Raw genomic sequence first — 115,343 nt, forward strand, 5'->3', positions numbered from 1 at the left:
GAAGATCCGGCGCATCAAGCCGGGGGTCGTCTTCGTCAGCAATTTCTCTGCCCAGCAATTCAAGTCTCTTTTTGGCTCTGGTTTCCGGTTCCTGACGACAATCCCGCTGTATCTGCGCACCGAACTGTTTGACGGCCCGGCGGAAGCAATCTCCGGCTTGAGCGGTCGGTATTTTCTTACCGTGGGCGCGTTCGAAACCCGCAAGAACCAGATCGCCGCCCTGAAGGCGTATCGGGACGGTGGATTCCATCGCGAGGGAATAGAATACGTCTTGTGTGGGTCGCGTGGCGATGGTCATGCAGAGACCGCGGAACTGGCGGGATCCATCGCCGGAGTAAGGCTCATGGGCTACGTGCCCGATGCACAGCTGCGCTGGCTCTATGCGAACGCCGAGGCATTCGTGCTGCCGAGCCTTCTCGAGGGTTTCGGGATGCCTGCATTGGAGGCCGCTTACATGGGATTGCTGCCTATAGTGTCCGCGGACAGTGCGCTCGTGGAGGCGGTGGGAGGCCAATGCTTGCAGGTGCCGCCGAACGATCCCGCGGCGATCACAGACGCGATGCGAAAAGCACTTTCCCGAAGCCCTGCGGAGAAAGCGGAAACAAGCCGCTCGCTGCGCGACACGGCGTCAGCTGCAACCAAGGATCGGTTTCTCCAGCAATGGAGGGATTTGCTGACCGCAGACGCAGCCAGACGTGCAGGTTTGCGCAAACTGTAGGCAACAAAGCCCATTGGCTGAAATGCTCGGCTAGCCCGTCACCTTGCATGGCTCGCATAGCTGACGGATTTTTGCGGCGATGGTATCCCGCAGCGGGTCGGGTCAACCGGCTTTTCGGCGCAGATCAGCCTCATTAGGTGCGCCGCCGGACAAGGCTTCGATTGCCGAACGCCCGGCCACCCGCAGGCGCTGACACACCCAAAAAGAGGTGTTCTTCAGCCCATAGGTTGAGGCGAAGAAACGGACAGGTGGTTCTATAGTGCACTGCACTCACTCACTCACTTGAAAGCTACGGGTTCTTATGCAGTCCCAAAAAACGCAAACTGAAACCGTGCTTGAGCCTCAGCTCCGATCGCATCGATGGATCAATGGCTACGACCACGCGCATACTGTGCCAAGCACCAAGCGAATTCGGATTGGCCTGTTAGGGCAGTTTGGCGTCGGCAACTTCGGCAATGACGGCTCACTCGAGGCAATGATCGACACGCTCAGGCGGATTTGCCCCGAGGCCGAACTTTCCGTGATCTGCACATGGCCCGAATCCGTCGAGAAAGCCTTCGGCGTGGAGACCATCAGATTGACGCGGCCGGCCATCAAGTCGCGTTGGCTCGACTTGGCGAACCGCATGCTCGGTCGATTGCCCTACAAGATGTGGGGACCGATCCGCGCCTTCGTCAAACTTCGTGGCTTTGACGCTGTCATACTGCCTGGAACTGGTGCGTTCGATGATTTTGGCGACACTCCGTTTGGAATGCCCTACGTTTTCCTCAAGTGGTTTCTGATGGCGCGGCTAAGAGGCTGTGTCGTCGCATTTGCGAGCATCGGGGCCGGGCCTGCTTACCACCCCCTCAGTCGCGTGTTCTTCGCCTGGGCTGCCCGCTGCGCGTCATATCGTTCGTTTCGCGACAGGATTTCACGCGAATTCGTCAGGAGCCTCGGGGTTGATGTTGCGAACGACCGGGTTTTTCCCGATCTTGCTTTCGGACTACCAATCCTGAACGTCGAGCGTGAGGTCTCCGAGACCACTGTTGTTGGTGTGGGCGTGATGAACTACCGCGGTCGCACGGGTGGAGATGACTCGATCTATGAGACGTACATTGCCAAGCTCGCGGAGTTTGTCGCACGCACTGTGACGCGAGGCTTCGACATTCGACTTATCCTGGGTCAGGACAATGACGAGGTTGCGGTGGTCGATCTCATCGAGCGACTCCGCGGCCGGCTGTCCGAGGCTGATTTGGCCCGGGTCGTTTTCAATCGGTCTGCATCGCTGCACGACGTCATGGCGCAAATGCAGACGACTGACGTCGTGGTCGCCACACGATTTCACAATGTTGTTTGCGCCCTGCGGGTCGGGCTCCCTGTCATATCTCTCGGATACCTCGAAAAGCACGACGCACTTGCTGCCGACACCGGTCTATCGGCCTTTTGCACCAGCGTCGAAACCTTCAGCGTCGAATGGCTGGAGTCGCGGCTGGACGCACTCCTTGCCGAGCGGGAATTGCGAGCGCGGGAAGTTCGCGAAACGGTTTCGCGATACCGGCAACAACTTTTGGACCAGGAGGTTCTTCTTCGAACACAAGTTTTCGCCCATGCGGTGTCTCGTCCGATCTTGTCGTGAAGCTGAGAGCGGCGGGCATGGGCGACGCAAGATTCCATGAAAGCGACACGGAAGGTCGGATCGCCGTCTTGGTGAAACAGATGAGCAGATGCTCCCACGTTCAACAAATTCGTGAAGGTTGATCAATGCCACTAATCGACGTTGTGATTCCAAATTACTGCTACGGGCGCTACTTGCCTCAGTCCGTCGAGAGCATCGTGCGCCAGCAAGTAGAAGACATCAGGATTCTGATCGTTGACAATGCGTCAACCGACGACAGTGTCGATGTTGCAAATGAACTGGCAAGCCATGACAGGCGGATAACGGTTATCGCACGCGAAAAAAATCTCGGGTTGCACGCATCCTGCAATGAGGGAATCGATTGGGCCGTCTCGAAGTATTTTGTGATACTTTGTGCCGACGATCTGCTCGTCGAGGGTTGTTTTAAACGTGCCCTGTCGGTTCTAGAGCGGGAACCCGATGTTTCCTTTGCGTGTGGAGGCGAACTGGTTTGGCATGAGGACCGGCCCTTCCCGGCCGTGGAGAATTCAGACGCACATGACTGGCGATTTCTGTCCATGGAATCGTTCGCCCTGGAACGGTCGCTTCCCAGCAAAGTGTTGTTTGGAGGCGGCGCAGCGGTGATGAGAACCGCCGACCTCAAACGGGTTGGCCATTTCAGGCCGGAGATATCGTTCAGCGAGGACTTGGAAATGTTCCTGCGGCTGTCACTGGGCCGCAGAGCGGCGCTGACAAAGGCGATTCACGGAATACGGCGCGTGCACGGCGCGAATCTATCCGCCATATTCTGGCAGGACTTCAAGCGGGACATGATCGAGAAGAAACTCACCTTCGATAGTTTTTTCTCGCACGAGGCAGCGTCCGTGCCCGGGGTGGAACGGTTGCGCAGGGGCGTTTACCGAAACCTCGGAAAGCGTGCATACTGGTCCGGCCTTTCACACATCGCGCGCGGTGAGCGAGCAGCCGGTCTTGATCTGCTTAAATTTGCGGCTCAGCTCTCGCCAAGCCTGGCCTACATTCCGCCTGTAGACTACCTGGCCCATATGCCCAATCCGCTAGGCCACATCCGCACGCGCCTGGCGGAGGCCTGGAGCCGGCATTGAGAAACGATGTGACCGGCCATGTGGCTGCCATCACGCTGGTTCAGCCTCGGATCGGATGCAGTCCGTGTAGAGGATAACGCATGACCGAACAGCGCATCGGGGTCGTTTACCTGACCGACGGCAAGCGTGATGACCTGACTTATGCCAGCGCGGTGGCGTTGGGATTAAATCATGCACGGGGGATAGACATCCACATCGTCCAATCGGGGTTCAGCTCGGCCCCTCCGCCGACGGTGCTCAGGATCCTCCAGGCGAAGGGTCATCGGCTGGCGACCCACAGCCTTTCGAAGGTCGACCGGGGTTTACCCGGTCATGGCCACATAACATCGACTGCCTATGAAAAAACCGCAGCGATCGCCGCCGTCTCGGGCGATCACGATGTCGTCTGTTATCTCGACAATGATACGCTGGCCGTGCGACCTCTTGACCTGGCAGCGGCCGCCCCGACGACGCGACCTCTCGCCGCCGTGCCCGACCTTTCCATCTGCACAGGTCTCGACAACCGCGCATTCTTTGAGAATTGCGACAAGCATGGTCTCGAACGGCGTTACTTCAATTCCGGCTTTATGGCTATCGATGTGTCTCGATGGATTGGGTCGGGAATTCCCGAACGGTTCTCGTCCGCTCTAAAGTCGCACGCGTACTTCTGTCCCTATTGGGACGGCTCATGCACCCATATCGACCAATGCGCCTTCAACATCGCGGCCCAAGGTGCATGGGAGACGCTTCCCGTGGAGTTCAACGTGCAGAAGTCGGCATTCCAGACAAGCTATTGGGATCGGGCGTTGATCCGCCACTATACGGGGCCGGAGAAGTTCCTGCCGGCGGTGGCACATCGCATCGACAGCCGGGAACGGTCTGTACTCGGCCGCATATCTTGCAACTGCGGGGAACTCGGTCTGAATATTCCTCCTGCGTATCTGGGGTTAACCTACAAGGTCAACAGATTGCGCAGGAGAGCGTATCGGATCAGAATTTCGAGGCTCATTGGACAGCTTCCGGGCCCCTCCGTCTGAGCAGTCCTCCCGTCGACTTGCCGCGAGTTGGTGGCGCGGGATCTCGGATAAGTTTCGGTATCAACCTACCGAAACCCGTACCCGCCGGAGTCCCGGGAAAATCTTGATGATCTCATCGAGCAGGGGATGCCGGGTGATGATCAATCCAGCCGACCATCCTCCGAACGCCAACAGTCCCGCCGCAATGGCTTCCATATTGGAGAGGTCGAAACCGGAACCGGAAATCCCCACGGCTGCGAGGGGAGGGACAGCACTCGCGAAGGCAACGACAGCACTTTTGCCTAGCGCTGCGGCGATCTCCATGCGTCCAAGTCCCAGGCTGCGCCGGACGAAGCTCAGGGCAATATATGCCTGGAAGGGAACAGTCACTAGCATGCACCAGGCGGCTGCCTGCAATCCGCCGAAGACAATGGCTGCGGCGAGGAGAATGCCCGAAATTGGGAAGGCGATCAGCGCGCGGATGTACAAGTCGCGGATCGCCCCCATCGCAACCATTACGGGGTAATTGAGTTCGAAACTAAAAGAGAACAGCAACGCGATTGCGACGATTTGCACGAGTGGCGCGACCTCGGTCCACTGGTGACCAAGCGCGATGTTCACGGTCGGGTACGCCAAAACCGACAGCACGAGGAGCGCCGGCCAGTGGAGCGCGGTGATGAGGGAAAGGGCGGATAGATAGGGACGTTTCAAATCCCTGCCTTGCCTGACCTCGGCCGAGAAGGCGGGCAGCACGACCGCCATGGCGCCTCCGATAACCAACTTGTCGGGGATCTGGCCGATCCAGAGCGTCCTGCTGAACAAGGCTGCAGCATTCGGCGATATGAAGCGGCCGAGCAGGAGTAGGGGCAGCGCGTCAAAAATGCGGAAAAGAATGGCTATGGCGCCGTTGTATCCGCCGAACAAAACCATTCCTCGCCAGTTGGCGAGGGACGGCTTGAACATCCAGAAATGGGGCCATAGGGCGAAGGCGAGGCCTGCGGCAAGACCGCTGCCGATCAACCACGCCCAGACGAAACTCATGTAGCTGAAGCCCGCCAGTGCCAGAATGATCGTGGCTGCGGAATTCGTCACCGCTGCCACTATGTCGATGGCCGCAACCTTGCCGAAGGACATTTCCCTCCGCAGCAGAGCGGTTATCAGCGTTAGAGAGGTGTCGAGAAAGAGACAGGCCGCGACAACCCTGAAGTAGGGGATGAGGTTCGGCTCGCTGTAGAACGAGGCCAGAAGAGGGGAAACGACGACGAGCACGACGGCGATGACCCCGGTGAGGATGAACATCACCGTGGAGGCGCCGCGGATATCTTCACGGCTGAGATCCTCGCGCTGGATGAGGAAGCTCGCACTGGAGAACTCCCTTAGCGACAGGGCCATCGCCATGATGGCCATGGCGATCACCGACACCCCGATCTCCTTGGGCGTCAGTATCCGGGAAATCAAAGCTGCTGTGGCAAAATTCGTCACGAGCAGCACGTAGCGTTCGCCCACGCTCATCAGGAGTGCGCGTTTCACCGAAAGCATGCGTGTACCTTCCCGACCGAGGCGACCCGCCGCCTGCGTCCCGAGGGATAGTCGGACAAACCCAGTTGAAAGTCATGGCGTCCAATAGGCGAGGAATACAGCCGCCTAAAGCGGTAGCGCAAACCCAAGTGCTCCGTCCGCGCCTGAGCCGGCCCGCCGGCGGCTGAAGTCGTCGGGGCGGTCGGTTGGCGGAATATTTGCCCAACGAGCAAGCAGGGATCATTCGTCGGACGTAGGAGGGCCACGTCGGAGGGATGCCTTGTATTAAGGCCGGTTAGACGTAGGGTCAGTGACCCCTTTGCCCCTCTTTCTCACAGGACCGGATGGGATGGACCAGCAGGATCGCGAACTGTATGGACTGCAGATACTGCGTGCGATCGCAGCCTCGGGCGTCGTCATTCGCCACACCCTCGACATGTCCGATGGATCGGAAGCTGGGCGGTTCAGCCCGGTTTGGATGGCGACTTTCGGTGCGGCAGGCGTAGATCTTTTCTTCGTAATCAGCGGTTTCATCATGGTGTATGTGAGCTTTCCGCCTGGTCGAGCTGCGGATACACCTGGGCGTTTCATGATCAAACGGGCAAGAAGAATATTTCCGCTGTATTGGATCTGCAGCGCTGGGATACTGGCAATATCGCTGGTTGGGTTTTTGAAGCACAAAAACATAGGCGAGTTTTCAATTTTTAATTCTATATTTTTGCTTCCAGGGGACAAATTGATATTTGTCGCATGGACGCTTTCATATGAGATGTATTTTTATGTCGCCTTCGCGATATGTCTCATTTTCGGCAAGCTCGTTCAGACATCCATCTTGACAGTTTTGCTTATGATCTGCGGAATTGTGTTGGGGCGTTGGATTCAGGATTCAAGTTTTTCTGAATTTATCTCTAGCCCTATCGTGCTTGAGTTTTGCTTTGGTATTGCCATAGCGCTATTGTTTATCTCAAGAAGTAAATGGGAATATCCGCCGGCACTCGGCGCGCTCGGGTTTTTCTTGATAATTGTTTCTCCAGTCTTCGTTAGTCATCCCGGCGATACAGCCATATTGCGAGTCATCGCATGGGGCCTTCCAGCAACTTTGATAGTGGGGGCCTTCCTCAAGACCAAGCGACCGCGATCGAAGGCCGGCCGGGGAGTGATCCTGCTTGGGGATGCATCTTATGCCATCTACCTGACCCACATCTTTGTGATGCTGGGGTATGGTTGGCTAATCAAGGCGACATTCGTTGGGGGAGTATCACAGGTTTCCTTCGCTCCCATGATCATATGCTTGTGCCTTGTTGTCGGTGTTCTGACGCATCTCTTCGTGGAAAAGCCAATTCTGGAGCTGCTACGGAAGGTCACAATCCTTCAGCGGAGGCCGCCGCCGCTGGAGGCTGGCAGTCTGCCAAGGTAATCCAACCGGCGGCCGTCCATTGACGACGCGGGCCTAAGGAGCAGTCTCCGAAAGGGGTAGTGCAAGTACCCTGTTCACCCGTATGAGCAAATTGCTACCCCCGATCACATGCCCGACAATCCGGGCTGAATTTGAAATCGGGCAGCGGAGGCTGTTGCCATGTCCTTTCGTTTCGCAACCGCTGCGGCCTGCCTGCTGGTGACCGTTGCGCCTGCTTCCGCAGATGTCCTCTGGGGCGTCAACGGCCATCCGATAACCGCCTATCCGGGCATCCCGGTTGAGTTGCAGCTCGACTTCGTCAAGAATCTCGGCCTGAAATCATACAGGGTCAACATAACCAGCGAAGACAACGCTGATACGCTTGCCGCCCTTGTCGACGCCGGAAAGACCAGAGGGATCGAGATCCTGCCTTTGATCACCCCCGCGGGCATCGACCTGGACAAGGATAGCCCCGAAGAGCTCTACGGGAAGACCCGGAAACTGGCGATCGCCCTTGGCACCAGGTTCAAGAGCGATATCCGCGTTTGGGAACTTGGCAACGAGATGGAGAACTACGCCATCATCAAGCCCTGCGAGAAACGCGACGACGGCTCGCAATATCCATGTGAATGGGGACCTGCAGGAGGAACCGGAGCGCTCGATTACTACGGCCCGCGCTGGGTGAAGGTGAGCGCCGTCCTCAAAGGTCTGTCCGACGGCATGACAGAGGTCGATCCGGGCATCAGGAAGGCGATTGGCACCGCCGGATGGGGTCACACCGGCGCTTTCGCGCGGATGAAGCAGGACGGGATCGCCTGGGACATCTCGGTCTGGCACATGTATGGCGAGGACCCGGAATGGGCTTTCCGCGAAATCTCGGCATACGGCAAGCCGATCTGGGTCACCGAATTCAACAGTGCCAATGGAAGTCAGCGCGGCGAGCGGCAGCAGGCCGATGGTATCAAGCAGACAATGACGCGGCTTCGCGAGCTCAACGAGAAGTACAAGGTCGAGGCCGCGCAAATCTACGAACTGTTCGATGAGACCTACTGGGCCCCCGGCTTCGAAGCCAATATGGGGCTGGTGAGGCTCACCGCTGCATCCGAGGGCAAATGGAGGGTCGGCGAACCGAAGCCCGCCTACAAGACGGTGCGTGACTTCACCCGCGGCCCGCAGCCGCTGCCCAAGCCGCATCGGGAGTGCGACCCAGAGGCGACGGCCGCGAACAAGTCCGTATATGTGAGGCAGGCGAGCCTCGCCTACTGCCTCGTGCTGGGGCGTGAGGGCGACACCCAAAGCGTGGATCAGTGGTCGGCTGCTCTTGAAAGCGGGGACAGGACGATCGGTGGAATGGCCGTGGAACTCATGCGCTCGGACGAGTTCCAGACCAGCTATGCTACGATCGGCCTTACGGACCGCGCCTACATCGGTTTCCTTTACATGCTGTTTCTCAACCGTCCCGCTGACGATTACGGGATAGAAACCTATTCCCGGCAGCTGCGCGCGGGGACCATGACGCGAGAGGACCTGGCCTTCGGCATCATCGATTCATCGGAATTCAGATCCCAACACGCTGCCACCCGCGACGTGTCCGCAGCGCCGCCCCCCGGGTGAGCAAGAGGAGCGTCAAGGCAGTGCGCCTCGCATCTGTTCTGATGGCCAGCGCCCTTTTGGCGGCTATGGCGACCGGAAGCTTGGCCTGTGAGCGTTCTGGCGGGACAAAGTTCCCTCTGCGGATCGAATCCGGAAAAAACTACCCGGTCGACAGGGAAGGCCATCCGTTCTTCATGCACGGAGACTCGCCCTGGTCGCTGATCGGCGACCTGACGGACGAGGACGCTTACCTCTACCTTGAGGACCGCAGGGCTCGCGGGTTCAACACCGTTCTGGTCAACCTCATCGAGCACCGATTTTCCCGCAACGCGCCTGCAGACGCGTATGGCGACAGACCATTCGCCGACAACCAAGATTTCGTTGTTCCCAACGAGGCATATTTCGCCCATGCCGATCGCATCCTGCAGAGGGCTTGCGATCTTGGTTTCCTGGTGCTGCTCGCTCCGGCATATCTCGGATATGGCGGTGGCGGTGACGGTTGGTATCAGGAAATGGCGGCTGCAGGGGCAGGGGAGCTTGCGGCCTATGGCCATTTTGTTGGACGTCGCTACCGACGCTTCGACAACATCATGTGGGTCAACGGCGGCGACTACAATCCTGCGGACAAAGATCTGGTCAGGGCTCTCGCCAAAGGCATCATGGACGAGGACCCCGATGCTCTCAGCACTTTCCACGGCCATTCCGATACGGCGCCGCTAGATTTCTGGGGCCCGGAAACCTGGCTGAAGGTGAACAACGTCTTTACCTATGGCCCGGTCTATACGACAGCGATCAGGGAGTACGATCTCGCCAGGGGTATGCCTTTCTTCCTGATCGAGACTGCCTACGAATTCGAATACGATGCCGACGAGTACCGGATCCGCGTCCAGGCTTACCAGGCGATCCTCTCGGGCGCATTCGGGCATCTCTATGGCAACAACCCGATCTGGCATTTCGACGGGCCCGGCCTCCATCAGCAGACCATGGAGTGGAAGGAGGCCCTCGACAGTCCCGGCGCAAAGAGCATGGAGGTGCTTATAGCCTTCATCTCGTCGATAAAATGGTGGCTGCTGGAACCCGACAGCAAGAACAGATTTCTTGTCGATGGCATGGGCAAGGACATGGGGAGGGCGGTCGCTGCGATGGCCAAGGACGGCTCCTACGCCGTCGTCTACATGCCCAGCAACGAGGCCGTCACCGTCGACCTCGCGCAGCTTTCGGAGACTATCGTCCACGCCCGCTGGCGCGATCCCACCAGCGGGGAATTGACGGATGTCGAAGGTTCCCCTTTCAAGGCGGAGCGCACAACTTTCAAGCCGCCAGAGCTCAACAGCCGCGGCTACCCGGACTGGATTCTGGAACTCACGCCTTAGGTCCTATGGAGCAAGGCCAACGCCATGCACAAGCTGCGCGCAGTCAGCGAAGGCCAGGTGTGCGCCCAAGACAGCAAGGCGAGGCAGCGGCGTTCGCCAACTGGGGTGTGGATCCGGCTCACGCCGATCGCCGAAAGGATTAGCCGCGCACCACCCGAAAGAGGTAGCGGGCGGCGAGGCTTCGTCCAACGGGCCATCCTGATCGCCTATTGGCGTTCTCCCTCACTGTTTTCAGCCAAAGTAGCCTCTGCGCGATCATATCCGTTGGGGAAAGGTGTGCGATGAAAGTCATGGTAACGGGCCATCAAGGCTATATCGGCTCGGTGATGGTGCCTATGCTGCTCCGCGCGGGGCATTCGGTCACGGGCTACGACAGCGATCTCTACCGGCGCTGCACCTTTGCTTCGGGCGGAGAGCAGGCTTCCGTTCCGTCCATCCAAAAGGACGTCAGGGACGTGCAAGCGCGCGACCTCGAAGGGGTCGATGCCGTCATCCACCTGGCGGCTCTTTCCAACGACCCGCTGTCCGACCTCGATCCGGACATCACCTACGAGATCAACCACAAGGGCAGCGTTCGTTTCGCGAAGGCGGCCAAGGAGGCCGGCGTGTCGCGCTTCCTCTTCGCCTCCTCGTGCAGCAATTACGGCCAGGCGGGCGAGGGGATGGTCGATGAAACGGGCGAGTTGAACCCGGTCACGCCCTACGGCTGGTCCAAGGTGCTTTCGGAGCGGGATATCTCGGAATTGGCCGACAGCAGCTTCTCTCCGACCTATTTCCGGCCCGCCACCGCCTACGGCGTGTCACCCCGGCTCCGCTTCGACATCGTGCTGAACAATCTGGTCGCCTGGGCCGTCACCAAAGGCGTGATCCTCCTGAAGTCGGACGGGACACCGTGGCGGCCGATCGTCCACATCGAGGACATTTCCAGGGCGTTCATCGCCGGACTGGAAGCGCCGCGCGAGGTCGTCCATAACGAGGCCTTCAATGTGGGACAAACGGACCACAATTACAGGATCCGCGACATAGCCGAGATTGTAGCCAAAGTCGTGCCGGGCTGCCGGCTTGAATTCGCGTCGGATGCTGGACCCGATAAGCGGTCCTACCGCGTCGACTTCGGCAAGATCGCGCGCTCCCTTCCTGCCTTCAAGCCGCAGTGGGATGCGCGCAAGGGCGCCGAGCAACTTTACCAGGCCTACGGCAAGTCCAATGTCACTCTCGAGGAATTCGAAGGACCGCGCTTCCAGCGTATCGGCCACATCAGGTATCTTCTGGCCAACCGGCTTCTGGATGACCGGATGCGGGTCACTGAACCCTCGCGAAAGCTGGAGGCAGCGGCAAGCTAACCGGAATGGAACACATAACCCCCGAGGGACTCGGCGCGCCGCCGTCTCCCACCGACCTCGGCCAGGAAATCTATGCCTTGGCCGAACGTCTGTTTCCGATTTGCAGGAGCATCACCGGGGACGGTGTGCGGGAGACGCTGGATATCCTGTCGGGGCACGTCGACCTGGAACGGCATGAGGTGCCCACCGGCACGCAGGTGTTCGACTGGACTGTTCCAAAGGAATGGAACGTCCGCTCGGCCAGCATCATTGGCCCGGACGGGCAAACGGTCGTGGATTTTGCCGACTCCAACCTGCACGTCGTCAACTACAGCGTACCCTTCAAGGGGATCCTGCCGCTCAACGAGTTGATGTCGCATATTCACACGCTGCCCGACCAGCCGGGAGTGATCCCCTACCGCGCCTCCTACTACGCCCCGACATGGGGCTTCTGCGTCGCCTACGACCGTGTCGCCAAAATGCCCGACGGTCTCTACCGGGTGGAGATCGATGCCGAGCTTAAGGACGGCAGCCTCACTTACGGCGAATACCTGCACCGGGGGCAGACCGACCGGGAATTCCTTCTTTCGGCGCACATCTGCCATCCCTCATTGGCCAACGACAACTGTTCGGGCCTGGCCCTGCTGGCAACCCTTGCGAAAAGCATGAAGGCAAGAAAGACACGATACAGCTACCGCTTCCTGTTCGCTCCAGGCACGATCGGGTCGATCGCGTGGCTGTCTCGCAACGAGGGCCGGACACATCTCATCGACCACGGCCTGGTGCTGTCATGCGTGGGGGACGCGGGACGCCCTGCATACAAACGCAGCCGTCGTGTCGATGCCGTCATCGATCGTGCCATGGCTCACGTGCTGGGGCGTGAAGCCGGAGCAAAGTTGATGGATTTCTCACCCTACGGCTATGACGAGAGGCAATATTGTTCGCCGGGCTTCAATCTTCCGGTCGGCATGTTCCAGCGGAGCGTCCACGGCACCTTCCCCGAATACCACACCTCGGCTGACAATCTCGACTTCATCAAGCCGGAGTACCTGGAGGATTCCTTCCGTATCCTGACGGACGTGATCGACATCGTCGAAGGGGACTGGACGCCGTTGAACCTCTGTTCCAAGGGCGAACCACAACTCGGCAGGCGCGGCCTCTACGCCGCCCTGGGCGGGCAGGCGTCTTCGGGAGCAACCTCGATGTCTCTGCTTTGGGTGCTCAATCTCGCCGACGGCCAGCATTCGCTTCTCGCGATGGCGGAGCGCTCGGGTCTGCCGTTCAGGGAACTGGCCGCCGCCGCGAGATTGCTGTCGGATCACGGTCTGCTGGCCGCGGCTTCATAAGGCACCAGCGGCCGTTCTCTGCTTGAGCAACGGCCACGTCTTATCCCTTTCCGACATCGCCGTCGGCATCAAAGGCCAGGCTATCGAAAAGACAGGGTCGTTGTAGCGCACGCCCGTCGACGCATGGGGCGTATAGAATTGCGATATGAGATACGAGACCTCGGCATCGTCCGTAAGGGTCTGCAGCCCGTGAGCGAAGCCGGCAGGGATGTAGACCTGCCTCATGTTCTGGGGCGTCAGCTCGAAGCCCAGCCAATTGTACCGTGTCGGCGAGTTCGGGCGCAGATCCACCACGACATCGAAAATCGCGCCGCGGACACAGGAGACGAGCTTCACCTCGGCGTACGGGTCGTCCTGGAAATGCAGCCCCCGCAGTGTTCCTTTTTTGACCGAATGTGCGCGGCTGTGTTGGACAAAGCGCGTCGCCAGCCCGCAATCGGCCATCTCCTTTTCACAGAATGTGCGGGTGAAGGAACCGCGATCGTCAACCACCGGTGTCGGCTCGATCAGCCAGACACCCTTCAGCTCCGTTTCGGTAAACCGCATGTCTGCCCAAATCCCTAGTAGCCGGGCTCAGTTAGCCGGGCTAGCACCGCGGTCGGATTGTCGGCACCGCCTGCCTGGGCTGGAAGAGCTACCTAAGCCTTAGGTGGCTTCTCCGATCGCGGTATGCCGGGCCGACCGCATTACCCCGTTCGGAGGTCCTTGCGCCGTCATTGCCCCCGCCGTTTCCCTATAAGGATTAAGGCACCCAACGGATTGGCAAATCGAACTCGGGGGGCGCCCCGTCCTAACCTGCGTTGAAAAGATGCACTCCCTGCGGAGCGCGGCGGGCACAGGTTCATCGTCAGGCCACCGCGTCTCCGTTTTTTCAAACCAGGGCGACAGAGGGGTACGGAATGAATATTCAGGCTGTCGAAATTGCTCGCGACCAGAACACGGCACGCCGCAATGTCAGCTGCAGGCTGTGCGGATCGCGCCTGCGCCACAGTCTGGTCGACCTGGGCATGTCGCCACCTTGCGAGAGCTTCCTGCAGGCCGACCAGCTTGACCAGATGGAACTGTATTATCCACTCAATGTCCTGGTCTGTGAGCGCTGCTACCTGGTGCAGCTCAAGGAGTATGTGAGCCCCGAGACCATTTTCAACGAATATGCCTACTTCTCTTCCTTCTCGACAAGTTGGGTGGCCCACTCGAAAGCCTATTGCGAAGCGATCACGAAGCGACTTGGGCTTGGCGCCGACAGCTTCGCGGTAGAACTCGCAAGCAATGACGGCTACCTGCTGCAGCACTTCCTGCCGCTCGGCGTTCCCGTGCTTGGCATCGAGCCGGCGGCCAACGTTGCGCGCGCTGCGGTCGAGAAGGGCGTGCCCACCCGGGTCGACTTCTTCGGGGTGCGGCTGGCACTTCAGATGGTGGCCGAAGGACTCCGCGCCGATCTGATCATCGGCAACAACGTCCTGGCGCAGGTGCCCGACCTCAACGACTTCGTCGCGGGAATAAAGATCCTGCTCAAACCGGAGGGCGTGGTCACTCTCGAGTTCCCGCACATCGAGCGGCTGATGATGGAGAACCAGTTCGACACCATCTACCACGAGCATTTTTCATATTTCTCACTGCTGACGATCGACTTGATGGCGGCCCGCCACGGGCTGCGGTTGATCGACGTCGAGGAACTGCCCACCCATGGCGGATCGTTGCGTGTTTATCTCGCCAACGAGGGCAGCAGCCGGGCCACGGATGACAGTGTCGCCGAACTCCTCGAGCGCGAAAAAAGGCACGGGCTTACGGAAATGACGACCTACGCCTCTTTCGGCTACAAGGCGCAGCGCGCGAAGCGCGATCTCCTGGCGTTCCTGGTTTCGGTCAAAAACGAGGGCAAGACGATTTGCGGTTACGGCGCGCCTGGCAAGGGCAACACGCTGCTCAACTACTGCGCCATAGGCACCGACTTCCTCGACTTCACGGTGGACCGCAATCCTTACAAGCACGGCCGCTTCACGCCGGGTATGCACATCCCGATCAAGCCCATCGACGCGATCGACGAGGCCAAGCCAGACTACATCCTGATCCTTCCCTGGAACCTGAAGGACGAGATCATTCAGCAGATGCACCACGTCGCCGCCTGGGGCGCGAAATTCGTGGTGCCAATTCCTTTTGTGACAGTGATCGATCTATCGGAGTTACGGAGATGAAAGTCGTCCTTTTCTGCGGCGGCCGCGGGACCCGGATCCGCGACTATTCCGAAAGCATACCAAAGCCGATGATTCCGCTCGGCCACCAGCCGATCCTGCGCCACGTCATGCAGTGGTACAGCGATTACGGGCATGACGAATTCGTGCTGTGCCTGGGCTACAAGGCCAACGTCATCAAGGATTTTTTCCTTAACACCCGGCCACAGACCTTTTCCGATTGCGTGGTTACGCACGGAGGCCAGGACGTGAAGCTGCTGGGTGACACGGTCAAGGACTGGAGCATCACCCTGCTCGATACGGGCATCTGGCGCAACATCGGAGAACGCCTCTGGGCTGCGAAGGATCACGTCAAGAACGAGAAGATGTTTCTGGCCAACTACTCCGATGGCCTGACCAATGTAGACCTCGACGATGTGATCGCGAAGTTCGAGGCCAGCGGCAAGATCGCCTGCTTCCTCGCCGTGCGGGCGCCGCTGACATACCATTTGGCCGACATCGCTGAAGACGGTCGCGTGCGCGAGTTCCGCACGACGGAGACGTCCGAGATCTGGATCAATGGCGGCTACTTCGTATTCCGTCCCGAAATCTTCGACTACATGCGTGACGGCGAGGAACTCGTTATCGAACCTTTCAAGCGATTGATCGATGACAACATGCTGATGGCGTACAAGCACGACGGGTTCTGGCGTTCGATGGACACGCTGCGTGATTGGCAATCGCTCGAAGACATGGTCGAAAAGGGGGACATGCCCTGGAACAGGAGGGTCACCGCGGAGAAAATCAGGCGCAGCATGGTGATGGCCGCATCATGAGGGGACTTGGCCTCGCACGTCGCGGGGAGAAACTCTCGATCCTCTGCCTTGGTGCCCATTCTGACGACATAGAGATCGGTGCGGGAGGTACGATCCTCGGGCTGATCGCGTCGGGGGTCGAACTGGATGTCGATTGGTGCGTGCTGAGCGCCGGCGGCCAGCGGTCTGCCGAAGCCAGGGCTTCGGCCGAGGCCTTTCTCCAGGGATCGCACTCGTCCACGGTCCACGTCGCCGATTTCGAAGACAGCTACTTTCCGACCCATAGTCGATCCATCAAGCAGTGGCTGGTGGATCTAAGATCGCGGGTTCATCCCGACGTGGTGCTGACCCACGCCAGGTTCGACGCCCATCAGGACCACCGGGAGGTCAACCAACTTACCTGGAACGTCTTCCGCGACCACCTGGTGCTCGAATACGAGATTCCGAAATGGGACGGTGATCTTTGCCAACCCAATGCCTACGTGCCGCTTACGGCCGACGTGCTCGAACGCAAGATCGAACTCCTTTACGAGCACTTCGGGACGCAGCGCTCCAAGGACTGGTTCGACCGCGAAACATTCGCCGGCCTTGCCAGGTTGCGCGGGATGGAATGTCGGGCACCCGAGCATTTCGCCGAGGCGTTCACGCTTCGAAAGGTCAAGATTTTTTAGCGGCTTTTCACATATATTTTCGCCGAGAAGAGAATGGTGGATGACCGAATGAAACGGGTGAAAAGGGGGTTGAACTGACCGGACGATCTGTTACTTAAATCGCTACCACTGGGTTAAAAATACAACAGAAGCTGGCCATCGGTCCTATGGCTTACCTTCTGTCTTTTTCTGCCTTCCATTTTGAAATTGAAGGGATTTTTATCAAAATGGGCAATGCAATCATTGCGCCGGGATACTCTTTCAGCGAAGCTCGCATCGGAACGGTCGAGGGCGGAGAATCCGGGGTTCTGGTGTGGAAATCCGACCAACTGGTCGCCGTCCTTACCCAGATCGACGAGGAAGCCTACTGCACAAAAGGCAAGTGGTTCCTAGAGACAGGCTTCGGCCTGCTGAGCGGGCTGCACAAGAACTTCGATACGATCGAGGAAGCCGTTAAATGGGTAGGGATATACACCTTCCCCGAGCCAGTTCCTGCCGTAGATTGATCGGCGGATTCCGCGACAGCAAGGCGCCTATGCAAGCCAGCGATGGCTTCGGCCCGTGTCCTGTACCGACCTCGCCTGAAAGGCCTTGCAGCCCGCACCTTGCGGCTTCCCGAACGGAAATGAGATCCTTTCCCATCCTCTCATGCGGAAACAATGCGGGATTGCCGCATAAGGGTCCGTCCTTGCTCCAAGAGAACGAGAAAGCAACGCCTTCGTGGCGTCAGGATGTTACCGCGAGCCGGGCTTCAGATTGCCCCATGGTCGGATTGTTCGCGGCTGGAGGGCTCTCTGGAGCCGTCATTTCAGCTCGGCCGTCACCATTGTTAAAACGGCGGAAGACAACCTGCGTGGGTCGGCCTACCAAGAAACGGCTCGTTCCCGATTCCAGGGCCTGGGCATAGACCGCCAGGGCGCCGTCGACGGCCTCTATCGTCTTCATGACGGCCGCGTCGTCATGGGTGTAGCTGACGACGAGAGACGGCATGAGCACGCCACGCCTGATCGTCTCCTGCAGGAACAGCGAGCGGTATGCCTGTGACGGCTTGCCGTTAGGGTCGAGCGTGGCATAGGCCAGGCAGCAGGGACGGCCGACAACCTTGAAGTGGCCATCCACCCCATGCCGTCTGGCGGCCTCTGCGATCCCGGCCCTCAGTTTCGTCCCCTGACGGTGCAGGTGTTCAATCACGGACTCGTTCTGGTAAGTCCGCATGGTCGCGATCGCCGCCGCAAGCGCATGGGTCTCGGCGCCATGCGTGGTCGACAGCAGAAACACCCTTGGGCGGTCCGTATGCTCGAGGCCGCCGAGCCGCATGTATTCGCGTTTGCCGGCCAGGGCCGAGACCGAAAACCCATTGCCAAGCGCCTTGCCGAATGTCGACAAGTCCGGTTCTATGCCATAGAGCTTCTGTGCCCCGGACGCATGCCATCTGAACCCGGTGATCATCTCGTCGAGAATGAGCAGTGCGCCCTTTTCCCTGCAGAGACGCTGGACTTCATGCAGGAATCCGTCCACCGGATCGTCGCCGCGGGAAGGCTCGAGGATCAGGGCGGCCAGCTTGCCGGGGTGCCTGTCGAACAAATCCCTCACGCTGGCGATGTCGTTGTACCGGAAAGTGACGGTGAGCTTTCGGACCGCCTCCGGAATTCCAGCGTTCATCGGTGTGGTCCCGATGAACCAATCGTCTGTCGAAAAGAAGGGATGGTCGGCGCAGCAGGCAACGAGATCGCGACCCGTGTAGGCGCGGGCAAGGCGAACGGCTCCCGAAGTCGCATCCGATCCGTCCTTGCAGAACTTCACCATCTGCGCGCCGATGAGCTCCAGGAACGTCTCGGCGCAGTCGACCTCGATCCTGGCCGGCCGCGTGAAATTGGATCCACCTTGGAGGGCTGCCTCCACGGCTCTGACCACGGTCGGGTAGGCGTGTCCCAGCCCGACGGAACGGTTGCCCATGCCGTATTCGATGTACTCGTTCCCGTCGACGTCCCAGACATGGCATCCCAAACCGCGCTCGATGAAGCCCGGCGCGAGGACGGGATACTGGTCTTCGCCTTTTGCGTAGGTGTGGCTACCGCCCGGGATCAGTTCACGACCGCGTTCCTGCAGGCGGACGGATTTGCGAAAACGAAGGCTTTGCTCAGACATGCCGACCACTCCATTCCGGCAGCAAGTCTACATGCTGGGCTCAGGATTTCGCGTTCTCCATAAGGTCAGCGGTTAGCACTTATGGTGGATACACAGGCGGGCACCGACTGATACCGAGCAAATGGAACAGCTTTTCAGGGTGCTACGGAACCAGATCATCGCTAGGGATGCAGGCGTTTCGGAGCACTCCGCAAATGTCCACCTCCGGCACACTGCCGGGAGTTAGGGGCATCCGCGTCGGAGCGCGACCGTATATCTCGGACGGCTCCCGACGCCATTCAAGGCAACGGAAATCCATCGGCCGTCATTGAATGAATCTGTAGTGCGGTACAAATACGACCCGCCAGGGTTCACCCAAGGCGGGTCGTCTTGTTGTTTGCAATCACTCTTCGGCCAGAGCTCCCTCTGCGAAGAGATCATTGACCTTGTAGGCCACTTCCGTGCGGTTGCTGGCCTTCAATTTCTTCATGATGTTTCGGATGTGGACCTTCACGGTGCTTTCGCGCAGGTTCAGCTCGTAGGCGATGATCTTGTTCGCCTTGCCGCGCCGAAGCGCCTGGGCAACCTCTGCCTGCCTGAGCGTGAACATGCCCGTCAAAGGCTGCGTGTCGCGGCTACCTGTACCTATAAGGTGCCGCATGGAAAGGACACTGCTCGCCGGGACGAAGATGCCTCCCGCTGCCGCAAGGTTGATCGCCTCGACACAGACGTCGATCCCGACCGAGGTCGGAATGTAGCCGCGTGCGCCGCATTCGAGAGCCGTCAGTATCTGTCCAAGGTCTTCGGTGTCAGCCAGGATGACCACGGGGACCGACTTGAACTCGGACGAAATATGCCTGATCTCGTCGGCGATGCCATGATCGGTGACCTTCCGGCCGCCAAGGTTGAAGAGTATAGCTGCAAGTGGAGGGGCTGCCCCCTTCTTCATGCGCCATTCTTCGATCGAACCCATGGCGACGACCGCCATGCCGAGTTCGTGATCCTCAAGGGCCGATGCAAGACACTCGCGGTCTAGTGCCCTTCCGTCCAGCATGAGAAGGTATTGCTTGCCTGCCTGCTCGTGGACATTTTCTATTCCGCTAGACGGAACTCCCGATTGATTTGTCGAAGTGTAGTTGTGCAGTCCTACTGTTGAACCCATACTTATACCCACCCTTTCCCCAACGAAAGCCGCTTAGCGGCGCCCAACAAAGCCCCTCATCTCTTGAATTGAAAGTTTGATACCCAACCCATTTTAAAGCTTCAGGCCGTTACCCCAACCTGGAGCCTTGAGCAGTTCTTGGCTGCCGACATGTACAGCAGCTTGGGCAGTCTATGGGCTATCCATAAGCAGTCTCTAACTTAGGTTAATTTTCGGTAAAATTTTTAAGTCTGTGTATGAAACGTACACAGTGGGTCCCGAGCGCTGCGAGACCTTGGATGGGACGGCCCGGCCATTCCCATGGCGCAGCTCCACGCGGCGAACCCGCCGTCGAGCCAGGTCCCAAGAGGTTGATTTGGAACGGCAAGCAGGATCCGCCTGCGGGCAGGCTGACGTGGGAGAAATGAAGTCCTTCACTATATAGCTTTACAGACCCCAAGACGGGGCCTGGTCTCAGGCGTTTCCCTGGGGATTGGCCTCGCTGAGCCACTTCACATCCAGAACCGTCCCGTCAACGTGGATCACGGTTTCGAAGGCCTCTATAAGCCTTTTGGCGGCTTTGCTGGCAATGTGGGACTCGGGATAATTTGCCTCCACTACCCGCGCCCGCTCGTAAACTTCCTTGAGTTTCGTGACCTGCTTGGGACCGAATACGCTCTGTACAACCTGAGTGGTCATACCGCTTCTCCTCCTGGTGCTGGAACTCAAACAACCCGCCCTTTGCCCAGCGCTCCCACAATTTCATCATTAACACAGGATTTTGCAACTGAAAGCAAAAACAAGCCTGCAACCGTACTGTAAGATTACTATTTTCTTTGGTCGAGGCGTTCTTTAGTAGGCGTTCGCGGACCGAGGGTTAGCCGTTTGCAGGAGGCGTAGGCCGGACTGCCATCGCGAAACAAAGAAGCCCACCGACCTGCTTGTCACCCCTCGCTCGAAAACGAAAAGGCACTCCTTTCATATCCTCCGATCTGCCGCCGTGAATTTTACAACGCAGCAGCCGTGACCGGGACATTCAGCTATTCAACCTTTGAGCGTACGCCGGGCGGACGATCACGCTTCGGCACCCACCCGGGGAGGAGCACTTGCACGTCCTGCGGATGCGGGTGTCAGGCTACGTCCTTTGGCTCTCTTGCCCGCGATATCCATCTGCCGAAAGATGGGTGGTCGGACGGCTTCCTGCGTCCGCAGAGTCTAGGGCCAAACCAAGCGGGAGGCTCGATCAACAATGCAGGTCTCTTTGGTCGGGCTGCTGGTGTGCGCGGCGATTTTGGCCGTTGCCCGCTATTCCAGGGGAATGCTGATCATCGGCCTGATCGCGTCCCAGGCGTTTGGTGCGACCGCCATCGTGACGCTAACCTTTCTAGGAGGGTCGTCTCCGCTGATCTACACCATGTTTGCGGCCCTGCTCGTCATGGCCGTGACAGTCAGGCGGCGCATCTGGCTCGACCTTGGAAGTGTGTTCGGGAGCATCCGCCCGGTCTGGGTTCTCACAAGCCTCATGGCTTACGCAATCATCGGGGCATGGCTGTTTCCAAGATTCTTCGCAGGACAGACCGCCGTCTTCGTGCAGTCGAAAACCCGGGGCGCTGTCGTCGAAGCGTCCTTGGCCCCGGTTTCGGCCAACACTTCACAGACGGGCTACTTCATTCTTGGCGGGCTCACCGCCATCGCGCTTTGTGTGCTGCTGCTCCACTCTCAAAGGATCGACCAGGTCCGCCGCGGCTTCTTCTTGTGGTGCGGTCTGCACACGGGCATGGGGCTGGTCGATTTTATCGGCAAGAATGCAGGAGCGGGAGACCTGCTGGCCCCGATCAGAACCGCCAATTACGCACTCATAACCGAAGCGGTCGAGCAAGGATTCGTGCGGATCACGGGACCATTTGCGGAGGCCTCTTCGTTCGCCAGCGTTTCCCTCGCCTGCCTGGCATTCTGCTACACCTACTGGCGAAAGACCAAGTCACGCCTTGCCCAGTGGCTGGCGGGCGTCCTGCTCTTCCTGACCATTCTGTCGACCTCATCGACCGCTTACGTCGGTCTTACTCTCCTGTGCCTTCCGGTCGCCTTCTCGATGTTGGTTTCGGTCCTCAGGGGGCGGGTCGAGCGCGAGGACATAATGGTAACCGCTCTGATGGCGATAGGCGTGGTCGCCATCATGGGCATCAGCCTCTACCATGCCGGAGCCTTGGAGCCTTTCGTCAGGCTGATCAACAGCACCATCATCAACAAAGCGGATTCTGCCTCAGGCCATGAGCGCACCTATTGGAACATGAAGAGCCTGCAGTCCTTCCTGGACACCAGCGGCCTTGGTGTCGGTTTCGGCAGTTCCAGGGCATCGAGCTGGCCGATCGCAGTCCTTTCCCAACTTGGCCTGTTCGGATCGCTGATGATGGCGATCCTGCTCGGCGTCCTGGTCAGCGGATTGGGACGGATGCGGGAATGGGTGGATCCGGAAACCGAAGCGGTCGTGACGAGCGTCAGGAATGCTTCCATCGCCGGCATAATTGCCAGCTCACTGTCGGGTGGCAGCGCCGATCCGGGCATCCTCTTCTTCATCGCACTTGCCGTGGTTTGCGCCACGAAGGTCCATGCTCGGCGCACGTTGACAGCGTTTGAGCGAACCGCCTGGCATCAGACAGCGGCAGAGGCAGCATGAACGGTCTCGCCGTCTGGCACGCTGCAATCATGACGTGGCAACGGCGGCGGCTCCGCTCCACGGGATCGCCTCGTCACCCGAGGAACGGACAGTCCCGCCAGCCTAGTTGGTCTTCAGCTTGCCGACCCGGTTTTCGGCGATCCAGCGGGCGGCCAGCACAAGCGCGCCCATGCTGAAATCCTTGCCATGCCTGGCCACCATCTCTTCCGACAGCTTGGCCAGCCGTTCGAAGAATTCGTCCTTGCTCTCGTCCTCTGCGGTGAGTTCGGTCTGCATGTCATCCTCCTGTTTCATGTGGACTGCGTCCGCTATTTGAACATCTGCGCGGGAAAGGTGACGATCGCGGCGGTGCCGTCGACAGATCCCATCGCCAGGTGTCGTCCGTCACTGGACCAGGCGAGAGCGGTGACAGCGCTGCCCAGGGGTCTGACGAGAAGCTCGCCGCGCGACCCGATCTGGGCGACGATGATGCGGCCGTTGGCGTAGCCCGCCGCAATCAGCATTTTCTCGGGGTGCGCCGCCACCGCTTCGACCAGAACCAGCCCGGCGCGACCCGTCTCCAATGCGCCCGAGGTTTCACCGCCAAATGGCGGGGCGGTCATCGACCAGCCGGCGATCCGGAACGCGCCCGAGGCAAACAGCGCATTTGCCGGCGCGCTCCAGCACACCGTCCGAACGGGCGATGGAAATCCCGCGACGATATCGGCTCGGCCATCGGCCAGGCTGATCAGCGCAAAGCCGCCGGTCTCAAGCCCGCAGGCCAACCAACGCCCGTCGCCGCTCCAGCGGATCGATACCGGGCGCGATGAAAGAGAAATGTCTCGTATCAAGGCAGCGTCGCCTTCGACCGACCAGATCGACAGCCCCTCATCAAGGCCGCAGGCGAGGTGTCTCCCGCCAGGCGAGAACGCAAGGGCGTCGATGGACGATGTCGTGGCATGTTTCAGCTTCACCGCGCCCTGGCCGCTCGACAGGAAGACATCCTTTCCGTTGCTGACGGCCGTCAGCGTCGCCCGGGCGCAGTGATCCATGGCCACGATCGGCCCGTCGATCCTGGCCAGGGGTTCCGCGACTTCACCGCCGGCGGTCAAAGGCAACGCTTCGCCGCTGGCCGCGCCGACCAGAAAGCCGGAATGCGCATGGGCGGCGAGGGGGACGTCGCCATCGCCGAACGCCGCCGTGGCGATCAATGGGACTGGTGGCTTTTCCCGGGGGCGGATCGTCGTCTGGCCGAGATCGTTGCTCACCCTGATCCGCGACTCCGGCGGCTCGTGATCCGCGACCGCGGCAATGGCGACGGTGCCGTCGACGGAGGTGAAGGCGACAGCCGAACCGTCGGCGCTGAAGCGCAGATCGGCGATCGCCGACGGCCGCTGCCAGCCGCGGGCCAGAAGGTCGAACAAGGTCAGGTTCTGCATCGTCTGCTGGTTCATGCCATCTCTCCCGTCAGTTCTCGTTCGCCGTTGCGGCAAGCCGGCGATCAACGTCCTCGATGTCGCCTTCGGCCGCGACGATGCGGTCCTCGCAAGCCGTGCATGCCTGCATGATCACCGCAGCACTTCGCTCTGCCTCATGCAAATCCTGCACCAGTTGCGCGTTGGCGCCGCTTCTGCCGATTTCCAGCTCTAGGCGCAGTACGTCCATTTCGATGCCGGCGCGTTTCTGGTTGAGCCGCATCGCTTCGGCGGTGAGGGCGGAGACTCCGGCGACGAGATCAAGCCGGCGGGCAAGCAGCGCGTCACGCCTGGCAGTATCGGGTCCGCCGGTCATTTCTCGCTCCCCAAAGGCCCGGGTGGCTTTTCGAAAGCCGACAGCAATTTGGGCAATGCGCCGGCCTGTGATTGGAACTGTCTTTCGGCCGTCTCGATGTGGCTCTTGATCTGGTCCCAGATATCGACGCGGATCATCGATGTCGTGTCGCCGGTCAGCCGCTCGATCTCGTCGACGCGGAACTGGCGTGTCAGCGAAACGCCGGAAAACACGAAGTCGCGCAGCAGGATCGCATGGTTTTCGATGAACAGATGGATCATCGGATGCGTCTCCGTGGTGACGCCGCCGGCGGCAAGCTCGGCCCGGATGAAGTCTTGGAAATGGCTCTGCAGGCGGTGCTGGCTCTCGCCCATGAAACGCATGACAAAGACCAGATCGCGGGGCATCAGCTTGACAAGATCGCCGGTGACGCCGTCGGCATGGCTGGACATCGGTCGAGGCGGCCCGCTCCTGTCCTTATCGTTCGGCATGGTCTCTCTCCAGCGCCAGGCCCGCACATGGGCCGTTGGCATCAAATAGTAGAGAAAGACGAAGAATTAAATAGTGACCTGAGATTTTTGGTATTTGTTGCAGCTGCTAACTAGATATATTGCAGTTGCGAATATATGATTAATATTACAGTCGTAAGTTACATCTGTAAAATAACGTTACAGTTTGCCGTCCGCTCATACGCCGAAAAGATGGCGATCTTGTTTTAGGCGCTGGCCGCCGACCTCGTTTTCAAACTGGCACGACGCTTGCTTTGATTATTTTCACAAGAAGCCCATCGCGCTTGGCGCGGTGCCAAAAGAACGAAGGAACGGAGGAAGCAGCGTTTCGATACGCCCATCGCACATGCGGTTGGCGTCGCGGGTCTCTGCCAAAACGCCTCGAAAACCTTTGCCGCGATCCACTTGAATGGCCGGACCATGAGTCGCGCCTGAATGCGCAACCCTTTGTCATGCCGTTCGCACTCTCACTGGCGGTGCTTTGTGCCGCTTCATGCCGGGGTCAAGGGACCCACGGCCCAAACCTGGTGGAGGCTTATGACCATGACGTCTCTGACGCTCAACAAGATTACCTCGCAACGCGGAATTTCCGTCGGCGAGGCGACCAAGAAGATTGCCGATCTCGGCTGGAATCCTTCCTACGTACAGGAAGCGATGACATTTCCGACCGACTACAAGATTAACAAGACGCCGCGCGATCCGATGAAGCAGGTCCTGCGGTCCTACTTCCCGATGCAGGAAGAGAAGGACAACCGCGTCTATGGCGCGCTCGATGCGGCATTGCGCGGCGACATGTTCCGCAACGTCGAACCGCGCTGGGTCGAGTGGATGAAGCTCTTCCTTGCCATCATTCCGTTCCCGGAAATCTCCGCCGCCCGCTCGATGGCGATGGTCGCCCGTATCGCACCCGGCGAGGAACTCCGAACCGGTTTCACCATGCAGATGATCGACGAGTTCCGTCACTCGACCATCCAGATGAACCTGAAGAAATGGTACATGGAGAACTACATCGATCCGGCTGGCTTCGACATCACCGAGGAAGCTTTCGGAAAGTGCTATGCCACCACCATCGGCCGCCAGTTCGCCGAAGGCTTCATCACCGGCGACACGATGACCGCCGCCTGCATGTACCTGACCGTGGTGGCCGAAACCGCCTTCACCAACACGCTGTTCGTTGCCATGCCTTCGGAGGCCGCCCGCAACGGTGACTATGCGCTTCCGACCGTCTTCCTGTCGGTGCAATCGGACGAGAGCCGGCATATCGGCAACGGCCACTCACTCTTGATGGCGGCGCTCAAGGAACCGGAAAACCACCTGCTGCTCGAGCGCGACCTGCGCTACGCCTTCTGGCAGAACCACGCGATCGTCGATGCCGCCATCGGCACCTTCATCGAATACGGCACCACCAACCGCGACAAGAACAAGGAGTCTTACGCGGAAATGTGGCACCGCTGGATCTATGAGGACTACTACCGCACCTACATGCTGCCGCTCGAGAAATACGGCATCAAGGTCCATCACGACGACGTCCAGGCCGCTTGGGAACGCATCACCAAGAAGAACTACGTCCACAAGGTCGGACAGTTCTTCGCGGTTGGCTGGCCGGTCAATTTCTGGCGCATCGAAGCCCAGACCGACAAGGACTTCGAGTGGTTCGAGCACAAATATCCGGGCTGGTACGCCGAGTTCGGCGACTTCTGGAAATGGTACGCCAAGCTCAGCCACAAGGGCGAGAAGGTGCTGCTGTTCAACAGCGACGTCGGCTACGTCTATCCGCACCGCTGCTGGTCCTGCCTGGTTCCCTGCCTGATCCGCGAGGACATGGTGGTCGGCGAGATCAACGGCGAACTCTACACCTTCGCCCACGAGCTCGATCGCTGGACCGCCACGGTCGCCTTCGCCGACGAGTATGAGGGCCGTCCGACACCCGCGATGGGCCGCTTCAGCGGCAAGCGCGAATGGGAGACGCTCTATGACGGCTGGGATCTGGCCGATGCCATCAAGGACCTGAACTTCGTCCGCTCCGACGGCAAGACGCTGGTTCCGCAGCCGCATCTGCGTTTCGACGACAAGGAGATGTGGACGCTCGACGATGTGCGCGGCAACACGCTCGGATCGCCGCTCAACGCGCTGCGTGCCATGTCGCCCGCTGACCGTGAGAAGCACCTGGCGGAATACCGGGCCGGCTTCACGATCAATCCCTGCAACTGATCAGGCCAAAGGGGGGCGGGTTCGTCCCGCCCCTACCTTTCACTGGAGGTCCGTATGTCGGAAACCCACACGGTCAGGCTCAGCCCAGTCGACGTCGAATTCGAGGTCGAGAATGGCGAAACGGTGCTCAACGCCGCGTTCCGCCAGGGCATCGCCCTGCCGCACGGCTGCAAGGAAGGGCAATGCTCGGCCTGCAAAAGCGTGTTGCTCGAAGGCGAAGTCGACATGCTGAAATACTCGACCTTCGCACTGAACGACATGGAGAAGGAGAGCGGGCACGTCCTGTTGTGCCGTTGCATCGCCTACTCCGACCTGGAAGTCGAGCTTCTCAACTACGACGAGGAGATTCTGGCGAAAGCGATCGCCGTGAAAACGTACAAGGGCCGGATTGCTCGCATCGAGCAGCTGACCCACGACATTCGCGGCATCGAAATCGAACTCGGCTCCCCGATGAAGTTTTGGGCGGGGCAATATGTCGACATCACGGTTACCACGCAAAAAGGGGAGACGATTACGCGCTCGTTCTCCATGGCAAATACGCCGGACCAAACCCAAAAACTCTCCTTCATCATCAAAAAATACCCAGAGGGAAAGTTCTCGGGAGAACTCGATTCCGGAGGCATCAGGGCCGGAGCCGAGGTCACCGTCGTCGGACCCTACGGAACCTGTTTCCGCCGCGACGAACGGCAAGGACCCCTGATCCTGGTCGGCGCCGGATCGGGTATGTCGCCGATCTGGTCGATCCTCAACGACCACCTGAAGAGCGGCGAGAAACGTCCGGTCTATTTCTTCTACGGCGCCCGCACCCGCAACGACCTGTTCTATCTCGACAGGATCGCCGAGCTGGTCGGCAATCATTCCGACGTCACCTTCATTCCCGTGCTGTCGCACGCGAACGACGACGCCGAATGGCAGGGCGAACGCGGCTTCGTGCACCAGAGCGTCGACGCCAAGCTCAAGCAACTGGCGGTCGACGGGCAGGGCGATGTCCATGCCTGTGGCCCGCCGCCGATGATCGATGCGCTGCAGCCGGTCCTGTTCATGAACGGGTTCGAAACGGAGCGGATCTTCTTCGACAAGTTCACCACATCGGCAGGTGCAACGCCGGCCCATTGAGGGCGGCCGTGCCAAGCCAACCACAACTGCAACAAGGGAGAGAGACTATGCCTGCAACCTCGAGTTCAGTCGGATCCGGAGCCGCCGGCGCGGCGATCTTCGCCGATTCAGATAGCCGGAAATACCGGTATTTCGACCCGAAAGGCCAGCGCGCCACCCACTACGAGGACATGACGGTCGACGTTCAACCCGACCCGGAGCGCTACCTGATCCAGGATTGGATCATCTCCTTCGCCGACGGCAAGGGCGCCTACGTCAAGCAGAACACCGCCGCGCAGAGTTCCAACTGGCATGCCTTCCGCGCCCCCGACCAGGAATGGGAGCGCACGCACTACCAGCGCCAGTCGAAGATCGAGACGATGGTGCAGAGCGTCATCAACAATGCCCGCAAATCGGGCGCGCCGAAGACTTTCGACAAGGCCTGGGTCAAGATCCTGCAGACGCAGCTCGGCGCCTGGAAGCACGCCGAATTCGGGCTCGGCACCTCGCTGATGCAGGCGCAGCGCTACGGCTACACCCAGATGATCAACAACGCGACGCTGACCAACTCGTCCTACAAGCTCAGGCTTGCCCAGGACATCACGCTCTACCTTGCCGAGATCGGCATGGACCTTCCCGGCTGGGACGACGAACTCGGCAAGAAGGCCTGGCTCGAGGACAAGAACTGGCAGGGCACGCGCGAAGCGGTCGAGACCATCATGGGCGCGACCGACTATCTCGAACAGTATTTCGCCATCAACATCGTCTTCGAGCCGCTGGTGGGCGAAGTGTTCCGCTCCGGCTTCCTGATGCAGATCGCCGCCGCCAACCACGACTTCATCACGCCGGCGGTGATTTCGGCCGCCGAGGCCGACTACGAGCGCAACCTCGCCAACACAATCGACCTCATCCACATGCTCGCCAATGACGAGAAGCATGGCGCGGCGAACAAGAAGCTCTTCCAGGGCTGGGTCAAGAAACACGGCGCGCTCGCCGACAAGGCAGCCACCGGCCTGCAGCCGATCTGGTCGATGCCGCATTCCAAGCCGGTCGCGTTCGCGGATGTCCGCGCCAAATCCGAGGAGCGGATTGGCCAGATCCTCGGCGAACTCGGCCTCAAGCGCTGAAACAGGAGAACTTGTCATGTCACTAGCAGCACGCGACGCAACCCATTCCAACATCTTCAAGTCGATGAAGGACATCACCTTCGAGCAGACGATTTCGCATCAGTGCGGCGTCACCATGAACGACTCGGTCGAGGCTCGCGCCATCGCCGAATTCATGGGCCAGAAGCCGGGGGTGACCATCACCTACCAGCCGGCGCTGATCCGCATCGACGGCGACGGCAAGCTGATCTTCAAGATGGACGCGATCGGCGAATATCTCGGCCGCGAGATTTCGGCCGAGACCTTCGAGGTCAACACCTCCACCCATTACGGCCGCATGGTTCGCGTCGACGACAACACCGTGATCCTGTTCGGCAACATGGACGAGATGTTCGAATACATCGAATAGCCGCCACGAAAATCCGGCGCGCCGCCGGAAGCGGCGCGCCGAACCGATCAACGCGATTGCTGCGGAGGCAACAATGTACAGAACACCGGAAGGCAAGGACATTTTCGTGGTCGACGGCCACACTCATTTCTGGGACGGCAGCCCGGAGAACCAGAAGAATATCCACGGCAAGCAGTTCATCGAGTGCTTCTATGCCTATCACACGGGCCTAAGCCCGAAGGACCAGCTGTGGGAGAAGAGCAAGTTCGAGAAGTACAGCGCCGACGATCTCTATCGCGACCTGTTCATCGACGGTCCCGACGATGTGGCGATCGTCCAGTCGACCTATCTCAAGGACTTCTACAAGAACGGCTTCAACACGATCGAGCGCAACGCCGAGGTGGCCAAGCGTTATCCCGAGCGTTTCATCGTCAACGGTGCCTTTGATCCGCGCGACGGCGAGAAGGCGCTTGAGTACATCCACTTCCTCAAGGAGACCTACAACGTCAAGGGCGTGAAGATGTACACGGCCGAATGGAACGGCGCTTCCAAGGGCTGGAAGCTCACCGATCCCGATGCCTACAAATGCTTCGAACTCTGCGACAAGCTCGGCATCAGGAACATCCACGTCCACAAGGGTCCGACGATCATCCCGCTCTCGAAGGACGCCTTCGACGTCCATGATGTCGACCATGCGGCGACGGATTTCCAGAACCTCAACTGGATTGTCGAGCACTGCGGCCTGCCGCGCCTCGACGATTTCTGCTGGATCGCGACGCAGGAGACCAACGTCTATGGCGGCCTGGCGGTGGCGTTGCCGTTCATCCATGCGCGCCCGCGCTATTTCGGCGAGGTCATTGCCGAGCTCCTGTTCTGGCTCGGGCCGGAGAAGATCCTGTTCGGTTCCGACTACGCGATCTGGACGCCGCGCTGGCTGGTCGACAAATTCTGGGCCTATCAGATCCCGCAGGACATCGCCGCCGAACGGGGCGTGCAGCTGACCGACGAGATCAAGGAGAAGATCCTCGGCCTCAACGCCGCGCGTCTTTACAACATCGACGTCGAAGCCAAGAAGAAGGCGCTGGCCAGCACGCCCTTCAGCATCGCTGCGGAGTAGGGGCCATGGCAACCGCCAGCGTTTCCGGGAACCGCGAGAAGGAACTCTGGCGGCGCCTTGATGAGGTTAACGACCCGGAACTCGACGAACCCATCACCGAGATGGGCTTCGTCGAGCGGGGCGAGGTGAAGGGCGATGGCAGCGTGGAGATAGACTTCCGCCTGCCGACCTACTGGTGTTCGCCCAACTTCGCGTTCCTGATGCTGGACGGCGTCCGCAAGGCGCTCGACCAGCTCTCCTGGGCGCCGGCCTATCGCGTCAAGTTGCACGACCACATGTTCGCGGAGGAGGTCAATCGCGGCATGGAAGCCGGCAAGACATTCGGCGACATCTTTGCCGTGCTTGCCGAGGACCAGGATCTCGGCGCCTTGCGCGAGACCTTCAGGATGAAGGCCTTCAAGCGACGCCAGGAGGCGGTTTTGCGCGGCCTGCGGCTGCACGGCCTGACTGATCTGGAAATCCTCGGCATGGACCTGCCGGCATACGACGTCGCGCGGTTCGAGCCGGGCGAGGCGACCAAGCAGAAGCCGAGATACAGGGCGGCCCTGCTCGAGCGGTTTCCCGATCGCCGGGCGGACGATCCCGTCTTCGTGACCTGGGAAGGGCAGCCCATACCGCCTGGCGCACTCGGTGCTCATCTCGCCGAGCTGCGCGGTGTGCGCATCAACATGGAGTTCAACGGCGCGCTGTGCCGGGGGCTCAAGCAGACGAGATACAAGGAACTGGATGTGGTCGACGGCGAACCGACGCTGGTCGATTTCATTCTGGATCGCGTGCCGGCCAGGACTGCACCGACCGCCTGAAGCAGAGCTGACAGCAACGGCCTCCCTCGCACGAGGCCCCCAACCAACAACCCGCCCGTAAGGCGGAAGGAGGAATCATGCCCAAGATAATGCTTCACAATTCCGAGGCCCGCCGTGCTCTCGCCCGTGGCGTCTTCCGGCTCGCCGCCGCCGTCGAGCCGACGCTCGGCCCCAAAGGCATGAACGCAATGATCGACCGGCCGATCGGCACGCCGATGGTGACCCGCGACGGTGTCAGCATCGCCTCCGAGATCGAACTGCACGACCGTTTCGAGAACATGGGTGCGCAGGTCGTCCGCGAAGTGTCGATGCAGACCAACGAGATCGCCGGCGACGGCACCACGACGGCCATCGTGCTCGCCAACGCGCTCATCCAGGGCGGCGTCGAGGCGAATGAGCGCGGCGTGAAATCCGTCGATTTGTGCAAGGGCATCGACCTTGCCGTGGCGTCGGTGGTGGCGGCGCTCAAGGCTTCCGCCAAACCCGCCAAGGGCAACGGCATCCTGGCCTCGGTCGCCAATATCGCGGCGACCAACACCAAGCTTGGCGCGCTGGTGGCGGAAGCCCATCAGCGGGTGGGCGCCGAAGGCGTCATTACCACCGATTTCAGCGTTACCACCGAGACCACGCTCGATGTCGTCGAGGGCATGTCCTTCGAACGCGGCTACCTCTCGCATCACATGGTGACCGACCAGGAGAAGATGGAGGCGGTGCTCGAACGGCCCTACATCCTGATGACCGACCTCAAGATCAAGGAGCCCGGGCAGCTCGATGCGGTGCGCCGCATTGCCGACGCGGATGGCCGGCCGCTGCTGGTCGTGTCCGAGGAAATGTCGCCGGAGGTGGTGGTGACGCTGCTCGGCAAGCAGGGACCGGGACGGTACCTGGTCGTCCATCCGCCGGAATATGGCCACTGGCGCAAGGCGATGATGGAGGATCTGGCCATCATCACCGGCGGCAGGGTGATCGCGCGCGATCTCGGCGGCCGGCTCGAGGACGTCACCGCCGAGGATCTCGGGACGGCCGACCGGGTGAAGACCAGTTCGTCCTACACCTCGATCATTCGCGGCGGCGGCGACCCCGGCGCAATTGCTTCGCGCCGCGCCCAGGTGCAGCGCCAGTATGAAGCCTCGCAGCCCAACATCGACCAGGACAAGCTGCGCGAACGCCTGGCCAAGCTCTCCGGCGGTACCGCGATCCTCTATGCAGGCGGTGTCACGCCGGTCGAGCAGAAGCGGACCATCCAGTTGATCGAGGATTCCTTGAATGCGGTGCGCGCCGCGTCCGAGGAGGGCGTCGTCGCCGGCGGTGGTTCGGCGCTCGCGCAGATCGCGCCGTTGCTCGACAAGGTGGCGGCCGGCGTCGATGGCGATGTCGCCGAGGGCGTGCGCCTGGTGCGCTCGGTCCTGTCGCGGCCGCTGTGGCGCATCGCCGCCAATGCCGGCGCCGATCCCGAAGCGGTGGTGGTCGAGGTCACCCGCATCAATGGCGGCTATGGCTACAACGCCTCGACCGGCGCGTATCAGAACATGTTCGAGGCAGGCATCATCGATCCGGTCCGCGTGACCTACACCGCACTCGCCAACGCAGCTTCCGTGGCGACGCTGATCCTGACCACCGAAACGCTGATTGGCGATCTCGCCGAGGACGAGGATCCGACGGCCGGACCGGCGCGTGGCGGCGGCTCGGAAAAGCTAGGCCGCGCCTGAAGCAACATTGCAACGCAACGATTTCGACGTTGAAAGGACACGACGATGAAAGCTGCCAGACTCTATGAATACGACCCGAAGATGAATGTTCGGCTCAAGATCGAGGAGGTCAAGGCGCCGACGATTACCGCGCCCGACGAGGTGATCGTGCGGGTCGGCGCCGCCGGCCTTTGCCGCACCGATTTGCACATCATCGAAGGGGTGTGGAAGCCGACGATGGACCCCGAAGGCACGCTGTTGCCCTATATCATGGGTCACGAAAATGCCGGCTGGGTCGAGGAGGTCGGCAGCGGCGTCCGATCGGTCAAGCGCGGCGACGCGGTGATCTGCCACCCCTTCCGTTCCTGCGGCATCTGCCTCAACTGCCGCCATGGCGAGGACATGTATTGCGACAACGGCCAGTTCCCCGGCCTTGGCATGAATGGTGGTTTCGCCGAATACTTCATCACCAGCGAACGCTCGCTGATCAAGCTGAATGCCAACATCACGCCGATCGAGGTGGCGCCGCTGGCCGATGCCGGGATCACCGCCTACCGCGCCGCCAAGCGCGCCGCCAAGCTCCTGCGGCCGGGGAGTTACTGCGTGCTCCTCGGCATAGGCGGGCTTGGCCATATCGCTCTGCAATCGCTGCACGCGATTTCGGGTTGCCGCATCATCGCAGTCGATCGCGAACCTGCAGCGCGGGTGCTGGCCAAGGACCTTGGCGCCGACTTCGTCCTCGATGGCGGACCAAACATTGTCGAGGAAGTCAGCCAGATCACCGGCGGCGGCGCGCATGTGGTGATCGATTTCGTCGGTGAACTCGGTGTCGAGAACATCTGCTGGAAGATGGTGCGCAAGGGCGGGCAACTGTTCGTCGTCGGCTATGGCGGCAACATCAACGTACCGACCGCGCATCTCGTCATCGAGGAGATCAACATCGGCGGCAGCCTGGTCGGTAATTTCACCGAGCTTGTCGAACTGATGGAGCTCAACGCCGACGGCAAGGTGAAGATGCACTACACCGAATACAATCTCGCCAGCATCAACACCGCGCTCGACGATTTCAAGAACCGCCGGTTCACCGGCCGCGGTGTCATCGTTCCCTGAAGGCGATTTCGGTCGCCGAACTTTCCCCGACCCGCGGCGCGAATGCCGCGGGTTTTTTGCCGATGATTGGATCTAGTGCATGTCGCCCAAAAGTGACCCGCGACGCGCTTTAGAGGAAACCGCGCCGGATGCCGTATTGGCCGAGTTTGCGATAAAGCGTCGGCCGTGAAATGCCGAGCCTCAGCGCGACCTTGCTGAGATTGCCGCCCTCCGCGACAAGCGCATTCTTGATCGCCTGGCGTTCTCCATCCTCGAATGTACACACGGGTGCTTCGAGCATGGCCGTGGGATGGTCGCTGTGCATGGCCATTGCGTTGCGGTTGCCCGCACTGATTTCTTCGGGAAGGTCCTGGAGTCCGATCGTGCCGTCGCGCGCCAGTATGTGCAGGCGCTCGACCAGGTTCTTCAATTCGCGCACATTTCCCGGCCAGCGATAGGCCAGCAGCGCGTCGAGTGCCTCGTTTGAGAACTCCAGGGGATCAGTGCCCGCCAGTTTTGCGATCTGACGATTGAAATGCTCGACCAGCAAGAGCACGTCGTCGCCGCGCTCACGCAGGGCCGGCACATGAATCGAGACCGCGCCGATGCGGTAATAGAGATCGCTGCGGAAGCGTCCGGCCGCGACTTCCTGCTTGAGATCGCGATTGGTCGAGGCGACCAGTCGCACGTCCACCGACCGGCCCCTCGAGTCGCCGATGCGGTGAACCACGCGCTCCTCAAGGACACGCAACAGGAAGGGCTGGATTTCGAGCGGCAACTCGCCGATTTCGTCAAGGCTGAGCACACCGCCATTGGCGAGTTCGAAGATGCCCGGCTTGCCGTCCCGCGAAGCTCCGGTAAAGGCTCCGCCCACGTGACCGAACAATTCGCTGCCGAACAGCTCCTTGGTGATTGCGCCACAGTTCATGGCGATGAACGGGTCGTTTTCGGTGCGCCGGCTGCCGGCATGGACAAGCCGTGCGAACAGCTCTTTGCCGACACCGGTTTCGCCTTCTATCAGCAGCGAGGTGACACCGTTCGATCCAGCCACCCGGGAAGCGACATCGACGGCGGCCAGCAATTTTTCGCTTTCGCCGATGATCATCGCCGCGGCTGCCCGCAGGTGTTTGTCCCCCTCCCGGCGCATCACCGTCATGCTCGAGACAGCCGGTACGGAGGGAAACACCAAGGCCGCGCCACGAAGGTCGCCATCCAGCTTTAGCGGCGTGACATGGCAGGATCGCAGGTGCGCCGGCAGCGCGTTGGCAAGATCGGTCTCCGAGCCGGAGGCCGGCAGGTTCATGAGCCAACGTCCGCGGCCCGGCTCCATCGGGCCGTCCATCATCTCCGTCGCGTCGCCGTTGGGCACGTTGTTGCAGAAGATCGCGCGGCCACGATGATCGACGATCACCAACCCGTCTTTCCGGCGGTAGCTGGGTGCCGAGGAAATAAAGGCTTCGAGCAGGCGCGTGCGCTGCTCCTGCTGCTGTTCGGCGAGAGCCTTTTCGATTTGCCTGGCGGTGGCGGCGACGAGCGCCGTGTTGTGCGGCCGGAAGATCGGCGAATAGCCCGACAGGTCGACAACGCCGATGATCTTGCCGTCCAGGGGATCGCGGATCGGCGCGCCGGCGCAGGTCCAGGATTTGATGCCGGCACAGAAATGTTCGGCCGCGTGAACGAAAATCGGTTCGCCGGTCCACAGCGCGGTCCCAATGCCGTTGGTTCCAACGGCATCCTCGTTCCATTTGCCGCCGACTGCCAGATGGATGTCCATGCCGTCATGCAGTGTCTTCTTGTCGCCGATGGCGTCGATCAGCACGCCATCGCTGTCGGCAAGCACCAGCATCGCTCCCGTTCCGTCCAGCAACTGGCCAAGCGACGCGAATGACCGCCTCGCCGCCGAGAGCAGTTCGGCATTGGCGCGGGTCAGATATTCGATCTCGTTCCGATCGCTGTTCAGCGGCGCTTCGATGCCCTGCGCATTGATGCCGCCGGTGGCGCTGCGGTACCAGGAATCGTGGATCAGCGAGCGGACGTGGACCGGATCGCGGGCGCATGTCGGCTCGTCGGAGAGAAAACTCTCCCAGGCGCGCATGGTGGCGCGCTCGTCATAGTCGATGTTATCAAGGATCAATTGTCCGGTGGCCATTGAAGCGCGCGCCGGAAGTGCATCGGTCTTCATCTGATCGGGGCCGTTCGCGTGTCTCATTCAGCCATCACAGTACCTTTGAGGTATGCCATTTCTGTATGCTGTCGCGGATTGGACGTGCAGGAGACGCCCGAACGCCGGTCGTCAGTCGATGCCGAGTTTGGCACCGATGTCGGCGGCAAGCTGGTCTTCGGAATAGGTCGTGGTCACCCTGGATCCATCCAGATCGGCAAGGGCCTGCGCGATGGTTTCGTCGACGGGCGAGAAAAACCCGTTCTGTTTCGTTGCCAGGACGAAGATCTGGTCTCCGTCCCGGTTGCGGATGTCGCCGATATGATGAAGCTGGCGGCCGGTGTTCTGATCCTTGGAGATCACGCGGCCGTTCATGGTGACACGGATGGACGGGCTCGCTTCGGAGGCGGTTGCCACGCTGCCGCCGACATGGATGATCAGGCCTTCCGCCTTGGGTTGCTGGCGTGGCTGCCTGGAAGCTGAATAGCCGCCGCCGCTGATCTGGTCGGCAAGGCGAACGATGGTCGAGCGGTTCTGCTCGATCAGCCTTTTGACCTGGACGTCCTCGCGCCGCGGGCCATCCCGCTTGGAGATGATCTCAACCATGAATCCTCCCAGATTCGCTCGGGCTTGGCCGAGGGTACGGCTCACTTCTTGTTCTTTTGAGGTGAGCCTACACCGCCTCGGTGAGGTTCGCCATCGATAACATATAGCACCAGAGTTCCGGTCGCTGGTAGCAGGTGGCTGCTACACATTTGGAAGCGGACGACAAACGATAAATGACTTCAGGGTCGCCTGTGGGAGAGTCCGTGCGGCCGCACTGATCGATGTTGGCTGCCGATCCCTCAGGTGGGTACGAGCCCATAGGCAAGGCCCATCTTCGTCCTTGCCATGGTGGTTGATGACGCGTCCACCAGAAGGCGTTTGCCCCAGCTCTCGTCCCGATCGATTTGAAAGCCGACGTCGCGCAACATGGCAAACAGGCATTCCCTGTTGGGGACCCAGAAATTGGTGATGTCGCCGGCAAGTGTCCCTGCTTCGTAGTACTGCGCGACCGCGACGCCGGGCATCAGCTCCGGTTCGAACTGCGTTTCAACAAGCAGGCGGCTCCGACACAGCTGCGCAACGATGTTCAGCGCGCGCATCATATCGGGCAGATGGTAAAGAACACCTAGAAACAGGACGATATCGAACTCGCCAATATCGGAGCCGGGAATGTCGTACAGGTTCATCTGCCGGTAGTCGAATTCCAAACCGGTAAGTTGCTCCATGGCTTCGAATCCATGGCCATTCTTGGCCCGATAATCGACCACCGTTACCTGTGCTCCGCGGCGAGCCATGTTCATCGAAAAAAAGCCGTCCGACGGGCCTATGTCCAACACCTGCAGGCCGGTCATATCTTTAGGCAATCGCAGTTTTTCGAGCAGGAACTGGGGATCGTAGGAGCCCGGCGTGACCACGCCGGGGTACACTTCAAATTTGTGGTGCCAATGCGGCACCTTTGAAACGGTCGCGCGGGCTCTGTCTTGGTCACCGGAGGTCACTGGTGCTCTGGAGTGCATCTCTCTAATCTCCAATCCAAGTCCTGCTTCTATTAGGAGACAAAAATTTGCCCCGAACATCACATGCCGGTTATGTGCGCCAGGCGGCGACTATGCATGCGGGGTCCATCGTTGCCAACAGTTCAACTGATGTCCCCGACCGCAATCGGGAGCGCATGGCGCCGTCCCTCCGCAGGGTTCGATCGCCTTTTGGTGCCGGACGCGTATCCTTGGAACTCTTATGACCAGCAGAACCGCCATAGTTGTCGTCGGGATGCACCGCAGCGGCACGTCCGCGCTGGCGCGCATGCTCAGCCTTCTCGGTGCCTCCCTGCCGCGCAACCTCAACCCAGCGGGTCTGGGCAACGAGATCGGCCATTGGGAGCCGGAAGCCGCCGTGCGCCTCAACGACCAGATCCTGGATCTGGCGGAATCGCCCGTAAACGATGTCCAGGGACCGTCGAGCGAATGGCTGCAACGGCCCGCGGCACAAGCCTTCATCGACAGGTTGAAAGATCTGATCGTCGATGAATATGGCGACGATCCGCTCTTCGTGCTGAAGGATCCGCGGATCTCGCTCCTTTTTCCCTTGTGGCGCGCCGCGCTGGCCAAACTGGAAATACGGTGCGTCGCGGTCGTCATCTCGCGCAATCCCATGGAAGTCGCGCTTTCGCTGGCGAAGCGACAGAGCCTCGCAGGTGACTGGCAATCCTGGCCTCTGGAGCGGGGAGGCCTGCTGTGGTTGCGGTACAATCTGGCCGCCGAGGAACACACGCGCGACGTCGACAGGGCGTTCTGCGACTATTCGACGTTGCTGGACGACTGGAGGTCGGTCGCCCGCCGCCTCGGCGATGAACTCAAGATCGCGTGGCCAAGATCCATCCCGGATGCCGCTGCCGAGATCAATGGCTTTCTGTCGCGGGAACTGCGGCACCATCAAGAACCCGAGGATCTGGATTGCCGTCAGGGCGTGTGGTCTGCATGGATCGCGCCGATCTTTTCCGAACTGCGTGGCGCTGCCGAAGGCCGCGTGCCTGATCCGGCCGTTTTCGGCGCGGTGAAGCAGTCATTCGACGATGTCTATGCCGGCATTCAGCATCCGCCTGCGCCGCCGCGATCGTCAGGCCGCCTACGCGTCATGCGTCGGGGCGCGGGCAAGCGAAAAATATGCCTTGTCGGCGACCTGTTTTGGAAGCCTGTCCAGGGTGACGGCGCGGCGAGAGCCGCGGTTGGCGCCGCCATAGCCGCCGGCATCGACGTTTCCATCGTCGACATCGGCGCATTTACCGAGGCGGACGAGAATGCCTTCGCGGCCTTTGCCGAAAACCATTCCTTCGACATCGAACATCTCGACGCAGACGGCCCGCTGGACCAGCCGCCCTTTCTGGCTTCAACGATCCAGTTGTTGAGACACCTCCGCGCCAAGCACTTCGACGTCATTCTTTTTCAGGACCGGGATGGCCTTGGCCATGCCAGCGCCGTGGCAAAGCAGACGGGACTGACTTTCGACGGCGTGTCGCTGGCCGTTGTGGCCGTGGGAAGCGCCGACTGGATCAGGCGGCAGGAAGGCGAATTTCCATCAAGCCTGGTGACGATTGGCATCGAGCATCTGGAAAAAATCGAACTCGAGCGAAGCACCGCCCAGGCGATCATCGCCGCCAACAGCAATGCCGTGAAGGGCGAGGTCGGTCGATATGTACAAAGCTTGCAGGTCGCCCTGGAAGAGCGATCGAAAGATGCCAGGGAGGCAGCGCGTTACGCGAACTCCCTGGAAGACACATTGGCCCAGTTGCGGAAGGCGAACGAGGCCGCGGCCGAATACGCCAGAAGCCTTGAACAGTCCCGGGCCCAGGCCGAGGAGGCCGCCAGCGGCGATGCCCTGAAGGGCGAGGTTGGCCGATATGTGCACAGCTTGCAGGTCGCCCTGGAAGAGCGGTCGAAAAATGCCGAGGAGGCGGCGCGTTACGCGAGATCCCTTGAAGAGACGGTGGCTCAGCTGCGGGAGGCGAATGACGCCACGACCGAATACGCCAGAAGCCTAGAACAGTCGCGGGCCCAGACCGAGGAGGCGGCGCGTTACACGAGCTCCTTGGAAGACACAGTGGCCGAGTTGCGGGAGGCGAACAAAGCCGCGACCGAATATGCGAGAAGCCTCGAACAGTCGCGGGCTGAGACCCAGGAATATGCCAGGACGCTTGCGGCAGAGCTGGAAAAAATCAACTCCGCTGTCGAAAGCGGACGGTAAAAAGCTCACTGTTTGCGGCGCATGTTTTGGTTTGCGCCGCCGTCGGTGGTTCAGGAAAAGAGCCGGAAGCGGGCGAGATACCAGATTGCCCTGACCCCATCGCGCCATCCGATTTTCTTGCCTTCCTCGTAGGTGCGGCCGAAATAGCTGATGCCGATCTCGTAGATCCGCCAGCGGCCGGCAAGCGCGATCTGGGCGCTGAGCTGAATTTCACAACCAAAGTCGTTGCAGGTCAGACGAAGCCGGCTCATGACGTCTCGCGTGAACATCTTGTAGCAGCACTCGATGTCCGTCAGCGTCTGGTTGTAGAGAAGATTGAACACCAGGGAGATGAAGCGATTGGCCAGATAATGGTGGAAATAGAGCGAGCGATGAGGCCGGCCATAGAAGCGTGAGCCGTAGACGACATCTGCAACTTTTCGCCTGACGATAAGGTCATACATAACGGTCCAATCCGCAGGATCGTATTCAAGGTCCGCGTCCTGGATGACGATGACGTCGCCCTCAACGGCCGCCAGCCCGGTCTGCAGCGCGGCACCTTTTCCGCTGTTTCTGTTGTGATGGAACACGCGCACGGTGACCCGGGCAATCTCCGGTTCCTCGGTGAAGACCAGACCTCCGTCGATGTCGACGGTCAGGGACGTGGCGCAGCGAGAACCGGTCGGAAAATTGGCCTTGAGCCACTCACGGGTGCCGTCGGAGGAGCCGTCATCCACGATGATGATTTCCTTCGTCACGGCGGGAAGTGCTGTGCTCACCATCGCCAACACGTGCGGCAATGTGACTGCTTCGTTGAAGACCGGTACGATTACGGAAAGCATGGAACCTCGAGGCCGGAAAGTCGCCTGTTGTGTGGAACCCGACACTGCCGGCTAGGACAAAGCGACCATCGCGATCATAACGATGCCAATGGTGGCGAAGAGCGCGCGGTAACACCGTTGCAGTCGATAGAGGCTCTCGGACGTCAGGCCGGCCAGCATGGCGCGGCGCGAAGCCCACAGATGTACCGGAATGAATGCGGCGGCAAAGACGAGGGCGAACGGAACCAATCCGAGCACGGCCAGCGCGACCATGAGCGCATATGCCGAGATAAAAAGCACGAGGCCTGCGACAAAACTCCTGGTCTTGCCAAACGCCACGGCGTTCGTCCGTATGCCGTTGAGCAAGTCGACGTCATAGTCGCGCGCCTCATGCGTGAAATGACCGGCGGTGAATACCAGCCCAAAGAAACAACTGACGACGAGGCCCTGTGCGTTGATCGCGCCAAAAGCCGCATAGCCGAGCAGGAAATGCATGCAACCGCCGATAAAATGCAGGGCCGAGCTGAAGAGCGGCGCACCCTTCAGATGCAGGGTCGGGCTGGAATACAAGGCGCTTAGCCCAGCTACCGTTATTGCAACAACGAGTGCCCTCGTATTTATCAGCCCAAACAGGAGCAGACTGATCGCCAGCAATGAGCCGGCAAGATAGCCGACTTCCCTGCGTGTCAGACCTTTTGCCGCGAATGTTCGGCTGGCTCGGTCCGGGTCTTTGAGATCTCCGTCGATTCCCGACCAGTCGTTGAGGACAAACACATGAGCCATCAGGCACAGGTTGCCGGCTATCAAAATGGCTACGGTCAGCGCGTGGCTCGCTGACAGCGCTCCGATCGAAAGGACCGCACCGATGATCGGAGTGGCCTGAAGCGCCGCGACTTCATCGAAACGGATGCAAGAAAGCCAACGGGACAGCTGTGTCGCCCGGGGGCGAGTTTGACCGACTGTGTCGCTCGCGATTTGCGTCACTTCTCACCACATTTTTGTTCCGGGCCGCCGGAACCACAAGGAAGCTTTGATAGCATACGTTCGTTCTCGAAATAGAGCCGCAACCACAGCGCATATCCGAAATCTTGCGACCAATAGAATCGTTTCACGGTCGCTGTAAGGTCATTGTGATACAGGAGCGGAGGCGTATCGCTCATCAAGGAAAAGTCATCCGCAGCAATATCGGTCAGCAGTTCGGCCGTGCGTTGATAGGCAGCATATGAGCCGGCATGGCTGTCCATTTGCCGAAGCTGGTCGGCGGCGCGCAGCCAGATTTCTTGTCCGGGAATGTCGGTCCGCAGTTGCGCCTGTGGGAACTGCGGCAAGCAGCCGGCCTTCTCCAGGTCCGCCAACCGCAGATTTATCATGAGCGGCGCACCGGCGTAGTAGACCCAGATGTCGTCGTCGCCCGCTTTTTTCGAGAGCGCTTCGCACAGCGATCGCGCGGCCGGTTTGTCCACCTGTTCGAGAAACAGGAATATGTGCATCTGGATTCCGACATCCGCCGGATTGGCGTCGCGTCCGGGATCGAGGCATTGGTATTTGTCCCGTGGCGCAAGCCAGGTCTTGTAGAGCCCGTCAGGCCGTCTGAACTGGGTTATCGTGGCAAGCGCGGGTTGCAGCAGTTCGCTCTTTTCGCTCGGCGCGACCCGCCAAGCCAGGGCGGTGTCATCGGAATCGGGCGTGATGGCGCAGCCAAGAGTGCCGATCGTCGGCGCATCTGGTCGACCGTGATATCGAACGAGGCCGCTCGGCTCGATCTGAGCGGCCAGGAACTGGCGCGTCCTTGCAAGCATGTCGCTTGCGCCCGCGGTTTCGGCCACGGGGCCGGCGACATCAAGCATGACGGCATTGAGATAGGTGTTCATTTCCTGGCGCGGCTGCTCAAATCGCGTCGCGCTCGTAAAGGAGGTCAGCCAATAGCCGCCGGCCTGCTGATGACTTGCGAGCGTTTGCCGGGCGCGCCGCGCCGCACTTGGAAGATCCGTCACATGCTCAAGCGCCTCATTGTCCGGCGCCAGGACGAAGGAGGTCTGCTTCATGAGACGCGGCTCGCCGCCCTCCGTGGCGCGCACCAGCACCGCCAACAGATGCTCACCCGGACCCACCTGGTCGATTGGAATGGTGATGCGCCAGCCAGCCGGGCTCGCCTGGCCCATCGCCTTCTCGACATCGGTCCTGGCAAAGAATTCCCGCGTTGCGGCGCCCCATTGGCCATCGATCAGAACGGCGACGTCGCTGGGGGAGTGGTTGTTGGTGAGCGCCCATCCGAGGACCTCAAGCTGCCTGCCTGCTTCACCGCCGGTGCCTTGACCGGGGGGCAGGACATTCACCGCATCGATGTTGCCATGCAGATCGACGATCAGGTCGGCCTGGACATGCGGGTGACGGAGTTCGGCGACAAACGCTGCGTTGTGGACGTCCCAGGCAGGTTGCATTCTGCCCGGTCCGTGAGCGGTGACGATGGGCGTGTCGGCGATGCCGGTATACCAGAAGGCGCCGATCGTCTGGATCGAGATCGCCACGAGCGATGCAAGTCCGAATGCCACACGCCCGTTCCGGGACAGGGCCTTCACGACAGGTGGCAGCATCCACATCAGCATGGGCAGCATGTCGGTGAGCCATCGGGGGCCCCAAGAGATGCCCTGCCGCCAATCGATCATGGCGTAGAACGACACTTGCACGATCATGGCGCAGCCAATGGCTATCGTCAGCCCTCGTCCTGAGCGCTCAAGTACGACGCGACGACAAAAAATGGGAACGAACAGCAGGAACGGGGAGAAGACGAAGAGCCCTCGGGTCGGACTGACAAGAAGGCCCGCGATGCCGCCCACTATGTCGTGGTTGAAATCGCCGGGCCGAACATGCAGCGCGTAAGCCCCCGCGATATTGCCGACGATCAAGAGATTGTAGGCCAGGGTCAAAGCGACCGGGACCATGCCCGACAAGACGAAAAACGGTCTCATCCGGCCAGCCCACCACAGGCCATAAATACCCAGACCTGCCGCCAATATGGCATCGGGCTGGCGGTTGGCCGCGATAAGCCCACAAAGCAGCCCTGCGAGAACGACCCGCAATGTCGTGCCCGGTCCGGTGAGCAAAAGCATGGTGGCCACGACCAACAGCTGGGCGAGCCCATGCATCCAGAGGGCCTGGCTGCTGATGACCCATGTCGTCGTGCCAAATGCGTAAAGCAGGCTCAGAATGGCGGCCAACCCTTCATCGGTCCGCCGCCGCAGGAGCAAATAGAGCAAACCGACGGACACCGCCGCCAGCGAAGAAGCGCAAAGCTTTTCCATGATCCGGGCGACTTGGTCGAACATTAGCGGATCGCCACCATGGCGGTTCAGATAAATGACTGCCGGCAGATAGAACGGGGAGAGGATGACAGGAACGACAATGGGAAATTTTGATACATATCGGTCTCCCCCAATCTTCAGGATCCAATGAGCAGTGCCATCCTTCTCTGGCGTTGCCGGAGGCTTTCGTCCTTGAGCCACCGTGGTTAGAATTGGATTCAAGGTCAGGCTGTGATTCTGCCAGATTGAAAAGGGCAGGTAGCGCGCCGCATAGCTGTCCGCCGCTGTGATCGACCGCATATTAGCGTTGTAGACGAACAGGGAGAGGAGCCCAAGCAGCAGCGCCATTGCGACATCGCGAGCGCGAATGCGCCGGAAAGCCGGCGTCGAAATTGCCTGGCTATGGACGTGGGCCGTAATTGCCGCGGTCACCAATAATTTTCCCCATCAGACTTTCCATCGAAGCTCATAGTGGCGCGCGCGGTGCTCGACAATGATCGCCATGGCGCGTCAACAGGAACATTAGGAATGTTGAAGCCAAGCCTGGTCGCCGGCGTTCCCGGGAGGCAAGATTGCCAGCGTTGAAGACGCCCACATCGGGGCGGGCAAATCTGATTGGTATCGGCGCGCCGCGCACTGCCACCAGCAGCCTTGCAAGGATGCTCGGCGCCACGCGAGACGTCTTTGTCCCCGAGGAGAAGGAAATCAACGGCTTCGGTATCGACGATGACGTCACCGAGGCTCGATACGATACGCACTTCGCTAAGGCGGCGGTCGACCACCGCTATCTCGCCGACATTTCGCCCGTCTATCTCTCAAGCGCGCAGGTGGCGGAGCGCATAAGATCTTACAATCCGCAAGCAAAGATCATAGCGACTCTGAGAGAGCCGGTCAGCCGTGTGATCTCGCAGTACCGGCACATGAAGGGAAAGATCGACGCATCGCTGGGGCCGGAACTAAGCCTGGACATAAATTCGTATATCAGGAATGGCTTGATTGGGTTCGCCAGTCATAGAGCGCAGGATAATTCCTGGTATTCTGCGTCCATGAACATCGAACATTCTTTCTACGGCAGGCATCTGCGCCGCTATTATCAATCCTTTCCGCGCAAGCAAATACTGGTCTTGATCTATGAGGACCTGATCCGCCCGCACCCGGTCCGCGAGAAGGGGGCATGGGAGCAGCAATTGCAGCAGTTTCTCGGCGTCAGGGTGAGCCAGAAGTACTGGGACAATCGCGCGGAAGGCTTCGAAACGGAAATCGCCGACGACGTTGCAGGCGATCTGAAAAAGCTGTTCGCGACCGAAGTTTCCATGGCCAGCGACCTGACCGGTCGCGATCTGGTTGGGCTATGGGGGTACTAGAGCGTCCCCCGGTCTCCTAAAACCCGGAAACGTGGTTCGAGGAGACCCGATGCATATCGACCTCCACCATCTCGGCGACCAGATCCTCCAGTCCAACCGTGGGACTCCAGTCCAGAACTTCTTTCGCAAGAGAAGGGTCGCCGACAAGAAGGTCGACTTCCGAGGGTCTGTAGAAAGCCGGATCGACGGATACAACGACGTTCCCGGTGGCTCGGTCTATGGCCATCTCGTTGTGCCCCGTTCCTTGCCAGTCCAGGGAGATGCCGCAGGCGCTCGCGGCCAATTCGACAAAATCGCGAACGGTGTGCGTTCTTCCGGTCGCCACCACGAAATCCATCACAGTCGTCGTTTGCAGCATCCTCCACATCGCGTCGACGTAGTCCCTGGCGTGGCCCCAATCTCTTTTCGCCTCCAGATTTCCGACCCGCAGCGGCCCTTCGCCCCTCAATGCGTATTTGGCCATGCCAAGCGTCACTTTTCGAGGGAGAAACTCCACGCCCCTTAAAGGCGACTCGTGATTGAAGAGGATGCCGCTGCAGCAATGCAGCCCGTATGCTTCCCGGTAGTTCACGACAGTCCAATGCGCGAACAGTTTGGCGATGCCGTAGGGACTGCGCGGATAGAAAGCGGTTTTTTCGGACTGCGGAACCTCTTGCACTTTTCCGAACATTTCGGACGTTGAAGCCTGATAGAATTTCGCCGTGGGGACAACGGTCCTGACGCCTTCAAGCAATCTCAATGCACCGATCCCGGTGACCTGGGTTGTGTAGATGGGCTGTGTAAAGGAATCGCCCACAAAGCTTTGAGCCGCGAGATTGTAAATTTCGTCGGGCTTGATCTTCTCCAGCACCGCACGCACGTTTGAATCTTCGGTCAGTTCCATCGATGCGAATTCGATATCGTCCAGAATCTGCAGATCTTGCAGGCGCCATGTGCCGATGCCGGACGTACGGCGCATGGAGCCGACCACACGGTATCCCTTGTCAAGCAGCAGCTTTGACAGGTAGGCGCCATCCTGCCCGGTGATGCCCGTTATCAACGCAGTCTTATTTGCCACAGCCTGTCCCTTGCGATTGTGGATTGCCCTTGACGTGCGCTATGGCAACGTTTTGACGCGAAGGCAAAGGAAGATTCGGGCTAAGCATGAGGAATGCGTTTTTTACGATTTCGTCCTGGAATTATCTCCACTATTCCCGGGCGCTTGCGTCTTCGTTTGCTCGCCACCATCCAGACTTCTCCTGCATACTTGCCATCGCTGACACACGTCGGCAAGACCTGGAAAAGGATGCCTTTCCCGAGTTCGACGCTCATGTCTTCTTCGACGATCTCGATCTGCCCGATCGTCGCGCCTTCAGTTTTCGTTACGACGTCATGGAGCTCAACACGGCGATCAAGCCGACTGTATTCCGGCGGCTTTTCGCCGAGGGTTTTGACCGCGTCATTTACCTGGATCCGGACATCCTTGCCTATCGCCGTTTCGACGAGATCTTGCAGGCGTTCGATGAGGGGGCGACGTCCGTCCTGACGCCGCATGCGCTGGCTCCCAACCTCCATCCCGAAGGCCCAAACGACCTGACCTTCATGCAAGCCGGGATTTACAATCTGGGATTTCTGGCCCTGGCCAGGACGGACGAGACGTCAGCCTTGCTGGAATGGTGGGAGACGCGCCTGCGAAACGAGTGTGTCGCCAATCGCCTGAGCGACGGGATTTTCGTCGACCAGAAGTTCATGGACCTGTGGCCGGCCTATTGCTCGGGCACGCACATCTTGCGCGATCCAGCCTACAACGTGGCGTACTGGAACCTCGATACCCGCACGATCAAAAAGACGAGTGAACGATACGAGGTCAACGGCTCGCCACTCGCCTTCTTTCATTTTAGCGGGATCACTCCCGGCGACCAGAGTGTCCTTTCAAAGCACCAGCAGCGGTGGAAGCCAACGTCGACCAAGGAGTTGGAAAACCTGTTGGCCGATTATCACGACCAGTTGGAGGCCTATGGGGCAAGCAGGTTCTCTGCAGTGCCTTATGGCTTCGGGACGTTTTCCGATGGCACCGACATTCCGAGCCTGGCGCGAATTGTCTATCGCGAGAAGCTCGAACCTTTCGAGGGCGATCCCTTCGCCTTGATGCCCGACAATCTCGACCGTCCAGCCGACATCAGGCCCAACCCCGGTGGCGTGGTCACGCAGCTTGCGCACGCACTCTGGACGACGAGGCGCGACCTGCAATCTTACTTCCCCCTCCAGGAGGGACGATCCCAGATCAACTATGCCGACTGGTATATGTCCGGCGGCGCGACGTCGGCCGGAATCCCTCCCAGGTTCACGAAAACGGTCGCCGAAAGAATGAGCCAACTTGGATCTGCGAAGACCGGCCCAAACGCAGTGGCGGACGTTTCCGCCAAACAAGCCTCGATGATCGCGGCGCGTGTCGCGCGTCGTGCTTATCGAACTCTCGTAAGAGCCCAACCTCACATTCGCTGGCTCTACAGAATGGTGCCGCCGGCCAGGCGAAAACAATTTCTCGATGCGATGTTCAGGCGTGCCTGGCCCACGAATTTCGATACGACAACCCAGGCTACGCTTGCGCCTGGTCTATCCCTCATCGGTTACCCTTTTTCAGAGACGGGCGTCGGTGAAGCCATGCGTTCGCTCGCCCGATCGATTGAGAGCGCGGGCATCAATTACGATGTCACGAATTTTGACGAGCAGGTTCTTTCGTCGCACAGGGACAGAGCCCTGACGCACCGCATCGCTGCGCGGCCGTCCAAAATGGTGAACGTTTTCTGCGTAAACGCCGACATGCTGGGGTCAACCATTCAGGGCGTCGGCGTCGGTGTTCTGCACAACAGATACAATATCGTCCGGCCTTTCTGGGAACTGCCTCTGATCCACCCGCAATGGCTGACCAGCTTGCAGCATGTGGACGAGATTTGGGCCCCGACGGCCTTCGTCCGCGACGCGTTCATAGCCGGTACGGACCGTCCCGTCGTGCACGTTCCAGTGGCCATATCCGTTCCGCCCAACATCGAGGCGAACCGGGAACGCTTCCAGATTCCAAAGGATTCCACGGCATTCTTGTTTGCATTCGATTTTTCGTCCTACCCGGACCGAAAGAACCCGGATGCCGTTTTGCAGGCCTATCTTCGCGCGTTCGGACAGGACCGCGATCGGCGGGTTTCCTTGATCATCAAGACAATGGGCAATAGCCCGCACAAACGAGCAATTCTGAATTCAATTCGTGGCCTGGCGCAGACCGACAAGCGGGTTGTCTTGATTGACGAAATTCTGACTCGTGCCGAAACCTATTGCCTGACGAAATCATGCGATGTCTTCATCTCGTTGCATCGCTCGGAAGGTTTTGGATTGGGAATTGCCGAAGCCATGGCCATGGGCAAAGCGGTCATTGCAACGGACTTTTCGGGAAGCAAGGACTTTGTCAGCACGCAGACTGGTTTTCCAATTCCATACCGTTTGATCGGCGTGGAGCCCGATCAATACCCGTATTTCATCGAGGGGCAGAAATGGGCCGATCCAGACATAGACGAAGCTGCTCGGGTCATGGTGCAACTTGCGGATAATATTGAGGCCGTCACCGCGGTCGGCGAGCGCGCCCGGACTTACATGGCTCAAGTGCACAGCCCGGAGGCGGTCGGCAAGGTGATCGCAAATCGCCTTCAAGACGTCCAAGGATACAGGAATTCCATCCTGAATACCTAGAGCAGGCGAGGGCGCCGCACCGAGACGAGTGGGGTGAGCCGCGTGCGGCCGCAACTCGATCCAGCGGGCAGGGCTTTGTGGGCTTGGGATGGTGATCGCGCGTTTGCGGAACAGCAGTGAGCTGGCGTTAAGCTTTCGGTAACCCTCCTAAGTCGAAGACCAAAAAAGACATTGGCTTCTCGTCCCCTCCATAGATGCTGGGGCTGGCATCGAGTCGAGGAGCAAGACCACAATGACCACCGTCCTGAACGCCTATGGCGTTCCACTCGCCTACAGCGGATCCTCGACAAAATGGTACTCGGCCACGAATTCCGGCCCGGCGCTTTATGGCAGCATCTACAACGACTCGCTCTATGGCGACGGCAACGTCAGCGTCACGATGTATGGCGGCAAGGGCGATGATATCTACTATCTGTATTCCACGAAGAACAAGGCGGTCGAGCTGGCCAACGAGGGCGTCGACACCATCTCGACCTGGATGAATTACAGGCTCCCGGCGCATTTCGAAAACCTGACTGTCACGGGCGACAAGCAATATGCTTTCGGAAACGAGCTGAACAACATCATCACCGGCGGTTCCGGCCAACAGACGCTCGACGGTTTGAAGGGCGACGACGTTCTCAAGGGCGGCTCCGGGGCGGACATTTTCATCGTCGCCCCCGGCAACGGCAGTGACCTGATCCTGGACTTCAGCGCCGACGATACGGTGCGCGTCGGGAGCTACGGCTTCACCTCCTTCGACCAGGTGCACGCCAATATGGTCCAGTCGGGAGCGAATGTCCGACTTGATCTATCCGGCAACGAGTTTCTCGTCTTCGCCAACAAGACGATCGACCAGTTCGCCGCGAGCCAGTTCGATCTCGCCTTGGACAGGTCGCATCTGCAACTCACCTTCGCGGACGAGTTCAACACACTGAACCTGCGGAATGGCTCGAGTGGCACCTGGAACACGAACTTCTGGTGGGGAGGCGCCAACGGCAGCTCGCTCACCGGCAACGGCGAGCTTCAATGGTATATCGATGCCAACTATGCCCCGACGAGTTCCGTCAAGCCGTTCAATATCCAGAACGGTGTTCTCACGATTACCGCCGCCAAGGCCCCAGACGCTATCAAACCCTACATAAACAACTACCAATACACGTCAGGTTTGCTGACGACGCACGACTCCTTCGCGCAGACCTACGGTTATTTCGAAATTCGGGCCGACATGCCCGAAAAACAGGGCGCATGGCCGGCCTTCTGGCTTCTGCCGGCGGACGGCTCCTGGCCACCGGAGTTGGACGCCATAGAGATGACCGGTCAGGATCCAAACAAGCTCCTTTTGACAAGCCACACGAACGAGACGGGAACGCACACAACAGTATCCTCCACGCCCTATGTCGCCGATACCGGAGGGTTCCACAAATACGGGGTGCTGTGGACGGAAAACGAACTCGTCTGGTATTTCGACAACGTCGAAGTGGCGCATGCCGCAACGCCTGCCGACATGCACGAGCCGATGTATATGCTGGTCGATCTCGCGGTTGGCGGCATCGCGGGAACGCCCGCCGACGGGCTTGCGACACCTGCGGAGATGCAGATCGACTACATCCATGCCTACTCGTTGCACGATTGGATTGTCTAGGCGCAACCTGACGGTGGATGGTGGGTCGGTCAGGAAATCAAGGGCAGTAACCAAGCGCGCCTGACCGCCAATATCCCTAGAACACGCCACCAATGCCTATGCCCGCACCAATGTCCGGCGGGGGCGCTGCGGGGCGTTGCGGGGCGGCCTGTGACCGTTTCGCGGCCTTGCGGCCGGAGCTGGTTTGCGAGGGGTCGGCTTCCGACGCAACTTTAGCCGGCTTGGCCTTTACGATGACCGGCTGCTTGCAGATTCTGCCGGAGCGCAGGAAGAGATCGCCGAGCAAGCCGACGGTCGGCTCGGTCGTCGATGCGACCTGTTTGGTGTTTCTGTAGTAGTCGGTAAGGGCGCGGATGGAGCCGGTGCCCCAATCGCCGTCAACCTGCATCCGGTAGCAACCCACGCGACGAAGTTCCGTCTGGATGCTGCGCGCAAGATCGCCAGCCTTGTCCTTTTCCGCTTCGCCCGGCGATGCGCCGACAATGAGGGTTTCGAGGCCGGAGACGACGTTTTGGCGAGCATCTTCAACACTTTCAGCTCGCGACAGATTGGCGACCTGAGTGCCGACCGGCTCGGGTGCACCGGTTGACGGTGCCGGAATCTCGACCGACCGCAACGTCTGCCCGACGACGAGCACGGCAGTTTGCAGGTCGCTGGAGGCAAGCTCGACCTGCAATCTCTTCTTGGCGATGGGGTCGGCCAGAATTCGCGAAAGGCTTGCGCTCAACTGTGCCGGATCGAGTGCCTGCTGCTCCGTGAAATAGAACTGCTCGCGCAGGTTCGATTGATCCCACGGCACTTGACGGCCAACCGTCAATGCTTCGGTTTCGTTTCGGACGCGGATCATCATGTCGGAGACGCTCAGTCCGGGGATTTCGAGATTCTTCAGCAACGCAACGGTGAACGGGCTGTTCTCGCCGCCGCCATCGGCCGTGACATTGCCGGGCTGCGTGGCAAAGGCAACGAACGTGTTTTCACCGACGTCGACTTGCGCCAGACCATTGCCCGCGCCGGCGCCGGGACCGAGCGGATTGTTGCGGCACGCGTCCAGGAATATGAATGTCTGGCGGTCCCGGCGCGCGAACCTGGCGATGACGTCATTCAGCTTGATGGCGCTGGCCACCAGTTTTTCGAGGCTTTCGGGGTCGGGCGTATCGACCGGGAGCAGGTAGTTTTCACCATTCAACTGCACGCCATGGCCGGCATAGAAAATCAAGACTGCACTGGCGGTCGGCAACTTTGCATCCGCGTCTCGAAGCAGTTTGGTGAAACCCTCGGTCGAGAGATCGGTTCCCGTCAGGACTTCAAAATTCAGCCGCTTCAGGCTCTCCGAAAGTCGCGTGGCATCGTTTGCCGCATTGGGGAGATGCTCTAGCCGGGTGCTTTGATAGTTCGAATTGCCGATGACGATCGCCAGCCGGTTGCGCGGCTGCGGCGACGGGTTCTGCTCGACCGCGGCGCGAGCGCCAGCTGAGCCAAAAAGCACGAGAAGCAGAAGCAGCGGGATGCGAAGCAGGAGTTTGTGGCAATGGGTCATATCAGTATGCCCGTTCCGGTCTGCGTCAATCCTGGTCTTGCAACCTTCGAAGCGCACCCCACGCAAATACAGTCATGCCTGAGCGTATGGACCCCGTGCCGCCAAAGGCCTGCAAAAATTTATACCAAGAATCATGTCAAAGATAGGGAAAACGGGTTTCTATGCTCAGTCACGGGACTGTGGAGGACACGATGCCGATCAAGATCAACCTTGCGCTGCCGGTTTATGGAGCAGCCTACAAAAGCGTGTTCGTTCGCAGCCTCTTCGCGGCCCTGACCCACAAGAGCCTGTCCAGCTACGCCTTCTCGCTGTCGGAAATCGAGTACACGGATATCCCGTTTTCCCGGAACTACCTGCTGACGAATTTCTACTACAACAAGCCGGATTGCAGCCACATCCTGATGATCGACAGCGACATGGGCTTTGCGCCTGAACTCATCGCGGCGATGCTGGCGCTGGACAAGCCGGTGGTCGGCACTTTGTATCCCCGGCGCCTGGTCGATCTTCGCAAGCTCCACTCGCTGTCGAAACTGCCCTTCGACAAGGCCTTCGCGCGGAGTCTGGAGTTCCTCGGAACCATCATCGAACCGCGCGAAGAGATGGGCGGCTTTGTCAGGGTATCGCTATGTGGCACGGGCATCTTCTTGGTTTCCCGCGACTGTGTGACGACGATAATTGAGAAACTGCCCGAAACGGTGAACCGGTCGCGCTACAGAAACAACAAATACACCGCACAGTTCGAGAGCTTTCTGACGCCTTTTTCAAAGATCGTGACGCCGGACGTGGATTTGCCCACCGATTTTTCTTTCTGTCACCGCTGGGCGCAGCAATGTGGCGGCGAAATATGGGCAAGCTACAATCGCAAGGTTGCTCATGCGGGAGACCTGACCGTTTCCGCGGCCTATTCTGATCTCTAAGATGTGCCCTTTGAACTGTGAACATGGGTGTAAACAGCTCGCTTCGAGCTTTTCTATAGTGACCTTCTCGCCACAGATGGCCTTATAGTGGTCCGAGGGCGAACGTCTAACCATTGCCGCAGAGCAGCCCGCCACGTACACTCAAGGTCAAGCAAGTCGACGAGCCCCATCAGATGGGTCGGGGACCTATCTTAATTGCCTTAATTTGTGACGGTATCGATTTCTCGTAAGGTGGAGTCGAATGAGAGTGCCGCGCGAGGCCTATCAGTTGGCAGGTGTTTCGCTGCTCGCGTTGGCGGCCGCATCCACTTTCCAAATATCCGGCGCGGCAGCCTGCTCCGCTGCCGCGAGCGGCACCGTGACAACGGTTGGCTCAGGCATCTCGGCCGTGACGACGTTCGAAACGACGTCGGTCACGGTCAAGTGCACAACAACGGGAAATGTCCAGGACATCAACGGCGCATTCGCGACAGGGTTCAAGGGTTACCAAGGGCAAGACAACAGCTCGTCGACTGTCATCGTCAACAATTATGACGGCAATGGCGACGACATTGTAAGCATCGTTGGCGGCATCCTGGACAACGTTACGGCTACGCCCGACGTAAGTGGCCTGCCGCCGATAACGTCGGAGGTTACGACCACCTTGGAGCCGGGAGCGGGGACCGTCCAACTCCTTGGCGGCAACGACCAGTTTGAGATGTCATATGGGGATTTCGACGGCGAGCCATTCGGCCCCAACGTCATGGCCAATCTCAATACCGGGGCGGGCGATGACAAGGTCGTCATCCAGGCCGGCAGCATTCAGGACATCGACCTTGGCGAAGGCAACAATTCGCTGGAGATGACCGGCGGTCAAATCAACGGTTCAGTCTTCGGCGGAGACGGCATCGACACCATCACCATTGGCAGCGATACAAGCGTCGTCGATGGCGCCGGCGGCGTTGTCACCGGATCTGTTTTCACCAATGGCGGCGCCGATATCGTCACCATCAAGAACGGCGCCATAGTTTACGGCGACTCGGAAGGAGGAGGTTCTATCGGGCTTAGCGACGGCGACGACCAATTCACCATGAACGGTGGCATCCTCGAAGGTAGTCTGAGCGGCGACGGTGGCAACGACACGCTGGTTGTCAGCGGTGGCGCGATCCACAGCTACGTGACCGGAAACGCAGGCGACGACCAGATCACGATCAACGGCAATGCCGCGATCGATCTCTACGTTGATGGAGATATCGGAAACGACACGATAACGGTCGGCGGCAGAGCCACCATCGGCGGCAGCATATTCGGCAACGAAGGCAACGACACCGTCAACATCAACGGCGGCACCATCGGGACGACCGCGTCTCCGGGCATCGTCGACCTCGGCGACGGCGCCGATATTTTCAACATGACCGCGGGCCGTTTAACCGGTTCGGTTTTCGGCGACGGCGGCGGCAACACCTATGACGTGAGCGGCGGTAGGATTGACGGTTCGATTTTCGCCGGCAGCCAGAACGACAACGTCACGATCTCGGGCAACGCCAGTATCGGGATCGATCTTGGTGAGGGTGGGGACGGCGTCGATTCTGTCGGACTGGAAGATGGCAACGACAGCTTCCTGATGACCGGCGGCACGCTCGGCGGCGCCGTGAGCGGCGGCGCGGGCAATGATACGATCGATCTGCGCGGCGGCACGATAAACGGTTTCATCGAAGGCAATGATGGCAACGACCGGATTTTTGTATCCGGTGGCGTAGTAGCCGGTGAAATCATCGGTGATCTCGGCAACGATACAATCACCATCAGCGGCGGAACGATCGCTGGGTCGGTTTCCGGCAATGACGGCGATGACCACATCAGCATCTCGGGCGGCACCATCGGCAGTTCGGTCAACGGCGGCACCGGCAACGATACGATAACCGTCAGCGGCGGCGCCATCACTGGGAACGTAACTGGCGACGACGGCGATGATACCGTAGCCGTCTCCGGCGGAACCATCCACGGCAGTGTCAGCGGCGGTGCCGGATTCGACCAGGTTTCAGTTTCGGGCGGCACCATCGAGGGTGGCATCGACGCAGACCACGTCCATCTCTCCGGCGGCACGATTGGCGGCAGCATCACCGGAATCGGCGCCAACACGCTGATCATCGATAATGTGGGCACGGTCGATCCGCTCAACCTTGCCGACGGGGTCCTGTTCAGCGGCACGGGCGCCAACGGCACCGTCACCGGCACCGACCTCGCTGCCGGCGGCAAGAGCCAGAACTTCACCGGCTTCGACAATTTCTCGGCCAACGCCTCAACGCTCCGCTTCAGCGGCGGCACGCAAGGCATCAACCAGCTCAATCTTGGCAACGGCTCGACGCTGTTCATCAACGGCAACGTCAACATGCCAGGTTCGATCATCGCGACGAATTCGCTGATCAACATGACGGACGGTGCAGCCAACGACGTGTTGACGCTCGGCGGCCTCACGCTCAACGGCGCCAGGATCAGCCTCGACATCAACCAGCAGACGTTGCAGTCGGATCAACTGGTTGCCAGCGCGTTTTCCGCCACAGGCGCCAACACCATCATCGTCAATCTGCTGGGCACGCCGCAATTCGCCCAGGCGACCGATATCCCGCTCATCGTCTCGACCGGCGGACCGATTTCCGGAACCTTCAGCGTCGTGGGCATTCCCGGCACGCCGGGTTCGCTTTTCACCTATGAGGTCGTAACTGGCCCGAATGGCGGCTTGTTCCTGCGTGCTACTCCGGCCAATTTTGGTATTGCCGCGGCGCCCACCAGCGCCACCAACGCCGGCGCGGTCACGGTGGCAATCGACGCCCTCTACGGCATAAATCGTGATGCGCTCGATGCTGACCTCAACCTCTCGCCCGCAACCGGGGGGGCAATGGTGCCGGTTTCGTCCAGCTTCGGCGTTTTCGCCTCCGGCCAGTTCGCTCATACCGAGCATGACGGCTACGACATCAGTGGCGGCGGTTTGAATGGCCCCGGCCCGAGCTTCGATGCCAATGATTTTTCGGCCGCCATCAGCCTGGATTTCAATGCCGCCAAACACTTCCAGTTCGACAATGAGTATGGCCTGAACCTCGGCGTTTTCGCCGGTTATGCCTCGACCGATGTCAACCTCGGCGGGTTCCGGGGATTTGACGCCATCGGAGAAGGCACCAACAAGGCCGGCATGTTCGGCGGCTACGCGCTGTTTCGCAAGAACTACGACTACGCGCTGGTCTCCGCCTCCGGCTTCATTGGCGGAAGCGATGTGACGAGCGGCGTGCTCGGCACCACGGGCAGCTATGACACCGAGGGCTATGCGGTTACGGCATCGGTCGGCCACATCTTCAAGCTGAGCGAGCGCACCCGTTTCGATCTGCGCGGCGGCCTGCTTGGCGTTTCGTTCCGTGGCGATCCCTACACCGACAGCGGCGGCAACGAGTTCGGCAAGAGCCGGCTTTCTTTTGGCGCGATCAAGTTCGAGCCCGGCATCTATGGCGATTACACGCTAAGCAACGGCATGGTGATCAGCCCGTATGCGCGGGGCGAATTGCAGCAGCGTTTCGGCTACAAGAACACGACCGAAATCGACACCAGGGAGATCGACTTCGACGATGCCGATTTTTCCGCCGCGCTGTCGACCGGCTTCAACCTGAAGGTGTCGGAGTTGACCACCGTCAACGGCGAAGTCCGTGGCAAGGCGTCGTCCGACAGTTCCACCGTCGGCGCCAAACTCGGGGTCAAAGTCGCTTTCTAGCCAGTGTGCGGATCCGAAATTCGTGTCACCTGGAAATGGCGCACCGCGCAATCAGCAGATGCTCGCCAAGCGAGAGCAAGTGTTCTATGCTCTCCATCGACACCGCATGGTCGTGATGTCGATACGGAAGTCTGTTGTCATAGGCAGGGGGGTTCCATGTTCGAAGTCGTCGGATTCTGGTGGAAAACACGGTCAAGAAGCCGGCTCGCCATAGAGACGCTTGGCTTGATCGTTGCGATTTCCGTGTTGCTTTTGCCCGGCCTGGGAAGTGCGAACGCACAGCCGAACTGGACGCTCGATCCGACCGCTTCGGTACTCACCTATCAGTCGGTCAAGAAGAACACGATCGTCGAAACCAACAAGATCAGGAATATCTCCGGCAGCCTCAGTTCGGCGGGTGATGCCAAAGTCAGCTTCGACCTCAATTCGGTCGATACGGGGGTCGACCTTCGCAATGTCCGCATGCGGTTCCTTTTCTTCGAGACATTCAAGTTTCCGACCGCTGAATTGACCGCGAAGGTGGATCCCGCGGCATTTGCCGACCTGGCGACCAAGCGGCGCGTGAAAGCGGTTCTTCCATTCCGTCTCAACATGCACGGCGTCGACAAGGACCTCGAGGCCAACATCGTGGTCACCATGATCAGCGACAACATGGTGTCGGTGGCGTCGGAGGCTCCTGTTGCCGTGCATGTCGAAGATTTCGGGCTGCTGCCGAACGTCGACAAACTTCAGCAGGCGGCCAACGTGACCAATATTGTTCCGACAGCTTCGGTGTCGTTCGATTTCGTGTTCACCGCTGATGGCAGCAAGCCGGCCGCTGTCCAAACCATCGCGGCGAGCGCCACCGATGTCGGCCCTGTGGCCACCGATGCGGCGAAGTCCAACTTCAGCGACGAGGAGTGCCTCAACAGGTTCGCGGTGCTGTCGCGCACCGGAGCGATCTATTTTCGAACGGCAAGCGCGCGGCTCGACAGCCAAAGCCGTCCGCTGCTTGCCGAGGTCGTCGGTGTCGTCGGCAAGTGCCCGGGCCTGAAGGTCGAGGTTTCCGGACACACCGATTCCGATGGGTCGCCTGTCGAGAACAAGCTCTTGTCGGAGCGCAGGGCTCAAGCCGTTGCCGACGCCATTGTCGCCGCGGGCATTCCACGCACGCAGATCACGGCGACCGGCTACGGCGAGGATCATCCGGTTGCCGCCAACGACACGCCGAAGAACAAGGCGCTCAATCGGCGGATCGAGTTTTCCGCCACCAAGCTCGTCAACTGAGGAAGGATCTGTTGTCCCGGTGAGTTTCGATCTGATTGCCCGTTGCGGTGGCCTCATGCGCGGCATCGGGCTTGTCGCGCTGGCACTGCTTTTGACGTTGTCGGCTGCCAGTGCCGAACGCCGTGTTGCGCTGGTCCTTGGCAATTCCCAGTATCAGCATGCCCCGGCGCTGACCAATCCGGTACGCGACGCCCAGGCCATGGCCGAACGCCTGAAGAGCCTGGACTTTGAAGTCGTTTCCGGCTTCGACCTGACCAAATTGCAGACCCAGACGACGATCGCACAGTTCGCAAAGCAGGTTCGCGGTGCCGACATCGCCCTTTTCTTCTATGCCGGCCACGGGTTGCAGGTTTCAGGCAGCAACTACCTTCTCCCGGTCGATGCAGCGCTTGAGGACGAGACCTCCCTCGACTTCGAGGCGGTGCCGGTGGATTTCGTTCTGCGGCAGATGTCGCGCGAGACCAGCATAAGGCTGATTTTCCTCGATGCCTGTCGTGACAACCCGCTTGCCGAGGTGTTGGCAAAGACCGCCGGCGTCAAGGGAGCAAAAAGCGGCCTTGCCGAAATCCCGATCGAGAACGGTGGCGCCGGCACGCTTGTCGCGTTCGCCACCAGTCCCAGCCAAGTGGCCTATGACGGGTCGGGCGAACATTCGCCGTTCGCTTCGGCGCTGCTCGCACATATGGGCGAAGCCAATGTTTCCATCACCGAAGCGATGAACCGCGTCACCGCCGATGTCTTCAAGGCAACCGCCGGCAAGCAGCGTCCCTGGATCAATGTCTCGCTGACCACCGAGGTCGTCCTGCACAAGATCGATCTCAACGCGCCGCTGATCGTCGGCGAGGCGACCGCTCCGCAACCGGAAGGCGGCTCGGAGGTGCGCAACGCCACGGCAAATCCGTCGGGCTCGGGTGACGACGCCCAGCTGGCACTCAACGTGCTGCGTCAGAAAATCCCGAAGCTTGCCTCGGACGACCCCATCTTTTTCAACCACCCTATTGATTTCGGTGATCCGGAAATCGACGGCAAGAGCATTGCCGAGCTCATCAAAAGCAAACCGCGCTTCAGCCCGGTGGAGGGGCTCGATAAATCAGTGTGGCAAGGCAAGCACTGCGACGGCTGCCATCAATGGAACGAGGCGCGGCTGTGCGAACAGGCGAAGAATTTCGCCGCCAACGATGTCTCAGTCTTGCGCCTGCAGCATCCGCTTGGAACGCGCTTCAAGGTGGCGCTGGCCAAATGGGCTCAAGGCGGCTGCAAGTAAGGCAGGATGGTGCCGGACCCTCTAATATGCATCCGCTGATTGGCGCAGCGCCTCGATCTCGGCCATCTGGATGCCCATTTCGACAAATGCCGAAAGAACGGAAAACCGGTCCGCGAGTGCGACACGTGCCAGTCCGGCCAGAATCCCGGCATTGACTGCATGGGCGGCAGGAAAAGGTTGCAAGGCCGATGCCATCGTCGCGGCCCTGGCCGAACCATTGTCGCGCCATCCCGCCGCCAGGGCAATCCAGCCGACCGGCGTTGGTGGCGATGTCGCCGCGGCTGTGCTGACGGCTGCACGAAGGTGCGGACTATCCGGTTCACCCACCCAGTCGCGGACAAGAGCGAGCAATTCGTGATCGCTCTCATCAAACAGGTCGGTCAGGTGGCTCAGGCATTCATGGGCCCACCAGACCGCGGCCCGCTCGGGAAGCAGGTAGGCACAGAATGTAATCGCTTCCTCGGGAACGCGTCCGGCGAGGAGGCCGCGGCAAAACTCGATCGGTTGCTGTTCGGTTGGAGGGGTTCTCATGTCCCGGGCAATAGCGGGACAAGCCGTGAAAAGATCCCGTGCCGTTTTGAATCGGAGCCCATTGGCCATGACCGCCGCGCTTTCATCGAGGAACTCCGGCCACTCAAGCCCCAGGCGCGGCGCGGGTCAAGTCTCAACCCGTGACACGGCAACAACTCTCGGCATTGTCGTGCCCCCAGCGTTTGTCGACAGACAATTGCCTGGGAATTTGGTATGATCACAGTCGCTCGAAATCTGGTGCTCAAACAGGAGGAGCCGCTATGCAGTGGAGCAGTTCAGCCTTTGTGTTGGCGGTCGTGTTTTGCTCGACCCACGCTTTCGCCGACCCCGTTCAGAAATCAGAAGACATTGTGAAGTTTTTTGCCGGTGCGGCCGATCTCGGCAAGTCGCGAGGAATTTGTGTCGGCTCCGAGGAGGAGTGCAAAAGCAAGAGCAAGACAAGTGACGCGCCCGAAGGGAAAACCGGTCTCGACATGATGATCAATTTCGGCCTGGATTCGGCCGAACTTGACACGACTGCGCGCGCTGAACTCGGCGAGTTCGCCAAGGCCCTGAAGGACAACCGGTTGAGCAAGTTCAACTTCGTCGTCGAAGGCTACACCGACGCCACCGGCACGGTGCACTACAATGAGGGCCTGTCACAACGACGAGCGCAATCGGTGGCAGCCTTCCTGACGGCCAGCGGCATCGAGACGGCACGGCTCAACGCGATCGGCATGGGCGAAAAGAATCCGCGCAGCCCCAATCCGTACGATCCGGTGAACCGCCGCGTGGAAATGCGGATAAAGACGCAATAGCCGCCCAAAGCCACGGCGGTCCTTCGAATGTCGGCTGTCAGTTCTTGAGCACGCCGCCCACGACCACACCGGTGCCGAAGATCAGCGCCTTGGTGAGGAAGTCGTTGTTGTCCTGGCGCGGCGGAAGATAATCCTGGCGCGCTACGGTCTCACGGTTGCGCCGTATCTGAACAACCTTCTGTTGTTTGCGGGGTTTCTGTGCCACCGGCCTCGGCGTGCGGACCTTCTGCACCACCTGCTTTTTCGGCTGCGCCGCACGGTCTTGATCGGCGGCGTGTCTGGCGCGCACGCCTTCCATCATCGGATCTGTCTGGATCACGAGGAACGCAAGTTGCTCGCGCGTCAAATAGCTGGTCTGCGGGAGACCGTTCTTCGCTTGCCAGATGCCGATCGCCTGACGGGTCTGAGGGCCCATGTTTCCGTCGATGCGCCCAAGCTCATTGCCCAACGCTTCGATGCGCAATTGCAGGTCGATGCGCCCCTGGCGATCGAGGCCGATCGCACTTTCCGTCAACTCGGTGCCCGGTGTCTGCTCCATCGCGTCCGGAATGCCGACCGAGGTGCGCACGGTAGAACCGGAACTGGCGTTCGCCTGGTCCGCATCGAGTGCCGCGACCTGCCGATTTTGGGCCTTCGGGTCGTTCAATTCGTTGATGCTCAACCGCGCCACGGTGGCGAAGCGACCGTTCGGAAACTGGTCGAGATAGGCCTCGTAGAACGGAATGGAACTGCGCTTGGAAGCCTCGTCCCAAAGGCGTTGCTCGACTTCCCACGAAGGAGGATCACTGGCAGCAGGGACAGGAGCGGATGTCGCCGCGGCGCTCGATGCGCCGGCCACGGGATTTGCAGCAGGCGCCGCTGGCGCGACGGGTTTTCCCAGGAAGACCTCGCGTCCGAGCGATGCGTTGTGCCAGGGCCTCTGGCGACCTTGCGTGGTTTCGGTCACTTCGCCGCGCACGCGCGTCAGCGCGCCCTGGATTTCGACGCCGGGTTCTGTCAGATGCCTGGCGAGCGCCGTCGAGTAAGGACTGTCGGCCCCGTTGCCGTCGAAAGCGATGGCGCCGGGATCCGTTGCATAGGCAATCAGGAGGCCGCCGGTTCCGATGCCGTCCGATTTTGCTTCGACCGGCGCCAGACCGGTACCCAACGAAGTGGAACGGCTCTTCGGCATCGAGGCGGCCAGCGTTCTTGCCAGCGGATTGTCGCGGCAGGCATCGAGGATGATGACGCCGACCGCCGGGTCGGGCGGCAACGCTGCCATGAAGTCGTCGATCTGAATGGTACGGGTCTTGAGATAGGCCGGCGACGTCAAGTCGGCGTCGACCGGTATCAGGTAGTTCTTGCCGTCGACCTGCATGCCGTGACCGGCATAGAAAATGACCGCGAGGTCCGCGTCATAGGATTGTTCGGTAAACCGGCTGATCAGGCTGTGCATGCCTTGATTGTCCTGGTCGACCCCTTCGATCACCTCGAACCCGGCATTGCGCAGCGTCGATGCGATGAGATGGGCATCGTTGGCGGGGTTGGGCAAGGTAACCGCATGGACATAATTGCTGTTGCCGATCACCAGCGCGACGCGCTTGGCGTTGGGCGCGGCAGCCTCGGCGCCGGCGGCAGCCTGGGCGCCGAATGCGGCAAGGAAAAGCAGGATAATCCCGCTCAGATTGACGGCGAACGCTTTCATGGATCAGCCCTCCGCCCACCGGGGCACGCTGTTGATGTCTGCACATGCTAGGTTTCGTCCGCGACAGAGTCGCCTGTGCCAAAAATGGCTCCTGGGCATATGTGATCTTGACCGCAGTCCTGGTTCACAAACGGCCCGAAAAAAATGTCCATGGTATCAATTGGCAGCACGAACACCTGAGCGGCTCGTGCCGCGCCGGCAGGTTCAAAGCGTATTCTGTGCCGAGCTTATGAGGGCCGTGATGGCCTGCTTGTATTTTTCGAACTCCGGCGATGTCTGGCGGATCTCCGTGGTCGTTGTCTGTGGGCCGGCGTCGGTGGCCACGCGGCTCAGCCTTTGGCCCATTTTCCTTTCGGCCCAGTCCACCACGTAACTGGCTGTCTTGCCGGTGAGGAACGGGTTGGCCTGGATGACGGCCGATCCGAGCACAGCGCTCAGCTGCGCCGAACCCGTCGCCGACAGCACCTGATGCGCGCCTTCCATGCCCAGGAAATGACAGAGATACAGCCGGCCGGCGGTGATCTGGTGACCGCGCGCCCGAAGATAGGCCTCGCCTTCGCGCGCCAGATTGCGCACCATCTCACGCGAGATCGTGGCGTCGTAGCGCAGAGCGAGCAGGTCGGCGGTCGACAGCGTGCGCGCCAGTTCCGGGCGGTAGGTATTCATCATCCTGATCCAGGTCTTGGTGATGAACTGGCCGGCGCCGGTCGCTGAAGAATTTGGATTCTTGGCGCGAGCGCTGCCACCACTTTCGACATGGACGATACGGTCGGTGAGCGTTTCGACGGCGGAATCGTCCGACGCAATCGCGGTAACCGTGCCCAGGGGATCGATGGCCTCGCCATTCTGGTAAAGTTCGAAATGCAGGTGAGGCCCGGTCGAGAGGCCGGTGGTACCGATGTAGCCAATGATGTCGCCGGCTTTCACCTTGGTGCCGACACCGGCCGCTATGGCAAATTTCTGCATATGCGCATAGCGCGTCTCGCGCCCGTTTCCATGCGAGATCTTCACCAGATTGCCATAGCTTCCGCCATCGCCCTGGAAGGTGATCTCGCCATCGAAGGCCGCTTCGATCGGCGTGCCGACGGGCGCCGCCCAGTCGACGCCCTTGTGGATGCGAACGGTCCCGAGGATTGGGTGTTTGCGTGGCCCGAAGGTGGAGGTCATGACCCCGTTGACTGGCGTGACCATGCCGTTGGTGACTGTCAGGGAACGAACCAGATCGTCACCCGTGACGCACGCAAACTGGCCGTCGCTCTGCCGGAAGACGAAACAGTCAAGGCTCTTTTCGGTGCCCTGGACGCCCACATACAGCACTCGCCCGGCACCTTCCTCCTTGCCGCGCGGCGTCTGCGAATAGATCAGCACAAGACGCTGGTCCTCGCTTGCAAAGGCGTCCAGGTCCTGTCCTCTCGAGAGATACATGATCGCTTCGCCGATCACCCCGGTCGGAACACTGTTGCGGGCTGCTGTCGAGTAGATCGCGTCAAGCAGACGGTACTGCCTTTTGTGCGTGCCTTCCGCCTGTGCGCCCGAATAGTTGAACAGATCCTCGCGGACCCAGGGATCGACGCCAGACACGAACGCGCCCGCGGCATTGCGCGTCAGCGTGCCGACAAACACGTTCTTGGCATAGATCGAAACCTGCATGAGGGACATCGTGGTCGTCTCGCGCGTCGGCCTGAAACCGCGCATGGCAACGACATAACCCGGTTCCAGACCGTCCCGGTTGAAAAGCGCCTTCAATGCCTCGCCTGCGAGCTTGGCATCGTCGGCCGAGAAATGTGCATCGAGCACAACGCTGTCCAGGCTGCGGTCGTTGAGGATCTTCACGAACGTGTCCTCGGTCGCCTCGAACCGCTGATACTCATTGGTGACGACTGCCACGCTGGTGTTGTTTTCGATCTGGGTCTTCTGGAATGCGGGAAGGGCGGCGTCGCCCGCATCGATCGTTTCACCCCAGCCGGCTTCGGGATCGTCGGCATCCACCTTCTGGTCCGAAGCTGGCGCGGGTTCCCCCGCCGCGGGCGATGGCTCAAGATCGTTCTGCAGATCGCCGGTTGGCGCGGCAGTGGTCTTTCGCTGCGCCTGGAAGAAGGCAAAATCCTCCTGCGTCGACGGTATCGTCGTCATGAATTTTTCGCTGGCGCTAAGCATGACGTCGGACAGGATTTCGATCTGGGGCGAAACGTCGGCTTGATCGAGTTCCGCCGGGCGCGGGATCACGCGACCCTTCGTTGCGGCGCCGGCATCGGGCGCGAGCGTGATCCACATCGGGTCCCCGGCCAGGTCGATAATGGCGGGCACGTAGACGGACGCATCGGCCGGCACATCGTCCACGCCTTCGACCGCGTGCAACTCCTCGTCTTCGTCGCCGAACGACCAATAGTCCGCGGTGAGATAGAAACCGCCGGCGATCGAAAGCAGGACAACCACTGCGAGGCCGGCCAGGAGCCTGCGCCAAAGCGTGCGCCTGCGAAGGGCAGCGCGCGCCTGCTTTTTCTGCCTGAAGCTCGTGTCGATATTGTGCGTCACGGATTGCTTCCAGTCAGGAAGAAGGTCCACCGCACCTGTTCAAGCGTGTCGACTTCGAGAAATTGCGCCGCTATGTGGCCGCGCTGCCAGCATTCGTCGATGCCGCGTATCGAGAAACGTCGTCGCTCGATGCACATTTCGGTCGATCCGGTGAGGATCGCATGGCCGAACACGTCCGTTGCATAGATGTAGATGTAGCGGTTCGTCAGTTCCTCGCGGATGACGTTCACGCATTGATTTGCGCCGATGGTCCACCAGCCGTCGGTCTGGTCCGCATTGTCGACCTTCTGGCCGACGGCGAGATTGACGACGTCGAGCGTCTGGTTGCAGACCGTGAATTCGGCGCGCGCCTCGCCGGAGGACAGCACGGCCAGCAGTGCGGCGCCTGACAAGACCGCAAGCCTCATGCGGCCCGTCAGGGCGAGCAGGGCGGGTCGAATCGGACCACGCTGCTTTATCGGCAGGTCGGCGGACGATTGCGGCAAACACGAGCGGGGTTCCATCGAGCGCCCATGCTATCCGCCGAGCCGGAAATACTTGGCCGTGGCTGAGAACTGAGATCCGTCGGTCTCGATTTCTTCGAGAATCTTGGGGAGCAGCACCGAGGCTGGTGTGGGCGTGGAGAACGCAGCCGCCCGAATATCCTTGGGGCCGGTGATCACCATTATGATCTGCGGCACCGCCTTTCCGGCGGCCTGGTCGGCGGCGCCGAGACCAATCGGGATTCTGAAGGTGACCTTGTCCGGTTTTACGACGACGCGCTCGTCGAGATTGAACACCATGCCTTTGTGATCGATCAGCAGCACGCTGGAAATGAGTCCGCCACGCGTCACCAGCGTGCCACTGATCGGCGTACCGTTCGGCACCGATGTCCGATCGAGAACAAGCTGCGGCTTGTCGGCCGCGGTCTGCCCCAGAAAGCGCAGAAAGTTGGTGACTTCGCATTGGCTTGGTTCAATGAGGCGGACGCTGATATCCGGCTCGACATGGAATCTTGCCTGGAAATCGCCAAGCATCCGCTCGAATGGCTGAACCTCCGTTCCAAATCCTTCGATCGCGGCCGCCTTGTCGGTTGCCGACGTCATGGTGGCATAGAAACAGTCGCCGCCGCCGAAGTCGCGAACCCAGGAGACTCGTTGCGCGATGTCATCGACGATCGGCGGAACCTCCGGCTTGGGCACGTTCAACCCGACGACAGGCTGGTCAGGCTGTTTGGCTACCGGTGGCGCAGGTTTTTGGCTCTCGGTGTTCGCGACATCCGGCTGGCTTGCCGTAGGCTTGGGCGCCGGCACTGTCGCCTCGGGTGCCTGCACGGTCGCCTCGGGTGCCGGCACGGTCACCTCGGGCGCCGGCACGGTCACCTCGGGCGCCGGCACGGTCACCTCAGGTGCCGGCACGGTCACCTTGGGCGCTGCCGGCTGGCTGATCTGTGGCTCGGGCTTTTGGCTCTCGACAACCTCTGGCAGGGCCGGCGGCGGCGTCGAGACCTTCTCGGCTGCTAGCGGGGCTGGAGCGGTCGAGACCGGCGGCGAAGCCGACGTTTGACTGTCGCTGGCCGTCGTATCGGGCTGGACTGCCGGCGACACCTTTTCGGGTGGCGGCTGCGCAGCCGTTGCGGATGGCTTCGGGGGTTCTTCGGTCTGCGAGGGGACTTCGGCGGGCTTGGCCGGCTGCGGCTTTTGGGCGACCGCAGCATCTTGCTGGTTTTCAGCCGGTGGTGCGCTGGCCTCTGGCTGTACGGGCGGAACTGGCTTTGCCGGCTCAGGGGCGTTCGCGGCATTGTCCGTGGGAGCCGGCTTTGACGTTTCTAGTGCAGGCTTTGATGGCTCTGGTGCCGAAAGCGATGGCTTGCTGGCCGTCGGCATCGCAGGCGTCATGAAGCCGCTGAGATACAGGCCCGCGCCGGAGGCGACAGCCAGCGTCGCCAAGGCAGCGAGCGCGATGGTTCGGGTCTTTGTGGATTTTCCAGGGACATTAGCCGTGACCGGACGTGGTGAGCCGGCGAGCGCCGGAGACCGGGGTTGGGACAAATGCGCGGGCCGCACATGCGGGACGAAGGGCTGCCCACCTGAACCTGTTGCCGTTTCGGTGTCGTGCCTCTCGACGTGGGATGGCCGGCCCTGGGTCTTGGTGTCGGGCGAGAGGGTTTCCCCGGTTCGCGGCAAAGCCGGCCGATCGCGGGGTGTGATCGAAGTCGGCGGCGTTGTCTCCTCACTGTCGTCACGGGTCATCCTGGCGATTTCCGCCATGCTGATCGGCCGGTCTTGCGGATCCGGTTGCAGCATGGCTTCGACGATGTCGCGAAAATCATCGTCGATGTCCGAGAGATCAGGCACGGTCCGACGCTTTTCGATGACCTCGAACTGCGACCCGCTCATGTCGATCGGCTTGCCGCGCAAGGCGGCCACCAGCACCAGTCCCAGGCTGTAGATGTCGGACTGCTCGCTGACGTCGCCGCTGTAGAGCCCGAGCTGTTCGGGTGAAACGTAGTTGTACTTTCCCGCGAATTTTCCGCCGATCAAGGTCTCGCCGCCCACGGTCGCCGATCGTGCGATACCGAAATCGATGATCTTTGCGCGGTCGACCCGGCCCCCCGGCAGGATGATGTTGTCAGGAGACAGGTCGCGGTGTATCGCGCCCGCCTGATGCACCGCGCTCAGACCGGACGCGAGGCGATGGCAGAGCTTGCGCACCTCTGCCGTCGGCATCGCGCCACGTCGCATGATGTCGAACAGCGACTCGCCGTCGACGAATTCCATCGCAAGGTAGGGACGGCCGATCCCGGGATCGATCGTGAAGACGTGATAGCGCACGACCGCATCATGCGACAGGCGATTGAGGATCAATGCCTCCTTGCGGAACAGGGAAAGGATCGTCTGGTCACGGGCGAACTCGGGCAGGACGATCTTGATCGCGACGTGGTCGCCGGTCTGGATGTTATGACCGCGGTAGACCTCCCCCATGCCACCGAAAGCGATCCGCTCATCAAGCTCGTAGATGCCGCTGAGTTGCGTGCCTACGGCGGTGTTCGCCATGCCCCCCGATATTCGCGTCTTGTCGTCGGCGCTCATCGGCCTCAACCCCCCGCTTTGTAGAGATCTGGACGTGGCGATTGCCCATCGCGCCCGTCGCCGATCTTCACAAGCACGATCGTCACATTGTCTGTGCCGCCACGCGCCAGCACCGTTTCCAACAGTTTTTCGCAGGCCGCCTGAGGTGTCGCGGACACGGTCGCCGCCTCGATCTCGGCGTCGGTGACATGCGCCGTCAGCCCATCGGTGTTCAGCACAAAAATGTCCCCCGGCATGATTTCGCCTTGCTGGAAATCGATGACGATCTCGTCGCTGACGCCGACCGCATGCGTGATGACATTGCGGCGCGGCCAAGTGCGTGCTTCGCTTTCGCTGATCATGCCTCTGTCCACGAGCTCCTGAACTTCGGTATGATCCTTCGAGATCTGCGAGATCGAGGCGTTGCGGATCAGATAGACGCGGCTGTCACCCGCCCACAGGCAGGCAAACCGCCCGTCCATCGCCAGCAGGGCGGCAACAGTCGAGCCAATGGTTATGCCGCGAGATTCGGATATCCCGCGGATCTCGGCATTGGCCCTGCTCAGCCTGTCCTCGAAGCGCGCCCGAAGATCAGGTGCGGAGCTGGCAATGCCGATCGTTGCCAGATGATCGACGATACTGGCCGAAGCGACCTCTCCCGCGTCATGTCCACCCATTCCGTCGGCTACCACCCAGAGACCAGTTTGTGGCTCGACCAGATAGTTGTCTTCATTGAGCTCACGGACACAGCCTTTGTGGCTTACCCCGAAGCTCTCAAAGGGAAGGGCGACAGTGTTCACTTTGCCACCAAGCGCTTCTCAAGCGTCCTCTGCGGCGCACTTTCAGGCGCTCGCTCGTGTTACTTTGCCACAGGCTCGAACATTAAAGTATCGAAAACTAAGGTCTCTGCGTGGTCTGCGGATCCCCATCTCAAAACGCTTTCGGACAGCTGAACCCGGAAAGCGCGGGGAGCAAGAAGGGGTTGGTGCCGGAGCCTGCCTGGATCGTATAGGTAACGTCGCGGCCGCCGATCACGAAGCGTGCCTGCATATTGCTGTCGCTGCCGATGACGGCAGCCTTGTCCAGAAGCCGCTTCAGCGCCCACGGCCCTTCGAACTTGATGGCGGATTCGCGGCCTGGCATTTCCGGCGTCAGGCTTAGACTGGCGGATGCGGACGATGTACCGATCGGCCAGGTCACGGTGCTTGGCGCGTTACCTGTCTGGTTGCTCTGGACGATCTGACCATCGACATCGAGTATCGCCGTATCGGCGTCGCCATGCAGCGAGAATGGGGTGAAGGTGACGCTGACCAAGGGCACTGAACCGCCCGATGGAAAGAAGGCGCTGCGGATGTCCGCCGCCAGCTGGAAGTCTTTCAGGGTCGATTTCGACAGGTCGCGTCCAAAGCGCGCATCCTGTTTCCAGCTCCAGTCCTGGCCGGTCATGTCGATCAGCGATGCGAGGTTTTGTGCGAAGAACCGGTCCATCAGCCCGCCCGGCGCGAAAAGTTTCGCGAAATCCGCCATGGCAACATCCTCGGTGCCGTCGCCGGCGAAGGGATACCGGCCGTTGATCGCCGCCTCACAGGGAGCCGTCACCGTCTGGTCGAGCATCTGGTTCAAGTTTGCCACCGAGGTTTCGGCGACGTTGCCTTCAAACTCATCCGCCGTTGCGTTGACCATCCGGCCAAGTTGCTTGGGCAGACGCGAGACATTGGCGCGAAGGGTGGCTATCTGCAGCTGCAGGTTCGTATTGACGCGCTCCGTCTGCGAAGGAACTTCGGCCGCCAGTTGCAGGCTCTGATAGATATCGCTGAAGTTCTGGGTCAAGGCATCGATTGGGCGGTGTCCAGCAGGGCCGTTCACCAAGACCTGGAAGGGTCTGAACTGCGCTTCAATGTTCGCACCTGGATTCGGGTTCTGTGTGTCGGCCGCCCTTGTGCCGGCGCGACTTTGCGATTTGCCGGTCGCGATTTGTATGCCGATGCGGGCCAGACCCTTGCCCAGATCTGCGGCGTGCCCCGGCTGGTTTTGGGCCGTACCTGCTTCTTCGGCGCCAGGACCGTTGCCGTCACCAGGGTCTCGCGTCAGCGCTGTTTCGTTGGCGATCGCCGCAAAGAGCTGGTTTATCGGCGAGGTCGGGGAGGCAGCGGCAGAAAGCGCGATGTAGTGCGGCTTGTCCGTCAGCATCGCCTTGAACTTCAACTGGTCGAGGACGCTGTTCCACGCGGCTGCGAACTCCTTCCCGTAGCGATCGAGAAGTTCGGGGCCGAGCTTGAGCAACTGCTGATCGATGTCGCCTTGCTCACCGCCTCCGCCGAGAACCCATTGCTCGTCGACAAGCATCTGCGCAATGCGCGAAAGTTGCGGGAGATAGAAGGTGTGGAAGCCGGCATAGGTGTAGATACCGGGAACACGAAGGCCTGACAGATCGCTGCCGTTGATGCGCTCGAACAGCACTTGCGCTTCCGGGCCGCCTTTCAGGGAAACAGAAAAGTCGTCCAGTGCTGCCGCGTATATCGCTGACCGGATCAATGCGGACGCTCGATCGGCAAGGCTCATGCGCCCGAGAGAACGTTGGGCGGCTTCGACAAGCGGCTGGTTGAGTTCGAAAACCGGATCATAGGCGTCGTCCAATGCCAGCATGGCGCGCAGGTGCTTTTCGAGTTGCTCCCGTCCTGCTCGGTTGTTTTCGCCTGGATATCGGTTCTGCTCCCAATCCTGCTTCATCCAGGAAACGATCAACGCGTCATCGACCTTGGGCGCTTTGCCACCAAGCATCAGATAGATTTTCAACGGTTCGTAGAGCGCGACGGGATCAGCCATTTTGGCCTGGATCGTCCGCTCAGCCTGGATCAGCAGGCGCGATCGGAACATTCGTTCCAGCCCTTGCCGATAAGCCGTTTTGGATGCCGAAAGAAGTCTCTCCCGCTGACTGAGGCCGAACGTCTCCTCGATCGGAGTCGGTAGGTCACCGGTTTCGAACCCGGCCGGCAGATCGCGCAACTGGTCGAGCGGCCCGATGACGTTTTCGAGGTCGACATCAGTGACCGTCGTGCTTTCGAGCAGGGGGGCCGCCGTCTGGCGGTACTGGCCCATGGCCAGACTTGTGGAGGCGATCAGCGACCGGTTGGCCGCGACGCTCAGCCCGAGCGTACCCAGTGCAGCAGCAGCGACCAAAGCTATTGCGCCGAGGCCGCCAAATCTGGCGATCGCTGCGCGCCTTGCAGCCGCTTTGTCGTACGAAACCCATCCGGATTCGGCAAAAATGACGTTCGTCAGCAGATCATGCAGAAAGAAGCTTTTGCCGGTTCCGGAAAGGTGAGGGCGGGAGTTGCTGCCGAAATCGCGGCCGATTGCGCCCAGCACCTGATCGATCGGCGTTCCCTCTTGCGTGCCTGACGAAAAATAGAGTCCACGCAGGCTGACATTCACCTGGCTGCGCGCCGGATCGAACAGGCCGGCGACAAAACTGGTAATTCGCCTCCGCAGCGCGCCGAACTGCGCCGGAAAGCCAAAGATGGAGATGCGCGTGAGCGGATCGGCCTCGTCCTGGAGGCGGTCGGCCATCTCGTCTGCCAGTCGGTTTGCCAGCACGTCGAATTCGGCAGGTGCCTCGGCGGCCATGTTCCTGTCGCGCTCCGCCGTCTGGAACGTCGCGCCCCACACTTTTCGCCTGCGCGGTTCGTCGAAATCGCCGAAGTAATCCATGAACCCGGAAACAAGATCGGCCTTGGTGAAAAGCAGGTAGACTGGAAACTGGATTTTCAGCGTCTCGTGGATTTCCCTCAGGCGGCTGCGTATCTCGACGATGTGGGCGTCGAGCTGCTGATCGTCGAAGCTCATAAGATCGGCAAGGCTGATGGCCAGGATGACGCCGTTTATCGGTTGTCTGGTGCGGTATTTCTTGAGCAGCGACAAAAAGGCGAGCCAGCTCTTCCTGTCGCTCTCGGCATGGGAGTCCTGCGTCGTGTAGCGTCCGGCGGTGTCGATCAGCACGGCCTGGTCGGTAAACCACCAGTCGCAGGAGCGTGTTCCGCCAACGCCAGCCACCGGCTGGGCGTCCCCCGAACCGGCAAGCGGAAAGTTCAGACCCGAATTGACCAGGGCCGTTGTCTTGCCGGCACCCGGCGGGCCTATGACGACGTACCACGGGATCTCATAGAGGAAGTTGCGCTTGCCGCTCGACCGTTTGAGCGCCGCCACGGCCTCATTCATGCGAGCTTCCAGCACCCGCGAATCGTCATCGCGGTCATCATTGTGAGCGACGACGGTCTCGAGTGCCTTTTGCGCCTTTCTCGCTTGCCAGAAGCGCAGTCCGTAGAACAGCGCCGGCGCCGCCACGATCACGCCAATGATGGTTGCGCGCAGCCAGGCGGGCCCCAGTGGCCGGGTATCTGCGAAGCGGATCAATGGCCCACCAAACCACACTGCCGCCGCGAAGCCGGCCAGCGCGATAACGCTGAACATCCGCAGCAGCCAACGCGTCATGGGCGCTTCCAACAGGCCGTGCTCACAATGTTTCCTCCCTGGGGATCATCACATCGACACGGCGGTTCTTGGCGCGGCCTTCCGGCGTCGCATTGTCGGCGATCGGTTCGTCCTCGCCTTTGCCATCGACCGTCAGTCGCGAGGGATCGCTGAATTTCGGTGCCATCATCGTTTCGACAGCCTTGGCCCGGGCGACGGAAAGGTCGAAGTTGGATTTGAACGGGCTCGACTTTCGCGGTTTCACATTGTCCGTGTGGCCGACGATCCGGATTTGCCCGGGCTCGGGCTGCAGCGCCGTGGCGATGTCGGCGGCAATGGGCTGGAACTCCGGCTTCGCCTCGGCCCTGCCGGACTGGAACAGCAGGACATTGTTGATTTCCAGCACGATGAAGTTGCCCTTCGTGCCGATGGTCAGCCCGCCGCCTTCGACTTCCTTGGCCAGTGCTGAACGAATGCGATCAATCTGCGCGGTGGCTGCAGGTGGGGTGGCTTTCACCGGCTCGGCCAACGGCGCCACGCTGGCGCGCTCGATGGCGACTGGTGTCGACGGGTTGAGTGCCAGCAATTCACCGGCGGTGGCGTCGCCCTCATTGGTGATGAAGACCCGCAATGCAAAAAACGCCGCTGTCAGCAGCGCCGTCGCCGCTGCTGCAACGACCCAGAGCGGCAGGCGGGACGACGGCTGCGCCATGGTCGCCGCCAGGCCCTGCCAGCGCGGCGAGATGTCCTCGCCTGCACGCGCCCTGAAATAGCGAAGCGTCTCGTAGACGTCGCGTCGAACGCGTTCGAGATTGTTGTCTTCGCGCCTCACGCCTCGGTACTGGCCCTCGAAACCCAGCGACAGGCAGGCATGCATCAGTTCGAGCAGATCGTAGTGCGTCTCGGGATTGGCCAGTATCGTGTTCAGGGCTTCGTAGAAGCCTGTGCCGGTGATCTCGGTGTGAAAGAACTGCCGCAGCATGGCGTTTTGCGCCCAGTCGTCGCTCTTGGGCCAAGGCAGGTTGCCGATGAGATCGTCGGCGGTTTCGCACAGAGCAAATTTCGCGATCCGAGCATCCTCTTCGGGAACGCCGGTCTTCTCCATCGTTCGGTCGAATTTTTCGATCGCGTCGGCGACATGTTGCGCCAGTGGCTCCGCTTGTCTTTCCACGGGCATCAGCCTGAGCTGCCCGAACAGCATCAGCAAAGGTGCCGCCGCCGCGAGAATGGGGTTTGCCGCGGCGTATTTGACCGTGTCCGCGGCGTCGAACAGGATCGCCTGCTCGACCGCCCGGGCCGGCGCGGCGGCGGAAGAGGCAGCACCGGCCGCGGCGCCCAAAGCCGCACCTTGATAAATCACGGTTCCGGATGCCCAGCCCGGCGGTGTATGCCGCCCGACACCAGGATCGAACACCGTTGAATCCTTGACCGGAGAGGGTTGGCCTTGGCCTCCGTCAGCGGCAGGTAGCTCGGGAACTGGTGGCGATTTTTTCTCGCGCCGTGGACTTGCGCGAATGACGGTCTTGCCCGCCAGGCCGAAGGGGTCGTCCTTCGAGCTCATCGCCGACCGTCCGTGCAGGCGGTGTGGCCGCGATCGGGCGAGATGGGCGCAAAACGGTTGCTGGTCGGGGAATGGAAATACGACCCCCGCCGGCTGTGGCAGTGTCCGGAGGACGATTGACTGGAAAACGCTATCCCGCCGTCACATGACATTTGCCGCAGACCCCCAGCTCAATGAGTCTTACCCGCTTGGCGAACTGTCGTACGTGATCGTAATCTCAGAAATCGTCGATTGGAACCGGATGCCGGGCGTCGAAGGGACTTTTCTTCGCCGACTGCTGTACCATGCGTTACTTGGCCATCCGTTTCCTGGCCACGCGTTTCTTGGGATCGCCTATTTTTGCTTGTCGGCTTTGGCGTACGCCTCGCTGAAATAGGCCAGGAATATGTCCAGCATGCCGTTTTCGTGTGCTTCCTCCATGGTCCGCCATGTCGCGACATAGGCGTCCCAGGCCTGGCTCTTCTTCGACGTAAACGACGTAGGCGGGAGTTTCCTGCTGATCGCCTCGGGCGACAGGTCGTCAAGCAGGCGGGAGAGCGCGGTTTGCATGGCTGCATAGGTGGCAAATTCGTGCGTCTTGAGATCGTGGAATGCATCCTCGATGCTGCGCCTGGCATCAAGATAGCCGGCCCTGCGACGGGCGAACATGATTTCCAGGATGTCGTCGGTCCCCGGAACGAACTTCAGCGGATTGTTGTCCGCGGCGCTGATCATCGTTCGTTGTGTGCTCTTGGCCAACGTTTTCGCGGCCGCGCGGGCTTTCAGCAGCAAGGTCAGTTCTTCGACCACCGCCCGCAGGACCGCGCCGATTTCGGCGGCAACTTCATGCGGGTCGCGCAATTGAAGCAGTTCCGGCGAAATGCCGGCTCCGATAGCGATCTCCCGCAGCACCTCGTCCCTGGTCGAGGGCAGCGGTGTCGGGGTCGACGAGGACGCCGACACTGGAATGCGCTGCCCGGACCGTTGCTGTGCAGGCTCGAAGAAAGCCCCGCCTCCGAATTCCAGCGGCCGGCCCGTCGCGACCGGCATTTCTCGCGGCGTCGAATTTTGGTTGGCTTGGGGATAGCCTGCCGTGGCGCGCTCCTCGTCGATCGACACGACGATGACATAACGGCCGATCAGCATCCTGTCGCCATGGCCCAGCCGATGCGGGCCGGTCATGCGCTGGCTCGATCCGTTGATGAAGGTCCCATTGCGCGAGACATCGTGCAGCCAGAACGCTCCTGCCTCGTACAGAACCTCGCAGTGACGGCCCGAGATGAACTTGTCGGGATCCGGCAAGGTCCAGTCACAAGCATCGCGTCCGATTTCGAAGCCGCGATCGCGCGCTGCGTAGCCGGTCGGGATGCCGGCGGGCAGGGCGTCGACATTGCTGATTTGCAGACTGATGTACATCCAGGATCGCCGCGGATCGTTGATCGATACTGCACCATTCTAGCAGTTTGCGCGTAGAACAGCACAGCCGCGTTCCGAGCCGTTGATTCGACAAGGCAAGTTTCAAGCGCCACCGGCCCTCTTTGGTCCGCAGGGCAACATGTGGTAGGCTCCAGATGGCCTGGTGCGGCGGGTCGAAAAAGTTCCTGAACACAATGCGGGAACTTCAATCCTTCGCGCCGGCGGCCGCGTCCAGGAGGGGCACGACCCATGCCGAACGAACGTGCCACGGTTGTGCAGACACCGGTTGGCGCCGACCTGTTGACCTTCACGCATCTCATCGGGCGCGATGAGATCAGCCGTTGTTTCGCCTATACGGCCGGGTTCGTAAGCACGGACCCCAATATCGATCCGCTGAAGATGTTGGGGGGGCCGGTCTCGGTCGAAGGTGAATCCGATCCGAAACGCTGGTTCAGCGGCATCGTATCCGAGTTCCGGCTCACCCGCATCGAGGACCGGCTGGCCTATTACGAAGCGGTCGTCAGGCCGTGGCTCTGGTTTCTCGGCAACACCACCGATTGCCGTATTTTCCAGAACAAGAGCGTCGTCGACATCGTCAAGGACATCTTCAAGAAATACAGCGTGGCGGAATTTGATCTGCGCCTGCAGGGATCCTACCCGCCGCGCGAATACTGCGTGCAGTATGACGAGACCGATCTGGATTTCGTGCAGCGACTGCTCGAGCATGAAGGCATCCTGTATTTCTTCGAGCATGACGAGGGCAAGCACACGCTTGTCCTGGTCGACGCGATGAGCAAGCTGAAGCCTGCGCCGGGCTACGAGAAAGTGCCCTATCATTTTGAAGGCCAGGGTTCCCGGCGTGATGTCGAATACATCACCGAATGGATACCGGGCAGTTCGGTGCGTCCGGGTGCCTACGCCCACACCGATTATGATTTCAAGAAGCCGGGCGCCGACCTCATGGCCAAGTCGACCCAGCCGTTCAGCCACAAGCTGGCGGCGGGCGAGAACTATCGCCAGCCCGGTGCGCATCTCGAAGTGGGCCGGGGCGACAGCCTGGCCGCGATCCGCCGCGAGGAAGTCCAGGCCGTGCACCAGCGCATCGCCGCTGTCGGCACCGTGCGCGGCCTCTATTCGGGCTGCAAGTTCACGCTGGACGGTTTTCCACGCGAGGACCAGAACCAGGAATATCTGGTGGTCAGCGCCGAATACAGGCTGTTCGACCCGGGCTATAGAGCCCTTGCCGACGTCGACAGCGAGAACTTCCAGGTGATCCTAGGCGTGGCGCCGACCGCCGTGGCCTATCGCCCGCCACGGATCACGCCACGGCCAATCATGCGCGGGCCGCAGACCGCGACGGTGGTCGGTCCATCCGGCGAGGAAATATTCACCGACAAATATGCCCGCGTGAAGGTCCAGTTCCATTGGGATCGTCTGGGCAAGAAGGATGAGAACAGTTCCTGCTTCGTGCGGGTGTCGCAGACCTGGGCCGGCAGCGGCTGGGGGTTCATCCAGATACCGCGCATCGGCCAGGAGGTGATCGTCGATTTCATCGAGGGTGACCCGGATCTGCCGATCATCACCGGCAGGGTCTACAACGCCTCACAGATGCCGCCTTACGGGCTGCCGGGCAGCGCCACGCAGTCCGGCTGGAAGTCGGACTCCTCCAAAGGCGGCGGCGGCTACAACGAGCTGATGTTCGAGGACAAGGCCGGCTCGGAACTGGTCAATTTCCAGGCGCAGAAGGACCACAACCTTCTGATCAAGCACGACCGCACCAAGCTGGTCCAGCACGACCAGTCCGACCGCATCGACCACGACGCAAAGCACTCCGTCGGCCACAACCTCGACGAGGACGTCGGCAACAACAAGACGGTCAAGGTCGGCGTCGACCAGACCACGAATATCGGCTCGAACGACACCGAGACGGTGGGCGCCAACCGTTCGCTGACGGTCATGGCCAACGAGACCATCCATGTCGTGTCGAACTCGACGGAGAACATCGACGCCAATCACACGCAGACGGTGGGGATTGTCCAGACGATTACAGTGGGGGCGGCTCGCATCGATACGGTTGGCGCCGCCGAGACGCGAACAGTCGGCGCAGCACAGATGAACACCATCGGTGCCATACGGTCGGTCACTGTCGGTGCAGCGCAGAGCCACGATATCGGCGCGTCGGACAGTTGGAACATAGCGGCGGCGCAGAGCGTCAATGTTGGAGCGGATCAGAGCGTCACTATAGGCAGCGCCCAGTCTTTCAACGTTGGTGCCGCGCGCAGCGCCAGCATCGCGGCCGATGACACAACGACGGTTGGTGGAGGGAGTTCGCTGTCAGTGACCGGTGCGAGTTCAATCCAGATCGGGGAAGACAGTTCAATCAATGTCGGCAAAAAGCTGGTTATTACCGTTGGTGACGAAATTCTGATCAAGTGTGGTTCGGCCAAATTCATGATGAAGAAGGACGGTACCATTGCCCTGGAGGGGAAGGACATTTCGGTCAAAGCAAGCGGCAAGATTGGCATCAAGGCATCGAGTGACATAACGATCAAGGGCTCGAAGATCAGCGAGAATTGAGGATGCAGCGATGAGTGACGTTCGCGAACACATTGACGGTGTGGTGATCGGCATCTTTCTCGGTTTCGATGATGCGGCGTCACCGCTGGTGGTATTCCCCGGCAATCCGGAACAGACAGCCTTGCCCGCGCGCAGCTTGACCGGGCTGACGTCCGATATGATCGGCTCCGAGGTGGCTTTGCTCTTTCAAGAGGGCGATCCCGCCAGGCCGCTCATCGTTGGCCGCATCGTCGATCCGGCGCGCAAGACTGCGGCGCCACAGGTCGTGCGGGACGGCGAGCGCGTTCGCATTACCGGGGAAGAGCGCATCGAGCTGCGATGCGGCAAGGCGACGATCCTGATGGAAAAGGATGGCCGCATCACCATTCGCGGTACTTTCGTCACCAGCCAGGCGAGCGCCACCAATCGTATCCGTGGCGGTTCGATCGACCTCAATTGATGTTGGCGGCAAGCGACAAGTCGAAATCAGAAGGCACGCCCGGTCGGCGGATAGTGCCGGATGTCGTAAGGCAGCACGCCGAGCAGGTCGCATTCTTCTGGGCGCAACGCGACACTTTGATGGCGTCGGATCCGCCGAACCTGGATGTGGTCGCCGGTGTCGACCGGCGCCTGGAAGCCAACCTGGATGGCTTGCGTATCGCAGGGTCGGCCGCTTGGCCGTTCATCGTTGCGGTGTATGAGGATTTCCCCGAGAAAGGCGAGTTGTTTCTGTATGGATGGATGGCGATAGAATTGAACGACAGCCGCCGCATTGCCGAGGTTGTCGAGCATGGGAATCGAAGCGAGGACGATGCTTGCGGATTGGTCGGCGCGCTGGCGTGGCACCAGCCCGCAACGATCGCGCCGCTGGTGCGGGACTGGATCGGAGCGCAGGATGCGTTCAAGCGATATCTCGGCGTATCGGCTTGCCTTGGGCATGGCGTCGACCCGAAGCAGATGCTGGTTCGACTTGTGCGCGATCCGGATGCACGAGTTCGCGCCGCGTCACTGCGGCTTGCCGGAAAAATCGGACGAGCCGATCTCCTTCCGCAACTGAGCACTGCGTTGGATGATACCGAAGAGTTGCCACGCTTCTGGGCCGCCTGGTCACTGGCGGAACTCGGTTCAGGCGACCTGGCCAGCTCCGAACTTCGCAAGGTTGCCGTCAGCAGAAGCGCTGACGCAATGACGGCGTTGCGCGCCGCCGTCAAGGCCTCACCCGACAGGGATGTCCGCGCCTGGATGGGCGGACTGTTCAAATCGCCTGAAACCGCGCCTTTGGCCGTACGTGGCGCCGGCATGCTGGGCGACCGCAACATTCTGCATTGGCTGATCCACCAGATGCGCACACCTGCTCTGGTCGCCGCCGCCGGCATTTCCTTCCTGGAGCTTTTCCCCGAAGCCAAAGAGCATGACGAACTTTTCTCAGTCGAACCCGACTTGCTGGGAGACAAGATTGCCGAACATTTCGACCAGGATCCTCCATATCTGCCGGTTGCCGACAGGGTCAAAGTATGGGCAATCGAGCGGCGCTTGCTTGCCGATCCTATCGCCAGCCCAAGGGATTGATGAACCTGTGGATCCACTCGACCGTGTTGTCGTTCTCGAAAAAAAGTCTGCCTGAAAATCTTGGGTGTTCCCGAAGGAAAAGAGGTTCCAGAAGGCGGCTTGCGTCGAAATAGGCATCATTGACCGTTTTCGGTCGGTTCATGTCTTCGACATTCGGCTCTGAGCCAAGTCGCATCAGGTAGCCTCGTCGTCCGCGCTCGATGTCGACGGAACTGAGGGACGCGCAGCTTTTCACCAGTTCCGCCCAAGAAGCGTCGATCGCTGACAGGCCCTCGCCGAGAAGTGTCAGCCAGCTCACCGTTTTGATCCCGAGGTTGCTGACAGGAAGCGTCAGGTTCAGATTCTCTATGTCTATTCCCCAGTATCGCTTCGCTTGAGCGTATATGTAGTCAAACGCCGGAAGTCGTTCCCATGGATCGTAGGCAAAAGTCAGCCCGCCGTGACCAGAAATAAATTCAACATTGTCGACAATATTGCGGGCCAGGCCGACGAGTACGCCAACTTCTGTGTCAAGTGGAGCGAGGACACGGACAGCCGAATGCAGGCCGCTGTCACGTCTATGAATACGGTTACACGAAAAACTCCAGCTGCCTCTCGGATCGTCAATCGAAACGTGATCCCAATAGCGAAGCTCGAACGCTCTGCCTTCACGAATGCGTCTGTAAACCGGTTGAAGATACGGCTCCGGAAGACCGTTCCTTGCCGCAACGCGGCCACTCCTTGTCAACTCAGGCGCGGAAGCCAGCAGCCAATACGGAAACTCTGCAAGCCCGATCTTCTGAATCGAGCCTGGCGGAGAGGCCTGCCGGTAAAGCTCGATGAGGAAATCGAGCTCGGCCTGGGTGGGGCCTTTCAGGTAGACCGTCAGGTCGAGCATTACCTTGCACGCGATTTTGCCTTCGACGGAAAAGGGTCGAAGCAGTTGCGGAGGCAGCTTCATGAACCTGCACCCAATTTGACACCTATTCGTTGTCTTCGTCGCTTGATGTTCCGTTCACTTCCTCATCGATCATGTATTCGAGAGTCTCAAGCTTGAATACTAAGTAATCGGTAAAGTCCTTGTAGGCGTCACTCTGGTACATGTCCTCGAACTCGATGAAGTCGACTTTCCCATTCTTCTTAACGCGGGACGGATCAAGTACCAGGAAATGGCTCAGATCTTCGCCAAACATGACCGGGATCGCACCGTTGTCGAAAGGGTTGTCCTCGTCATCCGGCCACAGGTCGCCCCAGAACTCGATTTTGTCTTTTACCCATTTGCTGTCGTGATCCTGCGTGGACAGCAGCTTGCCGCCAGCATCGAAATCACTCCAGCCATTGTGGAGCTTCAGAAATTCGCGATATGATTCCGGCAGCGGTATGCCCAGCCGTTTCTCAAGCTTGGCGATCTCTTCATCGGTCGCCGGCCTGCCAAGTTCGTGTGGCAATTCCTCGTCGTATTTGAGCGAGTCATACTTCTGTTGGGCCTCAACGATCTTTTCGATCAGCTCCTTCAGTTCAGGTTTCTTAGGCACTTGCTGGCTCCTCCCATCCGCAACAATTGGGGAAAACCCCAGTGTGGGGTTTGTTTCCACCCTTTCGCCAGAAATCCGTCTTGGCGCGATACTTCTTCATGCTCGACCCCATCCACGAATTCGCGCGGCTCGACATCCATTTGAGATTCTTGGCATCCGTTGGGTGACCATTCAACTGGAGCTCGTTGCTGTGGTCGGGGCTAAATCCGGAGTATTCTTGCTCTTCCGCCTTTTCCTTCGCGCAGTCTTTGTAGAACTCAATCTCGGCAGGTTTTTTTGCCACTGCCGCATCTTTGAGGCGTTTGCATTCGGTGTTGCCTTGCGTGCGCCTTTTGGCATAGCCCGCAGAGCGATTCCCATCCCAGGTCACACGTTTCATTTCACCGGCCTTCGCGGCATCGTTGATTGCCGCGCACTTGGCGCAAATCTCTTGCTTCTCGCAATCGTCGAATTTGACGTGCTTCTTGCCCTTCTTTTTCGCCGGGCCGTTGGCACAATCGATCTTCAATGGATTGGTGTTGGCTGGCCCCAATGGATCAACATCGCCAGCCAAATTCACGGTATTCTTGTCGTTGTGGAATTTCTTGTCTGTGTGTCGGCAGGCATTCTTGCCGTCCATCTTCACATCAAACGAGTAAAGTATCCAATCCGTTGCCTTCTTGAAGACGTTGGACTTTACGCCACCGACCGTGCCGGGCTCGTCGCCGGAACTCATGCCATACTGCGAGCCCTTAATCGCAATCATCTTGCCGCCCTTGGCGAGGACGGTCGTCGTGCCGTCCTTCAATGAGCTTTGCGTGGCGATGTTGGGATAGGGCAGGGGGATCGGACCACCAGGGCTGGGTGTCTTGCAGACATCGGGGATCGTCGCTATCGAGAGGCCGATAGTGCCTTTGTAGGTCAGCCCGAGGCCGTTGACCGTGATATGACTGGGCATCAGGCGGTCCTCCTCGGTCCGCCCAGCAGCACGGCGGCACGGGAGCCGTTCTCGGAACTCGCCCAGATCAGGGACAGCGGCCCGTTCTGGTAGTTCCGCGCTTCGGCCTCGCTTATCAAACCAACGAACAGCGGACCGGACGCCGCGCCGACATCGCCCCAACAGTCGGCCGGGGTCTCGAAGTCCGCCGCATCCTTGAAGCGGCCTGGGTTGCGGATGACAGCGAAGCCATATTCGTTCCCGCGATAGCGTTCGCCGTTCATGTCGCAGATGATGCGACCGACCGGATCGATCGGCGCGTCCTCGAAAAGGAAGCGGAAGGCTGCGCCCAACCCTTCGCCGAGCACGACCGTCTCTGTCTTGATCCTGTTTTCTTCGCTCGCCGTCGAGGCACTGACGATCTCGAGAAGAGGTTGCAGCCCAAACGCTCGTGCAGTAGTCAACGTCGTCAGCAGACAGAATCCTGCCGCCTCGCCCGGACAGAAGCCGTAGATGTTGCCCTCTGAGTGGAGTTGCTCGTTTTCATCCAGCCACTCGAGGGTTTCCGGTTCAAGATAGGTATCGACGCCGCCCGCGAGGCAGAACGTGGCTTTTCCATCTCGCAGTGTCTTGCAGGCATGGTAGATCGCCAGTAGCCCACCGGCGTGGCCACCAGCTATTGAACCACCACCTTCGAGGACAACATGCTGGGCCAGCAGCTTGCGCAACTTGGCGTCCACCTGAGCGGCAAACCCATCCGGTTGACCTGGCCTTGGCTCTCCGGTGGAGATAATAAGGCACACTTCGGGCGACTGCAGTGATGCTCGCAATGGCCGCAAGGCGTCGAGTGCCGGTGAGATCGCGATTTCCACAGCGCGCTCCGGGCCGGCAAGGCTCGCATCTACGCCGATGTCGCGAGTGATTTTCATCCGCTCACCGAAACGGTCCACCATATGGGGATGATCCTGGATGGCCGAGATACCGGCGCGGACAGCCGCTGCACTTGAGGACGCGTCAAAACCCAACGGCGTGCGTACTCCAACGCCGACGACGACAATCGTGGCCCCTTTTGTCGTCATTCGTTTTCTTCCGGTTGCCAAATGCCTGTTGCCGCTACTGTCGGCGAAATGCCTGTCCGTGGCCTGATACGCAGATTTGTATTCTTCAGCCGTTCCTCGTCGAAAGGCACCGGCAGGGCGGACATCCACGTAATCGAGAACTGCCGTAAATCGGGCTTGATGCGCAGGGTATGGATGGTGGCTTCGCCGTTCTCGCGATCCGGACGATTGTAGAACTCCGTGGTCAGGTCGAATTTTATGCGCGGCAGAAGGAATTGCCAGAAGCCATCCTCGGTGAAATTCCCCAGCCGAACGTCCTCATAGCCAATCAGCGGAGTTTTGGTTTGTTGATCTTCCGGGGCGCATTGATAGTACATACGGCTGAAATCGCGCGGCAAAAGCGGATCGCGCGTCTTCTCCCATTCTTCGCCATAGGTGCCAGCGTATCTTATCCGCGGCTGCCAGTGACGCGCCACCGGACCGAAGCTAGCCGGTGTGCCGCTCTTGTGGTCGCGATAGGGCGCGTTGGAATACTCAAAGTTAGGTCCGGCTTTGCCAACTAGCCGCTGGGGGTCGATTGCAAACCCCGTACCAACTGGATTGCGCTGGTCCCAATCCGGCTTTGATGCCTCCATATCCGTGCCGCCGTAAGTCCGGCGCCAGCTGATCGGCATTCTCGTGAATGGCTCCGCCCGGCTCATCCGCACCGACACCGGGCCAGGCATAAACACGCGGTCCCCCACCACGTTGAGGGTCTTGTCCACGTCGCCGACCTTTATGCGCGCCGCGCTCTCGATGGCTGGACGCCTGCCGGGCGCATAGACGTGTCCTTCGACCAGAACATCCGTATGCTTTTTCTCAAGATTGAGATCAGTTTCGTCGAGAAGTTCGTTCGGATCGGCCCCGTGTAGAGGTGCCAGGGTCACCGGCGTCTGGTTCTTCAAGAGCCGCTGCTTGCCGTCGGCATCGATCTCGAACGACGCCTTGATCGCGATCAGCCAGACCTCATGTCCTCGCTCGTCACGCGTCCAGCTTTCCTGAGCGGCGAATGGCGTATGGTTGGACAGTATCCACATTTGAAACAAGGCATCCTTGCGCGACGGTGAAACAACGGACCTTCAACTGTCTTGGGTATAGCTTGGAAACAATTTGCCGGCGCGACGTGGGTACCGGCTACTGCATATCGTCGAATTTGCCTCCATCAATTGGTCTCCCAGCTCGCCGCAAAGATCTGTTCCAGCCTCGCTTGCGGCGATTGCGGGTCGATGTCGAAAAGATCCGAACGGGCAGTCCACATCACCATGTCGCTGATGAGCTCTTCGCTTGGCTCGACAATCGGCACGGGCAGGGCGCCCAGCGCGGCATCCAGTTCGTCGGGGGTCAGCTCACCGCCTTGGGCAGCGATGGCCGCCTGTTCGATGCTGGCAAACCACGCCTCGGCGTCGGCTAGCTGAACGGGCACTTCGGCAAGCTGCGCAACAATGGTCAAAGGGAATTGTCTGCCAACTCTGTCGGCACTCTGCAAAATGATACCTGCCGACGCACCGAAGGAAGCCGGGCCAGCCAGGAAGCGCAACGCAGTCGTGCTGGGCCAAAAATCCGAACCGATCAGCGGGACGAGATGCTGCGCCAGCCAGCGGTCCCAGACGCGCACAAAATCCCCTGGCAGCCGCCGTGTGACGAAATCGCCGGTGGCGGGCATTTTGCCGTAAAAGCCTGGCAGGATCATATCTGTGGCGGACATGAGAATTTCTTGAACATTTCCAGATTGTACGGGTTTTCGACGCTGGCGGCCTTCAGCTCGAAATCGGCATACATGCCTTTCGTGCCCAGGCGCAGGCTGTAGACATCGGACAGCGAAGTGCCGGCGAAGCGGCCGCTGCGCAGCATCCTCAGCCATGCCCAGCTGCCGGTCTCGTTGAGCAGGACTTCGGGCGATCCGTCGATCGGCTGGAAGGCGAGCGTAATGACCCCGGTGCCGTCCTTGCCGGGCCATGTCATCGGCTGCGGCCGCGTCGCGTTGTTGTAGTAGACCAGGCTCTGGCCATCGAGGTTGAGCGTGACGCGCGTGACGTTGGGAGACAGGTCCTTCGGCTCGAGCGTGAAGCTCATCACCGGTCCGGTACCACCGGGAAAGAGATCGTCGCGGATATGCCTGGCCTGCTCGAACGCCGGCAGCGCCGCAGGATCGAGGCCGAAATCGGCGCGCCACTTCCATGGCTGGCTGGTCGTGTCGACATAGTTGATCAGGTGGTCGTTGATGAAACCGTCGATCAGCCCGGCCGGTCCGAACAGGCGGGCGAAATCACGTACATTGACGTCCACAGCGCTCTCGGCGCTGAAGGGATAGCGGTCGTTGAGCGCGGCCTGGCAGAAAGGCAGTATGTCGGCCCGCCAGATCGCGTTGAGCTCCGAAGTGACCGCCTTCTGAGTCAAATTGCTGGTATCGCCGGCAATCCCGCCCAGCCAGGTGTTGATGGGGTCGGGCAGGATCTGTGCCTGCCTGGCGACCGCGCCCGTCAGTTCGGCAAGGCCGCCCTGCTTCTTGATGGCATCCTGCGGATTGGGGTTCGCGCTGACCGTCTGCAGCACGTTCGAAAGCGCGGTCAGCGCGACAACCGCGGCATCCAGTGCCGGCGGCTGGCCGTCGACCTCGGCGATGGTGCTCTTGAGCGGTTTGAAATGTTCGGCCACCAGATTGCCGGTCAGGTCTACCTCGCTGGCCGATCCGGCGCGGGGAAGCAGTTTCGCACCGCTTGTCGCCAGCTTGCCGAGCTTGCCAAGCTTGCCGAGCAGTTTCGAAGCGCCCTTGGCCGCCGCTTTGTTGTCGGCGGGCGCGTCATCGTCGGAGCGCGTCAACTCGGTCTCCTGAACGACCGCCGTAAGCAGCCGCTTCAGCGCCGAATCGGCACTCGACAGGTCCTTCAGATTTTCACTGGCGACATTGAGATCGGTCAGTGGCGCGAGCCTCATGTCGCGCAGGAAGCTGTCCCACTGCGCGATATAGTCGTCGTAGTAGAGCTTCAGAATATCCTCTGACAACGCCGAGACGGAGGTTTCGGAGTTTTCCGAGCAGCCGCCGGCGAAAACGGCGCGATCGAGCGCCGCCTGGGCGGCGACATCGTCGATGCGGTCGAGAATGACATCGTGGAAGCCGGAATAGGTGAAGGCTCCGGAAATGCCGACGCGAAGTGTCTTGGCGGAACGCCGTGCAAACACCTTGCCACCGTTGGGGCCGGCGAAGTTGGCCGGAATCCACTCCTTAAGCCCGGCCACCGCCGGATCGGCCAGCAACTGCTTGTAGGCACGCGCCGGCAGTGAAATCGTGCACACCGTCTTCAGCGCTTCGGCAACCAGCGCCTGGTCGGGCGCGATATAACTTTCGTCGACCGTCATGCGGCGGATTGCGGCAAGCTGGTGCTCTTCGGCATCGGCGGTCGGAAATGGTGCCGCGGCGGCGAATTCGGGCAGGCTGTTGACCCACCAGTTCTGGGCGAAATCGGGATCCATCTGCGACAGGCCGGTCATCATGCGATAGGTCTTCAGTGCCCCGAGCATGAAATCCGGATCGCGGATCTGCCGCCACATGGTCGCCTCGAGCAGTGCGACCATGCGTGGCTCGAGGACGTTGCGCAGGACGTGGTCGTAGGTGTCGGTCTGCGCCCGCACCAGTTCCGCCGAGGCCGATGGCCCCAGCAGGTCATGGGCGGCGCCCGGCGGTGGTGTCCGGGCAGTTGCGACCGCGTCCATCGCACCGAGCGCGCCGTCCATGGCAGGCTGTTCCACCGATGCAGGGGTTGCGGCAACAGCGGTCAGCGGCGATTGCAGCGCTTCGAACTGGCCTGCCTGGGCCGAGATCGCATTGCGGTTGTCGTAGTAGGACCAGGTGAACACCGCACTGGCCACCAATCCAGCCACGGCACATGCAGCCGCGGCACCCCGCCAGATCCAGGCGCGGCGGCGTTGCGCCAGCGGGTCGAACGTACCGAGGCCGGCTTCCTTGAAGATGACTTCGGTGAGCAGGTTCTTGAGGAAGAAGCTGCGTTTCTCGACCCTTGGTGCGGGCAGGGCCCGGCGTGGCGGTAGGCCGAAGGAAGAAGACAGCGCCGCGGTCAGCCGGTCGATGGGCGCCCCTTCCTGCGTCGCCGATGTCAGATAGAGCCCGCGCAGCCAGGCGACCTCTTCATACCGGCTTTCGCCGAACATCGCCTCGACCAGCACCTGGATGGGTTCGGACAGGCTTGCGAGTTGGGCGGGAAACCGGAAGATCTCGGCACGGGCGGCGAGTTTGTCCTCATCCTCCAGGCGCGGCACCAGCCGTCGCTCGAGTTCCGTCGCCAGCGTCGAAATCTCTCGTTCGATAGTCTTGGCATCGACACGCGCATCCAGAGCGAAGGTCGTTCCCCATACCTGCTCGCGCGAGGCGGTGGACAAGCCGCCGAAGAAGGCCTCGAAACCCTTGATCAGATCGGCCTTGGTCAGCATCAGATAGACCGGAAGGCGGATTTCGAGGCGGTCGTTGAGCTCGGCCAACCGGCGGCGGATCTTGCGGCCGTGCGCCTTGATGGCGTCGTCGCCTTCCGAAAGCACGTCGATCGAAAGCGCGACGATCACGCCGTTGAGCGCGCGGCGGCCCCGGTGCTTCTTCAACAGGTCGAGGAAGCCCAGCCATTCCGCTGCGTCCACATCGGGCTGGCTCTCCTGCTGGACATAGCGGCCGGCGGTGTCGATCAGAACCGCGTTTTCGGAAAAGAACCAATCGCAGTTGCGCGTGCCGCCGACCCCCTGCAGGTCGTCGGTGAGGTCGATCGGAAAATTCAGTCCGGACTGCCGCAAGGCGGTGGTCTTGCCGGTGGCCGGCGGCCCGACGATCACATACCACGGCATCTCGCGCAGAAACTTGCGTCCGCCCAGCTTGCGCCGCTTCAGTTCGGCCATCACATCGGCGAACTTGGCGCCCACGGCTGCGACATTCTCTTCGCCGGGGCTGAGCGGCTTTTCCACAGCTGGTGCGGCAATCTCGGCGACGAACATGCGGTTGGCGCGGATCGCCCGGCGCTGGGCGACGATCAGCCAGATCAGCCAGAAGATGACCAGCAGCGCGATGATGACGATGCGCACATTTTCAGAGGCGAACGGTTCGTAGGGACCGACCCTGACGATCGGACCGAACACCCAGATGACCAGGGAAAGCAGCGTGATGCCGATCAGCGTCCACAGCCAGCGCGATGTCAGAACTGCCCACATGAAGCGCAGGATGAACATCTCACAGCCTCTTTTCGACGAGCACCTCGACGCGGCGGTTCAAGGCCCGCCCCTCGCGCGTGCTGTCGGTGGCCACTGGATCGGTGGCTGCGCGACCCTCGGAACGGACGCGATCCTGCGGCACTCCGTTCTGGACCAGCATGTCGGCAATCGTCTGGGCGCGAGCCTCGGACAGTCGCTGGTTGGTCGACAGCGGATTGGTCTTCTGTAGCGGAACGCCGTCCGTATGACCGATCACCGTGATCTTTCCGATGAGCTCCTGATTGGCGAGGATCACCTTGGCGATCGACCCGATCAGGGGCTCGAAGCCCTCGGTCAGTTGTGGCCGCGACGACTGGAACAGTTCGGGGTTGGAGGCCTGGATGATCAGCTTGGTCAGCGAAACGCTCTCGGTGCCGCCGAGGGCGGATTTCAGCTCGGCCGGCGCCCCGGCCTGAAATTCCGGCAACAGCGCAAAATCCACTTTCTCCGGCGGCGGGGCATCGACCTTGGGCGACGCGCGGGTGATGTCGCCGCGTGCGGGCGGCGGCAACGCGCGGACAAGTGCGGAAAGCTCGACCGCCTGGCTGCTCAGTCCCGTCGAGAGCCCGACATGGACTGCCGTGGCGACGACCGCCGCACCGAGCGCCATGACCCAGATCGGAACGATGAAGCGCTGCGGCTCGTCGGATGCGATCACGCCCTTCCAGTTTGGCGACAAGGGCGCGCCTTCGGCGTCGACATCGCGCAAGAAGCGTGCCGCCGCCACACGAACGGCATTGATCGAGCGGTCGCCTGACCGGTTTGCCACACGATATTTGCCACGGAAGCCAAGCGCCAGGCAGTGATACTGCAGCTCCAGCAATTCGCGATCCCGGTTCGGATGGCGCTCGAGTTCGTCGAGACGTGTGAAGAACTGCGTTCCGGCATCGACATCGCCGCGCAGCATGACAACGAGCGGCTGCCGCGGCCAGGCGCTGGCCCCGCCCCATGGCGTGTTCAGGGCCAGATCGTCGAGCAGCGCCGCCACGACCCATGCTGCCTGGTCGGCCCGCTCCATTGAGGATCCCGCCGTCATTGCCGTGTCGCGGGCCCGCACCAGTTCTTCGAGCAACCGGGTACGCAATGCTTCCGGATTGTCCGGCGCCAGCGCGCTTTCAAGCTCGGGGGCGAACTCGAGCAAAGGCGCGAATGCGTTGACGAGCGCGTTCGGGTGGGTGCGGGATCGCTTGACAACCGCGCCCGGCAAGAGTGGCGCCATGGGCCGCGGCATCGGCGCGCCGGTCAATCGAATGCGAGTGCGTTCGCGATCCTCCGACAGTCCGAAAGGATCATCGCGACTCATCATCTCACCTGTTCACCGAATAGCAGTCCACCTGCGGCTCGCTTGGCAACACGCCCGAAACGCCGATGACGAAGCCGGGAGCGTCGAGCAGCGACGCCCAGTACTCGCTTTTCTGGTCCAGCTCGAGGCATAGCCGATCGCCATCGTAAGGGATTTCGCGCGGCTGCGAATGAAGCGGTTTCAGCGGAATGCCGGGCAAGCGCGATTTCCACAGGCCCTCGAACTGGTCTGCAGAGCCGACAGTCGCCTGGTTGACGAAAATCTTGCGCAGCGCGTCCTCCGACAGCTCCGAACCGACACGGATGACGATCCGGCTGGCCACCAGCAGCTTCGGGTTGTCGATACGGATTTTCCAAACATTGGTCGAATGCCGCATGACAGGCAGCGCTCGCGATTTCGGCTCGATGTAGCGCAGGCTGAGGATGAGCGAGCGCAGCGCATCCGCCAGCGCCGAATAGGCAGGGCCGGGGGCCATGTGATCGTAGGCCGGCAGCTCGCCCAGCCGCCGTGCGCTCGATCCGTAGGTAGCCATCGAACCGGCAAGCCCGGCTAGCTCCAGGTAAAGCTCGGCCGGATGGAAGACATCTTGGGCCAGTATGTGGGCCAGCCGCGGGCGCGCCGCATTGGCGAGATTGAGCATCAACAGATCTTCAACGCTGCGCCCAGGCCCACCCATGACCATCTTGCCATGCGCCTCGGCGATCTGGTCGAGACCGGTGACAACTTCCAGCAACAATTGCCGATACCAGGCCACCGCGCCGGTAATCAGTGTCGGTGGCAGGAAGGTCTCGTCCAGGGAGACGCCGCCATCGGCTCGAACGCCCTTGAGGTCGGCTATCGGCAAGGCCGTGTAGCCACCGACCGACTTGCCGGGTGCAAGCAACAGCGCCTGCGGGCGGGCGATTTCGATTTCTTCAGGGTCTGAACCGCCCTGGACTGCGTCACGCACCGAAACGATCCGCCCATGATATCGGGCTCCCGAGGCGGCGGCGTGCGCCGGATCGAAGCCGACACCGCCGGCAGGCTCCAGCGGCAAGGCGACCAGCACCGGTCCGGCGCCAGTGTCCGGGGTCACCGGCAGCGGTCTCGGCGCGTCCATCATGTCTGGGATGGAAAAAGGCGTTCCATCCGGGAAGATGCCCCGTGCGGACAGGATCGAAATCTGGCCGGCGTCCAGCAATGCCTGGTCCAGCGTCAGCTGTTGAAAGCCGAACGTATGCAGTTGCCCAGCCTGCAATGCGCCGCGCACCGTCGCCTCGAAGAAGCGATCCTGCTGTTGGAAATGCTGGGTCCGCAGGAAAAGCCCCTCGGACCATAGCACCCTGTTTGCATCGCTCATGCCGCTGCTCTCTGCATTGAGCTCCCCTTGCCCTGGCCGCTAGGCGGAAATGCCGCCGCTGCCAAGCGTGACGTTGATCGTGAATTTCGATCCCGGCGATACCGACTTGGTTGTCCGCCAGTTCCTGCCGCCAGGCTCGCGGATCAATGCAACGAAGCCCAGCGCCGTCGCGTCCGGCTCGACGGTGATGGTTTTGGATGCGGATTTCCCCGGCCCGACAGCGATCTGGTCGGACCCGATAAGATCGCCTGCCAGCGCCGTGCCGGCATCCCCCTGCAGCGCAAAATAGTCGGCGGAATTGAATTTGCCGGCGCTTTTCAGCCGCATCACGAGAACCGTCACCGGCCGATCGCCGCCACCTGGTCCTGGGTTCATGCCGGCCCCGCCGGTCACGTTGACGGTGATCACCGATGGCTTTGGCGGACCGCTCTGGCAGGCCGCAAGCAACCCCGTCGCGCCCAGGGCAACGACAAATTCACGTCGATCGATCATCTCTCACTCCTCCTCGTAAGCATCCCGAAAATCAGCGCCGATTTCGCCAAGGAAGCTTTTTTCCGCGCTCTCGGCGATTTCACGATGGCGTTTCTGATAAAGCTCCCACAGCTTGGCGCCGCGCCCGCCCGAAAGCAGGGTGCCGATTGCCGAATTCGATTTCAGCTCTTCCTCGATCTCGGCCGGGTCAAAACGGTCGATCATCCGCCGCAAGGCGGCCTGTATGCCGCGCCAGGCGCGCACGTGATGTTGCGCGAGATCTCGGACCGCGTCGGCGATTGCCGCTTCGCCGGCGAGAAATCCCGGGCTGCGCTCGGCGATAAGCGTGACGATGGCATCATCGACCGTTGGCAGAAACTTGAGCGGATTGACCTCGGAGGCTCCGACCATGGTTTGCGCGACGCGGGCGTTTCCCTTTTCCTCGGCCCGTTTGCGCAGAAGCTGCATCAGGCCTTCCATCATCAGCCGATACTCGCGGCCAAACTTCTCCATTTCCGCGATGCTGTCGCGTCCGGGGAAATCGGCTTCCTCGACGCCCATGCCGTGCAGGAATGCCGAGCGAAGCGCCGACTCCCCCGGCTGTGGCGCGGCGGGCGGGCGGGCGGGTTTGGCAGCAGCGACCGCACGTGGCGGGGGAGGGGTATCCGCCGCCTGCACAGGCAAATCCCAGGGATTGGCGGATTGGGGTCGTTGGGCGGCGCGCTCGCGCTGTCCGGTCGAGCCGGCGCCGTTTGCCGAATTGGGCACTGCCGCCGGTCCGAAACCAAAATCATCGTTGAAATCGGATGGCTTTCCGGCAGCCGGTTCGGCTGCACGGCTGGGGGATGGTACTGGGTCGAGGCTGAATGGGTCCGCCAGGTTCGCCGCACCGCTCGGCTCGAGAAAAGGGGCGGCGTTTCTCGACACGGGCGTTGCAACCGGATCGAGGCTGAACGGGTCATCGAAAGCAGGTGAGTTGCGCTGGGATGCGGCGCGCTCGAACGCGCCCGGAACCGGCTGCTCGAACGGGTTCGGCAGATCGGCCGGACGTGGCCGTCGCGGCTCTTCTTCGACCTTGGCGGAAAAGAAGTCATCGCGGCCGATGCTCACCGGCGCCCGAGATGGCTGCGGTACGCGTTCGGGAACCGACTGGCCGGCTGCGGGTGCTTGAGCGACCGGTGTTTGCAGGTCGACATAGACGATGTAGTCGCCCAGCCTCAGCCGCATGCCGCTTTGCAGGCGCGCCGAGTTGCCGGCGCCGAGCGGGCTGTCAGAGCCGTTTATGAACAATCCGCTGCTCGACGTGTCGGTGACGAAATATCCGTCTCGCCCGCCAGAAATCTTGCAGTGAGCCCGCGAAACGAACATGTCGGGATCGTCGATCTGCCAGCCCGCATCGGCGCTGCGGCCGATCACCAACTCACCCTCGTCCAGCCGGGTCTGCCGTACCGCCTGGGTGCGTGGCCCTTGCTCCAGCGTCAGCAGCAGACTCATGCCGCGACCCCCGCGATTTCCGGCCGCCATCCGACGATTGTCCGCAGCCGCATGTCGTCAGCATCGCCCCTTTCGGCGGGCCGCGCAAGCCAGGTGGTTCGGCCGAGCTGTGCCGATCCGATGCACGGCGGCGGCACGGCTTCGCGCGCAAGCACGATGCGCAGGTCGACGTCGAGAGATTCCCCGATCATGTCGCGAACGGCCTGTTTGAACAGTTTGAGCCGCTGGCCGCCAGGCAGGAAGGCCTTGAAGTCCTCGTACCCCAGCGGGCCGACACGCAGTTCGATCCTGCTCTGGCGGTTGAAAACCCGCGGGCCGATCGTCGCCCCCCGGCCGAGCCCCGCATAGGCCTTTGCAAGGCGGGTCTGTAGGCCGGTCGGCACGGTTATCCAGGCAGCGATGAACTCCCTGATCTGAACCGGCACCTTGAATGCTTCCGCCAGGAACAGTGTCAGCCGTTCCGGGCCGTCGACCTGGCTGGCGAGCGAAGCCGCCTGGCGAAGCTTTACCGTATCGAGATCGGCGTCCTGGGTGCCGGGAAGTCCGATCCCAGCCATCGCTTCCAGCATAGCGCGAACACGTCCGCCGACCGCGCGTTCGACCTGTACGGCCGGATGCGCGTCCGCCCACGCCCGGTAGTAGAGGGCAATCATGCGGTGCTGCAGAATGTTGACGAAGTCCACGAACGTCGTGTCGCTGGTCAGCTGGGCGTCGGTGCCGGCGAACCAGCGCTGCGACAGGCGGTCGAGCACCCAGCGAGTCAGATGCAGCGGCATGGGTCCCTCGGGTCCCAGCAGGCCGAGATTTGCAACCGTGACCCGGGCCGGCGTCTCGCCATCGGCTTCGCGGAACTGAACCAGGTCCCGCGCCGAAAAGGCGAGGCGCACATGCTGGCCGAGTCGAGCCGGCTCACGGTCGGGGCGGCCGGAATGGCCGAACAGACCGCTCCGCTGTTCGAGACGGCGCAGCAGTTCGAAGAAGTCGAACGTCTCGGACAGACCTTCGGCCCGGTTCGGGCTGGGCTTGTCTAGATCAGGTAGCGATTGCCGGGCGTCATCGGCCATGGCACATCCTCCTGCTTCTGCAGCAGCCGCGTGCGGGTTCGCACGAAGCCGTTTATTCCGGCGTGGCGGGCAAACAGCCGCGCCAGCAAGGCCGAAAGCAGCAAGGTGCTTTGGCCGGCCAGGACCGATTGATCAACGTGCAACGTCACTTCGGTGCCGCGTCCGAAGCACATCGGCCCATCGATCTGCAGCCGTTCGATGACCGGCTGCGAGTCGATACGCACGATCGAATGCACATTGCGCGCAAGGCTCGGATCGCCGCGATCGGCATAGAGGTCGAGCAGAGCATGCAGAGGGTCGATGCCGCGGCCTTCCTTGGCAAGGCTGAGGAAGTTGAGCGCGAGCTGCGCCACCAGCCGCCAGGCAAGATCGTCGGCCCGCGATTCACCGTCAGCCCCAGCCGGCAGTGCCGCGGGGATGGCCGGCTGTGGCGGACGCAGCGCGCCAAGCAGCCTGACGGTTTCGACCGGGTCGCCGGCCTCCAGCGTCAATGTCGGATTGTCATCGAGGATCGGCAGATCACGATTGGTGCAAAGCGCCATGACGTCGAGACGCTTGAGCGGCCGGTTCGCCGGGCTTGCGAGCGGCCGGGATATGGCCAGGAAAACGTCGTCCCCGGTGTATGACGTTCGGGTCAGGCCGTCGCGCCGCTCCTCCTCCGTCGCCCGACGTGGGCGCCGCTCGGTCGAATAGACCCAGCCACTGCCGCGGTTCTGCCCCAGGCTGAAGAGTTCGGGGATTTCGGCGTCGTTGCCTTCTGTGTCGGCATCCTCGACGCGGATGACCCGGTAGATTTCGAAGTCGCGCGCCCGCGTTCGGTCTGCATGCAGCACCTGACGCGTCTTGCGCGCATCGACCTCGATGACGTTGCACTCACGCTCGAACAGATTGATGATCGGCGTTGCGAAAAGTTCGAAGTCCGCCGGTGTCAGGTCGGCAAGTTCGGGCACCGCGCGTCTGAACAAGAAGATGATCTCGAGCCCGGCGGCGCATCGGCGCACGACGGGCTGAAGCCCGGAAACCCGCGCATAGTGAAAGCGCTCGGGCATCATGAAATATTCGCGCAGCAGGCGGTACCCCTCGAATGTCGGACGGGTACGAGGCATCAGGGCCTCGTCGTCGCTGATGCCGACCATTTCGGGTGCCGGCAGGGGCGACAACGGGTTGGTCTTGCCTTCCGGGCGTGCGCCAACGGCCGAGCAGGCGCCGAAAATCGCATCGAACAGGAGCGGCGCCTTGGTGCGGCCAGCAAAATAGAGGTCGAGCCGGTCGAGCGCCAGTTCGTCGAGCCTGCCTTTTCCGGTTCGGGCCAGCACGATGCGGAGCGCCGCCGCGCCGCCGACGCCGCCGATCGGCCCTATGCCGGCCATCGCCAGCGCGCTGCGATCCTGGAAATAGCTCACCGAAGTGACCGCTATCGGCCATAGGGTCATTTCTTGCGCGGTGGAGAACGTGCAGCGCGTCGACAGGCCGGGCTGCAGGCTGGAAACCAGGCGCGTGTTGCGCTTGACGACGTGGCCGGCGAGCATGGTCTGGACCTGCTGGCCGGGCTTCAGCACCGCCATCGCCGTTGCCGGCGCCGGCGTGACCAGATCGGGATAGAGAACCTCGAGCACGCTGCGTGAAAATCGCGAGCGCTCGGCATCGACCTTCAGCCGGGTGCGCGCGGCGAGGAAGGCGACGCCATCCAGAAGCCGCTCGACATACGGGTCCGGACACGGGACCGTGTCGAGTGACAGGTTGCGCGCCACCGCCGGATGCATGTCGGCAAATTCCGCCGCGAGGCCACGAATATGGGTCAGTTCCTCCTCGTAATATTCGACGAAGACCCGATCCATCTCAGGCGTCCCTAATTTCGGTCCGCGCCAAGCCGTTGTCGAGATTGATCGTGGTGCGCAGGCGCATGCGTTCCGGCGTCGGCGTCATGATCAGCACGGCGTCTATCTCGATCTTGAGGCCAACGGTCTTGTCGCCGAGGGTGACCGTAACCGTTGTTGCGCTCTCCTTGAGGCGAGGCTCGAAGGTGGCGAGCACTGCGCGGATCTCACGCGCCAGCACGTCGCGATCAAAGTCGCGGGACGACCGGCCGGAGAAGGAAGGCACGCCATAATTGACCACGCTTCGACGCACCTCCGGAAAATCGGCGAGCGAAGGTGGATTGTCCGACACCTGTTCGTTTTCCAGATCGGAAAGCAACGGTGTGGCCTCGAAGCGCTCGGTGTTGAAGAGCGCCTCGATGTCACGCCGTACCGCTTCCCTGAGCACGCGAGCCGAAACCACCACGCCGCGGCTTTCGATCTCGACGCGGTGCTGGGTCTGAAAGGCCAGTCGATGCAGCCGCCGTTTTTGATCGGGTGTCAGCTCCGCATCGGCGTCTATGGTACGCGCACTGCCGGCGACGAGTGTGTCGAGACGGTCCGCGCCAAGCTCGTCGAGCAAGACATGGCGCAGCCCGTCTATCTCCGAAGTCAGGCCCGGCAGGTCATTGACGAGGCGATCCCAAAGTGAAGGCTGGACGGCCTCGCTTTTTGCCCGCAAGCTGCCGGTAGTCTGCTGCTTGCCCGCGCCGGGTCGCCGAACCTCACTTGCCGACATAGACATCCATTTCGGCTTCATCATTGCCGTCATAGACGAACTTGATCTTCTTGTAGGCGAAGCTGACCTCTTCCTGGATCAGGTCTTCCTCGTCCGGCGCCTGCGACATGTCGTATTCCATGATCGAGGCGTCGGTGAGGGTCACCACCAGGTAATCCTTGGTCTCACCATCGATGGTCCGCCGTGCCGAGAACACCACCTCGTCCAGGGCCTTGTTCTCGAACAAAGCCTTCTTCAGGTAGGGCGAGGATTTGTCGTAATGCTTGATGAATTTGATCATGCCCATGGACACGCGCCCACGGCGTGAGAGCGAATTCGGATCATAAGGTGCGACCATCTTGTAGTCGACGCCATGGATTTCGATCTCGTCATCGTGGCCGTCGCGGGTGCTCGGGCCTTTGATATCCGGAACCTTCAGAAAACCATCAATCTTCACTGGCATTGTCTTTCTCCACCGCTTTCAAACAAAAACAAGGTCTGGTTGCTGCAAATCAAGTCTTCACGGACGGTAGTTCCGACACCAGTCGGAGCGAGGCATTGATGCCCTCCAGCTGGTAATGTGGGCGCAGATAGAAGCGGGCAGCGTAATAGCCAGGACGCCCCTCCACACTGTCCACCTGAACCTCGGCGGCGGCAAGCGGGCGCTTGGCGCGCGCCTTGTCGTCGGCAAAGGCCGGATTGGCCAGCACGTACCGGTTGATCCACTCGGTCAACCAGATCTGCATGTCGGAGCGCTCCTTGAACGAGCCGACCTTGTCGCGCGCAATGGCCTTGAGGTAGTGCGCAAAGCGCGAAACCGGGAAGAGATAGGGCAGGTTGGCGCTCAGCCGCTCGTTCGACTGTGCGTCCGGGTCGACCAGCCGTCCCGCCCGCGTCTCGTCGTCCTGCAGCGAGTGCGCGCCGATGAAGGCCGCGAGATCGGTGTTCTTCCGGTGCAGGATCGGCATCAGGCCGAGTTTGGCCAGTTCGGCCTCGCGTCGGTCGTCGATGGCGACTTCGGTCGGGCATTTCATCGCGATCGACCCATCATCGGTCGGGAAGCTGTGCACCGGCAGGTTCAGCACCGTGCCGCCGTTCTCGACGCCGCGGATCTGCGTGCCCCAGCCAAACAGCTTGTGGCTGCGGTTGATGTTGACGCCCATCGGGAAGGCGGCATTCATCCAGACATATTTGTTGTGGTCGCCCTGCACCTCTTCCTCGAAGGTGAAGCCCTTCACCGGAACGGTATCGGTGCCGTAGGGCAGCCGGGCCAGGACGCGGGGCATGGTCAGGCCGATGTAGCGAGCGTCCTCGCTCTCGCGCAGCGACTGCCACGATGCATAGGCCGGGTTGGAGACGATCTGCTGCAGGTCTTGCGGGTTTGGCAATTCCTGCCAGCTGTCCATGCGGAACAGGCGCGGCGAGGCGGCTGCGATGAACGGCGTATGCGCCGAGGCGCAGATGCCGGAGATGTTGCGCAGCAGACCGACGTCGCGCGGGTGGTTGGAGAATTCGTAGGCGCCGACCACGCAGCCGATCGGCTCGCCGCCAAGCATCGAATACTCGTCTGTATAGACTTTCTTGAAGATCGGGCTCTGGTCCCACATCTGGCCTTCAAAGTCTTCGAGCGTGTCGGCCAGCTGCTCCTTGGAAATGTTCATCACCCGGATCTTCAGCTTCTGATCCGTCTCGGTGTTGTTGACGAGATACCAGAGGCCGCGCCATGTGCCTTCCATTTCGCGCACTTCCGGCGCATGCAGGATCTCGTTGACCTGCGTGGTCAGCATCTTGTCGATGCCCGCGATCAGCGACTTGATCGACTTGATCGCATTGGACGAGATGGTCGTGGTGTCGGAACGGGACTGCGCCGCGAGCGCCAGATTGCGCACGAGCTGCTGCAGCTTCTCGCTGTCGTCCTTCTTGACCTTGAAGTCCTTCTCGAGGAGCCCGCTGAATTCTCCAAGGTCTATGGCTTCGGCCTCGGCGGCGACGGCGGCGGTCTTTTGCTGTTCGGCCATGATCTACTCCCCTGCCTTGTCGTCGTCGGTCAGCGCCTGACTGGCGATCTTGCCAAGAAGCGGCTCGTTGTTCAGAAGCTGCGCGATGCGCTTTTCGGCGTCGACGCGGCCATCCATGAAGCCCAGCAATTCCTCGAGCTGACGACGCATCTTGAGGATCTCGGCCAGTTGCGGAACTTGCGCGGCGATCTTGTCCGGCGCGAAATCGCCCATTTTGGTGAAGGTGAGATCGAGCGCCAGTTCCTCGTCACGCTCCTGGCCTTCGGCCTGCGGCAGCGTGTTCTTCACCCGGGCTTTGACGCGGGGACCGAGCGCCTCCATGAACTTGGGGAAGCGGTTCGCGTCGGTCTCGACAAAGGAGCGGTCCAGCACCGACTTTGACGCTTCCTTGGTTTGCGAAGCTCCGGAAAGATCGGCCATCACGCCCATGACGAACGGCAGTTCGATCGTCGTCGGGCTGCCATAGGTTTCTACATCGTAGGCGATCTGCACCCGCGGCGCGCGATTTCGTTCGATGACCTTCGCTTTGCTTTCGGCTGGCATGTGTTGTTACCTTTCATCCTTCTGAGCCGCCTTCTTGGCATCGGGAACGCCGGCAAGGAGCCGGAATTCCTTCAGCCCCGACGGGGCGAGATCTTCCATCAGTTCAACGAAATCCATGTGCACCATCCGGCGCACACGCCGAGCCAGGTGCGGGATCGGGCTCGACGGCTCGGTGCGGTCATAGAAGGCGACGACGAGGTCGAGGCATTTCACCACGTCGTCGCGCGAGGAAATCCGGTCGGGAAGCCCCGTGCTCGGGTCCGCGTAGCTTGCCATACTTGCCATCGCATCGGCTCCATGACCGTTTCGGGCAGGCGTTGCCGGTTCTGCCGGCGGGGGTGGCTTGGCCGCGCCATTGGCCACGGCGCCGGCTGCCGAATTCCGTTCGAGGGTCGTCAGCAAACGCTGCAGAAACCGCTTTAATTCCGGAACCGGAGCACCGCCGCCATCGAGACGAGCGTTGAGGGCGGTCTCGACCGCATCGAGGGCCGCCATCGCTGCCCGGGTGTCGGCGATGAGCAAGACCATCTCTGCGTTGGCTTGATCCATCTGTGCCGCGCATCCGGCACGCACCCGGTTCAAGAGTTGTCCGTGCGCACTGACCAGTGCCGCCTTTTCTGCCACGTTCAACCCCGAGGCAGCTTCCTGGAGCATGACGCGGTCGTCGAGCGCACCCTTTTCCAGGTCTACGCCCTGAATCGGGCCGATCGCGCGCGGCGCAAAGAACGTCATTTGCCGCAGGTTCGCCAACAACCCGTCCTGACCATTCTGCAGGTCGAGCAGCGCGTTGATGCGGCGCAAGGCGGCATCGCGTGGCGAAGCGCCGGGCCGCAATGCCGGATGCATGGTTTCCCAATACTGATCGAAAGTCTGCGCAATGAGGGTCAGGCCCTGCGCGAGGCCGGCCAGCCCCTCTTCATTGGCCAGTGCGCGCGTGACGATGACGAGCAGGCGCAGGTCCCGGCCATGCGCGCGCAATTCATCTGCCTTGGCGAGCACCGCCGCCCAGTCGGCCGGAATGGTGCTTTGCGAAGTGGCCTTGTTGTTGCCGTCGTGGAGGACCTTGATCTGGGCTTCCGTCAGGCGCTCCAGCGCATGAAAAGCCGGGTCGTTGCGCAAATCCTCCCCGGACGGATTTTCACCGTCGAGCGGAGCAAGCCAGAGTGCGAGATCAATCACACCAACCCCCAGCGACCGGCCGTCAAACCGTACGTGACGCAACGTTATCACACCGTTGTACTTTACCACAATTCAACGACTGCTCAAAAATTAACAGAAGCTAAATGCGACCTTCTTGAGTACCGGCTGACTGCGCATCTAGCCTCGTCCATCACGCACTTTGTCAAGTGACGGCTTATGTGGCAGGTTGGTAACCGGCAGTCCTGATTGCAGGAGCAAGTTCGATGGAACCAGCCAGCACGCCGCGGCGTAAATCGTCGCAAAGCGTCAAACGCAGTGAACTGGTCGACAAACTGAATCCGACCGGTAGGCGGGCATTTGGCGCCGCTGCGGCTGCAGCCAAGCTTCGTGGCAACCCCTATGTCGAACTAGTCCACTTCATCGAGCAACTGGTGCTTTCGGAGCGCAGCGACGTTCAGATGATCCTTGCCGATGCCGGCGTCGATGCGGGCCGACTGGCCGGCGACATGAGCCGCGCGGTCGACAAACTGCCCTATGGCGCCACCTCAATCGAGGAATTTTCCGACCACATCTTCCATGCCATCCAGGAAGCCTGGAGCCTAGCAGGGCTTCAATTCAAGACGGAAGAAGTCCGCAGCGCACATATTCTCCTTGCCTGCCTGAAGACGCCGGTGCTGGAAGGCCTGCTGTCGAAGATCAGTTCCGAGTTCGACAAGATCGACGCCGACGCGGTCATCGCGCGGTTCGCCGATGTCGTGGAAGGTTCGCTCGAAGCCGGCGCGGCCATCGCAGTTCCCACGGCCGAAACGCCGAAGCGGGCTCCGGGCGGGGATTCTGCACTGGCGAAATACGCCACCGACCTGACCCAGCGCGCCCGCGACGGCAAGATCGATCCGGTCGTCGGTCGTGATCCGGAGATCAGGCAGATCGTCGATATCCTGATGCGACGCCGGCAAAACAACCCGATCCTGACCGGTGAGGCCGGGGTCGGCAAGACGGCGGTCGTCGAGGGCTTTGCCTTGCGTATCGCCCAGGGCGACGTGCCGCCCACGCTGCAGGATGTCAGTGTCCGCATGCTCGATGTCGGATTGATGCAGGCGGGTGCAAGCGTGAAGGGCGAGTTCGAGAAACGGCTGAAGGCTGTCATCGACGAGGTTCAATCGTCCGAAACGCCGGTCATCCTGTTCATCGACGAAGCCCACACCTTGATCGGCGCCGGCGGCGCGGCAGGAACGGGTGATGCCGCCAATCTCCTGAAACCGGCGCTGGCGCGTGGCGAACTTCGCACCATCGCGGCAACGACCTGGGCAGAATACAAGCAGCACATCGAGAAAGACCCGGCGCTGACCCGCCGTTTCCAGGTGGTGAAAATCGACGAGCCGTCGGAGGCGGTGGCGGTTCTGATGTTGCGCGGTGTGGCCGGCGTCTTGGAGCAGCACCACAAAGTGCAGATACTGGACGAGGCGATCGAGGCGGCGGTCGGCCTGTCGCATCGCTACATCCCGGCGCGGCAACTGCCCGACAAGGCGGTGAGCCTTCTCGACACCGCATGCGCCCGTGTCGCCATATCGCAGCATGCCACGCCGGCCGAGGTCGAAGACATCATGCGTCGCCGCCAGGCGCTGGAGGTCGAGCACGGCATCATCGGCCGCGAGGCCGCGATCGGCATCGAAGTGGCCGAGCGCCAGGCACGGGTCGACACCGGCCTTGCCGAAACCGAGGTCACGCTGGCCGCAGCGCAACAACGTTGGGATCGGGAAAAGGCCCTGGTTGCCGAGATACTCGAATTGCGCGCCCGGCTGCGCGGCGAGGGTGTGCCGCTCGATGCTGTGGAGACGCCTGAGGCGAATGCCGGGACGGCAGGCGCGGACGCCGCGGAGACTGCGCCGCCCAATACCGCAACACCCCAAACCGAAACGCAAAAGACCGAGACGCCCAAAACCAAAACGGCAAAGACCAAAACGGCCAAGGCCGACGTGGAGACACCGGCGGCAAACGCTCCTCCACCCGAACCGGGCGCCGATCTCGCCCGGCTGCGCGAACTGATGGCCGAACTCGCCGAGGCGCAAGGCGAAACGCCGCTGATCCTGCCGTCGGTCGACCGCAACGCCATAGCGGCGGTCGTTCAGGACTGGACGGGAATCCCGACCGGGCGGATGCTGTCGAGCCAGACCGAAAAGGCGCTGCGGCTCGCCGCGACCCTGTCCGAACGCGTGGTCGGCCAGGATCACGCCATGGAGATGATCGCCAAGCGTGTGCAGACCAGCCGCGCCGGGCTCGGCGCGCCGGAAAAACCGGTGGGCGTGTTCCTGCTCTGCGGTCCCTCAGGCGTCGGCAAGACCGAAACTGCATTGGCGCTGGCCGAAACGCTCTACGGGGGCGAACAGAACCTGATCTCGATCAACATGTCCGAGTTCCAGGAGGCACATACGGTCTCTACCTTGAAGGGCGCTCCGCCCGGATATGTCGGCTATGGCAAGGGTGGAATCCTGACCGAGGCCGTCCGCCGCAAACCCTATTCGGTGATCCTGCTCGACGAGGTCGAGAAGGCGCATCCGGACGTGCACGAAATCTTCTTCCAGGTTTTCGACAAGGGCATGATGGACGACAGCGAGGGCCGGCGCATCGATTTCAAGAACACGCTGATCCTGCTCACCTCGAATGTCGGCTCGGAGGTCATCATGGATCGGACCAGGAACGGCACGCTACGGGCCGGGCTCGACGATCTTGACACCGCCTTGCGCAGCCCGTTGCTGAAGGTCTTCCCAGCGGCCTTTCTCGGCCGGGTGGTGACCATTCCTTACTATCCGCTCTCGGATTCCATGATCGAAGCGATCACCCGCCACCAGTTCGCCAAGATCGCCCGCCGGCTACGCGCAACCAACGACGCGGAATTGGTGATCGGCGAAGGTGTCATGGACCTGGTCAAGGCCCGCTGCACCGAGATCGAATCCGGCGGGCGGATGATCGATGCCATCCTGACCAACACGCTTCTACCGGAATTGAGCCGCGGCGTGCTGAACCGGTCGCTCGGGGGCGAAAAGATGACGAAGGTGACAGTCGGCGCCTCCAAGGAGGGCTTCACCTATTCCTTCGAGTAGCGGAGGCTGGGCTTCCCGTCACCGAAAGGCTGGCACATGAAGTCTTCAGCCTGCATCCCTACCTGGACGAAGCCACGCAGGACTTCATTGTCGAAGCAATCCATGAGGTCCTGAATCCGTCGGCCTGATTCCACGGCGGCCGCGGAGATTTCGAGTTCGAAAGGCATGGCCGTTCCGACCGAATGAACGATCTCGGTGGGATGTTTTTGTAGAGAAAAATTTTAACAAAATCATAAAGTTAGTAAGTTTATGATTTTCGACAACGCTCATTTTCGGCGATGCCAGTGGCATTGTCTCACATATTGACGTTAAATTCACATCGCTATATGGTCCATTCAATCCGCAAGGTGTCAGTGCATTGTATAGCCGTTGTCCATTGATTGTCGCCATATCTGTAGCCCTTGCTCCAGCCTGCAGGACTGTCGCGCAGTGCACATCGCCAGTTGCCGAAAGAGGCGGTGATCATGCCCAGTTTGCTCGGAATCGATAACGGTCTCACGGTCACCAAGGCGGTGATCTTCGACGCCGATGGCACGCAGTTGTCGGTGGCGCGCCGGCGGGTGCCGCAGTCGATGCCCCATGCGCGCTGGGTGGAGCGCGACATGGCAGGCCTCTGGCAAGCGACCGCCGACGCCATCAAGGAAGCGATCGCGCTCTGTGGCCGGCCGGCGGACGATATCAGGGCGGTGGCAGCGACCGCGCATGGCGACGGTCTCTATCTGCTCGACAAGGATCGTCGGCCGCTAGGGGCCGGGATCCTGTCGCTCGACAGCCGCGCCGGCGAGATTATCGAAAGATGGTCGGCGGACCTGGTCTTCGACGAAGCGCTTGCGCGCACCGGCCAGGCGCCGCATGTTTCGGCGCCTTCGGCGCTGCTTGCATGGCTCAAGCAGAACGATCCGGATCGCTATGCTCGCATCGGTCACATACTGGCCTGCAAGGACTGGCTTCGCTTTTGCCTGACCGGCACGATCGGTACCGACCGAACGGAGGCCAGCACGTCGTTCACGGATTTCCGTACGCAGGCCTACGCGCCGGAAGCGATGCAGGTCTTTGGATTGGGCGAGCTTTTCGACGCGCTGCCGCCAGTGGCGCATTCCGCCGACATCGTCGGCCAGGTCACCGCCGATGCCGCCGAAATGACTGGCCTTCGCAAGGGAACGCCGGTCGCATGCGGCCTGCACGACGTGACCGCTTCGGCGCTTGGCATGGGCGGCCATGAGGAGGACGTGCTCAGCATCGTCGCCGGCACCTATTCCATCAACGAAGTCGTCTCTTCGAAACCGCGCGTCGACCGGCGCTGGTTCTGTCGCAACGCCATCGATGCAGGCCGTTGGAACAACATGGCGATCTCGCCGGCCTCGACTGCAAACTACGACTGGTTTCTCGACACCTTCTGCCGCTCGGAGCAGGACAGGACAAACGCCGATGGCGGCTCCATCCACGAACTGCTGGCAGCAGAGATCGACGCGGCGCTGAAGAAGCCTTCGACCATCCTGTTTCATCCCTATCTGTTCGGCTCCCCCTATGGCGACGTTGCCAGCGGAAGTTTTGTCGGCCTGCATGGCTGGCACGATCGCGGCGACATGCTGAAGGCGGTTCTGGAAGGCATTGTCTTCAATCACCGCACCCATGTCGAAGCCTTGCGCGAGGGCTTCGCGGTCCGCGAGATACGCCTGACCGGCGGCGGTTCGCGCAATCCGGCTTTCGTGCAGATGTTTGCCGACGTGCTGAACGCCCCGGTCACCATCACCTCGACCGACGAGGCCGCCGCCTTGGGTGCCGCCCTTTGCGCCGGCGCCGCAGTCGGTATCTTCGCGACGCCGCAACAGGGTGCCAGGCAGGTCGGCATGACGGCGCGCCAGTATCAGCCCGTGCCTGCCTCCAGTGCTGTGTTCAGCGAGCGGTTTTCCCTCTATTGCCGCATCGCCGAGCAACTGAAGTCGCTATGGCCTGAGATCGAAAGGCTGGCGCGGCCAGACACCTGGGGGACTGCATGATCAAGGCCGACGAACGACGCGAAGAGATCGCCGAGTATGTGATCAAGCTCGGCCAGGTGCGCATCGACGATCTGGTCGAGCATTTTGGCGTATCGCGCATGACCATCCACCGGCACATCGACCGGCTGGCGCAACAGGGCGTGCTTCGCAAACTGCACGGCGCGGTGACGGTTCAGCCTTCCGGCCTCTACGAAAGTGCCTTTCGTTACCGGGTGACTGTCAACAGAGTAGAGAAAGATACGCTGGCGCGCGCGGCACTGGATTATGTCGAAGCCGGACAGGTGGTCATGCTGGACGATTCATCGACGGCAAACGCCGTCGCCACGCTGCTGCTCGACGTAAAGCCGCTGACCGTCATCACCAACAGCGTGGCGACGGCTTCGCTGCTGACCAACGTCGACGACATCGACTTCATCTGTCTCGGTGGCAAGTACCACGGCACCTACAATGCCTATATCGGCATCGTCTGCGAGAACGCCGTGGCGCAGCTTCGCGCCAATGTCCTGATCTGTTCGGCTTCGGCCATCACCGGAACCACGGCCTTCATCCAGGATCCCAATGTCGTGAGGGTCAAGCAGGCGATGATGGCCGCATCGGTGAAGCGCATCCTGCTGGTCGACCATGCGAAGTTCGACCGGATCGCACTGCATGTCTTTGACGATCTGACCAGTTTCGATGCCGTGCTGACGACCGAGGGGCTGGGCGATGCACAGGCGCAGCACCTCGAACGGGCTGGCGTGAAGCTGCGCATCGTCAAGACGACGGCACAATGAGCTCAGCCGACGCAGCAGGTGCGGAAGGTGCCGCCGGGCGTCTCGCCGCCATGGCCGCGGCCGGCGAGGTCGACGTCGTCATTCTTGGCGCCGGCATCAACGGGGCGGGGCTGTTTCGCGACCTTTGCGCGCAAGGCGTCAGCTGTCTGATCGTCGACAAGGCGGATTTCGGCTCCGGCACCAGTGCCGCGCCATCGCGGCTCATCCATGGCGGGTTGAAATATCTCGAAACCGGCGAGTTCGGACTGGTGGCGCAGTCGACGCTCGAACGCAACCTGCTTTTGCAGAATGCACCGCACTATGTCAGCCCGCTGCCGACCGTCATTCCGATCTTTTCCTGGAGCAAGGGCATGCTGGCGGCGCTGCGAACGCTGTTCGGCTCGACCAGCGCGCCGCGCAGCCGCGGCGCCCTCCTGATCAAGATCGGCCTGATGATCTACGATTTCTACGGCTCGCGAAACCAGGTCATGCCGCGCCACCGCATGGTCGGACGGCGGCAAGCGCTGGGCGAGATGCCGGCGCTCAACCCTTCGATCGTCGCCACCGGCACCTATTACGATGCCAAGATAAGCCATCCCGAAAGGCTGGTGCTCGAGTTGATCCTCGACGGCTTGCGGTCCAATGCAGCCTCCGCCAGCACGAACTACACAGCACTGGTGAGCTCAGCCAATGGCGTACTGACCTTCCAGCCGGAAAACGGTGGTGCATTTTCGGTGCAGCCAAAGCTGGTGGTCAATGCCGCCGGTCCCTGGATCGACGATGTCAACGCCTTGCTCGGTGCACCGTCGAAGATGATCGGCGGCACCAAGGGCTCGCACATCCTGCTGAAGCATGACGAACTGGTAAAAAGCCTGGCCGGGCGGATGCTTTATTTCGAGGCCGATGACGGCCGCATCTGCCTTGTCTACGATTATCTCGGCCTGGCGCTGGTCGGCTCGACCGACATCAAAGCCGACAACCCCGACGAGGTCCGCTGCGAACCCGACGAAGTCGACTATCTGCTCGAGAGCGTGCGGACGCTGTTGCCGGGCATGATTTTCGAACACGCCCAGATCGTATACGCCTATAGCGGCATCAGGCCGCTCCCGGCCTCTGATGCATCGCTACCGGGCCTGATCAGTCGCGATCATTCCGCTCCGGTCGCCGAGCCGGACCGGGACAGGCCCTTCGCGGTCATTTCGCTGGTCGGCGGCAAATGGACGACATTCCGGGGCTTTGCCGAGGAAGTCGCCGACGCGATACTCGACCGTCTGCGGCGCAGCCGTAAGGTAACGACGCAATCCATGCCGATCGGCGGCGGAAAGGATTTCCCCGCCAATGCTGAGGCACGCGCAAGCTGGCTAGCCCAGGCCCGGGCGGAGACGGACGTCGAGGAACGACGTCTCGACCAATTGCTGTCGCGCTACGGGACCAAAGCCCTGGAGATTGCGACTCATGGGCCAAATGGTCAGGGCGATTTGCCGGACTCCGACAGCTACGGCAGATCGGAGATCGACTACATCGTCCGCCACGAGTTCGTCGAACATCTGGCCGACATTGTCATGCGTCGCAGCACGCTCGCCATAGGCGGTTCACTGACAAGCCGCGATCTGCAGGAGATTGCCATGATCGCCGGGCGGGCGCTGGGCTGGAACGCCAAGCGCGTTGCGCGGGAGGTCGAGGCCGCTGTCGTGGAGCTCGAAGGCAGGAACCTGATGCGGCTGGACTGAGCGCGTCATCGACAATGCCGATCCCGCTTTTTCTGGGCAATCCGATCGGTTTGCTCCTGGTTGCGCCGCGCACCCGAAATGTCCCAACTCACAGATGGATTGGGATTTTTATACCGACGAAGATATCTCATTGAAAACAGTCACTTAATTGGCATGTTGGCGGAATTCGCCTCCATGATGCCGCCAACGAAGACATTTGATAACATCAATTGACGTTAATTTAACATCGTCATATGATCAACCCAACATGCCGACCTCCTAATGGACCGACGCCGACCGAGAGGGCGACGTATCGGCGAGGGGCGAGGCCTGTGGATCCCCGCAATGGCCTGGGAGTCAGGCGGAGGGGTTGACAGCGACGCAAAGGTATGAAAATTTTTGCACATAAAGATAATAATATCATCTCGGGAGGAGATGGCTTGAAATCTGGCGGAACCGCTAACCGCGACCACGAGTCCAGCCTCGCCACACGCGCGGCGTGGCTTCACTTTGCCGGGGGTCTCACGCAGGCCCAGGTCGCCAAGCGGCTTGGCCTGACCAGCCTCAAGGCGCATCGGCTCATCACCAAGGCCAACCAGGAAGGTCTGGTCAGGGTCTTTATCGACGGCGACGTCGCCGAGTGTGTGGAGTTGGAGCAGCGCCTCACCGCCGCATACGGGCTCGATTATTGCGAGGTTGTTCCGGATCTGGATCAGGAAGACCTGCCGCTCAGGGGACTGGGCATCGCCGGTGCGCAGTTCCTGAAGCGCGAGATCGATCGTGGCGAAGACATGCTGATCGGCGTCGGCCATGGCCGCACCCTCGCGGCCAGCGTCGAATATCTGACGCGCACTCCTGCCGCCCATATCCGTTTCGTCTCGCTGCTTGGCGGCGTGACGCGCAAATTTGCCGCCAATCCGCACGACGTCATGCATCGGCTGGCCGAACGGACCGGCGCGCAGGCCTATGTGATGCCGGTGCCCTTCGTCGCCAACACCGCCGAGGACCGCGAGGTGCTGCTCGGCCAACGCGGCATCAGCGATGTCTTCGCTCTGGCAGGCCGGTCCGACCTGATGTTCGTCGGCATAGGGACCGCCGAGCGGGAAGCTTCGCTGGTCGCAACCGGCATGATCGAGCATTCCGAAATCGATGAGGTCAAGCGCGATGGCGGCGTCGGCGAGCTGCTCGCCCACTTCTTCGACGACAAGGGGCGTCCTGTGGAAACGGCGCTGTCGGAAAGAATCCTGGCGCTGCCGCGGGACCAATTGAAAGGCCGCAGGATTGTCGCCGTCGCCGGCGGCAAGGTGAAAGTCCGGGCGATCAAAGCAGTGCTCGAAAGCCGTTACCTGAGCGGCCTGATCACCGATGAATGCACCGCCCGTGCCCTTGTCGAACTGAACCAGTCCAATGGAGCGGCCAGCGCGGCGAAGCGCCATGTGAACGGAGGATCGTCGAATGCGTGACAACGGAAAACCCGCATCGCCGGTGTTTGCATCATGAGCGCGAAGGCCACCACCGCACCGACCCGGCAGGTCTCGCCCGGCCTGCGCCGCATCCTTGCCGGCGCCGCGGTTGTCGTCCTGCTCGGAGCCATGGCGCTCGACACCAAGGTGGTCAGGATCGGGTCCGCGGGCGACGTTCGCAGCGCCGTCTTTTCGGCGGCCGACTATGGCAAGTCGGAATTTCCCAAGGTGCAGGCCGATGTCGAAGCGCGAGCGGCCGACGCGGTGACGGTGGCAACGGCGATCGCCAAGGACAGGGCGACGGCCGAGAAGGAATACGGCGTGCCGGCTGGCGTCGGACCGGTCATATCGGTCAAGTTCACCGGCGTCGTCGGCGAGGGAAAATCGGGCATCTACAAGGTCGCCGTCGAGGGCGTGCCGGACACGCTGCAGGTTCGCGTACAGACGGGGCCGGCGATCAACGGCACCGAGCTGCGCGACGCCACCGGCAAGATCACATTCGGTCAGTTCACCAACCAGATCGAATACCAGGACGCCGGCTCGGCGCTGAACAACGAGATGAAGAAGGAAGTCCTGGCGAAGGTCGATACGAGCGCCCTGACCGGCAAGACCATATCGGTGGTCGGCGCGTTCAAGCTGGTCAATCCGAAGAGCTGGCTGGTCACTCCGGTGAGGCTGGAGGTGCAATGATACCGGCTGCCGACACCGCACCCCCGAATGGCGACGCCGTGCTTTCGGCGCGCAACATCGTCATGTCGTATGGCGGCGTTCACGCGCTCAAGGGCGTCAATTTCGACATCCATCGCGGCAAGGTCACCACTCTGTTCGGGGAGAATGGCGCCGGCAAGTCGACGCTGATGAAGATCCTGTCCGGCGTCGTCACGCCGACATCCGGCGACATCGTGCTCGACGGCAATCTCGTCAGTTTTTCCTCGTCTTCGGACGCGCGCGATCGCGGCATCTCGATCATCCACCAGGAACTTAGCCTGGCGCCGAACCTCAGTGTTCGCGACAACATCTTCATGGGGCGCGAACTGCGCACCAGGACCGGCCTCGACTTCGCCGAGGAATCGCGCCAGGCGCGCGCGCTGATGGCCGATCTCGAAGAGGACATCGATCCGATGACCCTGGTCGAGGATTTGCGCCTCGGCCAGCAGCAGATCGTCGAGATCGCGCGGGCTCTGTCGGTCGACTCGCGCATCCTCATCATGGACGAACCGACCTCGGCGCTCAGCGCGACAGAGGTGGAGGTGCTTTTCAAGGTGATCCGCGACCTGACAAGTCGCGGCGTTTCCATCGTCTACATCTCACATCATCTCGAAGAGGCGCTGCAGATCACCGACTACGCCGTTGTCCTGCGCGACGGCGCGATAACGGCAACGGCCGAAGCCCGGGACATCGATCTCGAGTGGATCGTCCGCAACATGGTCGGCGAGAACTTCGATCTCGGCTCGCCGCCGACCGGCCATGCGTTCGGCGAGGTCGCCCTGTCGATCGAGGATGTCAGCGTCATAGACGCTTCGGGCTCGGGCTATTCGGTCGTCGATCACCTGTCGCTGGATGTCAGGGCGGGCGAGATCGTCTGCATCTATGGGCTGATGGGCGCCGGACGCACGGAGTTGCTGGAAGCCGTCGCCGGGCGGATGCCGATGGCGGGCGGCCGGGCGCTGCTGGAAGGCGAGGATGTCTCGAGAATGAGCATAGCCCAGCGCATCGCCAAAGGTCTTGTGCTCGTCCCCGAGGACCGCCAGCGTGACGGGCTGGTGCAGACGATGACCGTCGGCCGCAATCTCTCGCTTGCCAGCATCGAGGCGTTCGCAAAAGGGCTGTTTCTGTCCCGCTCCAGAGAGCGAGAGCTGGTCGAAGACTCGATCCGCAAGGTCACCGTCAAGACCGCGGGCGGCAATGCCATGATCGGATCGCTGTCGGGCGGCAACCAGCAGAAGGTCGTCATCGGCAAGATGCTGACGACCAACCCCAAGGTCATCCTCCTCGACGAGCCGAGCCGTGGCATCGATGTCGGCGCCAAGGCGGAGGTCTTCCGCTTGCTGAGCGAACGCGCCGCGCAGGGCCTTGCGGTCGTCTTCTCGACCTCCGAGGTCAACGAGTGCCTCAGCATCGCGCACCGGATCGTGGTGATGCGCCGGGGCAGGATTTCAGCGGAATTCGGCGCCAGCGCCACCAAAGAGCAGATCATGGCCGCCTCCGGCGAAGCCGTGGTCGCCTGATCACCATGAATATCGGAGCCCCGATCATGACCGACGTCAGCCAGGCCAGAAAACAGTCCAGTGCAAGCGCGCGCGGCGAAGGCTTCGATCTCGCCAAGCTGTTGCTCGAGGGCCGGGCCTTCTTTGCCCTGATCGTCATCATCGTCGTCTTCTCGATCCTGTCGCCCTACTACCTCTCGGTGGCGAATTTCCTGACCATGGCCTCGCATGTCGCCATCTTCGGAATTCTCGCGGTCGGCATGCTGCTCGTCATCCTCAATGGCGGCATCGATCTGTCGGTGGGGTCGACGCTGGGATTGGCCGGCGTCGTTGCCGGATTCCTGATGCAAGGCGTGACGCTGACGTGGCTGGGTGTCGTTCTCTACCCGCCGGTCTGGGTGGTCGCGGTGATTGCCTGCATGCTGGGCGCCGGTGTCGGGCTGATCAACGGCGTGCTTATCGCGCGCTTCAAGGTTCCGGCCTTCGTCGCCACGCTGGGCGTCATGTACATGGCACGCGGCCTGGCCCTGCTGATGACCAGCGGCCTGACCTACAACAACCTCGGCGGCAAGCCGGAGCTGGGAAACACCGGCTTCGACGCGCTCGGCTTCAACCGCCTGTTCGGCGTGCCGACCGGCGTGGTGGTTCTGGTGGTCATCGCACTCATCGGCAGCATCGTCTTGAACCGCACAGCCTTCGGGCGCTGGCTTTATGCATCAGGCGGCAACGAGCGCGCCGCCGAGCTGTCCGGTGTTCCGGTCAAGACGGTGCAGGTTTCCGTCTATGTGCTGTCTGGCATCTGTGCCGCCATTGCCGGCCTGATCCTGTCCTCGCAGCTGACGTCAGCGGGTCCGACCGCCGGCACCACCTACGAATTGACGGCCATTGCGGCCGTCGTCATCGGCGGCGCGGCGCTGACCGGAGGGCGCGGTAACATCCGCGGAACCCTGCTCGGCGCCTTCGTCATCGGCTTCCTTTCCGACGGTCTGGTGATCATCGGCATCTCGTCCTACTGGCAGACAGTGTTCACCGGCGCCGTCATCGTGCTCGCCGTGCTTCTCAATGCCGTTCAGTATCGCCGCCGTAGCAAGCTCCCGGCTTCGACGGGCGGCCAACCGACTTCTCAGCAACGGGGGAAGGCCGAGCCGGCCAATCCTGCCCAAGGGAAGACTGCCAGGTGACTGGCAGCAACACCGCGTAAATCATTTGGAGGAATGTATATGAAAACCATGCTGAAAAGTCTGCTTGCCGCTGCGATGGTTGTCGGGTTCACGGCCGCCGCGTCGGCCGCGGGCCTGATCTCGATCATCGTCAATGATCCGGCCAACCCCTACTGGCTGACGGAGGGCAATGTCGCCAAGGCCGAAGCCGAGAAGCTCGGCTATACGGCCAACGTCGCCGCCCACAAGGGCGACACCAACACGGAAAGCAACCTGATCGACACCGCCATCACCAACAAGTCCGTGGCGATCATCCTTGATCCGGCCAATGCCGACGGCTCCGTCGGCGCGGTGAAGAAGGCGATTGCCGCCAACATCCCGGTTTTCCTCGTCAACGCCGAGATCAATCAGGAAGGTCTGGCGAAGGGGCAGCTCGTTTCCAACAATGCCCAGGGTGCTGCTCTGGGCGCTCAGCAATGGGTGCAGGCAGTCGGCGAAAAGGGCAAATATGTCGAACTCCTCGGCGCCCCGTCGGACAACAACGCCGCCACGCGCTCGAACGGTTACGCGACCGTGCTGAGCCAATATCCGGACCTCGAAAAGGCTGCCTCGCAGGTCGCCGACTGGGATCGTACCAAGGGCCACGACAAGATGCAGAGCATGCTGCAGGCCAATCCCGACATCATCGCCGTGATCAGCGGCAATGACGAAATGGCGCTCGGCGCGGTTGCCGCGCTGAAGGAAGCCGGCAAGCTCTCCGGCATCAAGGTCGGCGGCTTCGACGGCTCTCCGGACGCGGTTGCGGCAATCAAGTCCGGCGAACTGCAGTACACTGTGCTGCAGCCAGTCGCCATCTTCTCGGCCAAGGCCGTGCAGCAGGCGGACTCGTTCATCAAGTCTGGCGCCACCGGTGCGGCGACCGAGAAGCAGCTGTTCGATTGCCTTCTCATCACCAAGGACAATGTCGACAAGTACACCGCACCCTTCGTGCTGTCGGAGTAAAACCTGCACAGGGGGTGTCCTTGCGGACACTCCCTGCCTCTTCTACGGCTTCAGACAACGTCCCTGTGAACCGCCTTCGCAACCAACCGGAATTTGCGGCATGAAAGATCTGCTGATCGGGATCGACGCGGGAACGTCGGTGATCAAATCGGTCGCGTTCGATCTGTCCGGTCGGCAGCTCGCCATGACGTCGGTGAACAACAGTTTCGTCACGCTGGAAGGTGGCGGCGCCGAGCAGGACCTCGATCAGACCTGGCGCGACATGGCGCGGACCGTTCGTGACCTGGCGACCAAAATTTCCGACCTCGCGCAACGAACCGCGGCGGTTGCCATCACCGGGCAGGGCGACGGAACCTGGCTGATCGATGGCGACGGCTTGCCGGTCGGGCGCGCGTGGCTGTGGCTCGACGCCCGCGCCGGACACCTGGTGGACGAGATGCGCGCCGATCCCCGCGATCGCACGCGGTTTGAACTGACCGGCACGGGGCTCAACTCCTGCCAGCAGGGCGCTCAGCTTGCCTTTATGAAAAAGAACGATCCGGACATGCTGCAGCAGGCGGCGACCGCACTGCATTGCAAGGATTGGCTCTACTTCAAGATGACGGGTGAACGCGCCACCGATCCGTCCGAAGGAACCTTCACCTTCGGCGATTTTCGCTCGCGCAGCTATTCCGACGAAGTCTTCGACATTCTGGATCTGGCGACGCATCGCCGCCTGTTGCCTCCCATGCTTGAGGGCACCACCGACCATCACCCGCTGTCGCGATCGGCGGCAGGAGAGACCGGCCTGCTCGAAGGTACGCCGGTTGTGCTGGGTTATGTGGATATGGTCATGACAGCGCTGGGAGCCGGCCTCTATGATCGGAGCGGCAATGTCGGCTGCACGGTCATCGGCTCGACCGGCATACACACGCGCTTCGCCCGCACACCTGGCGATGTCGTGCTCAACGGCGATGGGTCTGGCTATACGATCGCCATGCCTATTCCGGGTGCCTTTGCGCAGCTGCAGTCCAATATGGCGGCGACGCTCAACATAGACTGGCTGCTTGGCCTTGCACGCGACGTGCTCACCGCCGGCGGCGCCGAGCTCTCGCGCGACGATTTGCTGAAAGCGCTCGACGTCTGGGTGGAGGGATCGGAGCCGGGATCGCTGGTCTACCAGCCCTATATTTCGCTCGCCGGCGAACGCGGACCGTTCGTGGACCCTGATGCGCGCGCAGGCTTCATCGGCCTTTCGGTCAAGCACGGCTTCGGCGATCTGGCACGCGCCGTCCTCGAGGGAT

89 protein-coding genes (2 of these 89 running past the window's edge) are annotated in these 115,343 nt (G+C 61.1%); 44 read left to right on the forward strand and 45 right to left on the reverse strand.

From position 1 onward, the window contains the following. The 4 genes from AC1DYW_RS08200 to AC1DYW_RS08215 form a co-directional block, all read left to right on the forward strand. On the forward strand, positions 1 to 718 hold the 3' portion of the coding sequence (locus tag AC1DYW_RS08200) for a glycosyltransferase (RefSeq protein ID WP_477225781.1). Its footprint begins 440 nt before the window's first position; the window shows 718 of its 1,158 coding nt (coding positions 441-1,158); its start codon lies off the left edge, out of view; it ends in the stop codon at positions 716 to 718. Positions 719 to 1,019: 301 nt separating this feature from the next. Continuing rightward, positions 1,020 to 2,336, forward strand: a complete 1,317-nt coding sequence (locus AC1DYW_RS08205) for a polysaccharide pyruvyl transferase family protein (RefSeq protein ID WP_477225782.1) — start codon at positions 1,020 to 1,022, stop codon at positions 2,334 to 2,336. A gap of 125 nt (positions 2,337 to 2,461) precedes the next feature. Next, the gene (locus AC1DYW_RS08210) at positions 2,462 to 3,439 is read left to right on the forward strand and encodes a glycosyltransferase family 2 protein (protein ID WP_477225783.1); all 978 of its coding nucleotides are present in this window, start codon (positions 2,462 to 2,464) and stop codon (positions 3,437 to 3,439) included. Positions 3,440 to 3,519: 80 nt separating this feature from the next. Beyond that, complete coding sequence (locus tag AC1DYW_RS08215; protein ID WP_477225784.1) at positions 3,520 to 4,455, forward strand: glycosyltransferase family 8 protein; 936 nt, start codon at positions 3,520 to 3,522, stop codon at positions 4,453 to 4,455. A 60-nt stretch (positions 4,456 to 4,515) separates the two neighbouring features. On the opposite strand, the gene AC1DYW_RS08220 is transcribed toward AC1DYW_RS08215, so the two are convergent. Continuing rightward, positions 4,516 to 5,973 (reverse strand): oligosaccharide flippase family protein, encoded by a 1,458-nt coding sequence (locus AC1DYW_RS08220; protein ID WP_477225785.1) that lies wholly within the window; start codon positions 5,971 to 5,973, stop codon positions 4,516 to 4,518. 328 nt (positions 5,974 to 6,301) lie between these two features. On the opposite strand from AC1DYW_RS08220, the gene AC1DYW_RS08225 reads away from it, so the two are divergent. The 5 genes from AC1DYW_RS08225 to AC1DYW_RS08245 all read left to right on the forward strand — a co-directional run bounded on the left by AC1DYW_RS08225 (position 6,302) and on the right by AC1DYW_RS08245 (position 12,982). Further along, the gene (locus AC1DYW_RS08225) at positions 6,302 to 7,369 is read left to right on the forward strand and encodes an acyltransferase family protein (protein ID WP_477225786.1); all 1,068 of its coding nucleotides are present in this window, start codon (positions 6,302 to 6,304) and stop codon (positions 7,367 to 7,369) included. 198 nt (positions 7,370 to 7,567) lie between these two features. Beyond that, positions 7,568 to 8,962, forward strand: coding sequence for a DUF4214 domain-containing protein (locus AC1DYW_RS08230; protein ID WP_477225787.1), 1,395 nt, complete (start codon positions 7,568 to 7,570; stop codon positions 8,960 to 8,962). A gap of 65 nt (positions 8,963 to 9,027) precedes the next feature. Further along, the gene (locus tag AC1DYW_RS08235) at positions 9,028 to 10,314 is read left to right on the forward strand and encodes a glycoside hydrolase family 140 protein (protein WP_477226413.1); all 1,287 of its coding nucleotides are present in this window, start codon (positions 9,028 to 9,030) and stop codon (positions 10,312 to 10,314) included. 281 nt (positions 10,315 to 10,595) lie between these two features. After that, positions 10,596 to 11,657 (forward strand): NAD-dependent epimerase/dehydratase family protein, encoded by a 1,062-nt coding sequence (locus AC1DYW_RS08240; RefSeq protein ID WP_477225788.1) that lies wholly within the window; start codon positions 10,596 to 10,598, stop codon positions 11,655 to 11,657. A gap of 5 nt (positions 11,658 to 11,662) precedes the next feature. Further along, the gene (locus AC1DYW_RS08245) at positions 11,663 to 12,982 is read left to right on the forward strand and encodes a DUF4910 domain-containing protein (protein WP_477225789.1); all 1,320 of its coding nucleotides are present in this window, start codon (positions 11,663 to 11,665) and stop codon (positions 12,980 to 12,982) included. Here AC1DYW_RS08245 and rfbC read toward each other — a convergent pair. Then, positions 12,977 to 13,528 carry a dTDP-4-dehydrorhamnose 3,5-epimerase gene (gene rfbC / locus AC1DYW_RS08250; RefSeq protein ID WP_477225790.1) on the reverse strand — a complete coding sequence of 184 codons (552 nt, stop codon included), beginning with the start codon at positions 13,526 to 13,528 and terminating at the stop codon, positions 12,977 to 12,979. The two genes, AC1DYW_RS08245 and rfbC, sit on opposite strands and share 6 nt — an antisense overlap. Before the next feature lie 353 nt (positions 13,529 to 13,881). On the opposite strand from rfbC, the gene AC1DYW_RS08255 reads away from it, so the two are divergent. The 4 genes from AC1DYW_RS08255 to AC1DYW_RS08270 all read left to right on the forward strand — a co-directional run bounded on the left by AC1DYW_RS08255 (position 13,882) and on the right by AC1DYW_RS08270 (position 17,124). After that, positions 13,882 to 15,177: a methyltransferase domain-containing protein gene (locus tag AC1DYW_RS08255; RefSeq protein WP_477225791.1), complete on the forward strand. Its 1,296-nt coding sequence runs from the start codon at positions 13,882 to 13,884 to the stop codon at positions 15,175 to 15,177. Continuing rightward, the gene (locus AC1DYW_RS08260) at positions 15,174 to 15,989 is read left to right on the forward strand and encodes a sugar phosphate nucleotidyltransferase (RefSeq protein WP_095080663.1); all 816 of its coding nucleotides are present in this window, start codon (positions 15,174 to 15,176) and stop codon (positions 15,987 to 15,989) included. Before AC1DYW_RS08255 ends, AC1DYW_RS08260 begins: the two co-directional genes overlap by 4 nt. Next, entirely contained in the window at positions 15,986 to 16,639 is a 654-nt protein-coding gene (locus AC1DYW_RS08265) for a PIG-L deacetylase family protein (RefSeq protein WP_477225792.1), read from the forward strand. Before AC1DYW_RS08260 ends, AC1DYW_RS08265 begins: the two co-directional genes overlap by 4 nt. Positions 16,640 to 16,785: 146 nt before the next feature. Further along, positions 16,786 to 17,124 (forward strand): hypothetical protein, encoded by a 339-nt coding sequence (locus AC1DYW_RS08270; protein ID WP_477225793.1) that lies wholly within the window; start codon positions 16,786 to 16,788, stop codon positions 17,122 to 17,124. 220 nt (positions 17,125 to 17,344) lie between these two features. Here the strand turns inward: AC1DYW_RS08270 and AC1DYW_RS08275 are convergent, their stop codons facing one another. The 3 genes from AC1DYW_RS08275 to AC1DYW_RS08285 all read right to left on the reverse strand — a co-directional run bounded on the left by AC1DYW_RS08275 (position 17,345) and on the right by AC1DYW_RS08285 (position 20,585). Then, entirely contained in the window at positions 17,345 to 18,766 is a 1,422-nt protein-coding gene (locus AC1DYW_RS08275; RefSeq protein WP_477225794.1) for a glutamate-1-semialdehyde 2,1-aminomutase, read from the reverse strand. 382 nt (positions 18,767 to 19,148) lie between these two features. Next, a complete protein-coding gene (locus AC1DYW_RS08280) occupies positions 19,149 to 19,907 on the reverse strand; it encodes a LuxR C-terminal-related transcriptional regulator (protein ID WP_477225795.1) in 759 nt (252 codons plus the stop codon). 453 nt (positions 19,908 to 20,360) lie between these two features. After that, on the reverse strand, positions 20,361 to 20,585 hold the full coding sequence (locus AC1DYW_RS08285; RefSeq protein WP_095080680.1) for a hypothetical protein: 225 nt from the start codon (positions 20,583 to 20,585) through the stop codon (positions 20,361 to 20,363). Positions 20,586 to 21,135: 550 nt separating this feature from the next. On the opposite strand from AC1DYW_RS08285, the gene AC1DYW_RS08290 reads away from it, so the two are divergent. Further along, positions 21,136 to 22,563 carry a hypothetical protein gene (locus AC1DYW_RS08290; RefSeq protein WP_477225796.1) on the forward strand — a complete coding sequence of 476 codons (1,428 nt, stop codon included), beginning with the start codon at positions 21,136 to 21,138 and terminating at the stop codon, positions 22,561 to 22,563. A gap of 102 nt (positions 22,564 to 22,665) precedes the next feature. On the opposite strand, the gene AC1DYW_RS08295 is transcribed toward AC1DYW_RS08290, so the two are convergent. Genes AC1DYW_RS08295 through AC1DYW_RS08310 form a run of 4 tightly spaced genes read right to left on the reverse strand, consistent with a single transcriptional unit; the run spans position 22,666 to position 24,803 of the window. Further along, the gene (locus tag AC1DYW_RS08295) at positions 22,666 to 22,839 is read right to left on the reverse strand and encodes a hypothetical protein (RefSeq protein ID WP_167458684.1); all 174 of its coding nucleotides are present in this window, start codon (positions 22,837 to 22,839) and stop codon (positions 22,666 to 22,668) included. A 32-nt stretch (positions 22,840 to 22,871) separates the two neighbouring features. Further along, complete coding sequence (locus AC1DYW_RS08300) at positions 22,872 to 23,996, reverse strand: WD40 repeat domain-containing protein (RefSeq protein WP_477225797.1); 1,125 nt, start codon at positions 23,994 to 23,996, stop codon at positions 22,872 to 22,874. A gap of 13 nt (positions 23,997 to 24,009) precedes the next feature. Continuing rightward, entirely contained in the window at positions 24,010 to 24,333 is a 324-nt protein-coding gene (locus tag AC1DYW_RS08305) for a hypothetical protein (RefSeq protein ID WP_477225798.1), read from the reverse strand. Then, a complete protein-coding gene (locus tag AC1DYW_RS08310) occupies positions 24,330 to 24,803 on the reverse strand; it encodes a hypothetical protein (protein WP_477225799.1) in 474 nt (157 codons plus the stop codon). Before AC1DYW_RS08310 ends, AC1DYW_RS08305 begins: the two co-directional genes overlap by 4 nt. A 555-nt stretch (positions 24,804 to 25,358) precedes the next feature. Between AC1DYW_RS08310 and AC1DYW_RS08315 the strand changes: the two genes are divergently transcribed. The 8 genes from AC1DYW_RS08315 to AC1DYW_RS08350 all read left to right on the forward strand — a co-directional run bounded on the left by AC1DYW_RS08315 (position 25,359) and on the right by AC1DYW_RS08350 (position 34,339). Continuing rightward, the gene (locus AC1DYW_RS08315; RefSeq protein ID WP_206073645.1) at positions 25,359 to 27,032 is read left to right on the forward strand and encodes an aromatic/alkene/methane monooxygenase hydroxylase/oxygenase subunit alpha; all 1,674 of its coding nucleotides are present in this window, start codon (positions 25,359 to 25,361) and stop codon (positions 27,030 to 27,032) included. Between the two features lie 54 nt (positions 27,033 to 27,086). Beyond that, positions 27,087 to 28,148, forward strand: coding sequence for an NADH:ubiquinone reductase (Na(+)-transporting) subunit F (locus AC1DYW_RS08320; protein ID WP_095080695.1), 1,062 nt, complete (start codon positions 27,087 to 27,089; stop codon positions 28,146 to 28,148). Positions 28,149 to 28,195: 47 nt separating this feature from the next. Beyond that, the gene (locus AC1DYW_RS08325) at positions 28,196 to 29,254 is read left to right on the forward strand and encodes an aromatic/alkene monooxygenase hydroxylase subunit beta (protein WP_095080697.1); all 1,059 of its coding nucleotides are present in this window, start codon (positions 28,196 to 28,198) and stop codon (positions 29,252 to 29,254) included. A gap of 16 nt (positions 29,255 to 29,270) precedes the next feature. Further along, the gene (locus tag AC1DYW_RS08330) at positions 29,271 to 29,642 is read left to right on the forward strand and encodes an MmoB/DmpM family protein (RefSeq protein WP_095080699.1); all 372 of its coding nucleotides are present in this window, start codon (positions 29,271 to 29,273) and stop codon (positions 29,640 to 29,642) included. A 73-nt stretch (positions 29,643 to 29,715) separates the two neighbouring features. Then, positions 29,716 to 30,738 carry an amidohydrolase family protein gene (locus AC1DYW_RS08335; protein WP_457154225.1) on the forward strand — a complete coding sequence of 341 codons (1,023 nt, stop codon included), beginning with the start codon at positions 29,716 to 29,718 and terminating at the stop codon, positions 30,736 to 30,738. Between the two features lie 5 nt (positions 30,739 to 30,743). Continuing rightward, positions 30,744 to 31,541: an iron-sulfur cluster assembly protein gene (locus tag AC1DYW_RS08340; protein ID WP_477225800.1), complete on the forward strand. Its 798-nt coding sequence runs from the start codon at positions 30,744 to 30,746 to the stop codon at positions 31,539 to 31,541. Between the two features lie 77 nt (positions 31,542 to 31,618). Next, entirely contained in the window at positions 31,619 to 33,250 is a 1,632-nt protein-coding gene (gene groEL / locus AC1DYW_RS08345) for a chaperonin GroEL (RefSeq protein ID WP_477225801.1), read from the forward strand. 45 nt (positions 33,251 to 33,295) lie between these two features. Next, on the forward strand, positions 33,296 to 34,339 hold the full coding sequence (locus AC1DYW_RS08350) for an NAD(P)-dependent alcohol dehydrogenase (protein WP_095080707.1): 1,044 nt from the start codon (positions 33,296 to 33,298) through the stop codon (positions 34,337 to 34,339). Between the two features lie 109 nt (positions 34,340 to 34,448). Here AC1DYW_RS08350 and AC1DYW_RS08355 read toward each other — a convergent pair whose 3' ends face one another. The 3 genes from AC1DYW_RS08355 to AC1DYW_RS08365 all read right to left on the reverse strand — a co-directional run bounded on the left by AC1DYW_RS08355 (position 34,449) and on the right by AC1DYW_RS08365 (position 38,041). Then, positions 34,449 to 36,527, reverse strand: coding sequence for a sigma-54-dependent Fis family transcriptional regulator (locus tag AC1DYW_RS08355; RefSeq protein WP_477225802.1), 2,079 nt, complete (start codon positions 36,525 to 36,527; stop codon positions 34,449 to 34,451). Between the two features lie 84 nt (positions 36,528 to 36,611). Next, entirely contained in the window at positions 36,612 to 37,085 is a 474-nt protein-coding gene (locus AC1DYW_RS08360; protein WP_457154561.1) for a hypothetical protein, read from the reverse strand. A 239-nt stretch (positions 37,086 to 37,324) separates the two neighbouring features. Beyond that, on the reverse strand, positions 37,325 to 38,041 hold the full coding sequence (locus tag AC1DYW_RS08365; RefSeq protein ID WP_477225803.1) for a class I SAM-dependent methyltransferase: 717 nt from the start codon (positions 38,039 to 38,041) through the stop codon (positions 37,325 to 37,327). 220 nt (positions 38,042 to 38,261) lie between these two features. Here AC1DYW_RS08365 and AC1DYW_RS08370 point away from each other — a divergent pair, with 220 nt between their 5' ends. Further along, positions 38,262 to 40,265: a sulfotransferase family protein gene (locus AC1DYW_RS08370; protein ID WP_477225804.1), complete on the forward strand. Its 2,004-nt coding sequence runs from the start codon at positions 38,262 to 38,264 to the stop codon at positions 40,263 to 40,265. A gap of 50 nt (positions 40,266 to 40,315) precedes the next feature. On the opposite strand, the gene AC1DYW_RS08375 is transcribed toward AC1DYW_RS08370, so the two are convergent. Genes AC1DYW_RS08375 through AC1DYW_RS08385 form a run of 3 tightly spaced genes read right to left on the reverse strand, consistent with a single transcriptional unit; the run spans position 40,316 to position 44,799 of the window. Beyond that, positions 40,316 to 41,086, reverse strand: coding sequence for a glycosyltransferase family 2 protein (locus AC1DYW_RS08375; protein ID WP_477225805.1), 771 nt, complete (start codon positions 41,084 to 41,086; stop codon positions 40,316 to 40,318). A gap of 51 nt (positions 41,087 to 41,137) precedes the next feature. Then, positions 41,138 to 42,049 carry a UbiA family prenyltransferase gene (locus AC1DYW_RS08380; protein ID WP_477225806.1) on the reverse strand — a complete coding sequence of 304 codons (912 nt, stop codon included), beginning with the start codon at positions 42,047 to 42,049 and terminating at the stop codon, positions 41,138 to 41,140. Continuing rightward, entirely contained in the window at positions 42,046 to 44,799 is a 2,754-nt protein-coding gene (locus AC1DYW_RS08385) for a hypothetical protein (RefSeq protein WP_477225807.1), read from the reverse strand. Before AC1DYW_RS08385 ends, AC1DYW_RS08380 begins: the two co-directional genes overlap by 4 nt. A gap of 140 nt (positions 44,800 to 44,939) precedes the next feature. On the opposite strand from AC1DYW_RS08385, the gene AC1DYW_RS08390 reads away from it, so the two are divergent. After that, on the forward strand, positions 44,940 to 45,731 hold the full coding sequence (locus AC1DYW_RS08390) for a sulfotransferase family protein (protein ID WP_457155326.1): 792 nt from the start codon (positions 44,940 to 44,942) through the stop codon (positions 45,729 to 45,731). A gap of 16 nt (positions 45,732 to 45,747) precedes the next feature. Here AC1DYW_RS08390 and gmd read toward each other — a convergent pair whose 3' ends face one another. Next, positions 45,748 to 46,788: a GDP-mannose 4,6-dehydratase gene (gene gmd, locus AC1DYW_RS08395; protein WP_477225808.1), complete on the reverse strand. Its 1,041-nt coding sequence runs from the start codon at positions 46,786 to 46,788 to the stop codon at positions 45,748 to 45,750. Between the two features lie 86 nt (positions 46,789 to 46,874). On the opposite strand from gmd, the gene AC1DYW_RS08400 reads away from it, so the two are divergent. Both AC1DYW_RS08400 and eglC read left to right on the forward strand, forming a co-directional pair. Then, positions 46,875 to 49,451, forward strand: a complete 2,577-nt coding sequence (locus AC1DYW_RS08400) for a glycosyltransferase (protein ID WP_477225809.1) — start codon at positions 46,875 to 46,877, stop codon at positions 49,449 to 49,451. A 232-nt stretch (positions 49,452 to 49,683) separates the two neighbouring features. Beyond that, positions 49,684 to 51,075: an endo-1,3-1,4-beta-glycanase EglC gene (gene eglC, locus AC1DYW_RS08405; protein WP_457154574.1), complete on the forward strand. Its 1,392-nt coding sequence runs from the start codon at positions 49,684 to 49,686 to the stop codon at positions 51,073 to 51,075. Between the two features lie 76 nt (positions 51,076 to 51,151). On the opposite strand, the gene AC1DYW_RS08410 is transcribed toward eglC, so the two are convergent. Continuing rightward, entirely contained in the window at positions 51,152 to 52,612 is a 1,461-nt protein-coding gene (locus AC1DYW_RS08410) for a caspase family protein (protein ID WP_477225810.1), read from the reverse strand. 191 nt (positions 52,613 to 52,803) lie between these two features. Here AC1DYW_RS08410 and AC1DYW_RS08415 point away from each other — a divergent pair, with 191 nt between their 5' ends. The 4 genes from AC1DYW_RS08415 (at position 52,804) to AC1DYW_RS08430 (ending at position 59,798) form a co-directional block, all read left to right on the forward strand. Then, on the forward strand, positions 52,804 to 53,529 hold the full coding sequence (locus AC1DYW_RS08415; RefSeq protein WP_477225811.1) for a hypothetical protein: 726 nt from the start codon (positions 52,804 to 52,806) through the stop codon (positions 53,527 to 53,529). A gap of 241 nt (positions 53,530 to 53,770) precedes the next feature. Further along, positions 53,771 to 57,268 (forward strand): autotransporter, encoded by a 3,498-nt coding sequence (locus AC1DYW_RS08420; protein WP_477225812.1) that lies wholly within the window; start codon positions 53,771 to 53,773, stop codon positions 57,266 to 57,268. Positions 57,269 to 57,424: 156 nt separating this feature from the next. Further along, positions 57,425 to 58,534, forward strand: a complete 1,110-nt coding sequence (locus tag AC1DYW_RS08425) for an OmpA family protein (protein ID WP_477225813.1) — start codon at positions 57,425 to 57,427, stop codon at positions 58,532 to 58,534. 19 nt (positions 58,535 to 58,553) lie between these two features. Next, a complete protein-coding gene (locus tag AC1DYW_RS08430; protein ID WP_477225814.1) occupies positions 58,554 to 59,798 on the forward strand; it encodes a caspase family protein in 1,245 nt (414 codons plus the stop codon). Between the two features lie 21 nt (positions 59,799 to 59,819). On the opposite strand, the gene AC1DYW_RS08435 is transcribed toward AC1DYW_RS08430, so the two are convergent. Then, entirely contained in the window at positions 59,820 to 60,398 is a 579-nt protein-coding gene (locus tag AC1DYW_RS08435; protein ID WP_477225815.1) for a DUF6931 family protein, read from the reverse strand. Between the two features lie 191 nt (positions 60,399 to 60,589). Between AC1DYW_RS08435 and AC1DYW_RS08440 the strand changes: the two genes are divergently transcribed. Continuing rightward, entirely contained in the window at positions 60,590 to 61,126 is a 537-nt protein-coding gene (locus AC1DYW_RS08440) for an OmpA family protein (RefSeq protein WP_477226414.1), read from the forward strand. A 37-nt stretch (positions 61,127 to 61,163) separates the two neighbouring features. On the opposite strand, the gene AC1DYW_RS08445 is transcribed toward AC1DYW_RS08440, so the two are convergent. The 8 genes from AC1DYW_RS08445 to tagH (AC1DYW_RS08480) all read right to left on the reverse strand — a co-directional run bounded on the left by AC1DYW_RS08445 (position 61,164) and on the right by tagH (AC1DYW_RS08480) (position 75,821). Beyond that, a complete protein-coding gene (locus AC1DYW_RS08445) occupies positions 61,164 to 62,810 on the reverse strand; it encodes a caspase family protein (RefSeq protein WP_477225816.1) in 1,647 nt (548 codons plus the stop codon). 204 nt (positions 62,811 to 63,014) lie between these two features. Next, entirely contained in the window at positions 63,015 to 65,345 is a 2,331-nt protein-coding gene (locus AC1DYW_RS08450; protein WP_477225817.1) for a M23 family metallopeptidase, read from the reverse strand. Then, on the reverse strand, positions 65,342 to 65,752 hold the full coding sequence (locus tag AC1DYW_RS08455) for a DUF1036 domain-containing protein (protein WP_167391941.1): 411 nt from the start codon (positions 65,750 to 65,752) through the stop codon (positions 65,342 to 65,344). Before AC1DYW_RS08455 ends, AC1DYW_RS08450 begins: the two co-directional genes overlap by 4 nt. A gap of 108 nt (positions 65,753 to 65,860) precedes the next feature. Continuing rightward, a complete protein-coding gene (locus tag AC1DYW_RS08460; RefSeq protein WP_477225818.1) occupies positions 65,861 to 68,416 on the reverse strand; it encodes a serine/threonine-protein kinase in 2,556 nt (851 codons plus the stop codon). Positions 68,417 to 68,421: 5 nt separating this feature from the next. Continuing rightward, on the reverse strand, positions 68,422 to 69,195 hold the full coding sequence (locus AC1DYW_RS08465) for a PP2C family protein-serine/threonine phosphatase (RefSeq protein ID WP_095080748.1): 774 nt from the start codon (positions 69,193 to 69,195) through the stop codon (positions 68,422 to 68,424). Positions 69,196 to 69,325: 130 nt separating this feature from the next. Beyond that, entirely contained in the window at positions 69,326 to 72,886 is a 3,561-nt protein-coding gene (gene tssM, locus AC1DYW_RS08470; RefSeq protein ID WP_477225819.1) for a type VI secretion system membrane subunit TssM, read from the reverse strand. Between the two features lie 22 nt (positions 72,887 to 72,908). Continuing rightward, complete coding sequence (gene tssL, locus AC1DYW_RS08475; protein WP_477225820.1) at positions 72,909 to 74,426, reverse strand: type VI secretion system protein TssL, long form; 1,518 nt, start codon at positions 74,424 to 74,426, stop codon at positions 72,909 to 72,911. 333 nt (positions 74,427 to 74,759) lie between these two features. Continuing rightward, positions 74,760 to 75,821 carry a type VI secretion system-associated FHA domain protein TagH gene (tagH, locus tag AC1DYW_RS08480; RefSeq protein ID WP_477225821.1) on the reverse strand — a complete coding sequence of 354 codons (1,062 nt, stop codon included), beginning with the start codon at positions 75,819 to 75,821 and terminating at the stop codon, positions 74,760 to 74,762. Between the two features lie 249 nt (positions 75,822 to 76,070). On the opposite strand from tagH (AC1DYW_RS08480), the gene AC1DYW_RS08485 reads away from it, so the two are divergent. The 3 genes from AC1DYW_RS08485 to AC1DYW_RS08495 are packed head-to-tail and all read left to right on the forward strand — an operon-like array spanning position 76,071 to position 79,946. Then, positions 76,071 to 78,398: a type VI secretion system Vgr family protein gene (locus AC1DYW_RS08485; RefSeq protein WP_477225822.1), complete on the forward strand. Its 2,328-nt coding sequence runs from the start codon at positions 76,071 to 76,073 to the stop codon at positions 78,396 to 78,398. Between the two features lie 10 nt (positions 78,399 to 78,408). Next, a complete protein-coding gene (locus tag AC1DYW_RS08490) occupies positions 78,409 to 78,837 on the forward strand; it encodes a DUF6484 domain-containing protein (protein WP_457155069.1) in 429 nt (142 codons plus the stop codon). Beyond that, entirely contained in the window at positions 78,837 to 79,946 is a 1,110-nt protein-coding gene (locus AC1DYW_RS08495) for a HEAT repeat domain-containing protein (RefSeq protein WP_457155070.1), read from the forward strand. The genes AC1DYW_RS08490 and AC1DYW_RS08495 overlap by 1 nt, the downstream gene beginning before the upstream one ends. On the opposite strand, the gene AC1DYW_RS08500 is transcribed toward AC1DYW_RS08495, so the two are convergent. The 18 genes from AC1DYW_RS08500 to tssA all read right to left on the reverse strand — a co-directional run bounded on the left by AC1DYW_RS08500 (position 79,924) and on the right by tssA (position 100,705). Further along, on the reverse strand, positions 79,924 to 80,886 hold the full coding sequence (locus AC1DYW_RS08500; RefSeq protein ID WP_477225823.1) for a type VI immunity family protein: 963 nt from the start codon (positions 80,884 to 80,886) through the stop codon (positions 79,924 to 79,926). The two genes, AC1DYW_RS08495 and AC1DYW_RS08500, sit on opposite strands and share 23 nt — an antisense overlap. Before the next feature lie 22 nt (positions 80,887 to 80,908). Continuing rightward, positions 80,909 to 81,460 carry an SMI1/KNR4 family protein gene (locus AC1DYW_RS08505; RefSeq protein ID WP_477225824.1) on the reverse strand — a complete coding sequence of 184 codons (552 nt, stop codon included), beginning with the start codon at positions 81,458 to 81,460 and terminating at the stop codon, positions 80,909 to 80,911. Further along, a complete protein-coding gene (locus AC1DYW_RS08510; protein ID WP_457155189.1) occupies positions 81,453 to 82,397 on the reverse strand; it encodes a DUF4150 domain-containing protein in 945 nt (314 codons plus the stop codon). The genes AC1DYW_RS08505 and AC1DYW_RS08510 overlap by 8 nt, the downstream gene beginning before the upstream one ends. Next, entirely contained in the window at positions 82,397 to 83,455 is a 1,059-nt protein-coding gene (locus tag AC1DYW_RS08515; RefSeq protein ID WP_477225825.1) for a beta-ketoacyl synthase N-terminal-like domain-containing protein, read from the reverse strand. The genes AC1DYW_RS08510 and AC1DYW_RS08515 overlap by 1 nt, the downstream gene beginning before the upstream one ends. After that, complete coding sequence (locus AC1DYW_RS08520; RefSeq protein ID WP_457151560.1) at positions 83,452 to 84,510, reverse strand: DUF2169 family type VI secretion system accessory protein; 1,059 nt, start codon at positions 84,508 to 84,510, stop codon at positions 83,452 to 83,454. The genes AC1DYW_RS08515 and AC1DYW_RS08520 overlap by 4 nt, the downstream gene beginning before the upstream one ends. 125 nt (positions 84,511 to 84,635) lie before the next feature. Continuing rightward, positions 84,636 to 85,163 carry a type VI secretion system-associated protein TagF gene (tagF, locus tag AC1DYW_RS08525; protein ID WP_457151559.1) on the reverse strand — a complete coding sequence of 176 codons (528 nt, stop codon included), beginning with the start codon at positions 85,161 to 85,163 and terminating at the stop codon, positions 84,636 to 84,638. Further along, positions 85,160 to 88,699, reverse strand: coding sequence for a type VI secretion system membrane subunit TssM (gene tssM, locus AC1DYW_RS08530; protein ID WP_477225826.1), 3,540 nt, complete (start codon positions 88,697 to 88,699; stop codon positions 85,160 to 85,162). Before tssM (AC1DYW_RS08530) ends, tagF begins: the two co-directional genes overlap by 4 nt. Before the next feature lies 1 nt (position 88,700). Continuing rightward, a complete protein-coding gene (gene icmH / locus AC1DYW_RS08535; protein WP_477225827.1) occupies positions 88,701 to 90,023 on the reverse strand; it encodes a type IVB secretion system protein IcmH/DotU in 1,323 nt (440 codons plus the stop codon). Between the two features lie 4 nt (positions 90,024 to 90,027). After that, on the reverse strand, positions 90,028 to 91,362 hold the full coding sequence (gene tssK, locus AC1DYW_RS08540) for a type VI secretion system baseplate subunit TssK (RefSeq protein ID WP_095080766.1): 1,335 nt from the start codon (positions 91,360 to 91,362) through the stop codon (positions 90,028 to 90,030). Between the two features lie 39 nt (positions 91,363 to 91,401). After that, positions 91,402 to 91,854 carry a type VI secretion system lipoprotein TssJ gene (tssJ, locus tag AC1DYW_RS08545; RefSeq protein ID WP_184871654.1) on the reverse strand — a complete coding sequence of 151 codons (453 nt, stop codon included), beginning with the start codon at positions 91,852 to 91,854 and terminating at the stop codon, positions 91,402 to 91,404. 3 nt (positions 91,855 to 91,857) lie between these two features. Further along, complete coding sequence (gene tagH, locus AC1DYW_RS08550; protein WP_477226415.1) at positions 91,858 to 93,327, reverse strand: type VI secretion system-associated FHA domain protein TagH; 1,470 nt, start codon at positions 93,325 to 93,327, stop codon at positions 91,858 to 91,860. Continuing rightward, complete coding sequence (tssG, locus tag AC1DYW_RS08555; protein ID WP_477225828.1) at positions 93,324 to 94,391, reverse strand: type VI secretion system baseplate subunit TssG; 1,068 nt, start codon at positions 94,389 to 94,391, stop codon at positions 93,324 to 93,326. Before tssG ends, tagH (AC1DYW_RS08550) begins: the two co-directional genes overlap by 4 nt. Continuing rightward, a complete protein-coding gene (tssF, locus tag AC1DYW_RS08560) occupies positions 94,355 to 96,229 on the reverse strand; it encodes a type VI secretion system baseplate subunit TssF (RefSeq protein WP_477225829.1) in 1,875 nt (624 codons plus the stop codon). Before tssF ends, tssG begins: the two co-directional genes overlap by 37 nt. A gap of 1 nt (position 96,230) precedes the next feature. After that, positions 96,231 to 96,986, reverse strand: coding sequence for a type VI secretion system baseplate subunit TssE (tssE, locus tag AC1DYW_RS08565; RefSeq protein ID WP_477226416.1), 756 nt, complete (start codon positions 96,984 to 96,986; stop codon positions 96,231 to 96,233). Next, positions 96,973 to 97,428 carry an Hcp family type VI secretion system effector gene (locus AC1DYW_RS08570; protein ID WP_095080773.1) on the reverse strand — a complete coding sequence of 152 codons (456 nt, stop codon included), beginning with the start codon at positions 97,426 to 97,428 and terminating at the stop codon, positions 96,973 to 96,975. Before AC1DYW_RS08570 ends, tssE begins: the two co-directional genes overlap by 14 nt. 49 nt (positions 97,429 to 97,477) lie before the next feature. Further along, the gene (gene tssC, locus AC1DYW_RS08575) at positions 97,478 to 98,983 is read right to left on the reverse strand and encodes a type VI secretion system contractile sheath large subunit (protein ID WP_095080774.1); all 1,506 of its coding nucleotides are present in this window, start codon (positions 98,981 to 98,983) and stop codon (positions 97,478 to 97,480) included. Between the two features lie 3 nt (positions 98,984 to 98,986). Continuing rightward, positions 98,987 to 99,526, reverse strand: coding sequence for a type VI secretion system contractile sheath small subunit (tssB, locus tag AC1DYW_RS08580; RefSeq protein WP_095080775.1), 540 nt, complete (start codon positions 99,524 to 99,526; stop codon positions 98,987 to 98,989). Positions 99,527 to 99,532: 6 nt separating this feature from the next. Then, positions 99,533 to 100,705 carry a type VI secretion system protein TssA gene (tssA, locus tag AC1DYW_RS08585; protein ID WP_477225830.1) on the reverse strand — a complete coding sequence of 391 codons (1,173 nt, stop codon included), beginning with the start codon at positions 100,703 to 100,705 and terminating at the stop codon, positions 99,533 to 99,535. 224 nt (positions 100,706 to 100,929) lie between these two features. Here tssA and tssH point away from each other — a divergent pair, with 224 nt between their 5' ends. Beyond that, complete coding sequence (gene tssH / locus AC1DYW_RS08590; protein WP_477225831.1) at positions 100,930 to 103,767, forward strand: type VI secretion system ATPase TssH; 2,838 nt, start codon at positions 100,930 to 100,932, stop codon at positions 103,765 to 103,767. Here tssH and AC1DYW_RS08595 read toward each other — a convergent pair. Further along, positions 103,752 to 103,934, reverse strand: coding sequence for a hypothetical protein (locus tag AC1DYW_RS08595; protein WP_477225832.1), 183 nt, complete (start codon positions 103,932 to 103,934; stop codon positions 103,752 to 103,754). The two genes, tssH and AC1DYW_RS08595, sit on opposite strands and share 16 nt — an antisense overlap. A gap of 297 nt (positions 103,935 to 104,231) precedes the next feature. Here AC1DYW_RS08595 and AC1DYW_RS08600 point away from each other — a divergent pair, with 297 nt between their 5' ends. The 9 genes from AC1DYW_RS08600 to AC1DYW_RS08640 form a co-directional block, all read left to right on the forward strand. Beyond that, a complete protein-coding gene (locus AC1DYW_RS08600; protein WP_477225833.1) occupies positions 104,232 to 105,767 on the forward strand; it encodes an FGGY-family carbohydrate kinase in 1,536 nt (511 codons plus the stop codon). Further along, entirely contained in the window at positions 105,764 to 106,540 is a 777-nt protein-coding gene (locus AC1DYW_RS08605) for a DeoR/GlpR family DNA-binding transcription regulator (protein ID WP_457151244.1), read from the forward strand. Before AC1DYW_RS08600 ends, AC1DYW_RS08605 begins: the two co-directional genes overlap by 4 nt. After that, positions 106,537 to 108,249 carry a glycerol-3-phosphate dehydrogenase/oxidase gene (locus AC1DYW_RS08610; RefSeq protein WP_457151245.1) on the forward strand — a complete coding sequence of 571 codons (1,713 nt, stop codon included), beginning with the start codon at positions 106,537 to 106,539 and terminating at the stop codon, positions 108,247 to 108,249. The genes AC1DYW_RS08605 and AC1DYW_RS08610 overlap by 4 nt, the downstream gene beginning before the upstream one ends. Before the next feature lie 368 nt (positions 108,250 to 108,617). Continuing rightward, a complete protein-coding gene (locus AC1DYW_RS08615; RefSeq protein ID WP_457151246.1) occupies positions 108,618 to 109,691 on the forward strand; it encodes a sugar-binding transcriptional regulator in 1,074 nt (357 codons plus the stop codon). Positions 109,692 to 109,724: 33 nt separating this feature from the next. After that, positions 109,725 to 110,381: a DUF2291 family protein gene (locus AC1DYW_RS08620; protein WP_477225834.1), complete on the forward strand. Its 657-nt coding sequence runs from the start codon at positions 109,725 to 109,727 to the stop codon at positions 110,379 to 110,381. Then, positions 110,378 to 111,919: a sugar ABC transporter ATP-binding protein gene (locus tag AC1DYW_RS08625; RefSeq protein WP_477225835.1), complete on the forward strand. Its 1,542-nt coding sequence runs from the start codon at positions 110,378 to 110,380 to the stop codon at positions 111,917 to 111,919. Before AC1DYW_RS08620 ends, AC1DYW_RS08625 begins: the two co-directional genes overlap by 4 nt. Positions 111,920 to 111,945: 26 nt before the next feature. Beyond that, a complete protein-coding gene (locus tag AC1DYW_RS08630) occupies positions 111,946 to 113,079 on the forward strand; it encodes an ABC transporter permease (protein ID WP_095081090.1) in 1,134 nt (377 codons plus the stop codon). A gap of 39 nt (positions 113,080 to 113,118) precedes the next feature. Further along, on the forward strand, positions 113,119 to 114,060 hold the full coding sequence (locus AC1DYW_RS08635) for a D-ribose ABC transporter substrate-binding protein (protein ID WP_095081092.1): 942 nt from the start codon (positions 113,119 to 113,121) through the stop codon (positions 114,058 to 114,060). Between the two features lie 100 nt (positions 114,061 to 114,160). Next, positions 114,161 to 115,343: the 5' portion of an FGGY family carbohydrate kinase gene (locus AC1DYW_RS08640; protein WP_477225836.1), read on the forward strand. Its footprint extends 392 nt past the window's final position; only the first 1,183 of its 1,575 coding nucleotides appear in the window; its start codon is at positions 114,161 to 114,163; its stop codon lies beyond the right edge, outside the window.

The sequence above is a fragment of the Mesorhizobium sp. P2_D5 genome, assembly GCF_056404355.1.

What these genes read in the sequence shown, in the direction of transcription:
- AC1DYW_RS08205 (WP_477225782.1), top strand. Translation starts at nt 1,020, where the DNA reads ATGCAGTCCCAAAAAACGCAAACTGAAACCGTGCTTGAGCCTCAGCTC.
- AC1DYW_RS08210 (WP_477225783.1), top strand. Translation starts at nt 2,462, where the DNA reads ATGCCACTAATCGACGTTGTGATTCCAAATTACTGCTACGGGCGCTAC.
- AC1DYW_RS08215 (WP_477225784.1), top strand. Translation starts at nt 3,520, where the DNA reads ATGACCGAACAGCGCATCGGGGTCGTTTACCTGACCGACGGCAAGCGT.
- AC1DYW_RS08220 (WP_477225785.1), bottom strand. Translation starts at nt 5,973, where the DNA reads ATGCTTTCGGTGAAACGCGCACTCCTGATGAGCGTGGGCGAACGCTAC.
- AC1DYW_RS08225 (WP_477225786.1), top strand. Translation starts at nt 6,302, where the DNA reads ATGGACCAGCAGGATCGCGAACTGTATGGACTGCAGATACTGCGTGCG.
- AC1DYW_RS08235 (WP_477226413.1), top strand. Translation starts at nt 9,028, where the DNA reads ATGGCGACCGGAAGCTTGGCCTGTGAGCGTTCTGGCGGGACAAAGTTC.
- AC1DYW_RS08240 (WP_477225788.1), top strand. Translation starts at nt 10,596, where the DNA reads ATGAAAGTCATGGTAACGGGCCATCAAGGCTATATCGGCTCGGTGATG.
- AC1DYW_RS08245 (WP_477225789.1), top strand. Translation starts at nt 11,663, where the DNA reads ATGGAACACATAACCCCCGAGGGACTCGGCGCGCCGCCGTCTCCCACC.
- rfbC (WP_477225790.1), bottom strand. Translation starts at nt 13,528, where the DNA reads ATGCGGTTTACCGAAACGGAGCTGAAGGGTGTCTGGCTGATCGAGCCG.
- AC1DYW_RS08255 (WP_477225791.1), top strand. Translation starts at nt 13,882, where the DNA reads ATGAATATTCAGGCTGTCGAAATTGCTCGCGACCAGAACACGGCACGC.
- AC1DYW_RS08260 (WP_095080663.1), top strand. Translation starts at nt 15,174, where the DNA reads ATGAAAGTCGTCCTTTTCTGCGGCGGCCGCGGGACCCGGATCCGCGAC.
- AC1DYW_RS08265 (WP_477225792.1), top strand. Translation starts at nt 15,986, where the DNA reads ATGAGGGGACTTGGCCTCGCACGTCGCGGGGAGAAACTCTCGATCCTC.
- AC1DYW_RS08270 (WP_477225793.1), top strand. Translation starts at nt 16,786, where the DNA reads ATGGCTTACCTTCTGTCTTTTTCTGCCTTCCATTTTGAAATTGAAGGG.
- AC1DYW_RS08275 (WP_477225794.1), bottom strand. Translation starts at nt 18,766, where the DNA reads ATGTCTGAGCAAAGCCTTCGTTTTCGCAAATCCGTCCGCCTGCAGGAA.
- AC1DYW_RS08280 (WP_477225795.1), bottom strand. Translation starts at nt 19,907, where the DNA reads ATGGGTTCAACAGTAGGACTGCACAACTACACTTCGACAAATCAATCG.
- AC1DYW_RS08285 (WP_095080680.1), bottom strand. Translation starts at nt 20,585, where the DNA reads ATGACCACTCAGGTTGTACAGAGCGTATTCGGTCCCAAGCAGGTCACG.
- AC1DYW_RS08290 (WP_477225796.1), top strand. Translation starts at nt 21,136, where the DNA reads ATGCAGGTCTCTTTGGTCGGGCTGCTGGTGTGCGCGGCGATTTTGGCC.
- AC1DYW_RS08295 (WP_167458684.1), bottom strand. Translation starts at nt 22,839, where the DNA reads ATGCAGACCGAACTCACCGCAGAGGACGAGAGCAAGGACGAATTCTTC.
- AC1DYW_RS08300 (WP_477225797.1), bottom strand. Translation starts at nt 23,996, where the DNA reads ATGAACCAGCAGACGATGCAGAACCTGACCTTGTTCGACCTTCTGGCC.
- AC1DYW_RS08305 (WP_477225798.1), bottom strand. Translation starts at nt 24,333, where the DNA reads ATGACCGGCGGACCCGATACTGCCAGGCGTGACGCGCTGCTTGCCCGC.
- AC1DYW_RS08310 (WP_477225799.1), bottom strand. Translation starts at nt 24,803, where the DNA reads ATGCCGAACGATAAGGACAGGAGCGGGCCGCCTCGACCGATGTCCAGC.
- AC1DYW_RS08315 (WP_206073645.1), top strand. Translation starts at nt 25,359, where the DNA reads ATGACCATGACGTCTCTGACGCTCAACAAGATTACCTCGCAACGCGGA.
- AC1DYW_RS08320 (WP_095080695.1), top strand. Translation starts at nt 27,087, where the DNA reads ATGTCGGAAACCCACACGGTCAGGCTCAGCCCAGTCGACGTCGAATTC.
- AC1DYW_RS08325 (WP_095080697.1), top strand. Translation starts at nt 28,196, where the DNA reads ATGCCTGCAACCTCGAGTTCAGTCGGATCCGGAGCCGCCGGCGCGGCG.
- AC1DYW_RS08330 (WP_095080699.1), top strand. Translation starts at nt 29,271, where the DNA reads ATGTCACTAGCAGCACGCGACGCAACCCATTCCAACATCTTCAAGTCG.
- AC1DYW_RS08335 (WP_457154225.1), top strand. Translation starts at nt 29,716, where the DNA reads ATGTACAGAACACCGGAAGGCAAGGACATTTTCGTGGTCGACGGCCAC.
- AC1DYW_RS08340 (WP_477225800.1), top strand. Translation starts at nt 30,744, where the DNA reads ATGGCAACCGCCAGCGTTTCCGGGAACCGCGAGAAGGAACTCTGGCGG.
- groEL (WP_477225801.1), top strand. Translation starts at nt 31,619, where the DNA reads ATGCCCAAGATAATGCTTCACAATTCCGAGGCCCGCCGTGCTCTCGCC.
- AC1DYW_RS08350 (WP_095080707.1), top strand. Translation starts at nt 33,296, where the DNA reads ATGAAAGCTGCCAGACTCTATGAATACGACCCGAAGATGAATGTTCGG.
- AC1DYW_RS08355 (WP_477225802.1), bottom strand. Translation starts at nt 36,527, where the DNA reads ATGAGACACGCGAACGGCCCCGATCAGATGAAGACCGATGCACTTCCG.
- AC1DYW_RS08360 (WP_457154561.1), bottom strand. Translation starts at nt 37,085, where the DNA reads ATGGTTGAGATCATCTCCAAGCGGGATGGCCCGCGGCGCGAGGACGTC.
- AC1DYW_RS08365 (WP_477225803.1), bottom strand. Translation starts at nt 38,041, where the DNA reads ATGCACTCCAGAGCACCAGTGACCTCCGGTGACCAAGACAGAGCCCGC.
- AC1DYW_RS08370 (WP_477225804.1), top strand. Translation starts at nt 38,262, where the DNA reads ATGACCAGCAGAACCGCCATAGTTGTCGTCGGGATGCACCGCAGCGGC.
- AC1DYW_RS08375 (WP_477225805.1), bottom strand. Translation starts at nt 41,086, where the DNA reads ATGCTTTCCGTAATCGTACCGGTCTTCAACGAAGCAGTCACATTGCCG.
- AC1DYW_RS08400 (WP_477225809.1), top strand. Translation starts at nt 46,875, where the DNA reads ATGAGGAATGCGTTTTTTACGATTTCGTCCTGGAATTATCTCCACTAT.
- eglC (WP_457154574.1), top strand. Translation starts at nt 49,684, where the DNA reads ATGACCACCGTCCTGAACGCCTATGGCGTTCCACTCGCCTACAGCGGA.
- AC1DYW_RS08410 (WP_477225810.1), bottom strand. Translation starts at nt 52,612, where the DNA reads ATGACCCATTGCCACAAACTCCTGCTTCGCATCCCGCTGCTTCTGCTT.
- AC1DYW_RS08415 (WP_477225811.1), top strand. Translation starts at nt 52,804, where the DNA reads ATGCCGATCAAGATCAACCTTGCGCTGCCGGTTTATGGAGCAGCCTAC.
- AC1DYW_RS08420 (WP_477225812.1), top strand. Translation starts at nt 53,771, where the DNA reads ATGAGAGTGCCGCGCGAGGCCTATCAGTTGGCAGGTGTTTCGCTGCTC.
- AC1DYW_RS08425 (WP_477225813.1), top strand. Translation starts at nt 57,425, where the DNA reads ATGTTCGAAGTCGTCGGATTCTGGTGGAAAACACGGTCAAGAAGCCGG.
- AC1DYW_RS08435 (WP_477225815.1), bottom strand. Translation starts at nt 60,398, where the DNA reads ATGGCCAATGGGCTCCGATTCAAAACGGCACGGGATCTTTTCACGGCT.
- AC1DYW_RS08440 (WP_477226414.1), top strand. Translation starts at nt 60,590, where the DNA reads ATGCAGTGGAGCAGTTCAGCCTTTGTGTTGGCGGTCGTGTTTTGCTCG.
- AC1DYW_RS08445 (WP_477225816.1), bottom strand. Translation starts at nt 62,810, where the DNA reads ATGAAAGCGTTCGCCGTCAATCTGAGCGGGATTATCCTGCTTTTCCTT.
- AC1DYW_RS08455 (WP_167391941.1), bottom strand. Translation starts at nt 65,752, where the DNA reads ATGAGGCTTGCGGTCTTGTCAGGCGCCGCACTGCTGGCCGTGCTGTCC.
- AC1DYW_RS08460 (WP_477225818.1), bottom strand. Translation starts at nt 68,416, where the DNA reads ATGAGCGCCGACGACAAGACGCGAATATCGGGGGGCATGGCGAACACC.
- tssM (WP_477225819.1), bottom strand. Translation starts at nt 72,886, where the DNA reads ATGACGCGTTGGCTGCTGCGGATGTTCAGCGTTATCGCGCTGGCCGGC.
- tssL (WP_477225820.1), bottom strand. Translation starts at nt 74,426, where the DNA reads ATGAGCTCGAAGGACGACCCCTTCGGCCTGGCGGGCAAGACCGTCATT.
- tagH (WP_477225821.1), bottom strand. Translation starts at nt 75,821, where the DNA reads ATGTACATCAGTCTGCAAATCAGCAATGTCGACGCCCTGCCCGCCGGC.
- AC1DYW_RS08485 (WP_477225822.1), top strand. Translation starts at nt 76,071, where the DNA reads ATGCCGAACGAACGTGCCACGGTTGTGCAGACACCGGTTGGCGCCGAC.
- AC1DYW_RS08490 (WP_457155069.1), top strand. Translation starts at nt 78,409, where the DNA reads ATGAGTGACGTTCGCGAACACATTGACGGTGTGGTGATCGGCATCTTT.
- AC1DYW_RS08495 (WP_457155070.1), top strand. Translation starts at nt 78,837, where the DNA reads ATGTTGGCGGCAAGCGACAAGTCGAAATCAGAAGGCACGCCCGGTCGG.
- AC1DYW_RS08500 (WP_477225823.1), bottom strand. Translation starts at nt 80,886, where the DNA reads ATGAAGCTGCCTCCGCAACTGCTTCGACCCTTTTCCGTCGAAGGCAAA.
- AC1DYW_RS08510 (WP_457155189.1), bottom strand. Translation starts at nt 82,397, where the DNA reads ATGCCCAGTCATATCACGGTCAACGGCCTCGGGCTGACCTACAAAGGC.
- AC1DYW_RS08515 (WP_477225825.1), bottom strand. Translation starts at nt 83,455, where the DNA reads ATGACGACAAAAGGGGCCACGATTGTCGTCGTCGGCGTTGGAGTACGC.
- AC1DYW_RS08520 (WP_457151560.1), bottom strand. Translation starts at nt 84,510, where the DNA reads ATGTGGATACTGTCCAACCATACGCCATTCGCCGCTCAGGAAAGCTGG.
- tagF (WP_457151559.1), bottom strand. Translation starts at nt 85,163, where the DNA reads ATGATCCTGCCAGGCTTTTACGGCAAAATGCCCGCCACCGGCGATTTC.
- tssM (WP_477225826.1), bottom strand. Translation starts at nt 88,699, where the DNA reads ATGTTCATCCTGCGCTTCATGTGGGCAGTTCTGACATCGCGCTGGCTG.
- icmH (WP_477225827.1), bottom strand. Translation starts at nt 90,023, where the DNA reads ATGAGTCGCGATGATCCTTTCGGACTGTCGGAGGATCGCGAACGCACT.
- tssK (WP_095080766.1), bottom strand. Translation starts at nt 91,362, where the DNA reads ATGAGCGATGCAAACAGGGTGCTATGGTCCGAGGGGCTTTTCCTGCGG.
- tssJ (WP_184871654.1), bottom strand. Translation starts at nt 91,854, where the DNA reads ATGATCGATCGACGTGAATTTGTCGTTGCCCTGGGCGCGACGGGGTTG.
- tagH (WP_477226415.1), bottom strand. Translation starts at nt 93,327, where the DNA reads ATGAGTCTGCTGCTGACGCTGGAGCAAGGGCCACGCACCCAGGCGGTA.
- tssG (WP_477225828.1), bottom strand. Translation starts at nt 94,391, where the DNA reads ATGGCCGATGACGCCCGGCAATCGCTACCTGATCTAGACAAGCCCAGC.
- tssF (WP_477225829.1), bottom strand. Translation starts at nt 96,229, where the DNA reads ATGGATCGGGTCTTCGTCGAATATTACGAGGAGGAACTGACCCATATT.
- tssE (WP_477226416.1), bottom strand. Translation starts at nt 96,986, where the DNA reads ATGTCGGCAAGTGAGGTTCGGCGACCCGGCGCGGGCAAGCAGCAGACT.
- AC1DYW_RS08570 (WP_095080773.1), bottom strand. Translation starts at nt 97,428, where the DNA reads ATGCCAGTGAAGATTGATGGTTTTCTGAAGGTTCCGGATATCAAAGGC.
- tssC (WP_095080774.1), bottom strand. Translation starts at nt 98,983, where the DNA reads ATGGCCGAACAGCAAAAGACCGCCGCCGTCGCCGCCGAGGCCGAAGCC.
- tssB (WP_095080775.1), bottom strand. Translation starts at nt 99,526, where the DNA reads ATGCCAGCCGAAAGCAAAGCGAAGGTCATCGAACGAAATCGCGCGCCG.
- tssH (WP_477225831.1), top strand. Translation starts at nt 100,930, where the DNA reads ATGGAACCAGCCAGCACGCCGCGGCGTAAATCGTCGCAAAGCGTCAAA.
- AC1DYW_RS08595 (WP_477225832.1), bottom strand. Translation starts at nt 103,934, where the DNA reads ATGCCTTTCGAACTCGAAATCTCCGCGGCCGCCGTGGAATCAGGCCGA.
- AC1DYW_RS08600 (WP_477225833.1), top strand. Translation starts at nt 104,232, where the DNA reads ATGCCCAGTTTGCTCGGAATCGATAACGGTCTCACGGTCACCAAGGCG.
- AC1DYW_RS08605 (WP_457151244.1), top strand. Translation starts at nt 105,764, where the DNA reads ATGATCAAGGCCGACGAACGACGCGAAGAGATCGCCGAGTATGTGATC.
- AC1DYW_RS08610 (WP_457151245.1), top strand. Translation starts at nt 106,537, where the DNA reads ATGAGCTCAGCCGACGCAGCAGGTGCGGAAGGTGCCGCCGGGCGTCTC.
- AC1DYW_RS08615 (WP_457151246.1), top strand. Translation starts at nt 108,618, where the DNA reads ATGAAAATTTTTGCACATAAAGATAATAATATCATCTCGGGAGGAGAT.
- AC1DYW_RS08620 (WP_477225834.1), top strand. Translation starts at nt 109,725, where the DNA reads ATGAGCGCGAAGGCCACCACCGCACCGACCCGGCAGGTCTCGCCCGGC.
- AC1DYW_RS08625 (WP_477225835.1), top strand. Translation starts at nt 110,378, where the DNA reads ATGATACCGGCTGCCGACACCGCACCCCCGAATGGCGACGCCGTGCTT.
- AC1DYW_RS08630 (WP_095081090.1), top strand. Translation starts at nt 111,946, where the DNA reads ATGACCGACGTCAGCCAGGCCAGAAAACAGTCCAGTGCAAGCGCGCGC.
- AC1DYW_RS08635 (WP_095081092.1), top strand. Translation starts at nt 113,119, where the DNA reads ATGAAAACCATGCTGAAAAGTCTGCTTGCCGCTGCGATGGTTGTCGGG.